This window comes from Streptomyces sp. NPDC058086, assembly GCF_042885015.1.
Taxonomy (GTDB): domain Bacteria; phylum Actinomycetota; class Actinomycetes; order Streptomycetales; family Streptomycetaceae; genus Streptomyces.
Map to the genome: position 1 here is coordinate 1 of NZ_JBHVST010000002.1, position 80,979 is coordinate 80,979.

At 71.2% G+C, this 80,979-nt stretch carries 71 protein-coding genes and 2 pseudogenes; 36 read left to right on the top strand and 37 right to left on the bottom strand.

What is annotated here, in order from left to right; translation table 11 throughout:
- The 4 genes and pseudogenes from ACFVWD_RS01530 to ACFVWD_RS01545 form a co-directional block, all read left to right on the top strand.
- A pseudogene (locus ACFVWD_RS01530) lies at positions 1 to 237 on the top strand (slipin family protein); the annotation flags it as partial.
- 246 nt (positions 238 to 483) lie between these two features.
- Positions 484 to 1,566, top strand: a complete 1,083-nt coding sequence (locus ACFVWD_RS01535) for a S1 family peptidase (protein WP_389593254.1) — start codon at positions 484 to 486, stop codon at positions 1,564 to 1,566.
- A gap of 190 nt (positions 1,567 to 1,756) precedes the next feature.
- Complete coding sequence (locus tag ACFVWD_RS01540; protein ID WP_389593255.1) at positions 1,757 to 5,344, top strand: DNA polymerase III subunit alpha; 3,588 nt, start codon at positions 1,757 to 1,759, stop codon at positions 5,342 to 5,344.
- Complete coding sequence (locus ACFVWD_RS01545) at positions 5,341 to 6,315, top strand: hypothetical protein (protein WP_389593257.1); 975 nt, start codon at positions 5,341 to 5,343, stop codon at positions 6,313 to 6,315. Before ACFVWD_RS01540 ends, ACFVWD_RS01545 begins: the two co-directional genes overlap by 4 nt.
- Positions 6,316 to 6,332: 17 nt before the next feature.
- Here ACFVWD_RS01545 and ACFVWD_RS01550 read toward each other — a convergent pair whose 3' ends face one another.
- On the bottom strand, positions 6,333 to 6,707 hold the full coding sequence (locus ACFVWD_RS01550) for a cupin domain-containing protein (protein WP_389593258.1): 375 nt from the start codon (positions 6,705 to 6,707) through the stop codon (positions 6,333 to 6,335).
- Positions 6,708 to 6,800: 93 nt separating this feature from the next.
- Between ACFVWD_RS01550 and ACFVWD_RS01555 the strand changes: the two genes are divergently transcribed.
- Both ACFVWD_RS01555 and ACFVWD_RS01560 read left to right on the top strand, forming a co-directional pair.
- Positions 6,801 to 7,244, top strand: coding sequence for a MarR family winged helix-turn-helix transcriptional regulator (locus tag ACFVWD_RS01555; protein ID WP_389593259.1), 444 nt, complete (start codon positions 6,801 to 6,803; stop codon positions 7,242 to 7,244).
- A 183-nt stretch (positions 7,245 to 7,427) separates the two neighbouring features.
- Positions 7,428 to 8,285, top strand: a complete 858-nt coding sequence (locus tag ACFVWD_RS01560; RefSeq protein WP_389593261.1) for an esterase/lipase family protein — start codon at positions 7,428 to 7,430, stop codon at positions 8,283 to 8,285.
- 61 nt (positions 8,286 to 8,346) lie between these two features.
- Here the strand turns inward: ACFVWD_RS01560 and ACFVWD_RS01565 are convergent, their stop codons facing one another.
- Positions 8,347 to 9,432, bottom strand: coding sequence for a lytic polysaccharide monooxygenase (locus ACFVWD_RS01565; RefSeq protein ID WP_389593263.1), 1,086 nt, complete (start codon positions 9,430 to 9,432; stop codon positions 8,347 to 8,349).
- Between the two features lie 171 nt (positions 9,433 to 9,603).
- On the opposite strand from ACFVWD_RS01565, the gene ACFVWD_RS01570 reads away from it, so the two are divergent.
- Positions 9,604 to 10,065 (top strand): GNAT family N-acetyltransferase, encoded by a 462-nt coding sequence (locus ACFVWD_RS01570; RefSeq protein WP_389593265.1) that lies wholly within the window; start codon positions 9,604 to 9,606, stop codon positions 10,063 to 10,065.
- A 52-nt stretch (positions 10,066 to 10,117) separates the two neighbouring features.
- Here the strand turns inward: ACFVWD_RS01570 and ACFVWD_RS01575 are convergent, their stop codons facing one another.
- Entirely contained in the window at positions 10,118 to 10,252 is a 135-nt protein-coding gene (locus ACFVWD_RS01575; protein WP_282190303.1) for a hypothetical protein, read from the bottom strand.
- A 239-nt stretch (positions 10,253 to 10,491) separates the two neighbouring features.
- Here ACFVWD_RS01575 and ACFVWD_RS01580 point away from each other — a divergent pair, with 239 nt between their 5' ends.
- Positions 10,492 to 11,088: a class I SAM-dependent methyltransferase gene (locus ACFVWD_RS01580; RefSeq protein WP_389593266.1), complete on the top strand. Its 597-nt coding sequence runs from the start codon at positions 10,492 to 10,494 to the stop codon at positions 11,086 to 11,088.
- 49 nt (positions 11,089 to 11,137) lie between these two features.
- Here the strand turns inward: ACFVWD_RS01580 and ACFVWD_RS01585 are convergent, their stop codons facing one another.
- Both ACFVWD_RS01585 and ACFVWD_RS01590 read right to left on the bottom strand, forming a co-directional pair.
- Positions 11,138 to 11,638, bottom strand: coding sequence for a DUF402 domain-containing protein (locus tag ACFVWD_RS01585; RefSeq protein ID WP_389593268.1), 501 nt, complete (start codon positions 11,636 to 11,638; stop codon positions 11,138 to 11,140).
- Entirely contained in the window at positions 11,619 to 12,548 is a 930-nt protein-coding gene (locus tag ACFVWD_RS01590) for a GNAT family N-acetyltransferase (RefSeq protein WP_389593270.1), read from the bottom strand. The genes ACFVWD_RS01585 and ACFVWD_RS01590 overlap by 20 nt, the downstream gene beginning before the upstream one ends.
- Positions 12,549 to 12,619: 71 nt before the next feature.
- On the opposite strand from ACFVWD_RS01590, the gene ACFVWD_RS01595 reads away from it, so the two are divergent.
- Complete coding sequence (locus ACFVWD_RS01595; protein ID WP_054231064.1) at positions 12,620 to 12,988, top strand: GntR family transcriptional regulator; 369 nt, start codon at positions 12,620 to 12,622, stop codon at positions 12,986 to 12,988.
- Positions 12,989 to 13,010: 22 nt separating this feature from the next.
- Here the strand turns inward: ACFVWD_RS01595 and ACFVWD_RS01600 are convergent, their stop codons facing one another.
- Both ACFVWD_RS01600 and ACFVWD_RS01605 read right to left on the bottom strand, forming a co-directional pair.
- Positions 13,011 to 13,772: a DUF72 domain-containing protein gene (locus ACFVWD_RS01600; RefSeq protein ID WP_389593271.1), complete on the bottom strand. Its 762-nt coding sequence runs from the start codon at positions 13,770 to 13,772 to the stop codon at positions 13,011 to 13,013.
- Between the two features lie 35 nt (positions 13,773 to 13,807).
- On the bottom strand, positions 13,808 to 14,902 hold the full coding sequence (locus tag ACFVWD_RS01605) for a DUF5925 domain-containing protein (RefSeq protein WP_168490266.1): 1,095 nt from the start codon (positions 14,900 to 14,902) through the stop codon (positions 13,808 to 13,810).
- Between the two features lie 158 nt (positions 14,903 to 15,060).
- On the opposite strand from ACFVWD_RS01605, the gene ACFVWD_RS01610 reads away from it, so the two are divergent.
- Complete coding sequence (locus ACFVWD_RS01610) at positions 15,061 to 16,482, top strand: xylan 1,4-beta-xylosidase (protein ID WP_389593273.1); 1,422 nt, start codon at positions 15,061 to 15,063, stop codon at positions 16,480 to 16,482.
- Positions 16,483 to 16,532: 50 nt separating this feature from the next.
- Here the strand turns inward: ACFVWD_RS01610 and ACFVWD_RS01615 are convergent, their stop codons facing one another.
- The 6 genes and pseudogenes from ACFVWD_RS01615 to ACFVWD_RS01640 all read right to left on the bottom strand — a co-directional run.
- Positions 16,533 to 20,399 (bottom strand): lipopolysaccharide biosynthesis protein, encoded by a 3,867-nt coding sequence (locus ACFVWD_RS01615; RefSeq protein ID WP_389593274.1) that lies wholly within the window; start codon positions 20,397 to 20,399, stop codon positions 16,533 to 16,535.
- Entirely contained in the window at positions 20,392 to 21,192 is an 801-nt protein-coding gene (locus ACFVWD_RS01620) for a polysaccharide deacetylase family protein (protein ID WP_389593275.1), read from the bottom strand. Before ACFVWD_RS01620 ends, ACFVWD_RS01615 begins: the two co-directional genes overlap by 8 nt.
- A gap of 43 nt (positions 21,193 to 21,235) precedes the next feature.
- Positions 21,236 to 22,252: a glycosyltransferase family 2 protein gene (locus ACFVWD_RS01625; protein WP_168507689.1), complete on the bottom strand. Its 1,017-nt coding sequence runs from the start codon at positions 22,250 to 22,252 to the stop codon at positions 21,236 to 21,238.
- Positions 22,249 to 23,067, bottom strand: coding sequence for a glycosyltransferase family 2 protein (locus tag ACFVWD_RS01630; protein WP_351699134.1), 819 nt, complete (start codon positions 23,065 to 23,067; stop codon positions 22,249 to 22,251). The genes ACFVWD_RS01625 and ACFVWD_RS01630 overlap by 4 nt, the downstream gene beginning before the upstream one ends.
- A 412-nt stretch (positions 23,068 to 23,479) precedes the next feature.
- Positions 23,480 to 23,908: a hypothetical protein gene (locus ACFVWD_RS01635; RefSeq protein WP_389593277.1), complete on the bottom strand. Its 429-nt coding sequence runs from the start codon at positions 23,906 to 23,908 to the stop codon at positions 23,480 to 23,482.
- A 219-nt stretch (positions 23,909 to 24,127) separates the two neighbouring features.
- Positions 24,128 to 24,661 (bottom strand): annotated as a pseudogene (locus tag ACFVWD_RS01640) (S8 family serine peptidase); the annotation flags it as partial.
- Between the two features lie 108 nt (positions 24,662 to 24,769).
- On the opposite strand from ACFVWD_RS01640, the gene ACFVWD_RS01645 reads away from it, so the two are divergent.
- On the top strand, positions 24,770 to 25,576 hold the full coding sequence (locus tag ACFVWD_RS01645) for an SGNH/GDSL hydrolase family protein (RefSeq protein ID WP_389593278.1): 807 nt from the start codon (positions 24,770 to 24,772) through the stop codon (positions 25,574 to 25,576).
- A 7-nt stretch (positions 25,577 to 25,583) separates the two neighbouring features.
- Here the strand turns inward: ACFVWD_RS01645 and ACFVWD_RS01650 are convergent, their stop codons facing one another.
- The 4 genes from ACFVWD_RS01650 to ACFVWD_RS01665 form a co-directional block, all read right to left on the bottom strand.
- The gene (locus tag ACFVWD_RS01650; protein WP_389593279.1) at positions 25,584 to 27,239 is read right to left on the bottom strand and encodes a protein kinase; all 1,656 of its coding nucleotides are present in this window, start codon (positions 27,237 to 27,239) and stop codon (positions 25,584 to 25,586) included.
- A gap of 84 nt (positions 27,240 to 27,323) precedes the next feature.
- The gene (locus tag ACFVWD_RS01655) at positions 27,324 to 29,102 is read right to left on the bottom strand and encodes a sulfite exporter TauE/SafE family protein (protein WP_389593281.1); all 1,779 of its coding nucleotides are present in this window, start codon (positions 29,100 to 29,102) and stop codon (positions 27,324 to 27,326) included.
- Positions 29,099 to 30,706 carry a tetratricopeptide repeat protein gene (locus ACFVWD_RS01660; protein ID WP_389593282.1) on the bottom strand — a complete coding sequence of 536 codons (1,608 nt, stop codon included), beginning with the start codon at positions 30,704 to 30,706 and terminating at the stop codon, positions 29,099 to 29,101. Before ACFVWD_RS01660 ends, ACFVWD_RS01655 begins: the two co-directional genes overlap by 4 nt.
- Positions 30,707 to 30,838: 132 nt before the next feature.
- Entirely contained in the window at positions 30,839 to 32,362 is a 1,524-nt protein-coding gene (locus ACFVWD_RS01665; protein WP_168490256.1) for a DUF4331 domain-containing protein, read from the bottom strand.
- Positions 32,363 to 32,636: 274 nt separating this feature from the next.
- Here ACFVWD_RS01665 and ACFVWD_RS01670 point away from each other — a divergent pair, with 274 nt between their 5' ends.
- The 3 genes from ACFVWD_RS01670 to ACFVWD_RS01680 all read left to right on the top strand — a co-directional run bounded on the left by ACFVWD_RS01670 (position 32,637) and on the right by ACFVWD_RS01680 (position 34,573).
- A complete protein-coding gene (locus tag ACFVWD_RS01670; RefSeq protein ID WP_075027766.1) occupies positions 32,637 to 33,179 on the top strand; it encodes a sigma-70 family RNA polymerase sigma factor in 543 nt (180 codons plus the stop codon).
- A 184-nt stretch (positions 33,180 to 33,363) separates the two neighbouring features.
- Entirely contained in the window at positions 33,364 to 34,188 is an 825-nt protein-coding gene (locus ACFVWD_RS01675) for an anti-sigma factor domain-containing protein (protein WP_389593283.1), read from the top strand.
- Between the two features lie 115 nt (positions 34,189 to 34,303).
- Positions 34,304 to 34,573 carry a hypothetical protein gene (locus tag ACFVWD_RS01680; protein ID WP_389593285.1) on the top strand — a complete coding sequence of 90 codons (270 nt, stop codon included), beginning with the start codon at positions 34,304 to 34,306 and terminating at the stop codon, positions 34,571 to 34,573.
- A gap of 247 nt (positions 34,574 to 34,820) precedes the next feature.
- Here ACFVWD_RS01680 and ACFVWD_RS01685 read toward each other — a convergent pair whose 3' ends face one another.
- Both ACFVWD_RS01685 and ACFVWD_RS01690 read right to left on the bottom strand, forming a co-directional pair.
- Positions 34,821 to 35,603 (bottom strand): ABC transporter permease, encoded by a 783-nt coding sequence (locus ACFVWD_RS01685; RefSeq protein ID WP_389593287.1) that lies wholly within the window; start codon positions 35,601 to 35,603, stop codon positions 34,821 to 34,823.
- Positions 35,600 to 36,577: an ATP-binding cassette domain-containing protein gene (locus ACFVWD_RS01690; RefSeq protein WP_389593289.1), complete on the bottom strand. Its 978-nt coding sequence runs from the start codon at positions 36,575 to 36,577 to the stop codon at positions 35,600 to 35,602. Before ACFVWD_RS01690 ends, ACFVWD_RS01685 begins: the two co-directional genes overlap by 4 nt.
- A gap of 64 nt (positions 36,578 to 36,641) precedes the next feature.
- Here ACFVWD_RS01690 and ACFVWD_RS01695 point away from each other — a divergent pair, with 64 nt between their 5' ends.
- Positions 36,642 to 37,355, top strand: coding sequence for a TetR/AcrR family transcriptional regulator (locus ACFVWD_RS01695; protein WP_389593291.1), 714 nt, complete (start codon positions 36,642 to 36,644; stop codon positions 37,353 to 37,355).
- A gap of 27 nt (positions 37,356 to 37,382) precedes the next feature.
- On the opposite strand, the gene ACFVWD_RS01700 is transcribed toward ACFVWD_RS01695, so the two are convergent.
- The 3 genes from ACFVWD_RS01700 to hmgA are packed head-to-tail and all read right to left on the bottom strand — an operon-like array spanning position 37,383 to position 40,733.
- Positions 37,383 to 38,573, bottom strand: coding sequence for a type ISP restriction/modification enzyme (locus tag ACFVWD_RS01700; protein WP_389593292.1), 1,191 nt, complete (start codon positions 38,571 to 38,573; stop codon positions 37,383 to 37,385).
- 41 nt (positions 38,574 to 38,614) lie between these two features.
- On the bottom strand, positions 38,615 to 39,364 hold the full coding sequence (locus ACFVWD_RS01705; RefSeq protein WP_389593294.1) for a GntR family transcriptional regulator: 750 nt from the start codon (positions 39,362 to 39,364) through the stop codon (positions 38,615 to 38,617).
- A 28-nt stretch (positions 39,365 to 39,392) separates the two neighbouring features.
- Entirely contained in the window at positions 39,393 to 40,733 is a 1,341-nt protein-coding gene (hmgA, locus tag ACFVWD_RS01710) for a homogentisate 1,2-dioxygenase (protein ID WP_389593296.1), read from the bottom strand.
- Positions 40,734 to 40,934: 201 nt separating this feature from the next.
- Here hmgA and ACFVWD_RS01715 point away from each other — a divergent pair, with 201 nt between their 5' ends.
- The 8 genes from ACFVWD_RS01715 to ACFVWD_RS01750 all read left to right on the top strand — a co-directional run bounded on the left by ACFVWD_RS01715 (position 40,935) and on the right by ACFVWD_RS01750 (position 51,886).
- Positions 40,935 to 41,582, top strand: a complete 648-nt coding sequence (locus ACFVWD_RS01715; RefSeq protein WP_389593298.1) for a nuclear transport factor 2 family protein — start codon at positions 40,935 to 40,937, stop codon at positions 41,580 to 41,582.
- Complete coding sequence (locus tag ACFVWD_RS01720) at positions 41,579 to 42,196, top strand: TetR/AcrR family transcriptional regulator (RefSeq protein WP_212727649.1); 618 nt, start codon at positions 41,579 to 41,581, stop codon at positions 42,194 to 42,196. Before ACFVWD_RS01715 ends, ACFVWD_RS01720 begins: the two co-directional genes overlap by 4 nt.
- Before the next feature lie 204 nt (positions 42,197 to 42,400).
- The gene (locus ACFVWD_RS01725) at positions 42,401 to 44,659 is read left to right on the top strand and encodes a molybdopterin oxidoreductase family protein (RefSeq protein ID WP_389593300.1); all 2,259 of its coding nucleotides are present in this window, start codon (positions 42,401 to 42,403) and stop codon (positions 44,657 to 44,659) included.
- Between the two features lie 153 nt (positions 44,660 to 44,812).
- Entirely contained in the window at positions 44,813 to 46,237 is a 1,425-nt protein-coding gene (locus ACFVWD_RS01730; protein ID WP_389593301.1) for a CitMHS family transporter, read from the top strand.
- Between the two features lie 162 nt (positions 46,238 to 46,399).
- Positions 46,400 to 47,629 carry an MFS transporter gene (locus tag ACFVWD_RS01735; protein ID WP_389593303.1) on the top strand — a complete coding sequence of 410 codons (1,230 nt, stop codon included), beginning with the start codon at positions 46,400 to 46,402 and terminating at the stop codon, positions 47,627 to 47,629.
- Between the two features lie 247 nt (positions 47,630 to 47,876).
- Positions 47,877 to 49,220 (top strand): ABC transporter ATP-binding protein, encoded by a 1,344-nt coding sequence (locus ACFVWD_RS01740; protein ID WP_389593304.1) that lies wholly within the window; start codon positions 47,877 to 47,879, stop codon positions 49,218 to 49,220.
- A gap of 114 nt (positions 49,221 to 49,334) precedes the next feature.
- The gene (locus ACFVWD_RS01745) at positions 49,335 to 50,723 is read left to right on the top strand and encodes an aldehyde dehydrogenase family protein (RefSeq protein WP_389593305.1); all 1,389 of its coding nucleotides are present in this window, start codon (positions 49,335 to 49,337) and stop codon (positions 50,721 to 50,723) included.
- Between the two features lie 80 nt (positions 50,724 to 50,803).
- Positions 50,804 to 51,886: a Zn-dependent alcohol dehydrogenase gene (locus ACFVWD_RS01750; RefSeq protein WP_389593307.1), complete on the top strand. Its 1,083-nt coding sequence runs from the start codon at positions 50,804 to 50,806 to the stop codon at positions 51,884 to 51,886.
- Here the strand turns inward: ACFVWD_RS01750 and ACFVWD_RS01755 are convergent.
- The 3 genes from ACFVWD_RS01755 to ACFVWD_RS01765 all read right to left on the bottom strand — a co-directional run bounded on the left by ACFVWD_RS01755 (position 51,883) and on the right by ACFVWD_RS01765 (position 54,659).
- On the bottom strand, positions 51,883 to 52,860 hold the full coding sequence (locus ACFVWD_RS01755; RefSeq protein WP_389593541.1) for a DMT family transporter: 978 nt from the start codon (positions 52,858 to 52,860) through the stop codon (positions 51,883 to 51,885). The two genes, ACFVWD_RS01750 and ACFVWD_RS01755, sit on opposite strands and share 4 nt — an antisense overlap.
- Before the next feature lie 74 nt (positions 52,861 to 52,934).
- Positions 52,935 to 53,660, bottom strand: coding sequence for an ArsR/SmtB family transcription factor (locus tag ACFVWD_RS01760; protein WP_389593308.1), 726 nt, complete (start codon positions 53,658 to 53,660; stop codon positions 52,935 to 52,937).
- A gap of 345 nt (positions 53,661 to 54,005) precedes the next feature.
- Positions 54,006 to 54,659 carry a TetR/AcrR family transcriptional regulator gene (locus ACFVWD_RS01765; protein WP_168507640.1) on the bottom strand — a complete coding sequence of 218 codons (654 nt, stop codon included), beginning with the start codon at positions 54,657 to 54,659 and terminating at the stop codon, positions 54,006 to 54,008.
- A gap of 84 nt (positions 54,660 to 54,743) precedes the next feature.
- Between ACFVWD_RS01765 and ACFVWD_RS01770 the strand changes: the two genes are divergently transcribed.
- The 3 genes from ACFVWD_RS01770 (at position 54,744) to ACFVWD_RS01780 (ending at position 56,883) form a co-directional block, all read left to right on the top strand.
- Entirely contained in the window at positions 54,744 to 55,895 is a 1,152-nt protein-coding gene (locus ACFVWD_RS01770) for an acyl-CoA dehydrogenase family protein (protein ID WP_389593309.1), read from the top strand.
- A 70-nt stretch (positions 55,896 to 55,965) separates the two neighbouring features.
- Positions 55,966 to 56,196 (top strand): YiaA/YiaB family inner membrane protein, encoded by a 231-nt coding sequence (locus ACFVWD_RS01775; protein WP_168507636.1) that lies wholly within the window; start codon positions 55,966 to 55,968, stop codon positions 56,194 to 56,196.
- Between the two features lie 60 nt (positions 56,197 to 56,256).
- Entirely contained in the window at positions 56,257 to 56,883 is a 627-nt protein-coding gene (locus ACFVWD_RS01780) for a TetR/AcrR family transcriptional regulator (RefSeq protein WP_389593310.1), read from the top strand.
- A gap of 25 nt (positions 56,884 to 56,908) precedes the next feature.
- Here ACFVWD_RS01780 and ACFVWD_RS01785 read toward each other — a convergent pair whose 3' ends face one another.
- Positions 56,909 to 57,370 carry a MaoC family dehydratase gene (locus tag ACFVWD_RS01785; protein ID WP_101408248.1) on the bottom strand — a complete coding sequence of 154 codons (462 nt, stop codon included), beginning with the start codon at positions 57,368 to 57,370 and terminating at the stop codon, positions 56,909 to 56,911.
- Positions 57,371 to 57,477: 107 nt separating this feature from the next.
- Between ACFVWD_RS01785 and soxR the strand changes: the two genes are divergently transcribed.
- On the top strand, positions 57,478 to 58,005 hold the full coding sequence (gene soxR, locus ACFVWD_RS01790) for a redox-sensitive transcriptional activator SoxR (RefSeq protein ID WP_389593312.1): 528 nt from the start codon (positions 57,478 to 57,480) through the stop codon (positions 58,003 to 58,005).
- Between the two features lie 69 nt (positions 58,006 to 58,074).
- Here soxR and ACFVWD_RS01795 read toward each other — a convergent pair whose 3' ends face one another.
- Both ACFVWD_RS01795 and ACFVWD_RS01800 read right to left on the bottom strand, forming a co-directional pair.
- Positions 58,075 to 59,142, bottom strand: coding sequence for an RNA ligase (ATP) (locus tag ACFVWD_RS01795; RefSeq protein ID WP_389593314.1), 1,068 nt, complete (start codon positions 59,140 to 59,142; stop codon positions 58,075 to 58,077).
- 367 nt (positions 59,143 to 59,509) lie between these two features.
- Positions 59,510 to 60,112 (bottom strand): hypothetical protein, encoded by a 603-nt coding sequence (locus tag ACFVWD_RS01800; protein ID WP_099923507.1) that lies wholly within the window; start codon positions 60,110 to 60,112, stop codon positions 59,510 to 59,512.
- A 357-nt stretch (positions 60,113 to 60,469) separates the two neighbouring features.
- On the opposite strand from ACFVWD_RS01800, the gene ACFVWD_RS01805 reads away from it, so the two are divergent.
- The gene (locus ACFVWD_RS01805) at positions 60,470 to 63,262 is read left to right on the top strand and encodes a penicillin acylase family protein (RefSeq protein ID WP_389593316.1); all 2,793 of its coding nucleotides are present in this window, start codon (positions 60,470 to 60,472) and stop codon (positions 63,260 to 63,262) included.
- Between the two features lie 34 nt (positions 63,263 to 63,296).
- On the opposite strand, the gene ACFVWD_RS01810 is transcribed toward ACFVWD_RS01805, so the two are convergent.
- Entirely contained in the window at positions 63,297 to 64,646 is a 1,350-nt protein-coding gene (locus ACFVWD_RS01810) for a serine-threonine protein kinase (RefSeq protein WP_389593318.1), read from the bottom strand.
- 110 nt (positions 64,647 to 64,756) lie between these two features.
- Positions 64,757 to 66,001 carry an exo-beta-N-acetylmuramidase NamZ domain-containing protein gene (locus tag ACFVWD_RS01815; protein WP_389593320.1) on the bottom strand — a complete coding sequence of 415 codons (1,245 nt, stop codon included), beginning with the start codon at positions 65,999 to 66,001 and terminating at the stop codon, positions 64,757 to 64,759.
- Positions 66,002 to 66,253: 252 nt separating this feature from the next.
- On the opposite strand from ACFVWD_RS01815, the gene ACFVWD_RS01820 reads away from it, so the two are divergent.
- The 3 genes from ACFVWD_RS01820 to ACFVWD_RS01830 all read left to right on the top strand — a co-directional run bounded on the left by ACFVWD_RS01820 (position 66,254) and on the right by ACFVWD_RS01830 (position 69,334).
- Complete coding sequence (locus ACFVWD_RS01820) at positions 66,254 to 67,018, top strand: SDR family oxidoreductase (RefSeq protein WP_168490229.1); 765 nt, start codon at positions 66,254 to 66,256, stop codon at positions 67,016 to 67,018.
- Positions 67,015 to 68,676, top strand: coding sequence for a class I adenylate-forming enzyme family protein (locus ACFVWD_RS01825; protein ID WP_389593322.1), 1,662 nt, complete (start codon positions 67,015 to 67,017; stop codon positions 68,674 to 68,676). The genes ACFVWD_RS01820 and ACFVWD_RS01825 overlap by 4 nt, the downstream gene beginning before the upstream one ends.
- Positions 68,677 to 68,740: 64 nt before the next feature.
- A complete protein-coding gene (locus ACFVWD_RS01830; RefSeq protein WP_168507616.1) occupies positions 68,741 to 69,334 on the top strand; it encodes a TetR/AcrR family transcriptional regulator in 594 nt (197 codons plus the stop codon).
- Between the two features lie 171 nt (positions 69,335 to 69,505).
- Here ACFVWD_RS01830 and ACFVWD_RS01835 read toward each other — a convergent pair whose 3' ends face one another.
- The 7 genes from ACFVWD_RS01835 to ACFVWD_RS01865 form a co-directional block, all read right to left on the bottom strand.
- Positions 69,506 to 70,720, bottom strand: a complete 1,215-nt coding sequence (locus tag ACFVWD_RS01835; protein ID WP_389593324.1) for an acyl-CoA dehydrogenase family protein — start codon at positions 70,718 to 70,720, stop codon at positions 69,506 to 69,508.
- Between the two features lie 6 nt (positions 70,721 to 70,726).
- Positions 70,727 to 71,749, bottom strand: a complete 1,023-nt coding sequence (locus ACFVWD_RS01840) for a phosphotransferase family protein (protein ID WP_352050919.1) — start codon at positions 71,747 to 71,749, stop codon at positions 70,727 to 70,729.
- 132 nt (positions 71,750 to 71,881) lie between these two features.
- Positions 71,882 to 72,178: a hypothetical protein gene (locus tag ACFVWD_RS01845; RefSeq protein ID WP_389593326.1), complete on the bottom strand. Its 297-nt coding sequence runs from the start codon at positions 72,176 to 72,178 to the stop codon at positions 71,882 to 71,884.
- A gap of 101 nt (positions 72,179 to 72,279) precedes the next feature.
- Entirely contained in the window at positions 72,280 to 72,618 is a 339-nt protein-coding gene (locus tag ACFVWD_RS01850; protein WP_389593328.1) for a DUF202 domain-containing protein, read from the bottom strand.
- Positions 72,615 to 73,007 carry a YidH family protein gene (locus ACFVWD_RS01855; RefSeq protein ID WP_168490224.1) on the bottom strand — a complete coding sequence of 131 codons (393 nt, stop codon included), beginning with the start codon at positions 73,005 to 73,007 and terminating at the stop codon, positions 72,615 to 72,617. The genes ACFVWD_RS01850 and ACFVWD_RS01855 overlap by 4 nt, the downstream gene beginning before the upstream one ends.
- Before the next feature lie 31 nt (positions 73,008 to 73,038).
- Positions 73,039 to 73,560 (bottom strand): NUDIX hydrolase, encoded by a 522-nt coding sequence (locus tag ACFVWD_RS01860; RefSeq protein WP_389593330.1) that lies wholly within the window; start codon positions 73,558 to 73,560, stop codon positions 73,039 to 73,041.
- Positions 73,561 to 73,638: 78 nt separating this feature from the next.
- On the bottom strand, positions 73,639 to 74,532 hold the full coding sequence (locus ACFVWD_RS01865) for a DMT family transporter (protein WP_389593332.1): 894 nt from the start codon (positions 74,530 to 74,532) through the stop codon (positions 73,639 to 73,641).
- 313 nt (positions 74,533 to 74,845) lie between these two features.
- On the opposite strand from ACFVWD_RS01865, the gene ACFVWD_RS01870 reads away from it, so the two are divergent.
- The 5 genes from ACFVWD_RS01870 (at position 74,846) to ACFVWD_RS01890 (ending at position 80,859) form a co-directional block, all read left to right on the top strand.
- The gene (locus tag ACFVWD_RS01870) at positions 74,846 to 76,501 is read left to right on the top strand and encodes an FAD-binding dehydrogenase (protein ID WP_389593334.1); all 1,656 of its coding nucleotides are present in this window, start codon (positions 74,846 to 74,848) and stop codon (positions 76,499 to 76,501) included.
- Between the two features lie 290 nt (positions 76,502 to 76,791).
- Positions 76,792 to 77,751 carry a hypothetical protein gene (locus ACFVWD_RS01875; RefSeq protein ID WP_389593336.1) on the top strand — a complete coding sequence of 320 codons (960 nt, stop codon included), beginning with the start codon at positions 76,792 to 76,794 and terminating at the stop codon, positions 77,749 to 77,751.
- A 44-nt stretch (positions 77,752 to 77,795) separates the two neighbouring features.
- Positions 77,796 to 79,361 (top strand): APC family permease, encoded by a 1,566-nt coding sequence (locus ACFVWD_RS01880; protein WP_389593338.1) that lies wholly within the window; start codon positions 77,796 to 77,798, stop codon positions 79,359 to 79,361.
- Positions 79,362 to 79,478: 117 nt separating this feature from the next.
- A complete protein-coding gene (locus ACFVWD_RS01885) occupies positions 79,479 to 80,240 on the top strand; it encodes a molybdopterin-dependent oxidoreductase (protein ID WP_389593339.1) in 762 nt (253 codons plus the stop codon).
- The gene (locus ACFVWD_RS01890) at positions 80,224 to 80,859 is read left to right on the top strand and encodes a cytochrome b/b6 domain-containing protein (RefSeq protein ID WP_384906323.1); all 636 of its coding nucleotides are present in this window, start codon (positions 80,224 to 80,226) and stop codon (positions 80,857 to 80,859) included. Before ACFVWD_RS01885 ends, ACFVWD_RS01890 begins: the two co-directional genes overlap by 17 nt.
- The last annotated feature ends 120 nt before the right edge of the window (positions 80,860 to 80,979 follow it).

The following is an 80,979-nucleotide window of genomic DNA, read 5'->3' on the forward strand; positions in this document are numbered from 1 at the left end:
CTGCGGCTGCTGCAGACCGTGGTGGCGGTCGCCGCCGAGAAGAACTCCACCCTCGTCCTCCCCTTCCCGGTGGAACTGCTGCGGTTCCTGGAACGGGCGCAGCAGCCGGCCGCGCCGGCGCCCGAGCAGCCGGTGCGGGCATCGGAAGGCGTCGAGCAATCGGTGCAGGAGCAACCGTCTTCCCTCGCGCCCCCGTTGGAATCGGACCCCGAAGGGTCGAAAACCAGACAGGACTAGACCTCACGGGCTGCACATAGGTCACTCGCGCTCGGTGTTTGCACTGCGAACGCACAGGGTGCGATCACGCAGGGTCAAGGTGCCGGGGGCGTACGCCCGTTGCTGTATGCGCGTCCTGAAGTCGACCTTGTGAGCCACCTGTGGGTCTCGGAATAGTGGGCGCCCGTACGCCTTTCGATTCCGTACGCCTTCCGGCCCCGGAGGTCCCCACGACCTCCCGGGCCGCCCCCCACAGGAGGACGCGAAGTGAAGCACCGACGTATATCCGGGCGGCGCGCAGCCGTGGCAGGCGCGAGTGTCGCCGCCCTGGTCGCCGCGGGAGTCACCTTCCAGACTGCGAACGCGAGCGAGACGCAGAAGAGCGCGGCGCCCCGGCCGCTCTCGATCACGGCGGCCGGAAAGCTCGCCTCGACGCTCGGCAAGGACCTGGGTCCCGACGCGGCGGGAACGTATTACGACGCGAAGGCCGGGCACCTCGTCGTCAACGTGCTCGACCGGGCCGCGGCGCGTGTCGTCGAGGCGGCCGGCGCCCAGGCCAGAATCGTCGAGAACTCCCTCGCCGAACTGGCGAGCGCCCGTACCACCCTCAAGAAGGACGCGACCATCCCCGGCACGTCCTGGGCGGCCGACCCGGGGACCAACAAGGTCGTCGTCACCGCCGACCGCACGGTCGGGGGCAGGGCCCTCGCCCGGCTGACCAAGGTCGTCGACGGTCTCGGCGCCAAGGCCGAACTCCAGCGCACGAAGGGGGAGTTCAAGACCTTCATCGCGGGCGGCGACGCGATCACCGGCTCCGGCGGGCGCTGCTCGCTCGGCTTCAACGTGGTCAAGGGCGGCCAGCCGTACTTCATCACCGCCGGGCACTGCACCCGGGCGATCTCCACCTGGTCGGACGCCGGCGGCAAGGAGATCGGCACGAACGAGCAGTCCAGCTTTCCCGGCAACGACTTCGGTCTGGTCAAGTACACCTCGACGGTCGACCACCCGAGCGAGGTCGATCTCTACAACGGCTCCGCGCAGCCCATCACCCAGGCGGGTGCGGCGAGCGTCGGGCAGTCGGTGACGCGCAGCGGTTCGACGACCCAGGTGCACAGCGGCACGGTCACCGGCCTGGACGCCACCGTGAACTACGGCAACGGCGACATCGTCGACGGACTCATCCAGACCGACGTCTGCGCCGAGCCCGGTGACAGCGGCGGCTCGCTCTTCTCGGGCTCCACGGCCATCGGCCTCACCTCGGGCGGCAGTGGCGACTGCACCTCGGGCGGCGAGACCTTCTTCCAGCCGGTCACCGAGGCGCTGTCGGCCTTCGGCGCCCAGATCGGCTGACGCGATCCGTCCTGCCTGCTCAGGGCCGGGTGACCGGTGTTTGCGCAGGTGGGACGGGCTCGAATGGATGTCGCACACTTGTTCGGAAATTGGTCTATGGTGGGGGTGAGGTAATTGGGAACTAATGTTCGAGAGCCTGGTGAGAGGGCCCTCGGACACGAATGGATACGGACGGGTACGGGAGGTGCGTGTGCCGGGGTTCACGCATCTGCACACCGTCTCCGGGTTCTCCCTGCGGTACGGGGCCTCGCACCCGGAGCGGCTGGCCGAGCGTGCCTCGGAGCGGGGCATGGACGCCCTCGCGCTCACCGACCGGGACAGCCTCGCGGGCACGGTCCGGTTCGCCAAGGCCTGTGCGAAGGCGGGTGTCCGTCCACTGTTCGGGGCGGACCTCGCGGTCGAGGCTCCCGCCCGGGAGACGAGGGCTTCCGCCCGGACGGCGGGGGCCTCCGCCTCCCGGGCGGCCGGGGCCTCCGCGCCGACGGGCGGGGCTTCCGCCCGGACGGCAGGGGAGCTCGCGCGAGGGAACGGGGAGCCCGTACGAGGGGAAAGGCGCCGCGCCCCGGTCCGTGGCGGTGCCTTCATCGACGAGTCGACTCCTCGGGTGACCTTCCTCGCCCGGGACGGCGCGGCCGGCTGGGCCGACCTCTGCAGAATCGTTACGGCGGCGCATGCGGGCGGCGGTCCCGACAGCGGCCCGGGGCAGCAGCCCCTGCTGCTCCGGCCGGACAACCACGCCGAAGGACTGACCGTACTACTCGGCCCCGCCTCCGACGTCGGCCACGCACTCGCCGCGGGGCGCCCCGACCGCGCCGCGAAGCTGCTCGCGCCCTGGCGGGAGATCTACGGCGACGCCCTGCGCCTCGAAGCCGTCTGGCACGGCCGCGAGGGCACCGGGCCGGGGTCTCTGCGGCTCGCCGCCCGCACCGTCGGCTTCGCCGCCGAACAGCGGGTGCGGCCGGTGCTCAGCAATGCCGTCCGGTACGCCGACCCGGGCCTCGGTCCGGTCGCCGACGTCCTGGACGCCGCCCGCCGCCTCGTCCCCGTCGATCCCCGGCGCGAGCTGGACTCCGGCGAGGCCTGGCTCAAGGGCGAGGCCGCCATGCTGGGCGCCGCCGAACGGATCGTCGAGGCCGCGGGCTACCGCCGTGACACCGCGTACCGTCTGCTCGAACAGACCCAGGCCGCCGCCGCCGAGTGCCTCGTCGACCCCGAGGACGACCTCGGCATCGGCACCGTCCACTTCCCCGAGCCGCACCTCGTCGGCGCGGGCCGGCGCACCGCCCAGCGCGTCCTGGCCTCCCGGGCGGCGGCGGGCATGGTGCTGCGCGGATACGACAGCAAGCGGGCCTACTGGGAGCGGATGCACCGCGAGCTGGACATCATCGCCCATCACGACTTCGCCTCCTACTTCCTGACGGTCGCCCAGGTCGTGGACGACGTACGGCAGATGGGCATCCGGGTCGCCGCGCGCGGCTCCGGCGCGGGCTCCCTCGTCAACCACCTCCTCGGCATCGCGCACGCCGATCCGGTCGAGCACGGGCTGCTGATGGAACGCTTCCTGTCCAAGCGACGCTCGGTGCTGCCCGACATCGACATCGACGTGGAGTCCGCGCGCCGGCTGGAGGTCTACCGCGCGATCATCGACCGGTTCGGCACCGAGCGGGTCGCGACCGTCTCGATGCCCGAGACCTACCGGGTGCGGCACGCCGTCCGCGATGTGGGCGCCGCGCTCTCCATGGATCCGGCCGACATCGACCGGATCGCCAAGTCCTTCCCGCACATCCGCGCCCGCGACGCCCGCGCGGCGATGGACGAACTGCCCGAACTGCGGGAGCTGGCACGGGAGTTTCAGCGCAAAGGGGAGAAGTACGGACGGCTGTGGGAGCTGGTCGAGTCCCTCGACGCCCTCCCGCGCGGTATCGCCATGCACCCGTGCGGGGTGCTCCTCTCCGACGCCTCCCTGCTCGCCCGTACACCGGTCGTGCCGACCAGTGGCGAGGGCTTCCCCATGTCGCAGTTCGACAAGGAGGACGTCGAGGACCTCGGGCTGCTCAAGCTCGATGTGCTGGGCGTGCGGATGCAGTCCGCGATGGCGCACGCGGTGGCCGAGGTGCGGCGGGCCACGGGGGACCGGCCGGACATCGACGCGGTGGCGCCGGGCGACCCGGCGACCTATCGGCTCATCCAGTCCGCCGAGACGCTGGGCTGTTTCCAGATCGAGTCGCCCGGCCAGCGCGACCTGGTCGGACGGCTGCAGCCCGCGACCTTCCACGACCTCGTCGTCGACATCTCGCTCTTCCGGCCGGGACCGGTCGCCGCCGACATGGTGCGGCCGTTCATCGAGGCGCGGCACGGGCGGGCGCCGATCCGCTATCCGCACCCGGACCTGGAGGGACCGCTGAAGGAGACCTACGGCGTCGTGGTCTTCCACGAGCAGATCATCGACATCGTCGACATCATGACCGGCTGCGGACGTGACGAGGCGGACCGGGTGCGGCGCGGGCTGTCCGACGCTGAGGCGCAGGGGCGGATCCGGTTCTGGTTCGCACAGAACGCGGCGGCCAAGGGGTATGACGCCGAGACCATCGCGCGGACCTGGGAGATCGTCGAGGCCTTCGGGTCGTACGGCTTCTGCAAGGCGCACGCGGTCGCCTTCGCCGTGCCGACGTACCAGTCGGCGTGGCTGAAGGCCCATCACCCGGCCGCTTTCTATGCCGGGTTGCTCACGCACGACCCCGGGATGTATCCGAAGCGGCTGCTGCTGGCGGACGCGCGGCGGCGGGGGGTGCCGGTCCTGCCGTTGGACGTGAACCGGTCGGCGGTCGCCCACCGTATCGAACTGGTGTCTGAATCGGCTGGCTCCGCCGGCCGCTGGGGTGTCCGCCTCGCCCTCTCCGACGTGCACGGCATCAGCGAGGCCGAGGCGGCGCGGATCGCGGACGGACAGCCGTACGCCTCCCTGCTCGACTTCTGGGAGCGGGCCCGGCCGAGCAGGCCGCTCGCACAGCGGCTCGCGCAGGTCGGCGCGCTGGACGCGTTCGGCGCCAACCGGCGTGACCTGCAACTGCACCTGACCGAACTGCACCGGGGATCCCGGGGTGCGGGCGGCGGCCAACTCCCCCTGTCCGGTGGGCGGAAGACCGCCTCCGCCGGGCTGCCCGACCTCTCCTCGGCCGAGCGGCTCAGCGCCGAACTGGGCGTGTTGTCGATGGACGCCTCGCGCAATCTGATGGACGACCACCGGGAGTTCCTGGAGGAGCTGGGCGTGGTGACGGCACGCCGGCTGCGGGAGGCGCGGCACGGAGAGACGGTCCTGGTCGCGGGCGCCAAGGCGGCCACCCAGACCCCGCCGATCCGCTCCGGCAAACGCGTCATCTTCACCACCCTGGACGACGGCACCGGCCTGGTCGACCTCGCCTTCTTCGACGACTCCCACGACGCCTGCGCCCACACCGTCTTCCACTCCTGGCTGCTGCTGGTGCGCGGAGTGGTGCAGCGCCGGGGCCCGCGCAGCCTCAGTGTGGTGGGCGCGGCGGCCTGGAACCTCGCCGAACTGGTCGAGCTGCGCGCCGAGGGCGGCCTCGACGTGGTGGCGGCGCGGCTGGCGGAGCCCGTACCGGAGCCCCTGCCGGAGGGGGAGGGCGCGAAGGAGAGCCGGAAGATCCGGATGCCCACGGGGTACGAGATGCACCCCTGGGCCGATCTGCGTCCCGCGGGCGAAGGGCCCGCGGGGGGAAAGAAGTTGTGGCACCAGAGTCCGGGGAGTGCGGGATGACCATCCTCTGTGTACGTTTCCAGCTGCCTCCGATGTACGAGGCCGCCCTGCCGGGGCTCCTCGGACTGTTGGAGGAGTTCACCCCCGTCATCGAGGCGCTGCCGCCCGACGGCGCGCTGGTCGATCTGCGGGGCGCCGAAAGGTACTTCGGGCGGACCGCCGTGGAGTTCGCCTCGCTGATCCGGGTACGGGCACTCGCCCGGTACGGGGTCGACTGCGCGATCGGTGCCGGGCCCGGGCCGATGCTCGCGCGGATGGCACTGCGGGAGGCCGTGCCCGGAGTGACCCGGGTGGTGCCCGGGGAGCCGGACGCCGTCGCGGAGTTCCTCGCCGGGCGGCCCGTCGCCGCGCTGCCCGGGGTCGGCGGCGCCACCGCCCGCACCCTGTGCGAGTACGGCCTCGACACCATCGGCAAGGTCGCGGCCGCGCCCCTGTCCACGCTCCAGCGCCTGACCAGTGCCCGGACCGGCCGCGAACTGCACGAGAAGGCGTCCGGCATCGACCGCGGCCGGGTCGTCCCGAACGCCACCTCGCGCTCTCTTGCCACCGAACGCCCCTTCTCCCGCGACGAGTTGGACCCGTCCCTGCACCGCCGCGCGCTGCTCTCCGCCACCGAGGAACTGGGCACCCGGCTGCGCGCCCTGGAGAAGATCTGCCGCACTCTGACCCTCACCGTCCGCTACGCCGACCGCTCCTCGACCACCCGCAGCCGCACCCTCAAGGAACCGACCGCCCACTCCTCGGCGCTCACCGCCACCGCGTACGCCCTGTACGAGGCGCTCGGCCTCCAGCGCGCCCGGGTTCGCGCGATCGGCCTGCGCGCCGAGGGCCTCACCCCCGCCGGACAGGCCTCCCACCAGCTCACCTTCGACCCCGTGGACGAGAAGGCCCGCCGCATCGAGGAGGTGGCGGACCGCGCGCGAGCGAAGTTCGGCCCGCATGCGGTGATGCCGGGCACGCTGGCGGCGTAACTCCTCCCAGGCGTATGTCAGTTGGCCCACGGAGGGGTGATGCGGGTGCCGTCCGACAACTCCGCCGTCAGGCCGATGGGCGTGGTGACCCAGGTGATCACGGTCCGGTCGGTCGGGTTCTCGGCGCCGAAGGTCGCCCCGGGGTTGATGATCAGCGTGTCGCCCGCGGTGACCCGCTCGGTGCGCCCGTCGAGCGTGATCACCAGCTCGCCCTCGAGGATGTGGAGGATCTCCTCGCGGCCGACGGTGTGCAGGGGCGCTTTGGTGCCGGCGGGGATCTCGCCCCGCCAGGCGCACAGTTCCTTGCTGCCGGTGCCGGGATGGGCGTACGAGACGAAGCGGGCGCCGTGCATCTCGTGGACGACGGCATCGGACGGGTGGATGACGGGCACGACTGCCTCCTGGGCAAGTGGTCAAGGAGCTTGACTATATGGACTGATGGTCAAGCAGCTTGACCAATCCGTCAAGGGTGTTTCAATGCACCCGTGGAGAACTCCGAGGCCATGGCCCTGACCGCCGCCCTGCTCGCCGCCGCGGGCGACCTGACGCGGCGTATCAACGACGGCGTCGAAGCCCGCGGCTTCGAAGGGCGGCCCGCGTACGGCTTCGCGTTCACCCGGCTCGCCCCGGACGGCGCGACGGTCACCGACCTCGCGGCCCACCTGGGGATGACCAAGCAGGCCGCCAGCCAGCTCGTCGACGAGCTCGTGCGCAAGGGGTACGCCGAGCGGCGCCCGTACCCCGGCGACGCGCGCGCCCGGCTCGTCGTGCTGACCGAACGCGGCTGGGCCTGCACCCGGGCGGCGGAGGAGGCGGCCGCCGATGCCGTGCGGACCTGGGTCGAACTGCTCGGTGAGGGTGAAGTGCGCGTGTTGCGTGACCACTTGGCACGCATCGCGCCGTATGGTCCCATCAGGCCCGCCTGGTGATGGTTCGTCGGGTAATGGCTGGTGGCCGGGACTGACGCTGATTGGCGCCGGAAGTTTTTTACTGACGCGTAACTTCACACTTGGGCTACTCGCCCGTAACTTGACGAGTGAACAGCATCCTCGTGATCCGGATCACAGGGCGTACGTCGTCGCAACTCCCTTGAGCCGCAAGGAGATCACCCGATGCTGCCCTGGAAGCGCCTGCTCAGACCCCTCACCGCACTACTGCTGACCGCCGTGGTCGCCGTGGTCCCCGCCGCCACCGCCCACGCCGCCGCGCCGAGCAGCGGCTGGAACGACTACTCCTGCAAGCCCTCCGCCGGCCATCCCCGCCCCGTCGTCCTCGTCCACGGCACCTTCGCCAACTCGACCGACAACTGGCTGGCCTTCGCGCCGTACCTGGTGGACCGCGGGTACTGCGTCTTCTCCCTCGACTACGGGCAACTGCCCGGCGTCCCCCTCTTCAACGCCCTCGGCCCCATCGACAAGTCGGCCGAACAGCTTCAGGCATTCGTCGACAAGGTGCTCGCCGCGACCGGCGCGGCCAAGGCCGACCTCGTCGGCCACTCGCAGGGCGGCCTGATGCCCCGCTACTACCTCAAGTTCCTCGGCGGAGCCGCCAAGGTGAACACCTTCGTCGGCATCGCGCCCGACAACCACGGCACCACCCTCGACGGCCTCACCAACCTGCTGCCGTACTTCCCGGGCGCCGAGGACCTGCTGTCCGCGGCCACACCCGCGCTCGCCGACCAGATCGTCGGCTCCGCCTTCCTGACCAAACTCAACGCCGGCGGAGACACCGTCCCGGGCGTGCACTACACGGTGATCGCCACCAAGTACGACGAGGTGGTCACGCCGTACCGCTCGCAGTTCCTCACCGGATCCGACGTCCACAACGTGCTGCTGCAGGACCTGTGCCCGGTCGATCTCTCCGAGCACGCCGCGATCGGCCTCCTCGACCGGATCGCCTTCCACGAGGCGGCCAACGCCCTCGACCCGGCACACGCCACCCCCACGAACTGCGCCTCCGTGTTCAGCTGACCGCCCCGGCCGGGGCCTGTCCGACCTGAGCCGCCGGACAGGCCCCGGAGTACACCGGGAACTAGCGGTCGCGCCGGCCGCCGTTCGTCGCGCGACGGCGGACCGAGGAGAACAGCGCCGCCGCGCCCAGCGCCAGCGCGCTCGCCCCGCCGATCGCGAGGTAGGCGCTGGAGGAGTCACCGCCGGTCTCGGCGAGGTGCCGCTCCGAGACATCCGCGGCCTCGTGCCGGGCGTCGGAGCCGCCGGTGGCGGCGTCGGAGGGGTTCGTGCCGGTGGCCGGAGTGGCTGTGCCGTCGTGGTGGTCGTGCCGCACCGTCGACTTGTCGGCACCGTCGGCTATCTGCTGCTCGGAGGGCGCGGAAGCGGTGGGTGCCGGGGAGGTCGGCGCGGGGGTGGTACCGCTTCCGGTACTGCCCGTACCGCTGCTGCCCGTGCTGCCGCCGCCGGAACCGGTGTTGCCCGAACCCCCGCCACCGAAGGCGACGTCCGAGCAGGAGTAGAACGCCTCCGGACTGTCCGAGCGCTGCCAGATCGCGTAGAGGAGCTGCCTGCCCGAGCGCTGCGGCAGGGTGCCGGAGAAGGTGTAGTAGCCGTTCGTCGCGGCCGGGTCGGTCTTCGTGGCGACCGGGTGCGCCAGGTCCAGGTCGGCCCAGGCCAACGGCTTGGACGGGTCGTAACCCGCCTTGGTGATGTAGACGTTGAAGGTGCCCTTGTGCGGGGCCGTCACCCGGTATTTGAAGGTGTACGCGCCGCCGCTCACGCTCGTCGTCGGCCAGTCGGCGCGGGCCAGGTCCAGGCCCTTGAACTCGTCGTTGCCCGCACCGCACAGCTTCCCGTCGGGAATGAGCTGCTGGTGTCTGCCGTTCGCGTCGCCGATCCGGATGCCGTTCCAGTCGTACAGCGCCTGGGTGCCGCCGGCCGCGACGGCCGCCTTGCAGGCACCGGACCTCGGGCTCTCGGGATTCTCCGCGTAGCACTGGAAGACCCGGCTGACCGGGTCGCCCATCGTGCCGTGCGCGGCGGCGGGCGCCGCGGCGAGCGCGGTCAGGGCGACCGGGGCGACACCGACGGCGACCGCGACGGCGGCGGCCTTGCGGCAGTGGGGCCTCCCCTGCTCGAACGCGGTTGAGAGCTTGGGGAAAGGCATGGGGGAACTCCTCGAAGCGGACCTTCAGGTCTACGGCGGACCCCGTGGGGGGTGATCAGCAAGCTAGCCCGAAGAAACCGCGAAATCGCCTGCTGGAGCCGGGTGCGGGAGATCCTTATGGTCGGCTTAAGGGAGTGCTGAGCCTGAGCTCAGGTAGCTACCGTTCTGGCCATGACAGATGCCCTGAACGAACCGGAGACCCGCCCGGCCGTCGCCGCCGACGTCGCGGCCGTGAAGGCGGTGACCGACGCCGCGTACCACCACTACATCGAGCGCATCGGAGTGGTGCCGAAGCCCATGGAGGCGGACCATGCGGCGAACGTGGCCGCGGGGCGGGTGTTCGTCACGGGGGAGCCCGTGAGCGGCCTCGTGGTGATCGAGGCGTACGAGGACCATCTCTTCCTCGACAGCATCGCCGTCCACCCCGACGCCCATGGCAAGGGCGTCGGGCGACGGCTGCTGGCGTTCGTGGACGCACACGCGCGTGCGCTCGGGTTGTCCGAGGTCAGGCTCTACACGAACGCGATGATGTGGGAGAACCAGAAGATCTACCCGAAGTACGGGTACGAGGTCGTGGAGCGCCGCGTGGACGGACGGTACGACCGGATCCACTACCGCAAGCGGCTCGACTGACGGTTTCCGTGCCGGGGCGTGTCTCAGTGCCGGGGCGCGCGGCCCGGGCCGCTCACCCGTCCGGCCACCACGTGCGGTGGATGTCCTTGCGGACCTCCGGACGCTCGGCGGGACGCTCGTCGGCCTCGTCCCGCACTCGGCGGGACTCCGACTTCCTCAGGGGCTTCTGCACGGTCACACGGCGCATGGCTGCCTCCTTGTGCCTACCGGAATCCGCGGTTGTACGGAGGTAGACCCTTTCCGGGAGAGTTGCTCATCAGTCGGGATCTGTCTGTGGCGGCTGTCACGATTCGACTGTCAGTGGTGGGTGTCACCCTTGGGCACATGTCGGGTTACAGCGAAATGAATCCAGGTCAGAGCGGTGTCAAACCGTGTCAGAGCGGCGTGCGGCCGGAGTTCGGTGGCGCGGGCGGGGGTGCGGACCCGGTGGCCGACGCGGACCGGGTGGACTGGGACGCCGAGGCCGCCACCTTCGACGACGAGCCGGACCACGGGCTGCGCGACGCCGCCGTGCGGGAGGCCTGGGCGGAGCGGCTGCGCACCTGGCTGCCCGAGACCCCGTCCGACGTGCTCGACCTCGGCTGCGGCACCGGCAGCCTGGCGCTCCTCGCGGCCGAGCGGGGCCACCACGTCACCGGGATCGACGGAGCGCCTCGCATGGTAGACCTGGCCCGCGCCAAGCTCGCCGGACGTGACGCGGTGTTCCTCCTCGGTGACGCGACGGCACCGCCCGTCGGCGAGCAGCGGTTCGACGTCGTGCTCGTCCGGCACGTCCTGTGGGCCTTGCCCGACCCCGAGCGCGTCCTGCGGCACTGGCGCGGGCTGCTGCGCCCCGGAGGGCGGCTCGTCCTGGTCGAGGGGGTGTGGGGGACGCTGAGCCCGGTCGGCATACCCGCGGACCGGCTGGCCGCCCTGCTGGAGCCCCTGACCTCGCACCTCCGAGTGGAACGGCTGTCCGACGACGCTCGGCTGTGGGGGCGCGAGGTGGCGGACGAGCGGTACGCGGTGGTGGCCCACGTCTGACCACCGGGTACTCGACGGTCGCCGAGCGGGTATCTGCCGGGTACCAGCCCTAGCCGAGCAGCGCCTCGAAGTCGCCCTCTCGAGCCAGGAGTTCGAGCGTGTCGAGGGCGTTCCGCGCGGCGGTCGCGGCCCGCGGATCGGTGGTCGTGAGGCCGCTCGCCGCGAACTCGTCCTCGTCCAGGCGCAGTACGTCCGTGCCGTCCGCGGAGCGCCACAGGTCCAGGTCGAGGTCCTCGACGACCAGTTCGCCGCCGGAGAGGGTGGCCGGGCGGGTGATGTCGCAGTACCAGCCCTTCCGTACGCCCTCGGCGTCCCGGACCTCCTTGACCGCGTACCAGCGGTCCCGCCAGTAGTACTCGGTGAAGACATCGCCCGGCTCGAACCGTACGAAGCCGAAGTCGCGGACACCCTCGCCCGCCCACGGCGCGCGCACGGTGACGCGGGTGCCGTCGTCGGCGAGCAGCTCGGCGGGGTAACGGATCTTCGTGCGGCCGGACTTGACGAGGACGACCTCCACGGTGCGGGGCGCGTCAGGCGAGTTCGCGGACATACCGCACCTCCGCCCCGCAGATCTCGTAGCCGAACCACTTGTTGATCGCGATCATCGGTTCGTTACCGGCGTCGTTGCCCGTGAACGCCTCCGTGTATCCGGCGGCGCGGGCGCGGTGCAGCGAGTCGTTCTTGGCGAGCTTGGCGAGGCCGCGACCGCGGAACGCGGCGGCGGTGCCCGTCATCACGGTGCCGTAGCGGGTGCCGCCGTCCGTGCGGGCCGCGCTGAACGCCGCCGGGCGGCCGTCGACGAGCGCGACCGTGGTCAGCTCGGCACTGAACAGGGGATGGTGCCAGGTCTCCTGGAGCCAGGCCTGGTAGTCCGTGAACTCGTGGGGGATGTCGCTGGGCTCGTCCGCCATCGTCTCCGCGTCCAGGGCGAACAGGGGGCGCGGGTCGTCGGCGAAGTCCGAGCCCTTGCGCAGCTCGACGCCCGGCGGCGGGTCCTGGAGCGGCGGCAGGGTGCCGCCCGCCAGGTCGAGGCGGAGGAAGTGGGCGGAGCGGCTCGCGTGGTAGCCGTGCTTGTCGGCGAACGCGCGGTTGCCCGGCTCGTCCAGGACCCAGGCGAAGAGCTTGGTCGCGCCCAGGGCCGCCAGGTGCTCCTCGGCGGTGCGCACCAGGAGCGAGCCCGCGCCCCGACGGATGCGGCCGGGGTCGACGTACACGTTGAGGTAGCCCTGATTCGGCTCCGCGCTGTCGTGCGCGATGCCGACCTGGGCCGTGCCGACCGGTTCGCCGTCCTGCTCCGCGAGCAGCGGACGGTAGTGGGCGTCGGGGTGCGCGTGCGTGACGTCGTACGCGATGGAGTCAGGTGTGTACAGCACGAAGGGGAGTGCGCGGTTGCGGATGTGGGCGAAGCCCTCGGTGTGCCGCCGGTCGTCCGGGCGGACGTCGCTGATGATCACAGTCATGGAGTCGAACGCTACGCGCGAGGTGTGTTCGAGTGCCTCTCATTTTCCTTCCCGTACGGGACAATCGCTCCGTGACGCTGAAGATCCACATCGATGAGGGGGCCGCGCCCTACGAACAGGTGCGTGCCCAGATCTCCGAGCAGGCGCGGTCCGGTGCGCTGCCGGTCGGCTACAAGCTGCCCACCGTGCGGGGGCTGGCCGAGGAGCTCGGCCTCGCCGCCAACACGGTCGCCAAGGCCTACCGGGCGCTGGAGTCGGACGGGGTGATCGAGACGCGCGGCCGCAACGGGACGTTCGTCGCCGCCGCGGGCTCGGCGGCGGAGCGTGAAGCGGCGTCGGCCGCACAGGCGTACGCCGAGCGCGTCCACCGCCTCGGCCTCTCGGAGTCCGCCGCGCTGGACGCCGTACGGGATGCCCTGCGGGCGGCTTACGGGAGCTAGCCCTTCTCTGTTTCCGGGTGCTTCAGAGGTGGTCCGGTGTCCGGGTCACCGTCAGGCCCGCCGCCGTCGCCGCCCGGGCGAAGGCCACCGCGTCCCGGACGGCCGCCGCGTACGGGTCGTTGTTGAAGTACGCGTACACCTCGTGGTCGTCGGACCAGGTGTCCGTGACGCGTCGTACCCAGGTCGTCAGGGACTGCCGGCCGTAGCGGGGCCACGGCTGGGCGCGGCCCTCGTGGAAGCGGACGTAGCCCCAGTCGGCGGTCCGCCACAGGGGCGTCACGGGGTGGGCCAGCACATCGGCCCAGCAGAGGGCGGCGCCCCGTGACTCCAGTACCTTGCGCACCTCCGGTGTCCACCAGGAGTCGTGGCGCGGTTCGACCGCGACCCGGACGCCGGCGGGGAAGCGGCCCAGGCACTCGTCGAGAAGGGCGGGGTCGGCGTGCAGCGTGGGCGGGAGCTGGAGCAGGACCGGGCCCAGGCGGTCACCGAGCCCGGCGGCATGGCCCAGCAGCCGGCCGACCGGCTCCGCCGGGTCGCGCAGCCGTTTGATGTGCGTCAGATAGCGGCTCGCCTTGAGAGCGACGACGAAGTCCGGCGGGGTGCGCTCCCGCCAGCTCTCGAAGGTCTCGTGCGTCGGCAGCCGGTAGAAGGCGTTGTTGATCTCGACCGTGGCGAACCGCGCCGCGTACTCCTCCAGCCAGAGCCGCATCGGCACCCCGTCCGGGTACAGGACGCCGCGCCAGTCCTTGTACTGCCACCCCGACGTGCCGACGAACAGGGTCATAAAGCCATCAAAGCACCGCACGCAGTGCCCGGCAGCTACAGATACAGCCCCGCGTCCGCGCCCTCCCGCTGGTCCGGCACCGACGTCGGCGTCGTGCCCCGGCGCAGCGCGTACAGCTCGGCCAGGGTCGCCCCGTCGCGGCCGACGCCCTCCTCCGTGCCCAGCCAGCTCACCGCCTCCGGGCGGGTCAGCGCGCCGACCTCGATCCGGGCGAGACAGCGGCCGGGGCGGACCACGGCGGGGTGGAGGCGCTCAAGGTCCTCGTTGGTCGTGACGCCCACGAGCACGTTGCGGCCCTGGCCGAGGAGCCCGTCGGTGAGGTTGAGCAGCCGCGAGAGCGCCTGGCCCGCGGTGTGCTTGGCCTCGCCGCGGATCAGCTCGTCGCAGTCCTCCAGCAGGAGCAGCCGCCAGCGGCCCTTGCCCGTACCGTCCTCCTCGCCGATCGCGATGTCCATCAGATAGCCGACGTCGGAGAAGAGCCGCTCCGGGTCGAGGACGCAGTCCACCTGGCACCAGTCGCGCCAGGAACGGGCCAGGGTGCGCAGGGCCGAGGTCTTGCCCGTGCCGGGCGGGCCGTGCAGCAGCAACAGCCGGCCCGCGATGTCCTCGGGCGTCGTCTTCATCAGCCGGTCCATGGCGTCCGCCACCGGCCCGGTGTAGTTCGGCCGCACCTCCTCCCACGTACCCGCGGAGATCTGCCGGGTGGTGCGGTGCGGGCCGCGGCGCGGGGAGACGTACCAGAACCCCATCGTCACGTTCTCCGGCTGGGGTTCGGGTTCGTCCGCCGCCCCGTCCGTCGCCTGGTCGAGGATCTTGGCGGCCAGTTCGGTGCTGGTCGCGGTGACCGTGACGTCGGCGCCGCGGTTCCAGCGGGACACCAGCAGGGTCCAGCCGTCGCCCTCGGCGAGCGTGGCGCTGCGGTCGTCGTCGCGGGCCGAGCGCAGCACGCGGGCGCCCGGCGGGAGGAGCGTCGCCCCGGACCGTACGCGGTCGATGTTCGCCGCGTGCGAGTGCGGCTGCTCGCCCGTCGCGAAGCGGCCGAGGAACAGCGCGTCGACGACGTCCGACGGCGAGTCGCTGTCGTCGACGTTGAGCCGGATCGGCAGTGCGTCGTGTGGGTTGGCAGACATGCCGCCATGATCCGTCACGCGGGCGCCCCGTGCACCCGGTTTCCGCGGTGCGTCCTGTGTGTCGGCTGTGTCGGTCCGTGTCCCCTCCGTCCTGTTACACGGCTGTGGTCTTACAAGACCTGTCCCACGGCCGATCCCCGCCGTTACTGTTGCCCTTGATGGGACGTCATGGGTGGAATTCGGGGGCACGGCGGTGGCGGCTCACCGCGCTGCTCGGCGTGGGAGTGGCCGCTCTGGCCCTGGTGGTGACCTTGCTCAACACCCTGCCCGGAGGCGGCGCGAGCACCGCGGGCACCACCCGCGACGGGGACAAGGTGCACGGCACCCCCGTCACCCCGCCCGAAACCCCGCAACCCGAGGTGGGCTGGGGTTTCACCCACACCCAGTACAGCGCCGACCAGGGCAGTGACACGGCCACCCAGCGCGTCGAGGGGCTGCTGCAGAAGCAGTCGCTGCCGCAGATCCAGCACATCATGGGCTGGGGGGCGGGCAACCCCGAACCCTCCAAGGGGCGCTACGACTTCTCGGAGATGGACCGCCGTATCGACTTCATGCGGAAGTCCGGCGGGACCCCGGTCGTCACCCTGTGCTGCTCCCCGGACTGGATGAAGGGCGGCAAGGCCGGCGCGAACAACACGAACTGGAGCCAGGCCGCCCTGGAGACCGCCCCGGACCGCGCCCACTACGCGGACTTCGCCGCGCTCGCCGCGACCGTCGCCAAGCGCTATCCGGACGTGCGTCACTTCATCGTCTGGAACGAGTTCAAGGGCTTCTGGAACGACAGCAAGGGCCGCTGGGACTACGAGGGCTACACCGAGCTCTACAACCTCGTCTACAAGGCACTGAAGAAGGTCGACAAGGACATCCAGGTCGGCGGGCCCTACCTCGTCATGGACAGCGTCGACCCGCGCCAGACGGAGAACGCGTCGACGACCCTGAAGGGCACCTGGGGCACCATGGACCAGCGGGTCCTCGACGCCTTCGACTACTGGAACAAGAACAAGGTGGGCGCCGACTTCGTGGTCGTCGACGGCTCCAGCTACACCAAGGACGACGACCTGCTCCCGAACGAGTTCGCGGCCACCGACAAGTTCACCGCCGTCAGCCGGTGGGTGCGCGAGCAGACCCACGGCCTGCCGCTGTGGTGGGCCGAGTACTACGTGGAGCCCGCCGACGGCAACGACGAGCGTACGGGCTGGTCCGAGGCCCACCGCGGCGCCGTCCAGGCCGCCGGCCTGATCGCGATGGCCGGCGGCGGCGCCACCTCCGGCTTCTACTGGAACCCGGAGAAGGAGAAGGGCACCGACTGCGCGGGCTGCCTGTGGACGCCGACCGACAGTGCCGGCGGCGGCGCGGCCCTGCCCATGCTCGACCTCGTCTCCCGCTTCAGCCGGGCGTTCGCACCCGGCACCAAGTACGCGACGGTGTCCGTGGCCCCCGACGACATGCCCAACGTCCGCGTCCTCGCCACCGACAAGGCCGTCCTCGTCGTCAACACCCTCAACCGGTCCATCAACGCGCAGGTGGACGGCAAGCGGTTCGACATGAAGGCCTACGAAGTGAAGTGGCTCACCCGCTGAACCCGTGATCCCGGGTCCGGGTGAGCCACTCCGCCTGGCTGGACCTCGTCCTACTTCATGGTCAGGAACCGCTGCACGAGCGAGGCCAGCAGCACCGCCAGCAGCGGCAGCGAGAACCAGAAGCTGCTCTGCAGCCACCGCAGCTGCCGCACACTCGGCCGCACCGCGACCCGTACGACCTCACGCGCCGCCAGCATGATGATGAGCGCCACGGCCGCCAGCGCGCCGACGACCGACCACGGTGTCCAGGTGATCAGGGGACCGATCGGCCCGGGAGCGGGCTCGAGCACCTTGCCCGCGGGCTGCTTGCGCAGCGCGTACATCGTCACGTCGTCGTTGACGAGGACCTTCTTCAGGTCCTGCCGGTCGTCGAGGTTGCGGATGAGCCGCGACTCCCAGGTCGCCGAGTAGCCCACGTCCATCTGGAGGTAGACCACCTGGCTGCGGTTGATCATGAGGTACGAGTTCGGTCCGGCGTCCTTGAGCGACTTGACCAGCCCTGACACCAGCACCGGGTCGCTCGGCGCCAGCGTCGGCACGTACTGCACCTTCTCCATGTCCCGGGTGCCCCACGGCATCGCGGGCGTCACGTTGTTGACCGTGTCGTTGCTCAGCCACAGCAGCCGTACGGTCGGCTTGTCATGCGCGTACACGTAGTTCATGGCCGTGACCTCGCCCGGCCGGATGCGCTCGAAGGACTCGTTGCCCCAGCGGGCCACCAGGAAGCCGCCCATGAGAAGCAGGCCCGCCATGAGCGCGGCCAGCGGGGCGAGGCTCACCCGGTCCTTCTCCCGTTCCTTCGCGGTGACACCGGTGCGCGGGAAGAGGGCGAGCCCGGCCAGCAGCGCCGCCCCCGGCAGGGCGAACATGAAGACCCGCAGGGCCATCTCGCCGCCGTACGACTGCATGCCGAAGCCCAGGAACGGGACGAAGGTGAGGACGATCAGCGACCGCTCGCGGTACTTGTGGTCGCGCCGCCGCCACCAGCCCCAGCAGGCGAAGGCCATCACACCGCCGGCGAGCAGCACGCGCGTGTAGAGGACGAGTTTGTGCGTCGAACTGCCGCCCTGGATACGGCCGGAGACGGAGGTCGACACATTGCTGCCGACGCCGCCGACCCCGCCGAACAGGTCGTTGAAGTGCCCCGACCAGTAGGGCTCGGCCATGAAGCCGATCCAGACGGAGACCAGGACGGCGAACAGGATCGGCAGCCCGCGCAGTTCGGATCGGCCGACGAGGACGAGGACCGCGAGCACGCCGAGCATCACGAACGGGGTGAGCTGGTGAGCAGGGACGCTCGCCGCGAACAGGCCGATCAGCACCATGAGGAGCACGGCCCGCTGGCGCCGGTCGGCCGGCTCGACCTCCGCCTCGCCCGGGCGCGCCTTCGCCCACAGCACACGCGGCGCCCGGAACCACACCAGGAGGATCGCCACGAAGACGAGGTAGAGGAGGTAGGTGAAGCCCTGCGGGGAGAAGTAGTCCTGGCCCACCCAGCCGCTCAGCACGAAGATCCAGATGCCGGTCCACTTGGCGCGCCAGCTCGCCCGCATCGAGCGCACGAGCAGGAACATCGGGGCCAGGTAGAGCAGCTGCATGGTCAGCGGCCACCAGCGGATCACCTCGGTGAGGTCGCTGACACCGCAGGCCTTGGCGACGAACGCGGCCCCCGCGAAGAAGCCCGGCCAGCTCCAGCGGGCGTCCAGGTCGGGTACCGCGGAACCGGTGCGGTCGATGTAGTCGATGAAGCCGAGGTGCTGCCAGGCGGTGGCGAACCGTGGCTCGGTCTCGATGACCGCGGGGAGCGCGTGCAGGGAGATCACGGTGGCGAGCAGGGTGATGAGCAGCAGGCCCTTGTGCTCGCGGTTCATCCAGAGCAGCGAGGCGAAGACCGTGATCAGGAGGGCCGCGCCCACGAGGGTGGGCAGCGGCAGGACGGAGATGAGGCCGAGGCCGCCCATCTTGTCGAGGGAGGCGTCGTCGAGGCTCAGTGCCGGGACCCAGTAGAGGAGCAGTGCGGAGATCAGGAGGAAGCCGAGGAGCACGCCGGGTTTGGAAGGGTGTCGTAGGCGGTCGCGCAGGGTTGGTGGGGGTGGGGTTGTGTCGTCTGCCGGCTGCGGGTCGGTGGTGGCTGGTCGCGCCCACGCGGCGGAGCCGCTTGATGTCCCGCCCCGCGCCCCTGTCGGGGCGCTGTCCGAACCGTCTGTTTCGAAGGGAGCGTCGACTTCCGGGGCCTCCGCCGGGCCCAGGGAAGCCTCCGAGCCCGGCTCCCGCGCCTCCACGGGCAGCCCCACCGAGGGCAGTTGCGGCTTCAGCGCCCAGGTCGGGCGGTGGTCCGGGCGTGCCTTGGGTGTGCCCGTGGGTGGGGTGCCGGGGCCCGGGCGGACGTCCGGGCGGCGTTCCTGGTGGTCGAAGTCGACGTGCACGCCGAGGGCGAGGGTGTCGGAGTCGAGGGCCCAGGCGGGCCCCCGCTTCGCCTCGCGCGGATTGGTCGCGGCCACGTCGCGCGCGCCGAGGTCGGCGAGGTCCCCGTCCGGCGCCGCGCCCGCCGGGAGTTCGGCGGGCGGCGCGGTCCGTACGATCTTGAACAGCTTGGGCGCGGCGATCGACACGATCACCGCGAGGCTGGAGATCTCCGCGACGCCCGCCCCGGTCAGGCCCATCCGGGGCAGCAGGATCACCGTCAGGCCGAGGACCAGGACGCACAGCAGGCCCTGCAGATAGGCGAGTCCGGAGGTACGGCTCTGGGCGCGCAGCACCGCGAAGTACGTCTCCATGACGACCCGCAGCAGCGCGCCGACCGCGAACCAGCGCAGCAGCGGGGTCGCCGCGTGCGCGTAGCCGTCGCCGAAGATGTGCAGGATGAACGGTGCCCCGACGAACAGCAGTCCGCACACGGGCAGCATGATCCGTGCCATGCGCTTGAGCGCGGCCCGGGTGTTCGCGGCGAGCCGCGCGGGGTCGTGCGAGCCCTCGACGGTCAGCGAGGCGCCCATGTTGATGGCGAGCAGGTTGACCGTGCCGCCGATCGTCGTGGTGATGTAGAAGTACGCGTTGTCGGCCGAGCTGACCTGCGAGGCGACGATCACCGGGACGAGATAGACCACGGCGAGCGAGAAGAGCGAGCCGGTGTAGTCGCCGGCCAGGAAGCGTCCGACCTCCTTGAGCGTGGGCGGGTTCGCGCGCTCCTCGGTCGCCTTGATGTGCCGGGGGACCAGGCGCCGGAAGACCAGCAGGCCGAGCGGTACCACCGACAGGGCGATCGCGGCGACCCAGGAGACGAAGACGCCCGTCGTCGGGATCGCGGCGGCGAGTGCGACCAGCAGTGCCAGCTTCACCGCGGAGAACACGGTGTTGCCCACCGGCACCCAGAGCGCGCTGCGCAGGCCGGTCAGCACGCCGTCCTGCAGGGTCAGCAGCGACCAGGCGACGACCGCCAGGATGAAGCCGAGGCCGTTGAGCGAGCCGTGCAGGAAGCGGTACGAGGGTCCCCATGCGTTCAGCGTCAGCAGGAAGACCACGGCGGCCAGCGCCACGACCACCGAACTTCCCGCGTACGTTCGGAAGATGAGGCGTCCGGTGGCGCGGCCCGCGACGGGGATGAAGCGGGCCAGGGCGCCGGTCAGGGTCACCGCGGTCAGGCCCGCCAGGAGCTTCATCGCGGCGATCGCGGCGGAGCCCTGGCCGACCGCGGCGTCGGAGTAGTAGCGGGCGGCGACCAGCCAGTAGCCGAGCCCGAGCACCGCGGAGATCCCGGTGTTGAGCATCAGGGCGTAGGCGTTGCGGAAGAGTTGGTTGCCTCCGCCGCCGCCGTCCTTGCGACCCCGGCCGGGCAGGCGGAGGCGGCGCCCGGTCCGCTGCTCGGGCGCCTCGGCGGTGGGCGATGAAGCCTGGGCTGTGGTCGTCGTGTCAGACACGGGAACGGATGGCCTTCCGGCGGACCTGTCGTGCTCTTCGGACCATGGCGTACCCCTTGGTGAGGGCGCGGTCCCGGACGAAATTGCGGGCGATCGCGCGGCCCTCGACGAGCCGCTCGAACTCCTCGATACCGGTGTTGCGGCGCACGGTCACGCGTTGCAGGGCGTACGGGCCCTGGTGGCGGCGCGCCAGGCCGTTGCCGACGGCGAGCGACTGGGCGAAGCCCGTCTCCCGCACCGCCTGGCGCACCCGGCGGCTGGAGTAGCCGTAGGGGTACGCGAACGAGGCCGGGCGGGTGCCCAGCTCGTCGGCGATGATCTCCTTGCAGCGCAGCACCTCGAACCGCAGCGCGTCGTCGGAGAGCTGGTCCAGCTGCGGATGCGTGTGGCTGTGCCCGCCGATCTCGACCTGCTCGGCGGCGAGTTCGCGCACCTGAGCCCAGCTCAGCATGGCGTCGAGGCCGCCCCCGGTGTCGTACGCGCCCTTGATCCACCCCGTCGAGACGAACAGCGTGGCGGCGAAGCCGTGTTTGGCCAGCACGGGCAGCCCGTGCCGGTGCACGCCCTCGTAACCGTCGTCGAAGGTGATCAGCACGGGTCGCTCCGGCAGCGGTCCGCCGGACCGCCAACTCGTTGCCAGCGCCGCCGTGTCGACCGGGGTGAACCCCTGGTCCCCGAGCAGTGCCATCTGCTCGGCGAACGCCTCGGGCCCCACGGACAGCTCACGCGTCGCGTCATTGGGCGCGGCGGCGATGGAGTGGTACATGAGGATGGGTACGGGAGTGTCGTTCATGGGGCCGCCACACCTCCCGCGACCCGCGGGGGTCCTCCTGTGGTCATGCCGCCGCCCCCTCGCGTCCCGGACCGCTCCCGATCCCGTTCTCGATCTCCGCCACGGTGAACGTGGCGCCGCCCCTGCGGGCCCGGACGCTGCCGAGTACGTACCCCCCGGCCGCCGTCAGAACACCGGCCACGATGGCGCCCGCCCGGCCCGCGCCGCCCGGGCGGGCGAGCAGGGCGTCGCGCAGTCCGCGAGCCACCCCGGCGGGCAGGACGCGGGTCGTGTAGCGGCGTTCCGACTCGAGGCCCTTGTCGGCGCCGACGCTCCGGGCGACCAGGGCCTTGGAGAGGCCCTCGGCGTAGGCGCGGGTGCGGAAGTACGCGAAGTGCTCGCGTGGTTCGGGTACCCGGTGGTGGATGACCGCGCGGTCGTCGATCAGCAGGATCGCGTCCGGGCGGGCACGGGTGAGGCGGATGCACAGCTCCGTCTCCTCGCAGCCCAGCGGACGCTTGTCGCCGTCGCGGCCGATGCCGGTCGCGAAGCCGCCCGCCGCATCGAACGCCGTACGACGGAAAGAAGCGTTTCCGCCCAGGACGTTGCGGACCTGGACCCGGCCCGGCGGCAGCCCCTTGTACGTGCAGCCCACCACCCAGTCGAACTCCTCGGGGAACCAGGCGGGCCGGCGACCCGACGCCCAGATCGGCATCGTACGGCCGCCGACGGCCATGACCCGCGGGTCGGCGTATCCCGAGGCGAAGTGGCGCAGCCAGTCGCGCTCGGCCACGGCGTCGTCGTCGAGGAACGCGATGATCTCGCCGTGCGCGACGGCGATCCCGGTGTTGCGGCCCGCGGACAGGCCGCGCGGGCCCGCGTTGGCGAGCACCCGTACCGCGTCGGTCTCCTTGTACTCCCTGCTCAGCCGGTCGAGCAGGGTGGCGTTGTGGTCCACGACGAGGAGCGTCTCCAGAGCGGGCAGCGACTGCGCCCGCACCGAGGAGACCGCCGCGAGGATGTCCTCCCAGCGGTCCTCGGTGTAGACGCAGATCACCACAGAGATGTCGGGACTGCTCAAGACACCTCTCCCTGGCCCGAGTCGAGCTGGGCGGCGTGCGGCCGACGGCGCAGAGCACGCCGGTTGGAACGCTCACCCATGATCACCTTGAGCACCCGGAACCCGTCGCGCACGGCCCGCAGATTGCTCGTGCCGTGGATGCGGAGGTACTCGTGGCTGGGTATCTCCTGCACCTTGAGCCCGGCCTTGACCACCCGGATGTTCATCAGGGTCTCGACCTCGAAGCCGGTGCAGTCGAGTTCGATCTGGTCCAGGCAGTGCCGCCAGAACGCGTTGTAGCCGTAGCAGAGATCGGTGTAACGGGCGCCGAACTTGGCGTTGACGGCCGCGCACAGCACTCGGTTGCCCAGCTTGCGGATCGGTGTCATGTCGGAGGTGCCGCCGCCGTTGGCGAACCGCGAGCCCTTGGCGAAGTCCGCCCCGGACACCAGCGCGGACACATACGACACGATCTCGTGGCCGTCGGCCGAGCCGTCCGCGTCGACCATCACGATGATGTCGCCGGTGCACGCCTCGAATCCGGTGATCAGGGCGTCGCCCTTGCCCTTTCCCTGCTGCTCGACGACCTTGACGTCGGGCCACAGTTCACGGGCCACCTCGACGGTGTCGTCGGTGGAATTGCCGTCGACAAGAACCACTTCGTGTATCCAGGCGGGAAGGGTCTTGAAGACGTACGGGAGATTCTCCGCCTCATTCATGGCGGGAATCACGACGCTCACCGGTGGCGCTATGGCCAGGTGAGAGGAGATCGGCCGGTATTTGCCGGCCATTAACGGATCTTCGCCCGATACGGCTGGGCGCAGGACTGAGCTCATGAGTCTGGTCCCTCTCGTCCGGTGGACCGCCCGCCCCTGGGCGGTCCGGCTTTTAGTCCGGTTCGAAAGGGGGGTTCTCACTTACGGCATGACGAAATGGATCTCCGTGCATGCCGGGTGAGCTGGCAAAGCTGGCCGATTCCGAAGGCGGAAGTCCGAAGACGGAAGCCCGAGGACGGAATTCCGGATGCGGAAACCGGTCGCGCGGCACGACTCGGCACAAGTGTGGTCACCGAGCACGGCACCCCCCTACCGCGCCCCGCGCCGAGCCCTCTTCGCGATCTTGAGCCCTCCCCTAGATCGCATGTGCATGAGGGTCCGATGCGGGTGAGATGTATGACGGTATTGACGATTGCGCCCATATGGCAAGGCCTGGAACGACGCCTCACGTTTTTGTTGGTTTGGCCGTTACCTAACGACTCGAACGGATTTTCCCCATCCGCTTGCGTATTCGCCGTACCACCGTCAGCAGGAGAACAAGAGAGCTGATCGCCGTCACGGCCACGATTCCGCCATGGACCGACCACCGGTGCACCGCCAGCATGCCCTGGGCGACGAGGAGGTCGACGGCGATCGCTCCCGCGACGGACACCACCGTGCGGGCGAAGGGATCCAGCCCGCGCAGCGCGGCCCCGATGGCGGCTCCTGGTGCGGCCAGCAGGAAGAAGAGCGTGAACGGGGCGCGCAGGGAAGAGCTCACGTCGGCGAGCGCGAGTACCGCGCCGACCCCCGCGACAGCCACCGCCATGCCCGCGAGCAGCGGGACCAGGTCCCTCCCCGGATCCTGTCCCGACCGCTTGTCGCTGTCTGATGAAGGTGACTTGATGCCTATGGTCTGCATTGGCGACTTTGCCCCCCGACGCGCCGGATGCCGGGCTTCAATGTCGCGCAGCGGGCTGGGGGCCGTCAAGATGCTGTGGGCGCTCATGGGGGCTTCTTGGGCCACTTCAAACATGCGGCGCGAGTGTTCACCGCATGTTCCCCGGAGCGCCGGCCGCCTCCGGGGAACTGTGTTGCGGGTCAGGCGAGTTGGGGCGTCACGGGACGATCTCCCCGGGTGTCACGGGACGATCTTCAGCAGCCGGTTCGGAGAGCCGGAGCCCGGGCTGGTGACCTTGCCCGTCGTGGCGCCGTTCACCAGTGCCGTGGCGACCTGCGCCGGGGTGGCGGAGGTGTGGCTCGCGAGGTGGACGGCGGCCGCGCCCGCGACGTGCGGGGTGGCCATCGACGTACCGGAGATGGTGTTCGTGGCGGTGTCGCTGGTTTTCCAGCCCGCCGTGATGGAGGAGCCGGGGGCGAAGAGGTCCAGGACGGAGCCGTAGTTGGAGTAGCTGGCCTTGGCGTCCGTGCTGGTGGTGGCGCCGACCGTGATGGCCGCGGCGACCCGGGCGGGTGAGTACGAGGAGGCGTTGGCGCTGCTGTTGCCCGCCGCGACCGCGTACGTCACGCCGCTCGCGATGGAGTTGGACACGGCCGTGTCCAGCGAGGTGGAGGCGCCGCCGCCGAGCGACAAGTTGGCGACCGAGGGACCGCTGTGGTTGCTGGTCACCCAGTCGATGCCCGCGATCACGCCGGCGGTGGTGCCGGAGCCGGAGCACGGGCGACGGCGGTAGGGGCCGAAAAGTCTTGGCATGGACACTTCCTGTCAACACGCGTAGCTGCTACGACAGTTGTGGCAGAGATCCTGCTAAAGGGAGGTTCCATGAGACGTTCCCGAATTACGGCATACGTGACCTCACTCCTCCTCGCCGTCGGCTTCGCCCTCACCGGGGCCGCGACGGCGCAGGCGTCCGGAACCGCCGCGGCCACCGGCTATGTGGCCCTCGGCGACTCCTATGCGTCCGGTGTCGGCGCGGGCAGCTACATCAGCTCGAGCGGCGACTGCTTGCGCAGCACGAAGGCGTACCCCTACCTCTGGGCCGCCGCCCATTCACCCTCGTCCTTCGACTTCACGGCCTGCTCGGGGGCCCGTACGGGTGATGTCCTGGCGAACCAGCTGGGCCCGCTCGGCTCCTCCACCGGCCTCGTCTCTCTCAGCATCGGCGGCAACGACGCGGGCTTCGCGGACGTCATGACGACGTGTGTGCTCCAGTCCGACAGCGGCTGCCTGTCCCGCATCGCCACCGCCAAGGCCTACGTCGACTCCACGCTCCCCGGCCAACTCGACTCCGTCTACTCCGCGATCAGCTCGAAGGCGCCCGCCGCCCACGTGGTCGTCCTCGGCTACCCCAGGTTCTACAAACTGGGCGCGACCTGCCTCGGCCTCTCCGACACCAAGCGCGCCGCGATCAACGACGCGGCCGACTACCTGGACAGCGCCATCGCCAAGCGCGCCGCCGACCACGGCTTCACCTTCGGCGACGTCAGGAGCACCTTCACCGGGCACGAGCTCTGCTCCGGCAGTGCCTGGCTGCACAGCCTGAACCTGCTGAACATCACCGAGTCGTACCACCCGACCGCGGCCGGCCACTCCGGCGGCTATCTGCCGGCCTTCACCTCGGCGGCCTGAACACCCCTCACGGGGACGTGGAAGCGGAGGCCTCGTCCGACGGGGTCTCCGTCACGCATGTCACCGAGAACGGCACCGAGTTGGACGTCGTCCGGACGGGGCCCCGGACCTCCACGCTGATCTCGTTCTGGAAGATCCCGCTCGCGTTGTACGTCGTCAAGAAGATCGACTTCTGCTTGGTCCTGCCACCGTCCGACGAGAACGACAGGGTCTTCCAGCCCGGGTCGGACACCTCGCCGGTCTTCAACACCCAGCGGTACTCGACGTCCACCGGTACACGGCCCACCGTGAAGGTCGCCGTGAAGGTCGGCGCCTGAGCCTGGGACGGCGGGCAGGAACCGGAATAGTCGGTGTGCGCACCCGCGACCGTCACCTGCACGGACTGGGCCGGCGGCGAACTCGTACGAGCGCTGCTCGACGGACTGGCCGAGGGAGTGGAACCGCCGGGCGCGGCGCTGTTGCTCCCACTCTTGCTCGCGGACGGCGAACTCCCGCCGCCGGAGATGCTCTTGGTGCCACTTCCGCTGCTGTCGTTGCTGCTCCCGCCGCCGTTGTCACGGTTCACCAAGGCGTACGTCAGTCCGCCCAGCGCGAGTGCGAGCGCGATCACGCCCGCGATCACGGCGGCGGCCGCGCGCCGGTTGCGGACGGGTTCCGTCGAGGTGGGGGAGTCGTTGGGCGGCGGGTAGGGCGTGTAGCCCGGCCGCGGTCCTTGTGGACGGGTCCGGGACGGCGCCGTGGGAGGCCCGAATCCCGGCGGCTGCTGCGCGGGCTGGGAGAACGAGGAGATCGTCGGCGACTGGGCGGTCGGGGACGGAGGTCCCGCGGCCGGGGAGCCGCCCGCGGCGACGAGCCGCAGATCGCTCTCGGCCTGCGCGGCGCTCAGCCGCTCGGCCGGGTCCTTCCTCAGCAGACCCTCGATCACGGGAGCGAGCGGCCCCGCGCGGCGCGGCGGCGGCAGCGGCTCGTCGACGATGGCCCGCAGCGTGCTCAGCGGGGTGTTGTGACGGAAGGGCGAGTTGCCCTCGACCGTCGCGTACAACAGGACCCCGAGCGACCACAGATCGGACTCGGGCCCGGGCGTACGGCCGAGCGCCCGCTCGGGGGCGAGGAACTCGGGCGAACCGATGACCTCGCCCGTCATCGTTAGCGCCGAACTGCCCTCGACCGTCGCGATACCGAAGTCCGTGAGGACGACCCGGCCCTCGTTCGACAGCAGCACGTTGGCCGGTTTCACATCGCGGTGCAGCACCCCGGCCTCGTGCGCGGCCCGCAGGGCGGAGAGCACCTCGGCGCCGATGTCGGCGGCGCGCTGCGGCGACTGCGGACCCTCGGAGTCCAGCAGATCGGACAGGGCGATGCCGCGCACGAGCTCCATGACGATCCAGGGGCGGCCGTCCTGCGTCGCCACGTCGTACACCGTCACCACATTGCGGTTCGCGACCCGGGCCGCGGCCCACGCCTCGCGCTCCAGCCGTGCGTACATCCGCTCCACGTCGTGCGCCGGGATCCCGGCGGGCGCACGGACCTCCTTGACGGCGACCTCGCGGTGCAGCACCTCGTCACGGGCGCGCCACACGGTCCCCATACCGCCCTCGCCCAAGGGGGAGAGGAGACGGTAGCGGCCCGCGATCACACGTTCACTGCCCGGCTCTTCGGACACGGGTGTCCCCCATTCGTATCCGCTGTGCATCCGCGTGCTGTCTCTTCGCGATGTCTCTTCGCGTGATTTCTCCACAAAAGTAGCTCAGCCGAGTGCGGATGCCGCCCCCTTGAACACCAATCCAGCCCCAAGGGCGACGACGATCAACGCCGAGCCCAGGGGGGCGGTCCTGCGGATCAGGGCCGCGGTAGGTCCCCCGGCCCACCGGGGACGCTTCGCCAGCGCCCGGTTCATCCCGTCGTTCAGCTTGACGACGGCGAATCCGGCCGCCGTGAGTGTCAGGGCGAGACCGACGCCGTACGCCAGGACGAGAAGTAGGCCGAACCACGCCTGTCCCAGCGCCGCCGCGCCCACCAGGACGACCACGGCGGAGGGGCTGGGCACGAGTCCGCCGGCGAATCCGAGCAGGATCGTGCCGCGGAGGGTGGGGGCCACCTCGTGGGTGTGGGTGAAGCCGCCGTGGGTGTGTTCGAGGGTGGGGGAGACGGCGTGGTCGTGCGAGTGGTCGTGCGAGTGGGGGTGGGGGTGCGCGTGGTGGTCGTGGTCGTGGTGGTGGCCATGGTCGTAGTCGTGGTCGTGGGAATGTCCGCGCTCGTGCCCGTGTGTGTGCGGCTTGCTGTCCGCCGCTGCCGTCGCGGCGGAGGCGTGGGCGTGGGCGAGCGCCAAGGGGCGTTCGTGCTCTTCGGCGTGCTCGTGCTCGTGCTCGTCAGCGTGGCTGTGCGCGTGGTGGTCGTGGGGGTGGTCGTGCGCGTGTCCGTGGGCGTGCCCAAGCCCGGGTCGCCGCGGCCGGTTGCGCCAGGCCCGGCGTACGAGCGTGGCGCCCGCGAAGGTCACCAGGACGCCGCTGGCCATGCCGAGCCACGCGATCACGGAGGGCGCCGCGGCCGAGCCGGCCGTCACCAGGAGGCCGAGCGCGACCACGCCCAGGGTGTGGGTGACCGTGACGGAGGCGGCCAGCGGCAGGACGTCACGCAGCCCCGCCTTGCCGCCGCGCGCCGCAGCCGTCGCGGCCATCAGGGTCTTGCCGTGACCGGGCGCGAGTGCGTGCATCGCGCCCAGGAACACGGAGATGACCAGGGCCAGCGCGGCGAAGCCGACGGTGAGGTGATGGCGGGCCACCAGGTTGTTCAGCGCCTCGGTCCAGCGGTCTGCGCCCCGGGGCAGTACGGAGGCGCCGGGAGCCTCCGTCCGCTCCTCGGCGAGGGCGGGGCCGCCGGGGCGTATCCGCAGGGACGCGGTCGCGGTGTCGGCGGGGGAGGAGAGCAGCGCCTTGGGGTAGCTGGTCAGTTCGTGCGACACCGACTTGGCCGGTACGTCCGAGGCGGTGAGCGTCATCCGGTCGCCGCGCGCGGTGATCTCGCGCCAGCCGGGTCCCCGGTCGGCCCCGGCGCTGTGGAAGCCGAGGGAGACCATGCCCTGCTTGGGCAGCGCGGCCGTCAACCGGCACTCCACGCGCAGGGTGTTGAGCCCGGCCTGCCCGGGGCGCAGCTTCGCTCGGCTCGTGGCGACGGAGAGCGCGGCCGGATGTCCGTCGACGGTGACCTTGCTGCCGGTCGCTGCCGTCTCGCAGCGCTGCCGGGCCCAGTCCGTCATACCGAGCTTCTTCAGGTCGGGCTTGGCCTGGGTGGCCGGGATCTCGGCGAGGTCCTCGACATGGTCGACGCGCAGCTGCCCGGGGGCGGCGACGAGTCCGTCGTAGCGGTTGACGGTGAAGTTGCCGAGCGGATGCGCGCTCGCGGCCCCGGTGGGGACGAGGACGAGGGCGCAGGCGGCGGTGAGGACGGCCGCGCAGGAGGCGAACAGCCGACGCGACCTCCCCTGCGGGGACTTCGCCCGCCGACCGCGCGTTCGAAGGGGCCTCACTTGTCCTCCCCCAGAGCCTTGCGCGCCGCACGGGCACCCAGGGGGGAGAAGCCCGCGTTCAGGTCGAGCGCCGACTTCAGCGAGGCGCGGGCCTCCTTCTCGTGACCGGTGGCGCGCTCGATCATGCCGCGGTGGTAGAGGAAGGACGCGTTGCGATAGCCGGTGGCCGTGGCCTGGCGGGCGTACGGCAGGGCCTCCTCGTCGCGGCCGTTGACGTGCAGCGCCCAGGCGAGCGCGTCCGCCGTGTGCACGGTGTGGCGGCGGGCCCACTCGGCGCGGGCCGCCTTGAGCGCGTCTGCCCGGTTGCCGTGGTCGGCGGCGGCGAGGGCGGTGTCCAGGTCGGCGTTGACACCGTAGGAGTGGGCCAGCGAGACCCAGGCGGTCACCAGGGCGTACTGGTCGCGGGCCTTCTGCGCGTCGCCGGCCCGGCCGCGCGCCTCGTACAGCTCGCCGAGCTCGACGAGTGGTTGGGGGAGCGGATAGCGCTCCACGACCTGTTCCATGCCCTTGATCGCCGCCGCCTGGTCGCCCTTCGCGGCCTGGGCGCGGGCGCGGCCCTCGAGCGCGGGGAGGTAGCTGTCGTCGGCGGCCAGGGCTCGGGCGTAGTACTTCAGCGCGGAGTCGTAGTCGCCCTGGTTCCAGGCGAGTTGGCCGAGCGCCGCCGCCACGTACGAGACGTCGCCCCGGCTCGTCGCCGTGTCGAGCGCCTGCTGAAGGACGCGGCGGGCGGTCTTCACATCGCCGCGCAGCTCGTGGACGTAGGCGTACCGGGTGAAGACGGGGACGCCCGGCCGGCGCGAGTCGGCCAGGTCGGCGGCCTTCGAGGCGTCGGCGTAGCGGCCGAGTTCGACGAGCGCGTCGATACGGGAGGAGAGGGCGCGCTCGCTGTACGGGTTCTCCTTCAGCACCTTGTCCGCGTAGGTCAGGGCGCCGGTGAAGTCGTGCCGCGCCGCGGCGAGGGCGGCGCGGCCCGCGAGCGCCGACTCGTTGTCGGGACGCAGCTTCAGGGAGCGGTCCAGTGCCTGCTGCGCCTGGGGGTAGCGAGAGGGGTCGCCCTTGGTGCGGGCCTGCTCGACGTAGGCGAGTCCGAGGGTGGCCCAGCTGTCGAAGTCCTTGGGCTGGGTGCGGAGATGGGCCTGCAGCGAGGTGATGCTGGCGTCGAGGTCCCCGCCGGCCAGCAACTCCGGTGACACGGCGCCGCTGGTGGCGGCGACCGCGGTGCCCGAGCCGTCCCGCAGGGCCCCGACGATCACGGCCCCGGCGGTGAGAGCGAGCGCCAACGAAGCGGCACAGAGGCCGAGTTGGGCCGCACGCCAGCGGCGTGTCGAGGCGGACACCCGCCGGACGGCGGCGACGCGCTCATCGGCCGCGGGCGGCTGGTCCTCGGGTTCGGGCAGGTGGTCTTCGGCCGCGGGCTGCTTGGCTTCGGGTTCGGGCAGGTGGTCTTCGGCCGCGGGCTGCTTGGCTTCGGGTTCGGGCAGGTGATCCTCGGCCACCGGCAGCTCGGCTTCGGGCTCGGAAGCGTCGTGCGGAGGCTGTGGGTCGGCCGTCGTCACCTCGTCGGGCTCGCCCTCCGGCGCGCTCTCGTTCGTACGCGGGGACATGCCCTCTCCTCAAAGTCCTTGGGGTGAACGGTCGTCGTGGGGGTGGGGCGGCGCGGCCCGCCGTGGGGGTGGATGCGGGCCGCGCCAGTCGGTGGACCGGGCCCGGTCAACGGGCCCGGTCGCCAGGGCCGGTCAGTAGGCCCGGTTGTACATGCGGCGGCGCCACCACATGACACCGGCGCCGATCAGCAGGACCCCGGCCACGCCCGCCGCCGCGGAGCCCGCGATCAGCATCGTGTTGGTGCCGCCGGTGCCCGACTGAAGGGCGTCACCCAGCTGGTTCTTGACGCTGCTGCCGGTGCCCTTCGCCAGCGGTCCACGCGAACCCGAGGTGGGCTCGGCCACGTAGGGGAACGACTTCTCGAAGCTCTTGTCGTTCTTGTCGACCGAGTCCGACAGGCCGGTCTTCTGGCCGAGGAGTTCACCCTCGACGACCCGCAGCGAGGCATCGATCACGTCGTCGGCGAGCCGACGGCCGTTCGGGAAGCCCGCGTTGTCGCCGTCGAGCACACCGAGCCGCTTGGGGTGCATGCTGGGCTTGATCGAGGTGTTGAGCCGCAGCTCCTCCGCCGGGCGCACCTTGGGCGGCTGGTTGAGGCCCTTCACGCCCTTCAGGAACACGTCGACCAGGTCGTTGCGCGGCTCGGCGGGCGCCTTGATCTTGTAGATCGCCTCGATGAGCTTGGGCAGCTCCGGGTTGGTCACGTTCTTCAGGAACTGCGCGTCGTCCCAGGGCGAGGACGCGTTGAACTTGTCCTTGTCCTTCTGCGGGTTGACGACCTCGTTGACCAGCGGGCTGCCCAGGCGCGAGACCTGCGTGTAGTAGCCGCGGGCGTCCTTGCGCTGGACGGTGGACCAGATCCCGACGATCGGCTGCTTCGACGACTCCTGGATCATGTAGTTGGGCACCTGCAGGGCCAGCGTGTTGACGTTGTAGCCCTTGAGCGTGTCCCGCCCGACCTCGGACAGGTTGCCGCCGTACAGCAGGTCGAAGACCCGCAGGTCGGCGAAGAAGGGGTCGTCCGCCTGGCCGGCGAAGGTCGTCGAGTCGCCCGCGAGCTTGTACACGGCCTGGTTGCGCAGCTTCGTGTAGTCCGGCATCGAGGCCTTGCCGACGTTCGAGGGCGCGACCGGGATGTCGTCCGCGACCTTCGTCTTGGAGACCAGCTTCTGGTTGTGCAGCCGCAGCAGATCGATGTCGTAGGTCTGCGTGATGTTCAGGTCCGGGTCGTCGAGGCTGTTGACCGGGCCCGTGTTGTAGAGGAACGTGTCGCCGTTCTTGCGGTGCGTCTTGAAGGTGTACCGGTACACCAGCTCGCTCTGCGCGTCACCGTTGTTGTCGATGTGGATGTCGTACTGGGCGTCGTCGGCGAACGTGTAGAAGTTCGGCCCGCCGGCCGGCTCCTCGAAGGGTATGAAGTTGGCGATGACCGTCGTCGTGTCCGGCTTGTCCGGGCTGACGAAGGCGTACAGGTCGGTGTTGTCGTACTGGGGAGTGCCCGAGATCAGCGGGGCCTCCCGGTGACTGGAGGCGGAGGCCGCCCCGGGGTCCAGCGCGGCTACGCCGGCGGCTACGAGCCCCCCGGCAGCCAGCGCACCGCAGACGAGGGTCGCGAGACTCCTGCGTCCCAAGCCACTCCTGGAGATAGGTGTCATGCCGTCCGTCCTCAGATCCCAATTGCCTGACGCACGCCATTCGGAGCGGTCGCCGGGGTGGATTGGTCGAATCCCAAACGTTCTTACGGCGGGTTTCGCGGCTCGTTTCATCGTCGGGCCGGTTTCTTTCACGGCGCTCTCAGAGACCCCTCATCACTCTTTGGCAACCGACCCGCGTTTTGACTGCCGTGATCCGTAACCCATCCGGAGGCGCTCGCGCTGCGAACATGTAGGTGCAGGGACAGGCCGCGCGCGGCCGGAGAGGGGGGAACGAGTGGAGGCGGACGAACTTCTGGTGCTCGTGGCCGGAGGCGACCAGAAGGCATTCGAGGAGCTGTACGGGCAGGTGTCCGGGCCCGTGTTCGGACTCGTACGCCGCGTGGTGCGGGACGCGGCCCAGTCGGAGGAGGTGTCCCAGGAGGTGCTGCTCGAACTCTGGCGCTCCGCCGCCCGGTTCGACCCCGGCCGGGGCAGCGCCCTGTCCTGGATCCTCACCCTCGCGCACCGGCGGGCCGTCGACCGGGTACGCAGCGCCCGCGCGGCCACCGAACGCGAGCAGCGCGAGGGGCAGCGCGCCCATCATCCCGCCTTCGACCAGGTCGCCGAGGAGGTGGAGGCCGGGCTCGAACGCGAGTGGGTACGCCGCTGCCTGGAGCGGCTCACCACCCTGCAACGGCAGTCCGTCACCCTCGCCTACTACGACGGCTACACCTACCGCGAAGTCGCCGAACGCCTCTCCCTGCCGCTCGGCACGGTCAAGACACGCATGCGCGACGGTCTGACACGGTTGCGCCACTGCCTGGGAGGTGCGGCATGAGCGCGCGTCGGACACCGCGCCGTGCGGACGGCGTGCCGGGCCGTCAGGCCCCCGCACCCACCTTCGAGTTCGCCCGCCAGGGCCGTGTTCCACACCCGAGGCGCCTTCCCCCCGGCTCCCGACACCCCCGTATCCGCGCCCTGGAACTGCCCAGCCGCGCCCCGCACCCCCAGGGAGGCGTCGTATGAGCGTCCTCGACCGTCTGCTGCGCCGCGATCTGCACTCGCTCGCCGCTCCCTACGCTCTCGACGCGCTGGAACCCGACGAACGCCGCCGCTTCGAGCGCCATCTGCGGGGCTGCCCCCGGTGCGAGGCCGAGGTGCGGGAGCTGGGCGAGGACGCGGTGCGGCTCGCCTGGTCCACCGCGGCACCCGCCCCGGCCGCCCTGCGCGAACGGGTCCTGACCGCCGTACGCACGACTCCTCAAGAGGCGCCAGACCCGTCGCACCCCGCCCACCCGTCGCAGGCGTTGCCGAACGGCGTGCCCCGTGGGCGCGCGGCGCACGGGCCCGCGCGCGGCCGGACCCCGCGCTTCCGGTCGCTGCTCGCCCCGCTCTCCACCGCCACCGCCGCCGCGGCGCTCGTCGTGGCGTCCCTCTTCGCCGTCCAGGCGACACAGACCCAGGACAAGCTGGACCAGGAGCGGGCCCAGGCACGTGAGATCGCCCACGTTCTGGCGGCCCCCGACGCCCGGGCGACGAGTGACAGGGATTCACAGGGCCGCGGAATCGGAGTGGTTGCCTCCGCATCGGAGCGGCGCGCCGTCGTGACCCTGAGCGGACTCGGTACTCCGTCGGGGGGGCGCGTGCACCAGTTGTGGCTCATGCGCCCCAACGTGCAACCGCGCTCCCTCGGGCTCTTCGAGGGCGACACGCCCTTGATAGCCGACGGACTGAATACGAACGCCACGTCACTCGCTGTCACCGTCGAGCCGCAGGGGGGCTCGGCGCAGCCCACCACCACGCCCGTTGTGCAACTCGCCCTGAAATCGGTTGGATTCGGAGAGTGACCGTCAACACCCGTACGGGGAAGGTGAATCCTGCTCCCGCGATACACGAGTGCCATGAGGGAGCGATAGGGTTAGCCTGCCCGGGCCGGGTGGACTCGTACGGGTGGGGAGAGACATGGAACAGATAACAGTGCGCAGCAGGGCACGTGTCCCTGCGATCACCTGCGGGAGCAGCGCGACCAGTTCGCGCCTCGACCGCCATCTGGCGGTGCTGGGCGGCCCTGCCGTCCCGCAGCGCGAGACGGCCGAGGCGACTTCGCTGATGCGTGAGCTCACCGCGCGTGACTCCGCGCACGACAGCAGTGGGAGGGGCGCGCGCGTACGGCGGGTCTCGCTCTTCGCCCCTCTGAAGCGGCTGCGTCGTTCGCTGTTCGGCGGCCACTAGTACGGTCGCGCGGTACTCGAACCCGCGCTCAGGCGACCACACCGCCCCGGCGTAAGCGCTGCGTTCTCGCCGCCCGTCGTCCCCACGGCACGCAGCGCCGCCCCGGTGTGCTCCCCGAGCGCGGGTGCACCCCCGTTCGTCTTTTTGTGCGCCTCGTTCCCACCCGGCGGCGCGCGGAGGCTCCCCTCTCTCCCTCCTCCCGGCCCTCGCCGTCGTCAACCCCGGGTGCCCGAGCCCCCGTTGGGATTCATCGCTCCCCGGTCGCGTATCGGCGCACGGCGAGCGGCACGAACACCGCGAGGATGACGGCGCACCAGGTCAGCGCCCCGGCCACCGGGTGTGTCACCGGCCAGGCCCCCTCGCCCGGCACCGGTGCGTTTCCGAAGAGATCCCGCAGTGCCGTGGTCACCGCGCTGATCGGATTCCACTCGGCCACCGTGCGCAGCCAGCCGGGCAGGTTGTCGGTGGGGATGTACGCGTTCGACAGCAGCGGCAGGATGAACGTCGCACCGCCCAGTTGCCCGGCCGCCTCCTCACTCTGTGAGGCGAGCCCCAGCACGATGCCGATCCATGTCGTCGCGAACCGGAAGAGCAGCAGGAGACCGACGCCGGCCACCGCCCGGAGTGCCGACCCCTCGATCCGCCAGCCCACGGCCAGCCCGACCAGCATCAGCGGCACCGTGCCCACGGCGGTGACCGCGAGGTCCGCGAGCGCCTGTCCGAGCGGCACGGCGGCCCGGCTCATCGGCAGGGTACGGAAGCGGTCCATCACGCCCCGGTGCGAGTCCTGGGCGGACTGGAACATGCCGGTCATGATCCCATTGGCGGCGGTCGCCACCAGTAGTCCCGGCAGCAGGAAGGCGCGGTACTCCTGTCCGGGTGTCGCGAGGGCGCTGCCGAAGACATAGCCGAAGAACAGCAGCATCGTGATCGGCATGCTCTGGGTGAGGATCAGCAGTCCGGGATTGTGCCGGATCCGCCGCAGGTGCCGCCCCAGCATCGCGGTCCCGTCGTACGCCAACGTGCTCATGTCGCAAGCTCCTTGCGGTCGGTGCGGTCGGTGCGGTCTCCGGTGAGGCGCAGGAAGACGTCGTCGAGCGTCGGCGGGCGCAGGCTGGCGTCGAGCAGTGGCACCCCCGCGGCGTCGAGTTCACGGACGAACCGGGGCAGGGTCAGGGTCGGATCGGTGGTCACCGCCCCGACCGCGTGCCGCTCCGGGGCGAACGTCGGTTCGGAGCCGGTGAGCCGGTCGAGGACGGCCGCCGCGCCGGGCATCGCGTCGGCGTGGGCGACGACGACCTCCGCGTACGAGCCGATGAGCGCCTTGAGTTCGGCGGGCGATCCGGTGTGTGCGACCCGGCCGTGGTCCACGAGTGCGATGTCGTCGGCGAGCCGGTCGGCCTCCTCCAGGTACTGCGTGGTCAGCACTACCGTCGTGCCCTCGTCCCGCAGGGCGCGCACGGCCTCCCAGATCTGGTTGCGGCTGGCCGGGTCGAGCCCGGTGGTGGGTTCGTCGAGGAAGAGCACCTCGGGGCGGCGGATCAGGCTCGCCGCGAGGTCGAGGCGGCGCCGCATACCGCCCGAGTAGGTGGACGCGGGCCGGTCGGCGGCCTCGGCGAGCCCGAAGCGTTCGAGGAGTTCACCGGCGCGCGTGGGAGCGTCCCGCATCCGGTGCAGCCGCGCGAACAGCCGCAGGTTCTCCCGGCCGGTGAGGTCGCCGTCGACGGAGGCGTACTGCCCGGTGACCCCGATGGCGCCGCGCACCGCGGCCGCCTCCCGTATGAGGTCGTGCCCGGCGACCCGCGCCGACCCCGCGTCGGACCGCAGCAGCGTGGTGAGCAGGCGCACCGCCGTGGTCTTGCCCGCGCCGTTCGGTCCGAGCACCCCGCAGACGGTGCCCTCGGCCACCGCGAGATCGAGCCCGCGCACCGCGTGGACGACCTCCCCCTTGGTTTTGAAGCGCTTCTCCAGACCTTCACTAAGTACGGCGTACGTAGTTGTCATGGGGCGACCATAGCGCACTACGTACGCTGTACGTAACTAGGATGGTGACGAGGTGATCGACGACATGACAGGGCGCAGTGCCGTACCCGAAGTGATCTGGGCCCGCCCCGAGCGCGCGGGCCGTGGTCCGCGGGCGGCGTACAGCCGGGCGGACATCGCGGCCGCCGCGGTGCGGATCGCGGACGCGGACGGGCTCGAAGCGGTCTCGATGCGGCATGTGGCCACCGAGCTGGGCTGCGGCACGATGTCGCTGTACAACTACGTCCCGCGCAAGGAGGACCTGTACGAGCTGATGGTTGACGCCATCAGCGGTGAGCACGACTCCTGGGAGCCGACGGGCGACTGGCGCGCCGACATGCTCCGCGTCGCCCATCAGACCCGTGCCCTCATGCACCGCCACCCGTGGCTGCCGCGCCTGATGTCCCCGGTCTACGGCTTCAGCCCCAACGCCCTGCGCTACCTGGAGCACTGTCTCGTCTGCCTCGACCCGCTGGACGCGTCGTACGGCACGAAGATGGAGCTGATCGCGATGCTCAACGGCGTGGTGACGACGTACGTCGGCAACGAACTGGCCACCGCCGAACGCACCCGCTCCCTGCCCTGGTCCGAGGAGCAGGAGCAGGCGATGCGGATCGCCTACCTCGGCAGCCGGATCGCGACCGGCGCGTATCCGCGGATGGCGGCCGCCTTCACCCGGGATGCGGGCCCGATCGACCTGGAGGCGGTGTTCGAGCGGGCCCTGGGGCGGGTGCTGGACGCGTTCGAGCCAAAGGGTTAGGCCTACGCGGCTGTCGGACCTGCGGGTTCAGATGAGCGCGAACTGTCCCTCGGGGCCCTCTTCGTGGTGATCGAGGACGGACGCGGGCCGGTGCGCCGCCTCCGGTACCGGCAGCACGCCCGCCTTGCGCAGCTCGGTCCGCGTGATCGGCGAGTCGATCGTCAACTCGGCCAGCTGGGGGCGGAGTTCCGCGAGCAGTGTCAGCACCGTGATGAGTTCCAGGAGCTCGGACGTCCACGCCTGCGGCCAGCCGGCGGGCCGGATCGCCTCCAGGGTGCCCGGCCCGGCCGGTTCCGCCGGCTCGGTCCTGGCCGCGAACCACTGCTCCAGGACCCGCACTCCGCCCACCTCGAAGTCCCAGGCCTCCGGCGGCACGGGCGAGATACGGCCTTCGTCGAGGAGGAGGGCCTCCTCGTCGCGGTCGTAGCGCACGTCGAGAGGGCGCGACGGGAGCGGGGCGCGGACATAGGGGCGGCGGCCACCGGGGAGCTTGGGGCGCTCGCCGTCGCGGCGCATCAGCCACAGCATCCGGCGCCCCAACGCGACGCCGTTCGCCCACGCCTGCGGATCGGCGGTGAGCGGGACGGCACACCCGTCCCGGCCCGACCGCGCGACCGCGACCGTCCAGGCGAGGACGTCGTCGGGTTCGGGGGAGTGGCCGAGGCGGGCTCCGAGGTGCTCCAACAGGCCGGGCGCCAGATTCGGTTCGAGGCCGCCGGGGCGCCGGTGGAGGGGGCGGACACGGCCGCCGCGACCGGCGCTCAGCGGCAGCACGGACGCGACCAGCAGCACCGGCCCCGACGTGTCCGGCACCACCGTCTGCTCCACCACGAACACCTGCCGCTCGTCGGCCACCCGCCACAACTCCGGGCGCGCCGCGTCGATCAGCCGGTGGTCCGGGATCAGCCACTGCTCGTCGAACGGGCCGTGCAGGACGCGTACCGGCTCCGGACAGGGCCCCGACTCCCGCTCCAGCCGGGCCGTCCCACTGGACTGCCCGGGCAGCTGCCCGACGGCCGAGTGCGTGGTGCGCGAGCGCGTCGGGCCGAACAACGCCTCGCGGCCCTGCCCCTCGGCCTTCATCAGTGCGTCCCAGCGCGCCTTCAGGGACGCCGCGTCGGGCGCCGTCGGCCACCCCCGGCCCAGCCTCGGCGGTGCGACGGACCACGGCATGAGGTCCGCGAGCAGCGGAGCGTCGGCGTGCGTCACGCCCGGCATCGTACGACGTGGGCGTCGCGCGCCGGTCTCGTACGCCATCGTCAGTGGGCGTCGAGGGTGACCGTGAAGGAGAAGCGGTCACCGCGGTAGTGGATGCGGGCCACGTCCAGGGCGCGGCCGTCCTCGCCGTGCACGATGCCCGTGTAGTGCAGGATCGGGCTGAGCAGCGGCACCTGGAGCAGCCGGGCCGTCTCCGGATCCGCGAGCCGCGCCTCCACCGTGTCGGTGATCCGGCTGATGCGTACGCCCACCACGTCCCGCAGCACCTTGGTCATGGGCCAGCGCACCAGGTCCTGCGGGTCGATCAGCGCGGCCAGTTCGGGACGGACGTAGTTGCGCGCGTGGTTCGTCGGCTCACCGGTCTTCTCGTCACCGCGCAGGCGGTGGTACGTCCCCACCTCGGCCAGATCCGGGAAGTGCTCGGCGAGTTCGGCCGGCACCGGCACGCTCCCGTGGTCCAGCAGCTCGGTCGTCATGCCCGACTGCTGCGCGACGATCGTGTCCACCGAGCCCAGCAGCCGCACCGGAGCGCCCCGTTGCGCGCTCGGCTCGATGAACGTGCCCCGCCGCCGGTGGCGGGTGATCAGCCCCTCGTCCTCCAGCTCCTTGAGCGCCTGCCGCATGGTGAGCACACTCACCCCGTAGTGGCCCGCCAACCGCTTCTCGGTGGGCAGGCGCAGCGGGTCCTGGGGCGAGCGCCCGAGTATCGAGGCGCGCAGGGACTGCGACACCTGGTACCAGAGCGGGAGTTTGCGGTTCAGGACGATCGAGTCCGGGGCGAAGGAGGTCACGAGGGATATCCGTACCGGTCGCCGACGCTCAGTGCAACGGGCCGAAGTGCCGCTGGAGGCCCTGCCACACGTCGTCGTACCCGCGCTGCAGATGCTCCGCGTGCGCCGCCTGCGCCGTGGCGGTCACCGGCCACCGGGTCTCGAACATGAACGCCAGCCCGTCGTCGATCTTCTGCGGCCGCAGCTCGGCGGCGGAGGCCCGGTCGAAGGTCTCCCGGTCCGGCCCGTGCGCCGACATCATGTTGTGCAGCGAACCGCCCCCCGGAACAAAGCCCTCCGCCTTCGCGTCGTACGCCCCCTCGATGAGCCCCATGTACTCGCTCATCACGTTCCGGTGGAAGTACGGCGGCCGGAAGGTGTCCTCGCCCACCAGCCAGCGCGGCGCGAACACCACGAAGTCGACCCCGGCGAGGCCCGGGGTGTCGCTCGGCGAGGTCAGCACCGTGAAGATCGACGGATCCGGGTGGTCGTAGCTGATCGTGCCGATCACATTGAAGCGGCGCAGGTCGTAGACGTACGGCACATGGTTGCCGTGCCAGGCGACGACATCCAGCGGCGAGTGGTCGTAACTCGCCGTCCAGAGGTTGCCGCAGAACTTGTTGACCACCTCCACCGGGCCCTCGACATCCTCGTACGCGGCGACGGGGGCGAGGAAGTCCCGCGCGTTGGCCAGTCCGTTGGCGCCGATCGGGCCGAGGTCGGGCAGTTGGAAGGGTGCCCCGTAGTTCTCGCACACATAGCCGCGGGCCGACGGGCTCTGCCCGCCGCCGGGCTCGGCGTCCAGCAGCTCCACCCGGAAGCGGACCCCACGGGGAATCAGCGCCACCCGGCCCGGCTCCACGTGCAGCAGCCCGAATTCGGTCCGCAGCAGCAGCCCGCCGCGCTCCGGCACGATCAGCAGCTCCCCGTCGGCGTCGCTGAAGACGCGGTCCATCGAGGAGTCCGCGTGATACAGGTGCACGGCCATACCGGTGCGCTGGGCCGCGTCGCCGTTGCCACCCAGCGTCCACAGGCCCGCGAGGAAGTCGGTGCCCCGCGCCGGCTCCGGCAGGGGGTTCCAGCGCAGCCGGTTCGGGTCGGGCTCGGTCTCCGTGAAGGGCGCCGAGCGCAGCGCCCCGTTGTCCGTGCGTGTGAACGCGGGGTGCGCGGCCGACGGACGGATCCGGTACAGCCACGAACGCCGGTTGTGCGCCCTCGGCTCCGTGAACGCCGAACCGCTCAGCTGCTCCGCGTACAGCCCGAGGGGGGCGCGCTGGGGCGCGTTGCGGCCGTGCGGCAGCGCCCCGGGGAGCGCCTCCGAGCTGTGTTCGTTGCCGAATCCGGTGAGGTAGGTCAGCCCCTCGGCCGTCTTCCTCGCGTCCCCGCTCATGATCGCTCCCTTGCGCCTGATTCCTATGCTTCACCGTAGGATTCAGTCTTTTCGCGCGCAAGAGGTACGCCGAGGGGCGTGGCCGGCGAACGCGCGGCGCCGGAACCTCCGTGCGGAGTACACCCCAGGGCTGGCGGCACGGCCCAAGAACCCGACTCCAGGGGGATTCGCCTGTCAGAGCGTTGTTCTAATCTCCCCGGCATGTCGTGGAAGCGTGGACTGCTCGCCGCGCTCGCGCTCTGCGCTCTGCTCGGCGGATCGGCGGGCTGCGGCACCGGTGCCGCACACGAGCGGAGGGACGCGGTGGCGCCCTCGCCCGTGGGCAAAATCCTGGACGAGACGGACAAAGAAGGACGGCACTACCGTGAGGTCGACAAGAAGAGCGCACCCGAGGTCGCCATCGAGGTCCAACCGGCCTCCGGCGACGGCTGGGACGTCCGCCTGACCGTCCACCGCTTCCGCTTCTCGCCCGCCGCCGCCAAGGCGGAGGCCGTGGCCGGCCGCGGCGTCGCGCTGCTGTCCCTGGACGGCCGGAACCTCGCCACCCTGCGCACCGCCGCGTACCACCTCACCGGCGACCTGGTCCCACGCGGCACCCACCACGTCACCGCGCGCCTCTACGCCGACGACCACACGGCGTGGGCCGTCCACGGCAAGGCCGTCGAGAGCACGGCGGACATCACCGCCTCCGGAACCGCCGCGTCGACCCAGCCCTCGACACCTGCCTCGCCGCCCCCGTCGACCCCGTCGGCCCCCGCGTCCACGCCGGCATCGACGGCGAGCGGGAACGGCGTCGCGGGCCGTACCGACACGGGAGGTTCACCGGATCCCGGCGGAAAGGCATCATGAAGCCTGTGCCCCAAGCGACCTCGCTGCGCCGCGCGCCCGTTCAGCGGCGCAGCGCCGAACGACTGACCAGGATCCTCGACGCCTGTGCCGACCTCCTCGACGAGGTCGGCTACGACGCCCTGAGCACCCGGGCCGTGGCCCAGCGCGCGGGCGTCCCCATCGGCTCCGTCTACCGCTTCTTCGGCAACAAGCGCGCCATGGCCGACGCGCTCGCCCAGCGCAACCTCGAGCGCTACACCGAACGCGTCACCGAACGCCTGCGGGCGACAGACGCGCAGGGCTGGCGCGCCGCCATGGACGCCGTACTCGACGAGTACCTCGCCATGAAGCGCACCGCCCCCGGCTTCTCCCTCGTCGACTTCGGCAACCAGATACCCGTCGGCACCCGCGACGCCGAGCCCAACACCCGCGTCGCCGACCGCCTCACCGACCTCCTCTCCGACTACCTCGACCGCACCCCCGACGAGGACCTCCGGCGCACCTTCCTGGTCGCCGTGGAGGCCGCCGACAGCCTGGTCCACCTGGCCTTCCGCATCGCCCCGGAGGGGGACGAGCGGATCATCGAGGAGACACGGGAGCTGCTGCGCGCGTATCTGGCCAGAGTTCTGGACTGAACCGCACCACCGCATCTACCGCTCCACCGCATCCACCGCTCACCGCATCCACCGCTCTGTCGCTGAAGCGCGCGGGCCGGAGGGGGAGATGAGGTGCGCGATTTTCCGACCTCACCCCCTTCAAGCCCTCCCTCTCATCCGTACCGGTCGGTATGCTCGGCCCGGTCCGTGTGTCACCGCTGCCACCGTCCTCCGGGAGGACCCGTGTCCCGCACCTCAGGCGCCACCCCCGACTCCCGCACCGCCCTGCGCGTCTGCCCCCTCTGCGAGGCCACCTGCGGGCTGACCCTCACCATCGAGGGCACCCGGGTCACCGGCGCCCGCGGCGACCGCGACGACGTCTTCAGCAAGGGGTTCATCTGCCCCAAGGGCGCCTCCTTCGGCGCGGCCGACGGCGACCCCGACCGGCTGCGCACCCCCCTCGTCCGCACGGACGGCGAACTGCGCGAGGCCACCTGGCAGGAGGCCTTCGACGCGATCGCGGCGGGCCTCGGCCCGGTCGTCGAGCAGTACGGCCCGCACGCCCTCGGCCTCGTCCTCGGCAACCCGAACGTGCACACCATGGCCGGCGCCCTCTACCCGCCCGTCCTGCTCACCGCGCTCCGCACGCACAGCGTCTTCACCGCCTCCACGCTCGACCAGATGCCCAAACACGTCTCGAGCGGCCTCCTCTACGGCGACGCCAACGCGATCCCGGTCCCGGACCTCGACCACACCGACCACCTCCTCCTCATCGGCGCCAACCCCCTGGAATCCAACGGGAGCCTGTGCACCGCCCCCGACTTCCCCGGCAAGCTCAAGGCACTGCGCGCCCGCGGCGGCACCCTGACGGTCATCGACCCGCGCACCACCCGTACCGCCAAACTCGCCGACCGCCACGTGACCATCCGCCCCGGCACCGACGCCCTGCTGCTCGCCGCGATGACATACGTCCTCTTCGAGGAGAAACTCGTCGACCTGCGAGACCTCGCCCCGCACGTCCAGGACGTCGAAGAACTCTCCACCGCCGTACGGGACTTCACCCCCGAGGCCGCGAGCGAGGCCTGCGACGTGGACGCCGACACCATCCGGGCGCTCGCCCGCGAACTCGCCGCCGCCCCCACCGCCGCCGTCTACGGCCGCATCGGCAGCTGCACCGTCCCGCACGGCACCCTCGCCAGCTGGCTCGTCGACATCCTCAACATCCTCACCGGCAACCTCGACCGCCCCGGCGGCGCCCTCTTCCCGCAGGCCGCCACCGACAAGATGCCCCGCCCCGCCGGACCCGGCCGCGGCTTCGCGCTCGGCCGCTGGCACAGCCGGGTGAGCCGCCACCCCGAGGCCAAGGGCGAACTCCCGCTCGCCGCGCTCGCCGAGGAGATCGACACCGCCACACCCGAGGGCAGCCCCGTCCGCGCCCTCATCGCCATCGCCGCCAACCCCGTACTGTCCGCACCCGACGGCAACCGCCTCGACAAGGCCCTCGGCTCCCTCGACTTCATGGTCAGCGTCGACCCGTACCTGAACGAGACCGCACGCCACGCCGACGTCGTGCTGCCGCCGCCCCCGCCCTCGCAGAGCGCCCACCACGACTTCGCCTTCAACACCCTCGCCGTACGCAACCAGGTCCGCTACAACCGCCCCGCCGTCCCCCTCGAACCGGGCCGCATGGCCGAGACCGAGATCCTCGCCCGGCTGGTGCTCGCCGCGACCGGCATGCACGGCGCCGACCCGTCCGCCGTGGACGCCATGGTCATCGACTCCACCCTCGGCAAGGCCGTCCGGGACCCGCACGGCCCCGTCCACGAACGCGACCCGAAAGAACTCGCCGCGCGGCTCACCGGCGAGAGCGGACCCGAACGCAGGCTCGACATGATGCTGCGCCTCGGCCCGTACGGCGAGGGCTTCGGCGCCCGGCCCGACGGCCTGAGCCTGGAGAAACTGCTCGCCCACCCGCACGGCATCGACCTCGGACCGCTGCGCTCACGTCTGCCGCAGCCTCTGAAGACGCGCAGCGGGAAGATCGAGCTGCTGCCGGCACCGATTGTCGACGATCTTCCCCGGCTGCGTGCCGCTCTGCGTGAGCGTCCGGCGGCGATCGTCCTCGTCGGCCGCCGCCATCTGCGCTCCAACAACAGCTGGATGCACAACGTCCCCGCCCTCACCGGCGGCACCAACCGCTGCACCCTGCACATCCATCCCGAGGACGCGGCACGCCTCGGCCTCGCCGACGGGGCGGCCGTGCGGGTCAAGGGCGCCGGGGGAGAGGTGGTGGCCCCGGCCGAGGTCACGGACGCCGTACGACGTGGGGTGGTGAGCCTGCCGCACGGCTGGGGGCACGACCGCCCCGGCACCCGGATGAGCCACGCGGCCCTGGACCCGGGCGTCAACGTCAACCAGCTCCTCGACGGCTCGCTCCTCGACCCGCTGTCGGGTACGGCGGTGCTCAACGGGGTGCCCGTGGAGCTGGCGGCATGCCCGTAGCGGCCCCCGCTCACCGAGACAAGCCTGTGACCTGGAGTTTTGCGCTTATTGCTCGCGTGTCAACATCTTGTTAACGCAATCTTGCGCGACCTAACGTCAACGCACCGCCGGCCCTGGTGGGAGTTCAAGGGCGAACGTTAGGTAATCCAACTCATGCTGACCATCCTCGGCTTCACCATGATCGCGACCTTCCTGGTCCTGATCATGCTGAAGAAGATGTCGCCGATCGCGGCGCTCGTGCTGATCCCGGCACTCTTCTGTGTCTTCGTCGGAAAGGGCGCCAAGCTCGGTGACTACGTCATCGACGGCGTCACCAGCCTCGCCCCCACGGCGGCGATGCTGATGTTCGCGATCGTCTACTTCGGTGTGATGATCGACGTCGGTCTCTTCGACCCGATCGTCCGGGGGATCCTCAGGTTCTGCAAGGCCGACCCGCTGCGGATCGTGGTCGGCACGGCGATCCTCGCCGCGATCGTCTCCCTCGACGGCGACGGCTCGACCACCTTCATGATCACGGTCTCGGCGATGTACCCGCTGTACAAGCGCCTCAAGATGAGCCTGGTCGTGATGACGGGCGTCGCCGCCATGGCCAACGGCGTGATGAACACGCTCCCCTGGGGCGGCCCCACGGCCCGCGCCGCGACCGCGCTGAAGCTCGACGCCAGCGACATCTTCGTCCCGATGATCCCGGCCCTCGCCGTCGGCCTGCTCGGCGTCCTCGCCCTCTCGTACGTCCTCGGACGCCGCGAGCGGGGGCGGCTCGGCGTGCTGACGCTGGACGAGGTCCTGGAGTCGGAGACCGAGACGGTGCTCGTCGGCGCGGGTGCGGGCGCCTCCGGCGACGGCGACGGCGCCGTCACGAAGAAGGCGGCACGTGCGGGTGGTTCGGGCTCCGGCTCGGGCGTCGACGCCGATCTGCCCGAAGCGGACGACGACTTCCAGGGTCTCGACCCCCACCGCGCCACCCTGCGCCCCAAGCTCTACTGGTTCAACGCGCTCCTCACGGTCACCCTGCTCACCGCCATGATCATGGAGTGGCTGCCGATCCCGGTCCTCTTCCTGCTCGGCGCCGCGCTCGCACTCACCGTCAACTTCCCCCACATGCCCGACCAGAAGGCCCGCCTCGGCGCCCACGCCGAGAACGTCCTCAACGTCTCCGGCATGGTCTTCGCCGCCGCCGTCTTCACCGGCGTCCTCCAGGGCACCGGCATGGTCGCCCAGATGTCCAAGTGGCTGGTCTCCAACATCCCCGACGGCATGGGCCCGCACATGGCCCTCGTCACCGGCGTCCTGAGCATCCCGCTCACCTACTTCATGTCCAACGACGGCTTCTACTTCGGTGTCCTCCCGGTCCTCGCCGAAGCGGGCCAGGCACACGGAGTCTCGTCCCTGGAGATCGCCCGCGCCTCGCTCGTCGGCCAGCCGCTGCACATGTCCAGCCCGCTGGTGCCCGCCGTGTACGTCCTCGTCGGCATGGCGAAGGTCGAGTTCGGAGACCACACCAGGTTCGTGGTGAAGTGGGCGGCGCTGACTTCGCTGGTGGTGTTGGGGGCGGGGATTCTGTTCGGCATCATCTGACGGACGGATGGCGACTGACAGAGTCTGTCATCTGATATCTGTCATCTGAAATCCGTCATCCGTTATCTGTCAGTCGATATCGGTCAGTCGGTATCCGTCATCTGCCACCTGTTCTCTGAAATCCGTCATCTGTTATCCGTCATCGGATGGAGGGGTGTCCCCGTGAGGCCCGGTCGGAACCGCGGCTGGCTGCTGCGCCTCGTCATCGCCTTCGGCTTCGCGCAGGGGGCGGTCTCGATGGCCCGCCCCGCCGTCTCCTACCGGGCCCTTGCCCTGGGCGCCGACGAGCGCGCCATCGGTGTGATCGCCGGTGTGTACGCCCTGCTGCCCCTCTTCGCGGCCGTACCGCTGGGCCGCCGTACCGACCACGGTCGTTGTGCCCCGCTGCTGCCCGTCGGGGTCGTCCTCATCGCGGGCGGTTGCGCGCTCAGCGGTACGGCGGACTCGCTGGGGGCGATGGCTGCCTGGAGCGGGGTGATGGGCCTCGGTCACCTCTGCTTCGTCATCGGTGCCCAGTCGATCGTGGCCCGGCAGTCCGCGCCGCACGAACAGGACCGCAACTTCGGCCATTTCACCATCGGCGCCTCCCTGGGCCAACTGGTGGGGCCGATCGTCGCGGGCCTCCTGATCGGGGGCCCGGACAGGGCGGGCAGCAGCGCACAGGCGCTGCTCGTCGCGGGTGGGCTCGCCGCGGTGTCGTTCAGCTCGCTCTGGCGCGTCGAGTACCGTACGCCCGCCGAGTCCCGTACGGCTCAGGGTGACCGCGTGCCCGTGCACCGCATTCTGCGTGCCCGGGGCGTACCCGCCGGAATCCTCATCAGCCTCTCCGTGCTGTCCGCGACGGACATCCTGACCGCGTATCTGCCCGTGGTCGGTGAGCACCGGGGCATCGCGCCGTCCGTGATCGGTCTGCTGCTCAGTCTGCGCGCGGCGGCGACCATCGCCTGCCGGCTGGTCATGACGCCGATGCTGCGACTGCTGGGCCGGGCGGCGCTGCTCACCGCGACCTGTCTGGTGGCCGGTGTGCTGTGCGCGGGTCTCGCGCTGCCGGTGCCGGTGTGGGCGCTGGCCGCGATGCTGCTGGTCCTCGGCTTCTGTCTGGGCGTCGGCCAGCCGCTGTCCATGACGACGGTCGTGCAGGCCGCCCCGGACGAGGCCCGTTCCACGGCCCTCGCCCTGCGGCTGACCGGCAACCGTCTGGGGCAGGTGGCTGCCCCGGCCGCGGCGGGGCTGGTCGCCGGGGTCGCCGGAGTGGCCGCGCCGTTCGTGATGCTGGGCGCGCTGTTGGTGCTGTCCTCGGGGATCGCGCTGCGCTCGCCGAGGAAGGCGCCCGCCGAGCGTGCCGAGCCCGTACGGTCCGGGGTGCTCCTGCGTCGCAAGAGCGACATCTGACCTTCCCGACCGGCCCGACGAGGGTGCGGCGAAGTGTCTGTCGGGCCGGTAGATGATCGTCCGTTTCCGCCGCACCGGAACAGGGACGGGAACCGCGGCGGGAACCGACACGCCGGATCCCGCCGGGTGTCTTCCCCCAGGTGGTCGCGGTCCGTTAACTTCCGTGACTCATACGTCCCTTGCGGCCCGCTCGGGGCGTCTCGACCGCGGAGCGACAGCGCCCTGTGAGCCCCCGGGGGCACCCTTCATGACACGCGCCATCTCCCTGCACCAGGTCAGCAAGTCGTATACGCGCGGTGTGCGCGTGGTGGAACGGCTGTCGCTGGACATCCGGCCGGGCGAGTTCCTCGTACTGCTCGGTCCCTCCGGCTGCGGCAAGTCGACCGTGCTGAGGATGATCGCCGGTCTGGAGGACGCCACCGAGGGCGAGGTGCGCCTCGACGGTGAGAACGCGGGCGATCTGCCGCCGTCCGAGCGGGACATGGCGATGGTCTTCCAGAACTTCGCCCTCTACCCGAGCATGACGAGCCGCGACAACATCGGCTTCCCGTTGCGCATCGAGACCCCCGGCGAGGACCCGCGTCCGCGTGTCGACGCCACCGCCCGGATGCTCGGCATCGAGGACCTCCTCGACCGTTTCCCCCACCAGCTGTCGGGCGGCGAACGTCAGCGCGTGGCAATGGGCCGTGCGATCGCCCGCCACCCCTCCGCCTTCCTGATGGACGAGCCGCTCTCCAACCTCGACGCCAAGCTCCGTAACCATCTGCGCGCCGAGATCGCCTCGCTCACCAGGGAGTTGGGCGTCACCACGGTGTACGTCACCCACGACCAGGCCGAGGCGTTGTCGCTCGGCGACCGCGTCGCCATCCTGCGCGGCGGCGTCCTCCAGCAAGTGGGCACACCCCGCACGGTCTACGCGCTGCCGGCGAACGTCTTCGTCGCCGCCTTCATCGGCACCCCGCGCATCAATCTGCTGCGCGGCCTGGTCCGGGCCCCGCTCGACGGGGCGATGACGATCAGCCTCGGCAAGCAGTATCTGCCGCTGCGCGAGCCCTGGTCGGTGGATCAGCGGTTGCTGCGGGTGCAGCAGGGCCGCGAGGTCATCGTCGGGCTGCGTTCCGAGGCCGTCCGCCTGGCCAAGCCGTCGGAGGCCCGGCCCGGCGAGGTGGCGATCAGTGGTCTCGTCGAGCACGTGGAGTTCCAGGGGCACGAGGTGCTCGTCCACTTCAACACCGGCTCGCGGCCCGCCTTCGTCCCGGACCTGGAGGCGCCGCGCCCGGTCCGCCCGGTCAGGCGCCGCCGTCGCGAGGGCTCGCTCCTCGACCGTCTCCGGGACCGCCGGGCCGGTCTGCGGGCCGGGCCGGTGGTCGACCTCGACGACCCCGCCGACGCGGGCCCGGCGCGCGACGACGAGACACCGCCGGAGGGCCGGCTCCCCGGCGACCTGGTCGTCCGCACCACCCCCGACTTCGACCTCCGGCACGGCATGCAGGTGCCCCTCCTCGTCGACCTCGCCCATCTGTTCGTCTTCGACCGGCACGGCGAACGCATCTGCCCCGCTCCGGCGCGGCTGCCGGACCTGGACGAGTGAGGTGAGCAGGGTGAGTCGCGGGAAGACGTCTGGCGCCTGAAAACTAACACCGCTAGTTTGTGGTTCGGACGACGCCGCGAGGCGGACGGCACGCCACCGCCCGGGAGGAACACGATGAAGGCACATGACGGCATGTACATCGACGGTGCTTGGCGCCCCGCCGCCGGGACGGACACGATCGAGGTCGTGAACCCGGTGGACGAACAGGTTCTCGGCCGGGTTCCGGCGGGCACGGCCGAGGACGTCGACACCGCCGTACGGGCCGCCCGTGCCGCCTTCCCGGCCTGGGCCGCGACCCCGCCCGCCGAGCGGGCCGCACGGCTCGGCGCCCTGCGTGACGTCCTCACCGCACGCAAGGACGAGATCGCCGAGACGGTCACGGCGGAACTCGGCTCCCCGCTGTCCTTCTCGCAGGCGGTCCACGCGACCGTACCGATCCTGGTCGCGGGCTCGTACGCCGGACTGGCGGCCTCCTACGCCTTCGAGGAGAAGGTCGGCAACTCGACCGTGTACCAGGAGCCGATCGGTGTGGTCGGCGCGATCACGCCCTGGAACTACCCGCTGCACCAGATCGTCGCCAAGGTCGCCCCCGCGCTCGCGGCGGGCTGCACGGTCGTCCTCAAGCCCGCCGAGGACACCCCGCTCACCGCCCAGCTCTTCGCGGAGGCGGTCGCGGAGGCGGGCGTCCCGGCCGGCGTCTTCAACCTCGTCACCGGCCTCGGCCCGGTCGCGGGCCAGGCCCTCGCCGAACACCCGGACGTGGACCTGGTCTCCTTCACGGGCTCCACGGCGGTGGGGCGGCGGATCGGAGCGACGGCCGGTGCGGCGGTCAAGCGGGTCGCCCTCGAACTCGGCGGCAAGTCCGCCAACGTCATCCTGCCGAGCGCCGACCTCGCCAAGGCCGTCAACGTCGGCGTCGCCAACGTGATGTCCAACTCCGGCCAGACGTGCAGCGCCTGGACCCGCATGCTCGTGCACGCCGCGCAGTACGAGGAGGCGGTCGAACTCGCCGCGACCGCCGCGGCGAAGTACGGGGACCGCATCGGCCCGGTCGTCAACGCCAAGCAGCAGGCGCGGGTGCGCGGTTACATCGAGAAGGGCGTTGCCGAGGGCGCCCGGCTGGTCGCGGGCGGCCCCGAATCCCCGCGCGAGCAGGGGTATTTCGTCCAGCCGACCGTCTTCGCGGACGTCACCCCCGAGATGACGATCGCGCAGGAGGAGATCTTCGGCCCGGTGCTGTCGGTGATCCCGTACGAGGACGAGGAGGACGCCGTCCGGATCGCCAACGGCACGGTGTACGGGCTCGCGGGCGCGGTGTGGGCGGGTGACGAGGCCGAGGCGGTCGCCTTCGCGCGACGGCTCGACACCGGGCAGGTCGACATCAACGGCGGCCGGTTCAACCCCAGTGCCCCGTTCGGCGGTTACAAGCAGTCGGGGGTCGGACGAGAACTGGGCGCGCACGGCCTGTCCGAGTACCTCCAGACGAAGTCCCTCCAGTTCTAGCCCGTTCCACTCCATCCCACTCCACTCCGTTCCACTCCAATCCAGTCAGTTCCAGAGTTCTGGGCCCGAGGAGCTTTTACGTGGTTCGCGCTGCCGTACTTCCCGCCGTGGGCGCTCCCCTGGAGATCGCCGAGATCGACCTCCCGGAACCCGGTCCCGGCCAGGTCCGCGTCCGGCTGGCCGCCGCCGGGGTCTGTCACTCCGACCTCTCGCTGTCCGACGGCACCATGCGGGTGCCCGTCCCCGCCGTCCTGGGCCACGAGGGTGCCGGGACCGTCGTCTCCGTCGGGGAGGGCGTGACGGGTGTCGCGCCCGGCGACGGAGTCGTCCTCAACTGGGCGCCCTCCTGCGGCAGTTGCCACGCCTGCTCGCTGGGGGAGGTGTGGCTGTGCGTCAACGCGCTGACCGGCGCGGGGGACGTGTACGCGCGGCGCGCCTCCGACGGGAGTGATCTCCATCCCGGGCTGAACGTCGCCGCGTTCGCCGAGGAGACCGTCGTGGCCGTCGGCTGCGTACTGCCCGTCCCGGACGGCGTCCCCCTCACCGACGCCGCCCTCCTCGGCTGCGCCGTCCTCACCGGGTACGGCGCCGTCCACCACTCGGCGCGGGTCCGTGCCGGAGAGACCGTCGCCGTGTTCGGGGTGGGCGGGGTGGGGCTCGCGGCGCTCCAGGCGGCGCGGATCGCGGGCGCGTCGCAGGTCATCGCGGTGGACATCTCTCCGGAGAAGGAGTCACTGGCTCGCGCGGCCGGCGCCACGCACTACGTCGTCGCCTCCGACACCACCGCCCGCGAGATCCGCTCCCTCACCGGCAAGCAGGGTGTCGACGTCGCCGTCGAGTGTGTGGGCCGTGCCGTGACCATTCGCGCGGCCTGGGACTCCACCCGCCGCGGGGGCCGTACGACGGTCGTTGGCATCGGTGGCAAGGACCAGCAGGTCACCTTCAACGCCCTGGAGATCTTCCACTGGGGCCGCACGCTGTCCGGCTGTGTGTACGGCAACTCCGACCCTGCGCGGGACCTGCCGGTGCTGGCGGAGCATGTTCGGGCGGGGCGTCTGGATCTGGGGATGCTGGTGACCGAGCGGATCGGGCTGGACGGGATCGCGGGGGCGTTCGAGAACATGGTGGCGGGGAAGGGCGGGCGAGCGCTGGTGGTGTTCTAGGGCCGATCCGCCGGACAGGCCTGCTCGTCCGCGGGTGGGTGGGGGCTGGTCGTGCGGGTTCCCGCGCCCCTGACAGCCTTGGACCGGGGGCGGGAGCGGGACACCGCGACCCCGGTCAGGCACAGTGCGCCGCCCGCCAGGGTGAGCAGCGCCGGTACCTCGTCGAGGAACAGCCAGGACATCGCGACGACGAGCGCGGGCACCGCGTAGGTGGTCGCGCCCATGCGGCTCGCGGTGGTCCGGGCCAGCGCGTACGCCCAGGTCGTGAACGCCAGCGCGGTCGGGAAGACCCCCAGGTAGAGCACGTTGAGAGTGGCGGAGGCGGGCGCGTCCGCGACGTCGTGGACCAGCTGTCCCGCGAACGGCAGGCACACCACGGCCCCGACCAGACAGCCGAACGTGGTCACCTGGAGGGCGCTCGCCCGCCCGAGCGCCGGCTTCTGCGCGACGACCCCCGCCGCGTAGCCGACGGCGGCGAGCAGACACAGGACCACCCCGAGCACCGAGGAACCGCCCTCGCCGGACATCGACAGCCCCACCGCGACCGCCCCCGCGAACGACACCGCCATGCCCGCGAGCAGCCGAGGCGGCATCGCGTCGCCGAGCAGCCGGGAGCCGAGCAGTGCGATGAGGATCGGGCCGATGTTCACGACCAGCGCCGCCGTGCCGGCGTCCACCTGCTGCTCACCCCAGTTGAGCACCACCATGTAGAAGCCGAACCAGAGCAGGCCGGATATCGCGATCCCGCGCCAGGCCGCGCGCGGCGGCCACCCCTCCCTGCGTACGAGACAGAGGGCGCCCAGCGCGACCGAGCCTGCCAGCAGCCGCCCGAGTGCCAGCGCGCCCGGCGAGTACGCCGCGCCCGCGCTGCGGATCGACACGAAGGCAGAGGCCCACAGCACGACCGTGACGGTCGCGGCGCCCGCGGCGAGCAGCTCCGCGCGACGGGCGGGCGCGGGGGAAGTGGCGTTCATCATGGTCCCGAGGCTAGGTGGGGTACGGGGGAGAGTGCTCGCGGATTTCGGACGCCGCGGTGGGGTGTGATCGCTCAGCCGAGTGCCGTCGCCTCGATGCCCAGGAGTTCCGCGAAGGCCCGCTCGCCGTCCGGCGTGACCTTGACCGCGCGCTCCGAGCCGATACGTACGCACCAGTGGGCGTCCAGGGCGTGGCGGCACAGGGCCGCGCCGGCGGTACCCGCGAGGTGGGGGCGGCGTTCGGTCCAGTCGAGGCAGGCGCGGGTGAGGGGGCGGCGGCCGGTGCGGTTCAGGTCGATGCCTGCCTCGTCGAACCATCGCAGGCCCGCGTCCGTAAGCGCGAACCCGGTGTCCTGACGGAGCAGGCCGCGGTGGGTGAGGGCGTCGGTGAGGGTGATGCCGAGGCGGCCCGCGAGGTGGTCGTAACACGTGCGGGCGCGGGCCATCGCGGAGCCCGTGCCGGCTTCCCGCAGGGTGCGGGGGCGTCGGGTGGCGTCGGGTACGACCTGGGCGGCGAGGTCCTCGACGAGTTGGGCGACGTGGGGGTCCGCGAGTCGTAGGTAGCGGTGTCGGCCCTGTCGTTCCTCGGCGAGCAGGCCGCCGGCGACGAGCTTGCCCAGGTGTTCGCTGGCCGTCGAGGGGGCGACGTGGGCGTGCCTGGCCAGTTCCCCCGCGGTCCAGGCGCGGCCGTCGAGCAGCGTGAGCAGGAAGGTGGCGCGGGTCTCGTCCGCGAACATCGCGGCCAGCGCGGCGAGTCCCGGTGCGACCGGATCCGTCGACCTCGTCATGCCGCCCATCATCCGCCCCGTACAGTTCGGCCCCCGCCGAACGGTCTCCGGGCCGCGGGGGTTCTTCGGCCGCGGGTGAGTGGGGGCTGACCGCGCAGTTCCCCGCGCCCCCAAGACGGGGCTTCGCCCCGCATCCCCCGCCCGCTCGACGCTCTTCGGGTGCCGGGCGGTGGGGGCTGGGCGCGCAGTTCCCTGCGCCCCTAAAAGCCTCCGGCCCGTCCGGCGTTCGATGACGAGGCCCATCGGGCGATGGGGCGCCGGGGCGCAGCCCCGTGCCCCAGGGGCGCGGGGAACTGCGCGCCAAGCCCCCACCCACCCGCAGCCAACAAACCCACCCGGGGGTCGGCGGGGGCGGGATCAAACCGCCTCCGCGCCGTCGGCCGTCACCCTCCCGAACTGCTCCGTCAACCCGTCCAGCAACGCCCCGAGCCCCACTTCGAAGGCCCGCTCGTCCACCTTCTCCTGCTGCTCGGCGAGCAGGTGGGCCTGCCCGAGGTGGGGATAGTCGGCGGGGTCGTACGCACTCTCGTCGTCGACGAAACCGCCGGCGAAGGAGCCGAGGGCGGAGCCCATGATGAAGTAGCGCATCAGGGCGCCGATCGACGTGGCCTGGGCCGGTGGCCAGCCGGCGTCGACCATCGCGCCGAAGACGGCGTCCGCGAGGCGCAGCCCGGCGGGTCGGCGCCCGGGACCGCGGGCGAGGACCGGGACGATGTTCGGGTGGTCGCGCAGCGCCGCACGGTAGGACACGGCCCAGTCGTGCAGGGCGGTACGCCACTCCCGCCCGTCCTCGAACATCGACAGGTCGACCTGCGCGCTCACGGAGTCCGCGACCGCTTCCAGGATCTGGTCCTTGGTGCGGAAGTGGTTGTAGAGGGAGGGCCCGCTCACGCCCAGTTCGGCGGCGAGCCGCCGCGTGGAGACGGCGGCCAGCCCCTCCGCGTCCACCAGCGCCCGTGCCGTGTCGACGATCCGGTCGGTGCTCAGGAGGGGCTTGCGCGGTCGGGCCATGGCGCACATAGTAGGGCTGCGGACTTAAACTAGCAGTGCTAATTTAGCTTTTCGAATGTACGGCTTTCAAGTGGGGTGACCGTCATGAACCTGGAGCTCAGCGAGGAGCAGACCGCCGTCCGGCAACTCGCCAAGGACTTCGTGGACCGCGAGATCGCCCCTCATGTCGTCGAGTGGGACCGCGCGGAGGAGGTCGACCGCTCGCTCGTGAAGAAGCTCGGCGAGGTCGGCTTCCTCGGGCTCACCGTCGACGAGGAGTACGGCGGCAGCGGCGGCGACCACCTCGCCTACTGCCTCGTGACGGAGGAACTGGGCCGCGGTGACTCCTCCGTGCGCGGCATCGTCTCCGTCTCGCTCGGTCTCGTGGCCAAGACGATCGCGTACTGGGGGAGTGAGGAGCAGAAGCGGCAGTGGCTGCCGGGGCTGACCTCCGGCGCGTACGTGGGCTGCTTCGGTCTCACCGAGCCCGGCACCGGCTCGGACGCGGGCAACCTGACGACGAAGGCCGTACGCGACGGCGACGACCACGTCATCAACGGCACCAAGATGTTCATCACCAACGGGACCTGGGCCGACGTCGTCCTGCTCTTCGCCCGCTCCACCGACGCGCCCGGCCACAGGGGCGTCTCCGCCTTCCTCGTGCCGACCGACACCCCCGGCCTGACCCGCCGCACCATCCACGGCAAGCTCGGCCTGCGCGGCCAGGCCACCGCCGAACTCGTCCTGGAGGACGTACGCGTACCCGCGAGTGCCATGCTCGCGCCCGAGGGCAAGGGGTTCTCCGTGGCCATGTCGGCCCTGGCCAAGGGGCGGATGTCGGTCGCCGCCGGGTGCGTCGGCATCGCCCAGGCGGCCCTGGACGTCGCCGTGCGGTACGCGACCGAGCGGGAGCAGTTCGGGAAGACCATCGCGCACCACCAGCTCGTCCAGGAACTGATCAGCGACATCGCCGTCGACGTGGACGCGGCACGGCTGCTGACCTGGCGGGTCGCCGATCTCGTCGACCGCGGACTGCCCTTCGCCACGGAGTCGTCGAAGGCCAAGCTCTTCGCCTCCGAGGCCGCCGTGCGCGCCGCGAACAACGCCCTCCAGGTCTTCGGCGGCTACGGCTACATCGATGAGTACCCGGCGGGCAAGCTGCTGCGCGACGCCCGAGTGATGACCCTCTACGAAGGCACCAGCCAGATACAGAAACTGGTCATCGGGCGTGCGCTGACGGGGGTTTCCGCCTTCTGAGTACGCCCGCACGCGGTACTGAGTACGTGGGCGGATGCGGCGGCGGCCGCGTCCGCCGACCCTTGTCCCCATGAGTGAGACACCCGTCAAGCATCTGAACACGGCGGCCTTCTACGGCCAGGCCGTGGCCTCCTTCTCCGTCGCCATGGTGGCGACCGCCGTCGGCATCTACAAGCTGCACGCCGACGCCTGGGTGCGTGCCTTTCTGGCCATCGCCGTCCTCTATCTGGTGACGTCGTCCTTCACGCTGGCCAAGGTGATCCGTGACCGTCAGGACGCGGGCGCCGACCGGGCGCGCTAAGCGCCCGCTCACCTTCGGCGGTATGGTGTACCTCCTGTCAGCGAGAGGGGCGAACCAGCGATGAGTACGGCGGAGGAGACGGCCGGCGGCGAGATGCAGCCGTGGGCCGAGGTCACCCCGGACGCGGCCCGGCGGCTGCTCGTCGCCGCCGTGGAGGCCTTCGCCGAGCGCGGATACCACGCGACGACGACCCGGGACATCGCGGGCCGCGCGGGCATGAGCCCCGCCGCGCTCTACATCCACTACAAGACCAAGGAGGAGCTCCTCCACCGCATCAGCCGGATCGGGCACGACAAGGCGCTCGACATCGTGCGCGGCGCGGCGCAGGGCGGCGGCAGCGCCGCCGAGCGGCTGACCGACGCCGTGCGGTCCTTCGTACGGTGGCACGCCGGGCAGCACACCACCGCGCGGGTCGTGCAGTACGAGCTGGAAGCCCTCGGAACCGAGGCGCGGGCGGAGATCGTCGCGCTGCGGCGGCAGACCGACGCGGCCGTGCGCGGCATCATCGAGGACGGCGTGGCGGCCGGCGACTTCGACGTGCCGGACGTGCCGGGCACCACGCTCGCTGTGCTCTCCCTCTGCATCGACGTGGCCCGCTGGTTCAACGTCAACGGGCCCCGTACGCCCGACGAGGTCGGCACGCTCTACGCCGACCTCGTACTGCGGATGGTCGGGGCCAAGGAGTAGCGGCCCCGGGACGCGTGCGGGGTGCTCAGACGTAGTAGCGCGACACCGACTCGGCGACGCACACCGGCTTGTCGCCGCCCTCGCGCTCCACGGTGAAGGCCACGGACACCTGGACACCGCCGGGTACGTCCTCGACGCCGGTGATCTTCGCGGTGGCGCGCAGCCGTGAGCCGACCGGTACGGGGGCGGGGAAACGGACCTTGTTCGTTCCGTAGTTGACGCCCATCTTCACGCCTTCGACCTTGATCAGCTGCGGGCCGAAGAGCGGGAGCAGCGACAGGGTGAGGTAGCCGTGCGCGATCGTCGTGCCGAAGGGGCCGGTCGCGGCCTTCTCGGGGTCGACGTGGATCCACTGGTGGTCGCCGGTCGCCTCCGCGAAGAGGTCGATCCGCTTCTGCTCGATCTCGACCCAGTCGCTGTACCCCAGCTGCTCGCCCACCGCGGCCCGCAGTTCGTCGACCGTCGCGAACGTCCTCGGCTCTGCCATCTTCCCGACCTCCCACGTATCCATGTCTAAGCAACTGCTTAGCATGGTCGGGCGCGGGGCGCATGTCAACGGACCGGACGTGTGACGAAGTAGGTAGGGTTGGAGGGGTGCCCCAGATCCCTGAGAAGATCCACGAGCTGACCGTCGGCCAGCTGTCGGCCCGCAGCGGCGCCGCCGTCTCCGCCCTGCACTTCTACGAGTCCAAGGGCCTGATCAGCAGCCGGCGCACCACCGGCAACCAACGCCGCTACCACCGCGACACGCTGCGCCGTGTCGCCTTCGTCCGGGCCGCCCAACGCGTCGGCATCCCCCTCGCCACCATCCGCGAGGCGCTCGCCGAACTCCCCGAGGAGCGCACCCCGACACGCGAGGACTGGGCCCGGCTGTCGGAGGCCTGGCGTTCCGAACTGGAGGAGCGGATCAAGCAGTTGAGCCGGCTGCGAGACCACCTGACCGACTGCATCGGGTGCGGCTGTCTGTCCCTCGAGAACTGCGTGCTGTCCAACCCGGACGACGTCTTCGGCGAGCGTCAGGCGGGCTCCCGGCTCATGGTGGAGCGCGTCACCGCGCGGCCGAAGCCGCGGCAGTCACAGGGGTCGCAGCAGTCGCAGCAGGCGGCCGAGGAGTGCTGCTGAGGGGCACCCCTCGGTCCGCCCCGTGGGCGGGCGCAACCAGCGGCTCCCGTGCCGCGACCGCCCGGCCCGTCACTCGTACTCCGTGCCGCCCTTGCGCGTCAGATAAGCAGGGCTGACCGCCTTCGCGATGGCCCGGCCGCCGGTCACCGGGCTGTAGCGCTCTACGGTCGGCCGGATCACGACGCCCTCCCGCAGATGCAGAGCGCGCCCGGACACGGTCTCCCGGCCCGAGGCGACCTCCAGGACGCGGTCGATGTCGTACGGGCCCTCGTACAGCCGTGGCACCAGCGGCAGTTCGCCGTCGAGGAGCGCCGCCGCGTCCAGCCAGCGGACCTCGCCGGCGATCTCCGCGGACACGTCGAACACGGCGTAGCCGAGGGACTCGCGGCGGCCGTCGGCGCCGTACGACAGGTCCTGCACACCGGCCCCGTACACCTCGCCGAAGATGCCGACCCGGCGGGCGCCGAGCCGTTCGGCGAGCCGGGCCGCGGCCGCCGCGACGCCGTGGGCGTGGACGGCGCGCCAGTACAGATTGCGGGGATCCTCCTTGAGGGCGAGGGACTTGGCGCCGAAGCCCTTGGAGGAGACGTACACGCGGTCCTGGTCGGCGACGTGGGTCAGCAGGCAGGCCGAGCCGTGCAGCTTCTCCGTCAGGACGACGTTCTCGTCCGGCGCGAAGATGTCCGGGTACCGCTGGATGTTCTCGATGTCGACCCAGGGCAGCAGATCGGGCGCGGACTCGACGTCGCCGTTCATGGTGGGCGGGACCGGCGGCACCCACTTGACGACACCGAGCGCCTCGGCGAAGTCGGTGCCGTCCGCGGCGGCCCGCGCCAGGTCGACGTCGGCCAGCGCCTTCGGGCGGCAGACGATGCCCTGCGACAGCTCACCGCGCAGGCGTACGGCCTTGACGCGGTCCGAACCGGGGCCCGCGAGGCGTCCGGTCAGGCCCAGCTCCTCGATGAGAGTGGTGGGGAGCACGGACTGCTCGGGGATGTAGACGGCACTCTCGCCGGTGCGGTAGGCGCCCTTGGCGACGACGGCTCGATACAGGCCCACTTGGGCCAGTTCGAGCGCGTCGGCGTTCGGATGCTCATGGACGGTCAGCACTTCGGCGGTGACGCGCAGCGTCGACATCGGGACTCCTCGGGTTCCGCGGGTACCTCAACGGGGTTTCATCGAGCCCAACTGTCCCGAGGAGAAAGAGCTGGAGCGAACGGATTTGCGCCTGCTAGCGTCGGCCCACCGGGTGTCTTCAGTCGCGCCCCCGTCGAGGCCAGCGCCCCGCCAAGGGCGCGGGGAACCGCGCGCCCAGCCACGGACAAACCCGCGGCCGACAGCGCCCCGAAGGGGCGCGGGGAACCGCGCGCCCAGCCACACACGACCCCGCAGCCGACGACTCACCCGCAGTTCCCGTAACCCGGCCGACCCCGACCCCGACCCCGACCCCGACCCCGACCCTCACCCCAACCCCCGCCGCCCCCCGTTCAACCCAGCGGAGCGCTCACGCAGAGACCAGCAACCGCCCGCGCCTGGCCTCCGCCAGCGCCTCGGGCGTGAGGACGGGCCGCGGTACGACGATTCCGCAATCCGTGCAGACGGGACCCGACGACGGTTCGTGGGCCAGGTCGTACTTCCAGGTGAGGCGCTCACCGGTGCAGACCGGGCAGACCGTGCCCGGCTCGCGCTCCAGCGCGGCGATCAGCCGGCGCAGCACCTCTGCCAGTGATTCGTGGGGGTGGATCCGCGGATCGTCGCACCACGCGACGCCGAATCCGCCCCAGGTCAGCCGATGCCAGTCGTCCACGCTGCCCGGCCGGCGCAGCCCGTCGTGCTTCTCCTTCTTGCGGCGCTCGGCGAACTCGACCTCGTAGGCGAGCCAGACGGAGCGGGCCTCCTCCAACTCGTCCAGTGCGGCCACGAGCCGCGCTGGATCGGGGGACCGGTCCTCGGGACCGAACCCGGCCCGGGAGCAGAGATGGTCCCAGGTCGCCCGATGCCCGTAAGGGGCGAACCTCTCCAGGCACTTGCGCAGTGAATAGCGTCGCAGTGCCAGATCATTCCTCGGATCTCGCACCTGTCTCGCCAGACTCCGAAAACCCGCCATCGCCCTGCACCTCCGTCACACCTGCACCTGTACTTCGGTCACTTCGGCGTTGCCGTCCCAGGGACGTCGCCGAGTAGACGTATCGACACGCGATTCGGCTCCATCCAATTTCCGATGAGCGCCATAAGTCACCGGCCGAACTCCCTCCGGCCTACCTCCCTTCGCTGTCAGCCACCTGCTGAAAAGCCTGTGGGCCGGGATGCCGGGGTGTCGCCGGATCCGCATGGCCCGTCGATCTCTAAACGGCTCGTGACGTCTGAACAGCTCAGTGATCGTTGAAAAGTTGACGCATGTTCATCTTCCAACTCGGGGATACCGGCGGTAACGTCCGGCCCACCCCCGTCGGTAGGAGCAGCCATGCCACGGCGCACCGCACGCACCGCACTCGACAGACTGAGAACTCCCCGCAGATTCCCCAAGTTCCTGGGGGCGGCCTCCATCTGTGCTCTCATAGCCGCCCTGCTGTCCCCGCTGACCCAGGCGGCGGCCGCCGACAGCACGGCCGCGCTCGCCGCCAACGACTACTGCGGCGGCCAGTGTTCCGACATCCTCCCGCCCGGTCAGAACGGCAACGCCACCCTCGCCCAGATCCTCCTCAACCAGGCCTTCGGCATCCAGCCCGACCACGCCGAGGACCAGCTCGGCCCCTACAACAACCTGGCCTCGGGCGCCGCCACGCTCACCGACGCCAAGATCAACGACTTCTTCAACGACGCGTCCTTCGGGGTCGCCTCCGACCAGGTCGCCTCCACCACCGCGCCCGGCGGACGCACCGACGTGACGATCGTCCGCGACAAGAAGACCGGTGTGCCGCACATCACCGGCACCACCCGCTACGGCACCGAGTACGGCGCCGGGTACGCCGCCGCCCAGGACCGGCTGTGGCTGATGGACGTCTTCCGGCACGTCGGCCGCGGCCAGCTGACCTCCTTCGCCGGCGGGGCCTCCTCCAACCAGGGCCTGGAGCAGGAGTTCTGGCGCAACGCGCCCTACACCGAGGCCGTTCTGCAGACCCAGATCGACAACGCCATCGCGAACAACGGCGCCCGCGGCCAGCAGGCCCTCACCGACGCCAACGCCTACATCGACGGCATCAACGCCTACATCGACGCCTCCGACAGCGGCCGCTACTTCCCCGGTGAGTACGTCCTGACCGGCCACAAGGACTCCATCACCAACGCCGGCACCATCGACCACTTCAAGATCACCGACCTGGTCGCGCTGGCCTCCGTCATCGGCTCGCTCTTCGGCTCCGGAGGCGGCGGCGAGGTCAACAACGCCGTCTCGCTGCTGGCCGCCCAGTCCAAGTACGGTGTGACCGAGGGCACCAAGGTCTGGGAGTCCTTCCGCGAGCGCAACGATCCCGAGGCGGCGCTCACCGTCCACAACGGGGAGAGCTTCCCGTACGCCTCGAAGCCCGACACCGCGCAGGGCGAGGCCCTGCCCGACGCCGGCTCGGTGACCCAGGAGCCACTGGTCTACGACCGCACCGGCAGCGCGGCCACCGCCACCGCCACCAGCGCCTCGGCGACGGCGGCCGCCACCACCCTCACCTCCGCGAAGCGCGGGATGTCCAACGCCCTCGTGGTGAGCGGCAAGTACACCGCCAGCGGTCACCCCATCGCCGTCTTCGGGCCGCAGACCGGCTACTTCGCGCCACAGCTCCTCATGCTCCAGGAAATCCAGGGACCAGGACTCAGCGCGCGCGGCGCCTCCTTCGCGGGCCTGAGCATGTACGTCGAACTCGGCCGCGGCCAGGACTACTCCTGGAGCGCGACGACCTCCGGCCAGGACATCATCGACACGTACGCCGTCGAACTGTGCCAGGACGACATCCACTACCTGTACCACGGCACCTGCACCGCCATGGACAAGGTCGAGCGGACCAACTCCTGGAAGCCGACCACGGCCGACGGCACCGCGGCGGGCTCGTACCGTATGCAGGTCTACCGGACCAAGTACGGTCCCGTGGAGTACCGCGCGACGGTCGGAGGCAAGAAGGTCGCGTACACGACCCTGCGCTCCTCCTACATGCACGAGGCCGACTCGATCATCGGCTTCCAGATGCTCAACGACCCGGACTACGTGAAGAGCCCGGGGACGTTCCAGAGCGCGGTTCAGCACATCAACTACACCTTCAACTGGTTCTACGCCGACTCCTCGCACACCGCGTACTACAACAGCGGTGACAACCCGGTGCGGGCGGCCGGCGTCGACGCCGAGTTCCCGGTCTGGGCGCAGGCCGCCTACGAGTGGCAGAACTGGGACCCGACGACGAACACCGCCTCGTACACCCCGCCGTCCGCGCACCCCAACTCCATCGACCAGGACTACTACATCTCCTGGAACAACAAGCAGGCCAAGGACTACACCACGGCTTCCTGGGGCGACGGTTCCGTGCACCGCGGGAACCTCCTGGAGGACCGGGTGAAGAAGCTGGTCGCCGCGGGCGGGGTGACCAGGTCCTCGCTCACCAAGGCGATGGCCGACGCCGCGCTGGCCGATCTGCGGGCCGAGGACGTGCTGCCGAAGCTGCTGAAGGTCATCAACAGTTCGACGGTCACGGACACCACGGCCGCGGCGGCGGTGACCAAACTGTCCGACTGGGTGACGGCCGGAGCCAAGCGCAAGGAGACCTCGGCCGGCTCGAAGGCCTACGCCAACGCCGACGCGATCCGCATCCTGGACGCCTGGTGGCCGCTGCTGGTGAAGGCCGAGTTCGAACCCGGTCTCGGCACCGACCTGTACACGGCCTTCTCCAACAACCTGCCCATCGACGAGTCCCCGTCGGCCGCGCACGGCCCGACCGGCGCGCACGCCGGAAGCTCCTTCCAGTACGGCTGGTGGAGCTATGTCGACAAGGACATTCGGACGGTCCTCGGTGAGTCGGTGCAGGGCGGACTGTCGCAGAAGTACTGCGGCGGCGGCAGCCTCAGCGCCTGCCGGGACGCCCTGATCAGCACACTCAAGACGGCGGCCGGTCTGACCGCCGCCCAGGTCTACCCGGGCGACGACCAGTGCTCGGCGGGCGACCAGTGGTGTGCCGACTCGATCGTCCAGCGGACGCTCGGCGGTATCAAGCACGGCAAGATCACCTGGCAGAACCGGCCGACCTACCAGCAGGTGGTGGAGTACACGTCGCACCGGTGACCCCGGGGCGTTTCGGAGACTCCCCGGCGGCGGGTCATTGAACGCGGCCCGCCGCCAGCACCACCTGGGCCAGCTCCCGGTGGCAGATGTCGCTGTGGGCCCCGCACGGGGGCCCGCCGCGGTTCACCACCGCGCACGCGTCGACGTTCACGCACCCCGACACCGGCAGCTTCGCGCGCAGCGCGTCGGCGAGCGTGAACGTCTTCGTGCCCTCCACCGCCTGCACCCCGTCGTGTCCCATCGCGCCCCAGCGGGCACCCAGGAGATGTCCGGGGTCGAGGTCGATCCCCAGCACCGAACGGTCGTCGTCCGCCATCCGGGAGGCCAGCGGATAGATCGTGCCCAGTGCCGTGTCGAAGTGGGAGTAGCAGCACACCAGGGGGCCGTCGACGCGGCTCTGCAGACCGTGCAGCGCGCCGCTCGCCCGCGGGTCGCCGGGCACTTGCGCGGCGAACGCGTAGTGCGAGAAGGCCCCTTGGAGCAGCGTCACGGACTTCACCGTGCGCACGCCCTCGGGCAGTCCGCGCAGCGCGAAGGAGACCAGCCGTCCGCCGAAGCTGTGCCCGACCAGGTGCACGCGCACCCCGGGCGCGGCGGCCGCGAGCTGCCCGAGCGCGTGCCCGAGCCCACGCTCACCCACCGTGCCCGCGCGCCGCTTCATGGCGTAGTAGGTGGCCTGGCGCAGCAGTTCGCGCGCCCCGTCCCAGGGCCGCGGCAGCGCGAAGGTCTCGCCGGGGGCCGTCATCCCGGCCAGCGCCTCGGCGAACTCGCCGCACACCGTGGCCGTGTCCCCGAAGAGCATCGCGGGGTCGCCCTGCGGCGTGCCCTCCCCGAGCGTGCCCTCCCCGAGCGTGTCCGCGGCGCAGGCGGCCTGCGGTCCCTGGGGCGGTACCTCCACGAGCAGCCGTACCAGACGCCCGAACTCCTCCAACGAGGCTCCCTCGTCCGGCTGTTGGTCCAGCAGGCGCGCGATCTGCTCGACGACCGTCGCCCGCCCCGGGAACACCTCCAGGAGCGCGTGCCGGGTGTCCTTGTCGAGCGCCGTACGGGCGGCGGCGGGTATGTCGGCGGGGACGGCGGCGGCCACCGACCGGGGAAAGTCGGGGATCGGTTCGTCCGAGAACCGCATCGAGGGCCACACCACACCGACGTAGCCCAGACGCGCGTGCGGTGCGAGGTCCGGGACGGGCGCGAAGAACTGGCTGTAGAGGCGGGTCGCGCCGGAACGGTCGTTGTTCCAGCCGTGCGCGAAGACGATCAGATCACGCACTCCGCGCCGGGGCACCTCCGCGAGCAGCCGGTCCCTTTCCCGGCCGTCCACGTCCCCGTCCGCGTCGAAGGTCAGCTCCCAGTAGGGAGAAACACTGACTGCCGGATCCGCCATGGCAAGCCCCCTCGTCCCCCGAAGGCGGTGCGATGTGGGCGCATCGTCCTACCGGGGGCGAAGATTGGCCATACGTCACGACTCAACCGGGGAAAAGAAGTTCTTTCCGCTCATCCGTAGAGAAGATATTCCTTCCGGATCCGCTGGAAGGCCTTCAGCTCGTCCTGCCAGGCGGCCACGACCTCGTCGGCCGTAGCCCCCGCGTCGATCATCGTGCGCACGCTCGTGGAGCCGGTCAGCTTGTCGATCCAGTTGTCCGAGCGCCAGGCGAAGCCGCTCCAGACCTTCTTGGCGGTCACCAGGAGCGCGATTCCGGTGCGGACGGGGTCGTACGCGGCCCGGTCGTGCACATGGATCTGCGCGCCGCCGATCGTCTTTCCCTGGAACTTGGAGAAGGTCGGAGCGAAATACGCCTCCCTGAAGCGCACGCCCGGGACCTTGAGCCGGTTCGCCTCCAGAGCCCATCGGCCGTCGATGCCCTCCGCGCCCAGCAGTTCGAACGGGCGGGTCGTACCGCGCCCCTCCGACAGGTTGGTCCCCTCGAAGAGGCATGTCCCGGAGTACACCAGGGCGGTGTCGGCCGTCGGCATGTTCGGGCTCGGCGGCACCCAGGGCAGGCCGGAGGCGTCGTAGAAGTCCGACCGCTTCCAGCCCGACATCAGTACGGTGGTCAGCTCCACCGGCGCCGCCAGGAACTCCCCGTTGAACAGCCGCGCCAGCTCCGCCACCGTCATTCCGTGCGCCTGCGCGATGGGCTGCCGCCCGACGAACGTCGCGAACTCCTTGTGCAGCACCGGGCCCTGGGCGGCCCGTCCGGTCACCGGGTTCGGCCGGTCCAGCACCAAGAAGGGCTTGCCCGCGAGCCGGGCCGCCTCCATGCAGTCGTACAGCGTCCAGATGTACGTGTAGAAACGCGCGCCCACGTCCTGGATGTCGAAGACGACGGTGTCCACGCCGGAGGCGGTGAAGACGTCGGCGAGAGGCTTGCCGCTCTTGAGGTACGTGTCGTAGACCGGGAGTCCGGTCGCCGGGTCGTCGTAGCGGCCCTCGGAGCCGCCGGCCTGCGCGGTGCCGCGGAAACCGTGTTCCGGGCCGAAGACGGCGGTCAGCTCGACGTGGGGGTCGGCGTGCATGACGTCGACGATGTGACGAACGTCTCTGGTGACGCCGGTGGGGTTCGTGACGACGCCGACGCGCCGTCCTTGGAGGGCGGCGTAGCCGCTCGCCTGGAGCTGCTCGAAGCCGGTGCGGAGGGGGTCGGCATGGGATGTTGTCCTGGTGGGGGCGGTGGTTACCGCGAGGGTGGCTGTGGCTGTGGCTGTGGCTGCCAGGAGGGCTCGGCGGGAGGGGCGCATGGGGGGACCTCCGTGATCGCGGAAGGTTGGCAACGGCACGTTATGCGCTCCCGCGGACGGTTCGTAAGCGGCAGGCCGTATGTGGCTGGTCGCGCCCACGCGGCGGAGCCGCATGTGTCAGAGCCCCGCGCCCCTGAAGGGGCGCTCCTGCGGGCCGGAGCTGTCAAAGGGCCCTTCCCCTGTTACATACCGACTGGTTAGTCTGGGGTCGCAGCTGAGCCGTGTTGTGTCGCGTCGTGTCGAAGGAGACCGATGGTGGAAGCCGTGCAGGATGCGGGAGTGGTCGTCACCGGGGCCGGAGGCGGCATCGGGGCCGCGCTGGCCCGTCGATTCGCCGCCGAGGGGGCCCGGGTCGTCGTCAACGACCTGGACGCCGCCAAGGCGAAGGCCGTGGCCGAGGAGATCGGGGCGATCGCGGTCCCCGGCGACGCGTCCGCGATCGTGGCCGAGGCCCGGGACGCCCTCGGAGGCACCATCGACGTCTACTGCGCCAACGCGGGCCTGCCCTCGGCCGGCAGCGAGTCGGCCGACGAGAAGGTCTGGGCGCTCGCCTGGGACGTCAACGTGATGGCGCACGTCCGGGCGGCCCAGGAGCTGCTCCCGGCCTGGCTGGAGCGCGGCAGCGGCCGGTTCGTCTCCACCGTCTCCGCCGCCGGACTGCTCACCATGATCGGCGCCGCGCCCTACAGCGTCACCAAGCACGGCGCGTACGCCTTCGCCGAGTGGCTGTCGCTGACGTACCGCCACCGCGGTCTGAAGGTGCACGCGATCTGTCCGCAGGGCGTGCGCACCGACATGCTCGACGCCACCGGCAGCGCGGGCGACCTGGTCCTCCAGCCGACCGCCATCGAGCCGGAGGCCGTCGCCGACGCGCTGTTCGCGGGGATCGAGGAGGACCGCTTCCTGATCCTGCCGCACCCCGAGGTCGCCGGGTACTACCAGGTGCGCGCCACCCAACCGGACCACTGGCTGTCGAACATGAACCACATCCAGCAGAAGTGGGAGGCGACCCGGTGACCACCTACGCCGACCGCCCTTGGGTGGCTCTCCTCAACGACGCCCAGAGCGGCCCGGTGAGCCCGGCCGACTCCCTGGTGCACGCCCTGCGCGGCGCCGTGGCGGACGCCCCGGACCGCGCCGCGCTCGCCTACTTCGACGGGCGGCTGAGCTACCGCGAGGTGGACGAGCTGAGCGACTCCGTCGCCGGGCACCTCGCCGCCCGCGGTCTGGAGCGCGGCGACCGCGTCGCGATCCTGCTCCAGAACTCCCCGCACTTCGTGCTCGCGCTGCTCGGCGCCTGGAAGGCGGGCGCGACCGTCGTGCCGGTCAACCCGATGTACAAGTCGGGAGAGGTCCGCCACGTCCTGCACGACGCGGACGTACGCGCCCTGGTGTGCTCCGACCGCGCGTGGGAGTCGTATCTGCGCGAGACGGCCGCCGACTCGGCCGTGAGTGTCGTCCTCACCGGCTGTGAGTTGGATTTCCAGACTCGGGGCGACGCGCGTGTGCTGACCTTCGAGCGGCTGCCGCAGGCCGCGGACGCCGACGATCTGGCGACGGTCGCCCGGGCGGGCCACAAGGCCCCCGCGGGGCGTGACGCCGAGCCCTCCGACATCGCGCTGATCAGCTACACCTCGGGGACGAGCGGCACCCCCAAGGGGGCCATCAACACGCACGGCAACATCATGTACAACGCCGAGCGGCAGCGGACGGGCCTCGGGCTGCCCGAGGCGCCCGTCTACTTCGCGATGGCGCCCCTGTTCCACATCACCGGGATGGTCTGCCAGCTCGCCGCCTGCCTCAACAGCGCGGGCACGCTCGTCCTCGCCTACCGCTTCGAGGCGGGGGTCGTCCTCGACGCGTTCGCCGAGCACAGGCCGCTGTACACGGTCGGCCCGTCGACCGCCTTCATGGCACTCGCGGCGCATCCGGCGGTCACGCCGGACCACTTCGCCTCCTTCGTGAACATCTCCTCGGGCGGCGCGCCACTGCCGCCGGCCCTGGTGGAGAAGTTCCGGGCGGGCTTCGGGCCCTACATCCGCAACGGCTACGGACTCACCGAGTGCACCGCGCCCTGCGCCTCCGTACCGCCGGGCCGGGAGGCTCCCGTCGACCCGGTCTCGGGCACGCTGGCCGTCGGTGTGCCGGGCCCCGACACGGTCGTACGCATCGTCGACGACCAGGGCCAGGAGGTGCCCTTCGGCGAACAGGGCGAGATCCTCGTACGAGGCCCCCAGGTCGTGCCCGGCTACTGGCGCCGCCCCGAAGCCACCGCCGAGACCTTCCCGGACGGTGAGCTGCGCACCGGCGACATCGGATTCATGGACCCCGAGGGCTGGCTCTACGTCGTCGACCGCAAGAAGGACATGATCAACGCGTCCGGCTTCAAGGTGTGGCCCCGAGAGGTCGAGGACGTGCTCTACACGCACCCCTCGGTCCGGGAGGCGGCCGTCGTCGGCATCCCCGACGGCTACCGCGGCGAGACCGTGAAGGCCTACATCAGCCTGCGGCCCGGCGCGGACGAGGACCCCGACGCGCTCGCCGCGTACTGCAAGGAGAGACTGGCCGCCTACAAGTATCCGCGGCATGTGGAGATCCTGCCCGAGCTGCCGAAGACGGCGAGTGGCAAGATCCTGCGTCGGGAACTGCGTTCCCGTCCCCAGGACTCTCAGTAGACGATCAGACTCTCAGTAGACGACGCATTTCACCGGACAAACGCTTGAAAGGCAGGTGGCGGCAGTGCCCAGGACGACGGACGGAGACGGTACGCCCGTCCCGCAGCGGCTCTTGGCCGCCGCCACCAGGCTCTTCGCCGAGCAGGGCTACGACCGCACATCCGTGCAGGAGATCGTGGAGGCGGCGGGCGTCACCAAGGGCGCGCTGTACCACTACTTCGGCTCCAAGGACGACCTCCTGCACGAGGTGTACGCGCGTGTGCTGCGGCTTCAGCAGGAGCGGCTGGACGCGTTCGCCGATGCCGACGCGCCGGTCGAGGAGCGGTTGCGGGGTGCCGCCGCCGACGTCGTCGTCACCACGATCGACAACCTCGACGACGCGGCGATCTTCTTCCGCTCCATGCACCACCTCAGCCCCGAGAAGGACAAGCAGGTGCGCGCCGAGCGCCGCCGCTACCACGAACGCTTCCGCGCGCTCGTGGAGGAGGGCCAGAAGAAGGGCGTCTTCTCCACCGCCACCCCGGCCGATCTGGTCGTCGACTACCACTTCGGCTCGGTGCACCACCTGTCGACCTGGTACCGCCCCAACGGCCCCCTCACCCCCCAGCAGGTCGCCGACCACCTGGCGGACCTGCTGCTGCGCGCGCTGCGGCCATAGCCTTTCGGCTGCGGGTGAGTGGGGCCTTGTCGCGCAGTTCCCCGCGTCCCTTCAGGGGCGCGGGGAACCGCGCGATCTATTGCGGGGGTCCGGGGCGCAGCCCCCGGGGGACGGGAATGGGCAGGGGCGGCGGGGGCGAAAAGCCCGTCACCGCCCCACCGGACCGGACGGTCACACGTACTTCTTGATCTCCCGTCGCGCCAGCGACCGCTGGTGCACCTCGTCCGGGCCGTCCGCGAGTTTCAGCGTGCGCGCGCTCGCCCACAGCTCGGCCAGCGGGAAGTCCTGACTGACACCGCCCGCACCGTGCAGCTGGACCGCCTTGTCGAGAATGTCGACGACCGTGCGCGGGGTGGCGATCTTGATGGCCTGGATCTCGGTGTGGGCGCCCCTGTTGCCGACGGTGTCCATCATCCACGCGGTCTTCAGGACCAGGAGACGGAGCTGTTCGACGGCGACGCGCGCGTCCGCGATCCAGTTCTGGACCACGCCCTGCTGGGCGAGCGGCTTGCCGAACGCCGTACGGGACACGGCCCGGCGGCACATCAGCTCGATCGCCCGCTCGGCCATGCCGATCAGCCGCATGCAGTGGTGGATACGGCCCGGGCCGAGCCGCGCCTGGGCGATGGCGAAGCCGCCGCCCTCCTCGCCGACGAGGTTGCTCACCGGGACACGGACATGGTCGAAGACGACCTCCGCGTGCCCGCCGTGGGAGTGGTCCTCGTAGCCGTACACCTGCATGGCGCGCCGGACTTCGAGCCCCGGGGTGTCGCGCGGGACCAGGACCATGGACTGCTGGCGGCGGATGTCCGGCCCGTCCGGGTCCGTCTTGCCCATCACGATGAAGATCTTGCAGTCGGGGTTCATCGCCCCGGAGATGTACCACTTGCGGCCGGTGATCACGTACTCGTCACCGTCGCGCTCGATGAGCGTGGTGATGTTGGTGGCGTCGGAGGAGGCCACCTCCGGCTCGGTCATCGCGAACGCCGAGCGGATCTCACCGGCGAGCAGCGGCTCCAGCCACTGCTTCTTCTGCTGCTCGTCGCCGAACTGCGCGAGCACCTCCATGTTGCCGGTGTCCGGCGCGGCGCAGTTCAGCGCGGTGGGCGCCAGGTGCGGGCTGCGGCCGGTGATCTCGGCGAGCGGCGCGTACTGGAGGTTGGTGAGCCCGGCGCCGTACTGTGCGTCGGGCAGGAAGAGATTCCACAGGCCCTGCCTGCGGGCCTCCGCCTTCAACTCCCCGACCACGGCGGGCGTGTCCCACGGCGAGGCCAGTGAGGCGCGCTGCTCCTCCGCCACCGCCTCCGCCGGGTAGACGTACTCGTCCATGAAGGCGAGCAGCTTCCCGCGCAGTTCCTCGGTGCGCGCGTCGAATGCGAAGTCCATGACGGATCAGCCTTCCTGAAGAGTGGTCAGACCGTGCTCGATGAAGAACGGGACCAGTTCACCGATGCGGTCGAAGCCGGCGCCGACCGTCTGGCCGAGCGTGTAGCGGTAGTGGATGCCCTCCAGGATCACGGCGAGCTTGAACCAGGCGAACGCCGTGTACCAGGCGACGTCGGACACGTCGCGCCCCGAGCGCGCGGCGTACCGTTCGATGATCTCGGCCGGGTCCGGGTGCCCGGCGGCCGAGGCGGTCGTGCTGATGGGGGAGTCGGGCAGGTCCAGTGGCGCGCTGTACATCACCAGCAGGCCCAGGTCGGTGAGCGGATCGCCGAGCGTGGACATCTCCCAGTCCAGGATCGCCTTGATCCGGTCGTCCTCGCCGATCAGCACGTTGTCGAGCCGGTAGTCGCCGTGCACGACGGAAGGCGCGGGGGAGTGCGGCAGCTCACGGCCGAGGGCGGCGTGCAGTTCGTCGATCCCGGCGAGCTCGCGGTTCCTGGAGGCGTCCAGCTGCTTGCCCCAGCGGCGCAGTTGCCGGTCGAGGAAGCCCTCGGGGCGCCCGAAGTCGGCGAGGCCCACGGCGGCGGGGTCGACGGCGTGCAGTTCGACGAGCGTGTCGACGAGCCCGAGCACCGCGTCCCGGGTGCGCTCCGGGCCGAGCGGGGCGAGCTGCTCGGCGGTGCGGTACGGGGTGCCGACCACGAACTCCATGACGTAGAAGGGCGCGCCCAGCACCTCCTCGTCCTCGCACAGCAGTACCGGACGCGGTACGGGGACGGCGGTCGGGTGCAGCGCGCTGATGACCCGGTGCTCGCGCTTCATGTCGTGCGCGGTTGCCAGTACGTGCCCGAGCGGGGGCCGTCGCACGACCCAGCTCGTGGTGCCGTCCGTGACCGCGTAAGTGAGGTTCGACCGTCCGCCCTCGATCAGCCGGCCGGTCAGCGGGCCGTGCACCAGACCGGGCCGCTCGCCGTCGAGCAGGCCACGCAGTCGGTCGAGGTCGAGACCTGGCGGGTGGTCGGGACTCATCATTTCTCCTGCACGCCGGGAAACGGGACATGACCATGATGCCGACCAGTCGGTATGTCGTCCAGCGCCCGAACGAAACGTGATCGGCGTCTCCCTCCGGGAGCCGGGGGAGACGCCGGGGCGTGCTTGCCTCTAGTGGTCGTCCCAGTGGCCGTCGTGCTCGGCGTGGCGGTGGCCGTCGTGCAGGTAGTCGACGTGGTCGCCGTGCGCGACCGTGGGGTGCCCGCAGCCCTCGCCGTGCCGGTGGCCGTGCTCGTCGTGCGCCGTGTGACCGCTCGGCTCGCACTCGTCCCAGTGCCCGGAGTGCTCCCGGTGCAGATGTCCGTCGTGCGCGTAGTCGACGTGGTCCCCGTGCGGCACGGCGGTGTGCCCGCAGTCCGGGCCGTGGATGTGCTCGTGGGTGGGGTGCTCCAGGTGAAGGGTGGTCATGGTGCTCACCTTCGTGAGTGGCGTGAAATGACGGCTCAGGCTAGCGCCAGAAAGAACCGCATCCATCACTATTTGCACCAGTACGCCCCATTTGATCCTTTTCAGAACACCAGTGCCACCGCGCACACGGCCAGGGCGACGGTGCATAGGGTCGCCGCCGTCGCGTGCCGCGGTGCGAGTGCGGGCGGGCCGTCGGTGTCCGACGTCGCGAGCACCCGGATACGCCGGTGCGCGAGCGTCAGGAAGCCCAGCCACAGTGCGCAGCACAGGGCGCAGGCCGCCACGTCGATCGCCGACGGTCCGCCGTGCAGTGCCGCCTTCGCCGCGAGGACCGCGGCGACGGTGCTCGACAGGGTCGTACGCCGCCACGCGAGCCGCGTACGCTCCGGCTGCAGCCCGGGGTCCCGCTCGGCACGGTGCTGCGGGCCGGGCACGGTCACCCTTCCCAGCCGACGAGGACGACGACGACCATCGCGATGGCCACGATCGCGACGGCGATGCTCAGCAGCGCCGGGAAGCGCGACACGGGAAGGTCCTCCCCGCGGCGCATCGCGCGCTCGCAGCGCACCCAGTGATTGACGGCGCGCAGCGAGCAGAGCACGCCCGCCGCCAGCAGGGCCAGCGCGAGGCCGACCCGCCAGCCCCAGCGCAGGTCCGGCAGGAACTGATCCACGGCGAAGCCCCCGCCGATCAGCGCCAGCGCGGTGCGCAGCCAGGCGAGGAAGGTCCGCTCGTTCGCCAGCGAGAACCGGTAGTCGGGTGTGACGCCCTCCTGCCGGACCTCCTCGGGCGCGAACCACAGCCGGACGTTCCGTACGAATTCGATCACGCCATCGACCCTACCGGGGCCCGGCGGGGGCTCAGCCGGTGCCCGTCGCCCGGTAGTCCTTCAGGCGCTCGTACGCCGCCAGGCCGTCCGGCACCCACGTCCAGTCCGTCAGGCGCCGCTCCACCTCCTCCTCGGTGAGGAAGTCGTGCCAGGCGACCTCCTCCGTCTGGGGGTTCACCGGGAGCTCGCAGCGGACCTCGTAGACGGCCGACCACCAGGTCTGGCCGGAGCCGTTGTCGTAGAGGAACTTGAAGAGGGGGACCGGCCCAGGGAGCCCGGAGACCCCGAGTTCCTCCTCGGCCTCGCGCAGGGCCGCGGAGTCGTAGGACTCGCCCGCGCCCACGACCCCGCCGACGAACATGTCGTACAGGGAGGGGAAGACGAGCTTGGTGGGCGTGCGGCGGTGGACGAAGAGGCGGCCCCGGGCGTCCCGGGCCTGGATGAACACGCAGCGGTGGCGAAGACCGCGCGCATACGCCTCGCCGCGCGGGGACTGCCCGACGACCACGTCGTTCTCGTCCACGATGTCGAGGATCTCGTCAGCGGCGCTCATGGCCCCATCCAAGCAGCCGCCGGCACCGGGCGCGGTGCGCGCCGTGCGTGCGGCCCGACGCGGCGTCGTCGTACGCCCTCAATGCGGCTGGAGGTCCCGTACCGACTCGGTCTTGGTGGTGCCCGACGGCATCGAGGGGTGCATGCCCAGCAGGACGATTCCCGCCACGATCGCCGCGAGCCCCGCCGCTTCCCAGGTGAGTGCCCCCACGTCCGTGTGCAGCTTGTCCCCGAGGAAGCCCACGCCGCACACGATTCCGGCCAGCGGCTGGGCGGCGGTGAGCGCGGGCAGCGACATCCGCAGCTCCGCCGTCTCGAAGGCGCTCTGCACCAGTACGAGTCCCGTCACCCCGAGCGCGAGCACCCCGTACGGCTGCCAGCCGGTCAGCAGCTCACTGAAGCCGCCGGCTCCGAACCGCTCCCCGCTGACCCGGGTGAGCGCGTCCTGTACGCCGTACAGCAGCCCCGCGGCCAGCGCCAGCAGGACGGGCGCCGCGGTCATCCGGGAGCGCTTGGCGTAGGTGGTGAGCAGCAGCGCGAGCCCGACCATGATCCCGATGATCAGCCAGTGCCGCAGCGGATCGGTCACCGAGTCGCCGCCCTTGGGCTTGCCCGCCACGATGAACGCCGTGACCCCGCCCGCGAGCAGGACGAGGCCCGCCCAGCCCTGGCGGCCCAGGGGGTGCTTGGTCTGGTGGCGGGTGAGCGCGAGCGCGAAGAGCAGATTGGTCGCGAGGAGGGGTTCCACCTGGGAGATCTCGCCCTTGCCCAGGGCGACCGCGCCGAGGACCATCCCGCACACCATGAGCCCGATGCCGCCCAGCCAGCGGGGCACCCGGATGAGGTCGAGCAGCAGGCGCCAGGAGAGGAAGTCGCTCAGCGGGGCGTGTGAGGCGGCGTTCTGCTGGAGCACGAAACCGAAGCCCAGACAGCAGGCCGCGCTCACCGAGAGGATCAGAACGAGAACCGACACGCTGGGTACCTCGAAACATCGGGAGTCTGAGCGGGTCACGCGCGCGTATTCCCGCCGACTGTAGTGCCATCGACCGGGCCCTGCCCACGGGAGTACCCGGAACCGGGCAGTTGACTCGGTCGCTCCTCTTGCCGAAGGATCTGACCGATCAGTAACAACGGCTGGTCGAGCGGCGGCCGTGCTTGTTCGACCGGTGCCGATGCCTGAATGTCTTCCGTACCACTGTCTCATCAACCAACGACGATGCCGCCGGCTCGTGACGAAGCCGACAGAAGCCGACCGGAAACGGACGGCAGGCCGAGAGGACGGGCCCATGGCCTACGACGCAGATGTGATCGTGATCGGAGCGGGCCTCGCGGGGCTCGCCGCGACCGCGGAGCTCGTCGACGCGGGCCGCAAGGTGATTCTCCTCGACCAGGAGCCGGAACAGTCGATAGGTGGCCAGGCCCACTGGTCCTTCGGCGGACTCTTCTTCGTGAACTCGCCCGAGCAGCGCCGGATGCGGATCAAGGACAGCCACGCGCTCGCCCTCCAGGACTGGATGGGCACGGCCGGCTTCGACCGGGCGGAGGACCACTGGCCGCGCCGCTGGGCCGAGGCATACGTGGACTTCGCGGCCGGAGAGAAGCGGTCCTGGCTGCACCAGCAGGGGGTCCGCTTCTTCCCGGTGGTCGGCTGGGCGGAGCGCGGCGGCTACGACGCCAACGGCCACGGGAACTCCGTGCCGCGCTTCCACATCACGTGGGGGACCGGGCCCGGGGTGGTCGCGCCCTTCGAGCGGCGGGTGCGCGCCGGGGTCGCCCGGGGACTCGTCCAGCTCAGGTTCCGTCACCGGGTGACCGGGCTGTCCCGCAGCTCCGGCACCGTCGACACGGTCACCGGCGAAATCCTGGAGCCGTCGGGCGCAGCACGCGGCCAGGCCAGCAGCCGTACCGTCGCCGGGGCGTTCGAGCTCAAGGCGCAGGCGGTGATCGTCACCTCGGGCGGCATCGGCGGCAACCACGACCTGGTCCGCGCGAACTGGCCCGAGCGGCTCGGTACTCCGCCCGAGAAGATGGTCGCGGGCGTCCCCGCGCACGTCGACGGCAAGATGCTCGCGATCACCGAGGAGACGGGCGCGCACCTCATCAACCGCGACCGCATGTGGCATTACACCGAGGGCATCCAGAACTGGAACCCCATCTGGGAGAACCACGGCATCCGCATCCTGCCGGGCCCGTCCTCCCTCTGGCTGGACGCCCGCGGGAACCGGCTCCCGGTGCCGCTCTTCCCGGGCTTCGACACCCTCGGCACACTCGAACACATCATGAAGACCGGATACGAGTACACGTGGTTCGTGCTCGACCAGAAGATCATCGGCAAGGAGTTCGCACTCTCCGGCTCGGAACAGAACCCGGATCTGACCGGCAAGTCGATCAGGGACGTCATCGGACGGGCGCGCGCCGACGTACCGGGCCCCGTCAAGGCGTTCATGGACAACGGCGCGGACTTCGTCGTCGAGAGGGATCTGGGCGCCCTGGTGCGCGGCATGAACGCCCTCACCAAGGAGCCGCTGATCGACGAGGCCGCGCTGCGCCGCGAGATCGTCGCGCGGGACCGGGAGATCGCGAACCCGTTCACCAAGGACCTCCAGGTGATGTCGATCCGCGGCGCCCGCAACTACCTCGGGGACAAGCTGATCCGTACGGCCACCCCGCACCGCATCCTCGACCCCAAGGCGGGCCCGCTCATCGCCGTCCGTCTCCACATCCTCACCCGCAAGAGCCTGGGCGGCCTGGAGACCGATCTCTCCTCGCGCGTACTGACGGAGGGCGGCGACCCGCTCTCCGGTGTGTACGCGGCCGGCGAGGCCGCCGGCTTCGGCGGCGGCGGAGTCCACGGCTACCGCTCCCTGGAGGGCACCTTCCTCGGGGGCTGCCTCTTCTCCGGCCGCACAGCGGGCCGAGCGGCCGCCGAGGCGGTGAGCTGACCCTCGCAGGGGGCCGTCGCGAGGTCGGGTTTCAGCCGTGACCGGACTCCGGGGAACCGGGGTCCGGGCGCGGCTCGGCCCCCGCCGGGAGTCGAGCCCGCCCCCGGAGAGAGCTGTCCCACCAGCCGGTTCCCCTCCCGGAGAGTGTGCGGGGGGAACATCAACTCTGCGCCATTCAAGGGAAGTTGAATCGTTCGGCGGATCAATCCGGCCTTGACGTAAACCCTCAGCCAAGGGTTTGCTGTGCGTGATCACCCCTTGACCAGCCGCGTCTGTGAGGAACCCCCGCGGTGTCGCCACCCCCGCCACCCCCTCCTCCCCTCGGCCGTGGCCGCAAACGCGCGGCCCACGCCTTCGACGCCGCGCTCGACGACGTCGAACTCGTCGCCGCGCGCACCTCGTTGGCCCAGGGGAGATGGACCGCGGTCCGCGCACTGCTCGCCGCCACCGGCGACGACTGGGACCGCCGCGGACACCGCGTCACCGTCCTCGCCCAGGAGCCCGCCGCCCTCGCCTGGGCCCGTGACTGGCAGCTCGCGGAACCCGAGTCCGCCGACGCCTCCGTACTCCTCGCCTGTGCCATCGTCCAGCGCGTTCTGCACGGCAAGGACCGCCCGGAGCGGGCCCGCGAGGCCTGCGACGCCGCCGCCGCGCTCGCGCCGGCCGACCCGACCCCCTGGCTCGGCCTGCTGATACTGGAGCGTTCGCGCGGCAGCGAGGGCGACGTGGTCCGGCTCTTCGACGAGGTGCGCCATCGCTATCCCGAGCACCACCACGCCCACCACCTGATGGTCGCCCGGCTCGCCGAGCGCCGCGCCGAGGCCGGCCAGGACCCCCTCCATGAGGTCTACGACTTCGCGAACTGGGCCGCCGAACAGGCGCCCGCCGACTCTCCGCTCGCGATGCTGCCCGTCGTCGCGCACGCCGAGCGCTATCGCGTGCTGGCCGGCTCCGGCAGCGAGTCCACCGACCCCGCCGCCTCCGGGCACTGGGTCGGACGCCGGGCCCGCCAGGTGATGAAGGCCGCCTTCGACTGGTGGCTGGAGTGGGAGCGCGAGGACCACCCCCGCCGCCACCTCGACCTCAACTTCCTCGCCCACGCCAAGTTCTGCGAGGGCCGGGGCGCCGAGGCCGCCGCCCTGTTCCACCGCATCGGCCCGCACGCCACCCCGGTGCCGTGGTCGTACCCGGACCGCGAGCCGTACCAAGCCTTCCGTGCCGCCCGCGACAGCGCCCTCGGCACGGTGTGACCCCACCCACAAGAAGTCGAGAAACCCGAAAGGACGGCCCCGCGATGACGACGGGCAGTTCGAGCACCTCGAGCAGTTCGAACACGGGTAGACCCGCCACGACCGGTGGCGCCATCAGCACCTTCAAGGGCCAGGAGCGCGCTCTGCACGCGGGCCGGCTCGGCACGGGAGGTCTGCTGCTCTCCGTCCTCGCGGCGACCGCCCCCCTCATGGTGGTCGCGGGTGTCATGCCCACCACATTCGCGGTGATGGGCATCGTCGGACAGCCGCTGCTCTTCGTCATCCTCGGCGTGGTGCTGGTGCTCTTCAGCGTCGGGTACGCCGAGATGAGCCGCCACGTCCACAACGCGGGCGCCTTCTACGCCTACGTCGCCCGCGGTCTCGGCGGCACCGCGGGCGCGGGCGCCGCCGCGGTCGCGCTCGTCGCCTACAGCGCCCTGCAGTTCGGCATCTACGGCATCTTCGGCTTCGAGGTCTCCGGGCTGTTCGCCACCTACGCCCACGTCGAGGTCGCCTGGTGGATACCGGCGCTGATCGCCGTCCTCGCCGTCGGCGCGCTCTCCTGGCTGAAGATCGACGTCAACGCGCTTGTACTCGGCGTCCTCCTGGTCGTCGAGGTGGCGCTCGTCGTCATCTTCGACATCGCCGCCGTCGCCGACCCCGCCAAGGAGGGCCTCTCCCTGCACGCCTTCAACCCGGACACGCTCACCGGGGCGGGCGTCGGCACCGCGTTGTGCTTCTGCATCGCCGCCTTCACCGGCTTCGAACAGGCACCGGTGTACGCCGAGGAGACCAGCCGCCCGCACATCCTCGTCCCGCGCGTGATGTTCCTGGCGATCGGCTTCGTCGCCGTCTTCTTCGCGCTCAGCTCCTGGGCGCTGACCGTCGCCGCGGGCCCCTCCGGGATCGTCGGGGCGGCGCAGAAGCAGAGCGCCGGACTGCTGTTCTTCCTCACCGAGTCGCGCCTCGGGGGAGCCTTCACCGACGTCCTGCACGTCCTCTTCGTGACCGGCATGTTCGCGGCGCTGCTCAGTTTCCACAACGTCGTCGCGCGGTACGCCTTCGCCATGGGCCGCGAAGGGCTGCTGCCCTCCGCCTTCGGCCGGACCACCGGCAGCAACGGCGCGCCCGGCACCGGCTCGCTGCTGCAGACCGGCGTCTCCGTGATCGTGCTGATCGCGTTCGCCGTGACCGACGACAAGCCCACCGGTGACCCGACCGCGCCCGTGCTGCACCTGTTCACCTGGGCAGGCAACGTCGGCGCGCTCGGCGTCATCCTGCTGATGGCGGCGGCCTCGCTCTCCGTGATCGTCTTCTTCGCCCGCCGCGGCGCCGCCCGCGCCCAGGCCTGGCGCCTGGCCACCTCGGCGATCGCGGCCGTCGCCCTCCTCGTGATCGCGGGCTACACGGTCAAGGACTTCGACGTCCTGGTCGGGACCGGTCCGGACTCCACGCTCAGCTGGCTGCTGCCCGCCCTGATCGCGGCCGCCCTGGTCGTCGGCCTGGTGCAGGGCCTGGTGCTGCGCTCCCGCAAACCCGAGGAGCACGCCCGTATCGGACTCGGCAACGAGGCGTTCCAGCTGGACAAGGCGGCGGAGTCCACCCCCTGATCCGGCGGCCCGATCAGGGGCACCCGTTCTGAGAAGCGCGTGAGAAGTGGTTACGGAAGTCTGACGAGCACCCGCTGCCGCTGGCCTCAAGGGGGTCGCGGGTGCTCGTATGGGTGTGTGAACCCTGAACAGCCCCCCCGGCAGGGACCGGACCGGCCCCGGGACCGCCCGCCGGAGGACCCGGAAGCCTCCGGCACGCCCGTCGGCCGCCGGCTCCTGCTCGGCACGCTCGGACTCGGCGCCCTCGGCGTGCTGGCCGCGCCCACCCTGCAGCGCGGCCTGGAGTCCCTCTTCGCCGACGACCCCACCGGGCTGAGCGGCCTGCTCCCCAACGGCGGCGGATTCCGCTACTACTCGGTGACCTCCTCCGTCCCGCACAAGGACGCGTCGAACTACCGCCTCACCATCGACGGCCTGGTCGACCACCCCCGCAGCTACACCCTGGCCGACCTCAAGGCCCTGCCGCAGACCCGGATCGTGCACGATGTCCAGTGCGTCACCGGCTGGCGGGTGCCCGGCACCCCCTTCGAAGGCGTACGGCTGTCCCATCTCCTGGACGCCGCCGGAGTCAAGGCCAAGGGCCGCGCGATCCGCTTCACCTGCTTCGACGGGGCGTACACCGAGAGCCTCACGCTCCAGCAGGCCCGGCGCCCCGACATCCTGGTGGCCCACCGCATGCAGGACAAGCCCCTCGGCCACAACCACGGCGGCCCGGTCCGCCTCTACGTCGCCCCCATGTACTTCTACAAGTCCGCCAAGTGGCTCTCCGGCATCACCGTCACCGAGGACGTCCGTCCCGGCTACTGGGAGGACCGTGGCTACGACGTGGACGCGTGGGTCGGCCGCTCGAACGGACGCGACGATGCACCCACGAGTTGACGACACCCCGACCCTCGCCGCGCCCGCGCCGCGTGTACGGCGCTTCAGCCGCGCCGAGCGCTGGGTGCACCGCGTGACCGCCCTGCTGATGGGGATCTGCGTGGCGACGGCGGCCTGCCTGTACCTCCCGATGTTCGCCGAGCTCGTCGGCCGCCGTGAGCTGGTGGTCAGGATCCACGAGTGGGCGGGCCTGATGCTTCCGGTACCGGTCCTGGCGGGCCTGGTCTCCCGCGCCTTCCGCGCGGACCTGGGCCGCCTCAACCGCTGGGGCCCGCACGACCGTACGTGGCTGCGCGCGGCGCTACGACGGGACCGGCGCCCCTCGTCCCGCCCGGCGGCCAAGTTCAACGCGGGCCAGAAGACCTACGCCGCCTGGATCGCCGGGGCGACCCTGGTCATGCTCGCCACGGGGCTGCTGATGTGGTTCACCCACCTCGCCCCCCTGATGTGGCGCACCTCGGCGACCTTCGTCCACGACTGGCTGGCGCTCACGATCGGCGTCGTCCTCGCGGGCCACATCGGTATGGCCCTCGGCGACCCGGAGGCCCGCCGCGGCCTGCGCACGGGCTCGGTGAGCCGGGAGTGGGCGGAGCGGGAGCATCCCCTCTGGCGGCCCTAGACCGAGTGTGGCGGGGGGGCGCGGCCCCCCCCCCCCCCGAGGGGGGGGCCCCCCCCGGCGCCGCCCCCCCCCCCCCGGGAGCTGGGCCAGGGGGGTATAAAAAACATAAGAGGGCGACGG

Excerpts from the sequence above, each read along its gene's own strand:
- ACFVWD_RS01695 (WP_389593291.1), top strand. The coding sequence starts at position 36,642 with ATGACAGGGCGCAGTGCCGTACCCGAAGTGATCTGGGCCCGCCCCGAG.
- ACFVWD_RS01570 (WP_389593265.1), top strand. The coding sequence starts at position 9,604 with ATGACAGATGCCCTGAACGAACCGGAGACCCGCCCGGCCGTCGCCGCC.
- ACFVWD_RS01585 (WP_389593268.1), bottom strand. The coding sequence starts at position 11,638 with ATGTCCGCGAACTCGCCTGACGCGCCCCGCACCGTGGAGGTCGTCCTC.
- ACFVWD_RS01775 (WP_168507636.1), top strand. The coding sequence starts at position 55,966 with ATGAGTGAGACACCCGTCAAGCATCTGAACACGGCGGCCTTCTACGGC.
- ACFVWD_RS01545 (WP_389593257.1), top strand. The coding sequence starts at position 5,341 with ATGACCATCCTCTGTGTACGTTTCCAGCTGCCTCCGATGTACGAGGCC.
- ACFVWD_RS01840 (WP_352050919.1), bottom strand. The coding sequence starts at position 71,749 with ATGAGTCCCGACCACCCGCCAGGTCTCGACCTCGACCGACTGCGTGGC.
- ACFVWD_RS01610 (WP_389593273.1), top strand. The coding sequence starts at position 15,061 with ATGGGACGTCATGGGTGGAATTCGGGGGCACGGCGGTGGCGGCTCACC.
- ACFVWD_RS01820 (WP_168490229.1), top strand. The coding sequence starts at position 66,254 with ATGGTGGAAGCCGTGCAGGATGCGGGAGTGGTCGTCACCGGGGCCGGA.
- ACFVWD_RS01815 (WP_389593320.1), bottom strand. The coding sequence starts at position 66,001 with ATGCGCCCCTCCCGCCGAGCCCTCCTGGCAGCCACAGCCACAGCCACA.
- ACFVWD_RS01835 (WP_389593324.1), bottom strand. The coding sequence starts at position 70,720 with ATGGACTTCGCATTCGACGCGCGCACCGAGGAACTGCGCGGGAAGCTG.
- ACFVWD_RS01765 (WP_168507640.1), bottom strand. The coding sequence starts at position 54,659 with ATGGCCCGACCGCGCAAGCCCCTCCTGAGCACCGACCGGATCGTCGAC.
- ACFVWD_RS01660 (WP_389593282.1), bottom strand. The coding sequence starts at position 30,706 with ATGTCCCCGCGTACGAACGAGAGCGCGCCGGAGGGCGAGCCCGACGAG.
- ACFVWD_RS01740 (WP_389593304.1), top strand. The coding sequence starts at position 47,877 with ATGACACGCGCCATCTCCCTGCACCAGGTCAGCAAGTCGTATACGCGC.
- ACFVWD_RS01845 (WP_389593326.1), bottom strand. The coding sequence starts at position 72,178 with ATGACCACCCTTCACCTGGAGCACCCCACCCACGAGCACATCCACGGC.
- ACFVWD_RS01560 (WP_389593261.1), top strand. The coding sequence starts at position 7,428 with ATGCTGCCCTGGAAGCGCCTGCTCAGACCCCTCACCGCACTACTGCTG.
- ACFVWD_RS01565 (WP_389593263.1), bottom strand. The coding sequence starts at position 9,432 with ATGCCTTTCCCCAAGCTCTCAACCGCGTTCGAGCAGGGGAGGCCCCAC.
- ACFVWD_RS01730 (WP_389593301.1), top strand. The coding sequence starts at position 44,813 with ATGCTGACCATCCTCGGCTTCACCATGATCGCGACCTTCCTGGTCCTG.
- ACFVWD_RS01715 (WP_389593298.1), top strand. The coding sequence starts at position 40,935 with ATGTCGTGGAAGCGTGGACTGCTCGCCGCGCTCGCGCTCTGCGCTCTG.
- ACFVWD_RS01665 (WP_168490256.1), bottom strand. The coding sequence starts at position 32,362 with ATGACACCTATCTCCAGGAGTGGCTTGGGACGCAGGAGTCTCGCGACC.
- ACFVWD_RS01860 (WP_389593330.1), bottom strand. The coding sequence starts at position 73,560 with ATGAGCGCCGCTGACGAGATCCTCGACATCGTGGACGAGAACGACGTG.
- ACFVWD_RS01870 (WP_389593334.1), top strand. The coding sequence starts at position 74,846 with ATGGCCTACGACGCAGATGTGATCGTGATCGGAGCGGGCCTCGCGGGG.
- ACFVWD_RS01795 (WP_389593314.1), bottom strand. The coding sequence starts at position 59,142 with ATGTCGACGCTGCGCGTCACCGCCGAAGTGCTGACCGTCCATGAGCAT.
- ACFVWD_RS01630 (WP_351699134.1), bottom strand. The coding sequence starts at position 23,067 with ATGAGCTCAGTCCTGCGCCCAGCCGTATCGGGCGAAGATCCGTTAATG.
- ACFVWD_RS01690 (WP_389593289.1), bottom strand. The coding sequence starts at position 36,577 with ATGACAACTACGTACGCCGTACTTAGTGAAGGTCTGGAGAAGCGCTTC.
- ACFVWD_RS01745 (WP_389593305.1), top strand. The coding sequence starts at position 49,335 with ATGAAGGCACATGACGGCATGTACATCGACGGTGCTTGGCGCCCCGCC.
- ACFVWD_RS01810 (WP_389593318.1), bottom strand. The coding sequence starts at position 64,646 with ATGGCGGATCCGGCAGTCAGTGTTTCTCCCTACTGGGAGCTGACCTTC.
- ACFVWD_RS01880 (WP_389593338.1), top strand. The coding sequence starts at position 77,796 with ATGACGACGGGCAGTTCGAGCACCTCGAGCAGTTCGAACACGGGTAGA.
- ACFVWD_RS01590 (WP_389593270.1), bottom strand. The coding sequence starts at position 12,548 with ATGACTGTGATCATCAGCGACGTCCGCCCGGACGACCGGCGGCACACC.
- ACFVWD_RS01785 (WP_101408248.1), bottom strand. The coding sequence starts at position 57,370 with ATGGCAGAGCCGAGGACGTTCGCGACGGTCGACGAACTGCGGGCCGCG.
- ACFVWD_RS01680 (WP_389593285.1), top strand. The coding sequence starts at position 34,304 with ATGGAACAGATAACAGTGCGCAGCAGGGCACGTGTCCCTGCGATCACC.
- ACFVWD_RS01675 (WP_389593283.1), top strand. The coding sequence starts at position 33,364 with ATGAGCGTCCTCGACCGTCTGCTGCGCCGCGATCTGCACTCGCTCGCC.
- hmgA (WP_389593296.1), bottom strand. The coding sequence starts at position 40,733 with ATGAGCGGGGACGCGAGGAAGACGGCCGAGGGGCTGACCTACCTCACC.
- ACFVWD_RS01805 (WP_389593316.1), top strand. The coding sequence starts at position 60,470 with ATGCCACGGCGCACCGCACGCACCGCACTCGACAGACTGAGAACTCCC.
- ACFVWD_RS01685 (WP_389593287.1), bottom strand. The coding sequence starts at position 35,603 with ATGAGCACGTTGGCGTACGACGGGACCGCGATGCTGGGGCGGCACCTG.
- ACFVWD_RS01635 (WP_389593277.1), bottom strand. The coding sequence starts at position 23,908 with ATGCAGACCATAGGCATCAAGTCACCTTCATCAGACAGCGACAAGCGG.
- ACFVWD_RS01800 (WP_099923507.1), bottom strand. The coding sequence starts at position 60,112 with ATGGCGGGTTTTCGGAGTCTGGCGAGACAGGTGCGAGATCCGAGGAAT.
- ACFVWD_RS01575 (WP_282190303.1), bottom strand. The coding sequence starts at position 10,252 with ATGCGCCGTGTGACCGTGCAGAAGCCCCTGAGGAAGTCGGAGTCCCGC.
- ACFVWD_RS01645 (WP_389593278.1), top strand. The coding sequence starts at position 24,770 with ATGAGACGTTCCCGAATTACGGCATACGTGACCTCACTCCTCCTCGCC.
- ACFVWD_RS01720 (WP_212727649.1), top strand. The coding sequence starts at position 41,579 with ATGAAGCCTGTGCCCCAAGCGACCTCGCTGCGCCGCGCGCCCGTTCAG.
- ACFVWD_RS01605 (WP_168490266.1), bottom strand. The coding sequence starts at position 14,902 with ATGTCTGCCAACCCACACGACGCACTGCCGATCCGGCTCAACGTCGAC.
- ACFVWD_RS01780 (WP_389593310.1), top strand. The coding sequence starts at position 56,257 with ATGAGTACGGCGGAGGAGACGGCCGGCGGCGAGATGCAGCCGTGGGCC.
- ACFVWD_RS01760 (WP_389593308.1), bottom strand. The coding sequence starts at position 53,660 with ATGATGGGCGGCATGACGAGGTCGACGGATCCGGTCGCACCGGGACTC.
- ACFVWD_RS01755 (WP_389593541.1), bottom strand. The coding sequence starts at position 52,860 with ATGAACGCCACTTCCCCCGCGCCCGCCCGTCGCGCGGAGCTGCTCGCC.
- ACFVWD_RS01890 (WP_384906323.1), top strand. The coding sequence starts at position 80,224 with ATGCACCCACGAGTTGACGACACCCCGACCCTCGCCGCGCCCGCGCCG.
- ACFVWD_RS01700 (WP_389593292.1), bottom strand. The coding sequence starts at position 38,573 with ATGCCGGGCGTGACGCACGCCGACGCTCCGCTGCTCGCGGACCTCATG.
- ACFVWD_RS01600 (WP_389593271.1), bottom strand. The coding sequence starts at position 13,772 with ATGACCCTGTTCGTCGGCACGTCGGGGTGGCAGTACAAGGACTGGCGC.
- ACFVWD_RS01770 (WP_389593309.1), top strand. The coding sequence starts at position 54,744 with ATGAACCTGGAGCTCAGCGAGGAGCAGACCGCCGTCCGGCAACTCGCC.
- ACFVWD_RS01620 (WP_389593275.1), bottom strand. The coding sequence starts at position 21,192 with ATGAACGACACTCCCGTACCCATCCTCATGTACCACTCCATCGCCGCC.